This window comes from Saccharopolyspora hattusasensis, assembly GCF_050972075.1.
In the GTDB taxonomy this organism is placed as follows: domain Bacteria; phylum Actinomycetota; class Actinomycetes; order Mycobacteriales; family Pseudonocardiaceae; genus Saccharopolyspora; species Saccharopolyspora hattusasensis.
Genome location: NZ_JBPCDC010000001.1, coordinates 279,692 through 390,759 on the forward strand (window position 1 = coordinate 279,692; position 111,068 = coordinate 390,759).

110 protein-coding genes and 10 pseudogenes (2 of these 120 running past the window's edge) are annotated in these 111,068 nt (G+C 66.9%); 57 read left to right on the forward strand and 63 right to left on the reverse strand.

Annotation, left to right across the window (positions count from 1 at the left end; genetic code table 11):
• From hpnC to ACRXBZ_RS01410, 3 genes are all read right to left on the reverse strand, one after another.
• A protein-coding gene (gene hpnC / locus ACRXBZ_RS01400; protein ID WP_433877400.1) for a squalene synthase HpnC crosses the window boundary here: on the reverse strand, positions 1-87 show its 5' end (the start). The gene continues 822 nt to the left of window position 1, outside the view; 87 of the gene's 909 nt are visible here — the first part of the coding sequence; its start codon is at positions 85-87; its stop codon lies off the left edge, out of view.
• Between the two features lie 531 nt (positions 88-618).
• The gene (locus tag ACRXBZ_RS01405) at positions 619-1,509 is read right to left on the reverse strand and encodes an oxygenase MpaB family protein (RefSeq protein WP_433877401.1); all 891 of its coding nucleotides are present in this window, start codon (positions 1,507-1,509) and stop codon (positions 619-621) included.
• Positions 1,510-1,626: 117 nt separating this feature from the next.
• Positions 1,627-2,820, reverse strand: a complete 1,194-nt coding sequence (locus tag ACRXBZ_RS01410) for a dipeptidase (RefSeq protein ID WP_433877402.1) — start codon at positions 2,818-2,820, stop codon at positions 1,627-1,629.
• A 169-nt stretch (positions 2,821-2,989) separates the two neighbouring features.
• Between ACRXBZ_RS01410 and ACRXBZ_RS01415 the strand changes: the two genes are divergently transcribed.
• The 9 genes and pseudogenes from ACRXBZ_RS01415 to ACRXBZ_RS01455 all read left to right on the forward strand — a co-directional run bounded on the left by ACRXBZ_RS01415 (position 2,990) and on the right by ACRXBZ_RS01455 (position 9,823).
• Positions 2,990-3,256 carry a hypothetical protein gene (locus ACRXBZ_RS01415; protein WP_433877403.1) on the forward strand — a complete coding sequence of 89 codons (267 nt, stop codon included), beginning with the start codon at positions 2,990-2,992 and terminating at the stop codon, positions 3,254-3,256.
• 86 nt (positions 3,257-3,342) lie between these two features.
• A complete protein-coding gene (locus ACRXBZ_RS01420) occupies positions 3,343-4,311 on the forward strand; it encodes a DUF3048 domain-containing protein (RefSeq protein ID WP_433877404.1) in 969 nt (322 codons plus the stop codon).
• An 11-nt stretch (positions 4,312-4,322) separates the two neighbouring features.
• The gene (locus tag ACRXBZ_RS01425; protein ID WP_433877405.1) at positions 4,323-5,444 is read left to right on the forward strand and encodes a CapA family protein; all 1,122 of its coding nucleotides are present in this window, start codon (positions 4,323-4,325) and stop codon (positions 5,442-5,444) included.
• A gap of 56 nt (positions 5,445-5,500) precedes the next feature.
• A complete protein-coding gene (locus ACRXBZ_RS01430; RefSeq protein ID WP_433877406.1) occupies positions 5,501-5,947 on the forward strand; it encodes a TSCPD domain-containing protein in 447 nt (148 codons plus the stop codon).
• Between the two features lie 195 nt (positions 5,948-6,142).
• Positions 6,143-6,628: an NUDIX domain-containing protein gene (locus ACRXBZ_RS01435; RefSeq protein ID WP_168589075.1), complete on the forward strand. Its 486-nt coding sequence runs from the start codon at positions 6,143-6,145 to the stop codon at positions 6,626-6,628.
• Positions 6,629-7,067: 439 nt separating this feature from the next.
• Positions 7,068-7,190 (forward strand): annotated as a pseudogene (locus ACRXBZ_RS01440) (carboxymuconolactone decarboxylase family protein); the annotation flags it as partial.
• A gap of 139 nt (positions 7,191-7,329) precedes the next feature.
• A complete protein-coding gene (locus ACRXBZ_RS01445; RefSeq protein WP_433877407.1) occupies positions 7,330-8,133 on the forward strand; it encodes an IclR family transcriptional regulator in 804 nt (267 codons plus the stop codon).
• 154 nt (positions 8,134-8,287) lie between these two features.
• Positions 8,288-9,463, forward strand: a complete 1,176-nt coding sequence (locus ACRXBZ_RS01450) for an acyl-CoA dehydrogenase family protein (protein WP_433877408.1) — start codon at positions 8,288-8,290, stop codon at positions 9,461-9,463.
• 147 nt (positions 9,464-9,610) lie between these two features.
• Entirely contained in the window at positions 9,611-9,823 is a 213-nt protein-coding gene (locus tag ACRXBZ_RS01455) for a DUF8847 domain-containing protein (protein WP_433877409.1), read from the forward strand.
• Here the strand turns inward: ACRXBZ_RS01455 and ACRXBZ_RS01460 are convergent.
• The 3 genes from ACRXBZ_RS01460 to ACRXBZ_RS01470 all read right to left on the reverse strand — a co-directional run bounded on the left by ACRXBZ_RS01460 (position 9,802) and on the right by ACRXBZ_RS01470 (position 12,686).
• The gene (locus ACRXBZ_RS01460; RefSeq protein WP_433877410.1) at positions 9,802-10,398 is read right to left on the reverse strand and encodes a GNAT family N-acetyltransferase; all 597 of its coding nucleotides are present in this window, start codon (positions 10,396-10,398) and stop codon (positions 9,802-9,804) included. The two genes, ACRXBZ_RS01455 and ACRXBZ_RS01460, sit on opposite strands and share 22 nt — an antisense overlap.
• Positions 10,388-11,866, reverse strand: coding sequence for an APC family permease (locus tag ACRXBZ_RS01465; protein WP_433877411.1), 1,479 nt, complete (start codon positions 11,864-11,866; stop codon positions 10,388-10,390). The genes ACRXBZ_RS01460 and ACRXBZ_RS01465 overlap by 11 nt, the downstream gene beginning before the upstream one ends.
• Before the next feature lie 121 nt (positions 11,867-11,987).
• The gene (locus ACRXBZ_RS01470; protein WP_433877412.1) at positions 11,988-12,686 is read right to left on the reverse strand and encodes a GPP34 family phosphoprotein; all 699 of its coding nucleotides are present in this window, start codon (positions 12,684-12,686) and stop codon (positions 11,988-11,990) included.
• 304 nt (positions 12,687-12,990) lie between these two features.
• Between ACRXBZ_RS01470 and ACRXBZ_RS01475 the strand changes: the two genes are divergently transcribed.
• Positions 12,991-14,868 (forward strand): ABC transporter ATP-binding protein, encoded by a 1,878-nt coding sequence (locus ACRXBZ_RS01475; protein ID WP_433877413.1) that lies wholly within the window; start codon positions 12,991-12,993, stop codon positions 14,866-14,868.
• Between the two features lies 1 nt (position 14,869).
• Here the strand turns inward: ACRXBZ_RS01475 and ACRXBZ_RS01480 are convergent, their stop codons facing one another.
• The gene (locus ACRXBZ_RS01480; RefSeq protein WP_433877414.1) at positions 14,870-15,361 is read right to left on the reverse strand and encodes a MarR family winged helix-turn-helix transcriptional regulator; all 492 of its coding nucleotides are present in this window, start codon (positions 15,359-15,361) and stop codon (positions 14,870-14,872) included.
• Between the two features lie 95 nt (positions 15,362-15,456).
• A complete protein-coding gene (locus ACRXBZ_RS01485; RefSeq protein ID WP_433877415.1) occupies positions 15,457-16,446 on the reverse strand; it encodes a PHP domain-containing protein in 990 nt (329 codons plus the stop codon).
• Between the two features lie 131 nt (positions 16,447-16,577).
• Between ACRXBZ_RS01485 and ACRXBZ_RS01490 the strand changes: the two genes are divergently transcribed.
• Positions 16,578-17,645 (forward strand): tartrate dehydrogenase, encoded by a 1,068-nt coding sequence (locus tag ACRXBZ_RS01490; protein WP_168589084.1) that lies wholly within the window; start codon positions 16,578-16,580, stop codon positions 17,643-17,645.
• A 179-nt stretch (positions 17,646-17,824) separates the two neighbouring features.
• On the opposite strand, the gene ACRXBZ_RS01495 is transcribed toward ACRXBZ_RS01490, so the two are convergent.
• Positions 17,825-17,986: a hypothetical protein gene (locus tag ACRXBZ_RS01495; protein WP_433877416.1), complete on the reverse strand. Its 162-nt coding sequence runs from the start codon at positions 17,984-17,986 to the stop codon at positions 17,825-17,827.
• Between the two features lie 452 nt (positions 17,987-18,438).
• On the opposite strand from ACRXBZ_RS01495, the gene ACRXBZ_RS01500 reads away from it, so the two are divergent.
• On the forward strand, positions 18,439-18,645 hold the full coding sequence (locus ACRXBZ_RS01500; RefSeq protein ID WP_433877417.1) for a hypothetical protein: 207 nt from the start codon (positions 18,439-18,441) through the stop codon (positions 18,643-18,645).
• Here the strand turns inward: ACRXBZ_RS01500 and ACRXBZ_RS01505 are convergent.
• Positions 18,642-19,406, reverse strand: a complete 765-nt coding sequence (locus ACRXBZ_RS01505; RefSeq protein WP_433877418.1) for an ABC transporter permease — start codon at positions 19,404-19,406, stop codon at positions 18,642-18,644. The two genes, ACRXBZ_RS01500 and ACRXBZ_RS01505, sit on opposite strands and share 4 nt — an antisense overlap.
• On the reverse strand, positions 19,403-20,083 hold the full coding sequence (locus ACRXBZ_RS01510; RefSeq protein WP_433877419.1) for an ABC transporter ATP-binding protein: 681 nt from the start codon (positions 20,081-20,083) through the stop codon (positions 19,403-19,405). The genes ACRXBZ_RS01505 and ACRXBZ_RS01510 overlap by 4 nt, the downstream gene beginning before the upstream one ends.
• A 136-nt stretch (positions 20,084-20,219) precedes the next feature.
• Here ACRXBZ_RS01510 and ACRXBZ_RS01515 point away from each other — a divergent pair, with 136 nt between their 5' ends.
• The 4 genes and pseudogenes from ACRXBZ_RS01515 to ACRXBZ_RS01530 form a co-directional block, all read left to right on the forward strand.
• On the forward strand, positions 20,220-20,477 hold the full coding sequence (locus tag ACRXBZ_RS01515; protein ID WP_433877420.1) for a DUF1259 domain-containing protein: 258 nt from the start codon (positions 20,220-20,222) through the stop codon (positions 20,475-20,477).
• A 10-nt stretch (positions 20,478-20,487) separates the two neighbouring features.
• A pseudogene (locus tag ACRXBZ_RS01520) lies at positions 20,488-20,667 on the forward strand (hypothetical protein); the annotation flags it as partial.
• Positions 20,652-21,158 (forward strand): Chromate resistance protein ChrB, encoded by a 507-nt coding sequence (locus ACRXBZ_RS01525; protein WP_433877421.1) that lies wholly within the window; start codon positions 20,652-20,654, stop codon positions 21,156-21,158. The pseudogene ACRXBZ_RS01520 and the gene ACRXBZ_RS01525, both read left to right, overlap by 16 nt.
• Positions 21,155-21,259 (forward strand): annotated as a pseudogene (locus ACRXBZ_RS01530) (chromate resistance protein ChrB domain-containing protein); the annotation flags it as partial. The gene ACRXBZ_RS01525 and the pseudogene ACRXBZ_RS01530, both read left to right, overlap by 4 nt.
• Positions 21,260-21,301: 42 nt before the next feature.
• On the opposite strand, the gene ACRXBZ_RS01535 reads toward ACRXBZ_RS01530, so the two are convergent.
• Positions 21,302-21,958 carry a GntR family transcriptional regulator gene (locus ACRXBZ_RS01535; RefSeq protein ID WP_433877422.1) on the reverse strand — a complete coding sequence of 219 codons (657 nt, stop codon included), beginning with the start codon at positions 21,956-21,958 and terminating at the stop codon, positions 21,302-21,304.
• A gap of 657 nt (positions 21,959-22,615) precedes the next feature.
• Here ACRXBZ_RS01535 and ACRXBZ_RS01540 point away from each other — a divergent pair.
• The 5 genes from ACRXBZ_RS01540 to ACRXBZ_RS01560 all read left to right on the forward strand — a co-directional run bounded on the left by ACRXBZ_RS01540 (position 22,616) and on the right by ACRXBZ_RS01560 (position 28,831).
• Positions 22,616-24,040: a family 2B encapsulin nanocompartment shell protein gene (locus ACRXBZ_RS01540; RefSeq protein ID WP_433877423.1), complete on the forward strand. Its 1,425-nt coding sequence runs from the start codon at positions 22,616-22,618 to the stop codon at positions 24,038-24,040.
• Positions 24,041-24,109: 69 nt separating this feature from the next.
• Positions 24,110-25,513: a family 2B encapsulin nanocompartment shell protein gene (locus ACRXBZ_RS01545; RefSeq protein ID WP_433877424.1), complete on the forward strand. Its 1,404-nt coding sequence runs from the start codon at positions 24,110-24,112 to the stop codon at positions 25,511-25,513.
• Positions 25,514-25,595: 82 nt separating this feature from the next.
• Positions 25,596-26,648, forward strand: coding sequence for a polyprenyl synthetase family protein (locus ACRXBZ_RS01550; RefSeq protein WP_433877425.1), 1,053 nt, complete (start codon positions 25,596-25,598; stop codon positions 26,646-26,648).
• A 22-nt stretch (positions 26,649-26,670) separates the two neighbouring features.
• The gene (locus tag ACRXBZ_RS01555) at positions 26,671-27,936 is read left to right on the forward strand and encodes a family 2 encapsulin nanocompartment cargo protein terpene cyclase (protein WP_433877426.1); all 1,266 of its coding nucleotides are present in this window, start codon (positions 26,671-26,673) and stop codon (positions 27,934-27,936) included.
• A gap of 37 nt (positions 27,937-27,973) precedes the next feature.
• On the forward strand, positions 27,974-28,831 hold the full coding sequence (locus ACRXBZ_RS01560; protein ID WP_433877427.1) for a geranyl diphosphate 2-C-methyltransferase: 858 nt from the start codon (positions 27,974-27,976) through the stop codon (positions 28,829-28,831).
• Positions 28,832-29,058: 227 nt separating this feature from the next.
• Here the strand turns inward: ACRXBZ_RS01560 and ACRXBZ_RS01565 are convergent, their stop codons facing one another.
• The 3 genes from ACRXBZ_RS01565 to ACRXBZ_RS01575 all read right to left on the reverse strand — a co-directional run bounded on the left by ACRXBZ_RS01565 (position 29,059) and on the right by ACRXBZ_RS01575 (position 31,436).
• Positions 29,059-29,352: a muconolactone Delta-isomerase gene (locus ACRXBZ_RS01565; protein WP_433877428.1), complete on the reverse strand. Its 294-nt coding sequence runs from the start codon at positions 29,350-29,352 to the stop codon at positions 29,059-29,061.
• 139 nt (positions 29,353-29,491) lie between these two features.
• The gene (locus tag ACRXBZ_RS01570; RefSeq protein WP_433877429.1) at positions 29,492-30,448 is read right to left on the reverse strand and encodes an ABC transporter permease; all 957 of its coding nucleotides are present in this window, start codon (positions 30,446-30,448) and stop codon (positions 29,492-29,494) included.
• A 40-nt stretch (positions 30,449-30,488) separates the two neighbouring features.
• The gene (locus tag ACRXBZ_RS01575) at positions 30,489-31,436 is read right to left on the reverse strand and encodes a S1C family serine protease (protein ID WP_433877430.1); all 948 of its coding nucleotides are present in this window, start codon (positions 31,434-31,436) and stop codon (positions 30,489-30,491) included.
• A 253-nt stretch (positions 31,437-31,689) separates the two neighbouring features.
• Here ACRXBZ_RS01575 and ACRXBZ_RS01580 point away from each other — a divergent pair, with 253 nt between their 5' ends.
• On the forward strand, positions 31,690-32,376 hold the full coding sequence (locus ACRXBZ_RS01580) for a GntR family transcriptional regulator (protein ID WP_433877431.1): 687 nt from the start codon (positions 31,690-31,692) through the stop codon (positions 32,374-32,376).
• 325 nt (positions 32,377-32,701) lie between these two features.
• Here the strand turns inward: ACRXBZ_RS01580 and ACRXBZ_RS01585 are convergent, their stop codons facing one another.
• Both ACRXBZ_RS01585 and ACRXBZ_RS01590 read right to left on the reverse strand, forming a co-directional pair.
• Positions 32,702-33,535: a class I SAM-dependent methyltransferase gene (locus ACRXBZ_RS01585; RefSeq protein ID WP_433877432.1), complete on the reverse strand. Its 834-nt coding sequence runs from the start codon at positions 33,533-33,535 to the stop codon at positions 32,702-32,704.
• Positions 33,532-33,765 (reverse strand): FAD-dependent oxidoreductase, encoded by a 234-nt coding sequence (locus tag ACRXBZ_RS01590; protein ID WP_433877433.1) that lies wholly within the window; start codon positions 33,763-33,765, stop codon positions 33,532-33,534. The genes ACRXBZ_RS01585 and ACRXBZ_RS01590 overlap by 4 nt, the downstream gene beginning before the upstream one ends.
• Positions 33,766-33,830: 65 nt before the next feature.
• Between ACRXBZ_RS01590 and ACRXBZ_RS01595 the strand changes: the two genes are divergently transcribed.
• From ACRXBZ_RS01595 to ACRXBZ_RS01610, 4 genes and pseudogenes are all read left to right on the forward strand, one after another.
• Positions 33,831-34,397: a helix-turn-helix domain-containing protein gene (locus ACRXBZ_RS01595; protein WP_168589101.1), complete on the forward strand. Its 567-nt coding sequence runs from the start codon at positions 33,831-33,833 to the stop codon at positions 34,395-34,397.
• 877 nt (positions 34,398-35,274) lie between these two features.
• Positions 35,275-35,550 (forward strand): annotated as a pseudogene (locus tag ACRXBZ_RS01600) (BCCT family transporter); the annotation flags it as partial.
• 214 nt (positions 35,551-35,764) lie between these two features.
• Positions 35,765-36,976 carry a BCCT family transporter gene (locus tag ACRXBZ_RS01605; protein WP_433877434.1) on the forward strand — a complete coding sequence of 404 codons (1,212 nt, stop codon included), beginning with the start codon at positions 35,765-35,767 and terminating at the stop codon, positions 36,974-36,976.
• 170 nt (positions 36,977-37,146) lie between these two features.
• Positions 37,147-37,272, forward strand: a complete 126-nt coding sequence (locus ACRXBZ_RS01610) for a hypothetical protein (protein ID WP_256413609.1) — start codon at positions 37,147-37,149, stop codon at positions 37,270-37,272.
• A gap of 3 nt (positions 37,273-37,275) precedes the next feature.
• Here ACRXBZ_RS01610 and ACRXBZ_RS01615 read toward each other — a convergent pair whose 3' ends face one another.
• From ACRXBZ_RS01615 to ACRXBZ_RS01635, 5 genes are all read right to left on the reverse strand, one after another.
• Positions 37,276-41,247 carry a HAMP domain-containing protein gene (locus ACRXBZ_RS01615; RefSeq protein ID WP_433877435.1) on the reverse strand — a complete coding sequence of 1,324 codons (3,972 nt, stop codon included), beginning with the start codon at positions 41,245-41,247 and terminating at the stop codon, positions 37,276-37,278.
• An 18-nt stretch (positions 41,248-41,265) separates the two neighbouring features.
• On the reverse strand, positions 41,266-41,922 hold the full coding sequence (locus tag ACRXBZ_RS01620) for a response regulator (protein WP_433877436.1): 657 nt from the start codon (positions 41,920-41,922) through the stop codon (positions 41,266-41,268).
• A 143-nt stretch (positions 41,923-42,065) separates the two neighbouring features.
• Positions 42,066-42,485 (reverse strand): CBS domain-containing protein, encoded by a 420-nt coding sequence (locus ACRXBZ_RS01625; RefSeq protein ID WP_433877437.1) that lies wholly within the window; start codon positions 42,483-42,485, stop codon positions 42,066-42,068.
• A 292-nt stretch (positions 42,486-42,777) separates the two neighbouring features.
• Entirely contained in the window at positions 42,778-43,125 is a 348-nt protein-coding gene (locus tag ACRXBZ_RS01630) for a GvpL/GvpF family gas vesicle protein (RefSeq protein ID WP_433877438.1), read from the reverse strand.
• A 940-nt stretch (positions 43,126-44,065) separates the two neighbouring features.
• A complete protein-coding gene (locus tag ACRXBZ_RS01635) occupies positions 44,066-44,440 on the reverse strand; it encodes a MerR family transcriptional regulator (protein ID WP_433877439.1) in 375 nt (124 codons plus the stop codon).
• A gap of 428 nt (positions 44,441-44,868) precedes the next feature.
• On the opposite strand from ACRXBZ_RS01635, the gene ACRXBZ_RS01640 reads away from it, so the two are divergent.
• Positions 44,869-45,654, forward strand: a complete 786-nt coding sequence (locus ACRXBZ_RS01640) for a hypothetical protein (RefSeq protein WP_433877440.1) — start codon at positions 44,869-44,871, stop codon at positions 45,652-45,654.
• Between the two features lie 63 nt (positions 45,655-45,717).
• Positions 45,718-46,101: a hypothetical protein gene (locus ACRXBZ_RS01645; protein ID WP_433877441.1), complete on the forward strand. Its 384-nt coding sequence runs from the start codon at positions 45,718-45,720 to the stop codon at positions 46,099-46,101.
• A gap of 328 nt (positions 46,102-46,429) precedes the next feature.
• Here ACRXBZ_RS01645 and ACRXBZ_RS01650 read toward each other — a convergent pair whose 3' ends face one another.
• Together ACRXBZ_RS01650 and ACRXBZ_RS01655 are read right to left on the reverse strand one after the other, a co-directional pair.
• On the reverse strand, positions 46,430-46,894 hold the full coding sequence (locus ACRXBZ_RS01650; protein WP_433877442.1) for an ATP-binding protein: 465 nt from the start codon (positions 46,892-46,894) through the stop codon (positions 46,430-46,432).
• A gap of 22 nt (positions 46,895-46,916) precedes the next feature.
• Complete coding sequence (locus ACRXBZ_RS01655; RefSeq protein WP_433877443.1) at positions 46,917-47,294, reverse strand: STAS domain-containing protein; 378 nt, start codon at positions 47,292-47,294, stop codon at positions 46,917-46,919.
• 62 nt (positions 47,295-47,356) lie between these two features.
• Between ACRXBZ_RS01655 and ACRXBZ_RS01660 the strand changes: the two genes are divergently transcribed.
• A complete protein-coding gene (locus tag ACRXBZ_RS01660; RefSeq protein WP_433877444.1) occupies positions 47,357-48,604 on the forward strand; it encodes a PP2C family protein-serine/threonine phosphatase in 1,248 nt (415 codons plus the stop codon).
• 306 nt (positions 48,605-48,910) lie between these two features.
• A complete protein-coding gene (locus ACRXBZ_RS01665) occupies positions 48,911-49,528 on the forward strand; it encodes a class I SAM-dependent methyltransferase (RefSeq protein ID WP_433877445.1) in 618 nt (205 codons plus the stop codon).
• A 299-nt stretch (positions 49,529-49,827) separates the two neighbouring features.
• On the opposite strand, the gene ACRXBZ_RS01670 is transcribed toward ACRXBZ_RS01665, so the two are convergent.
• The 6 genes and pseudogenes from ACRXBZ_RS01670 to ACRXBZ_RS01695 all read right to left on the reverse strand — a co-directional run bounded on the left by ACRXBZ_RS01670 (position 49,828) and on the right by ACRXBZ_RS01695 (position 52,751).
• The gene (locus ACRXBZ_RS01670) at positions 49,828-50,070 is read right to left on the reverse strand and encodes a UDP binding domain-containing protein (protein WP_433877446.1); all 243 of its coding nucleotides are present in this window, start codon (positions 50,068-50,070) and stop codon (positions 49,828-49,830) included.
• 6 nt (positions 50,071-50,076) lie between these two features.
• Positions 50,077-50,817: a nucleotide sugar dehydrogenase gene (locus ACRXBZ_RS01675; RefSeq protein WP_433877447.1), complete on the reverse strand. Its 741-nt coding sequence runs from the start codon at positions 50,815-50,817 to the stop codon at positions 50,077-50,079.
• A gap of 283 nt (positions 50,818-51,100) precedes the next feature.
• Complete coding sequence (locus tag ACRXBZ_RS01680) at positions 51,101-51,679, reverse strand: glycosyltransferase family 9 protein (RefSeq protein ID WP_433877448.1); 579 nt, start codon at positions 51,677-51,679, stop codon at positions 51,101-51,103.
• Positions 51,586-51,900 (reverse strand): hypothetical protein, encoded by a 315-nt coding sequence (locus tag ACRXBZ_RS01685; RefSeq protein WP_433884131.1) that lies wholly within the window; start codon positions 51,898-51,900, stop codon positions 51,586-51,588. The genes ACRXBZ_RS01680 and ACRXBZ_RS01685 overlap by 94 nt, the downstream gene beginning before the upstream one ends.
• A pseudogene (locus ACRXBZ_RS01690) lies at positions 51,833-52,072 on the reverse strand (SDR family NAD(P)-dependent oxidoreductase); the annotation flags it as partial. The pseudogene ACRXBZ_RS01690 and the gene ACRXBZ_RS01685, both read right to left, overlap by 68 nt.
• A complete protein-coding gene (locus ACRXBZ_RS01695; protein WP_433877449.1) occupies positions 52,056-52,751 on the reverse strand; it encodes an adenylyltransferase/cytidyltransferase family protein in 696 nt (231 codons plus the stop codon). The gene ACRXBZ_RS01695 and the pseudogene ACRXBZ_RS01690, both read right to left, overlap by 17 nt.
• Before the next feature lie 88 nt (positions 52,752-52,839).
• Between ACRXBZ_RS01695 and ACRXBZ_RS01700 the strand changes: the two genes are divergently transcribed.
• The 3 genes from ACRXBZ_RS01700 (at position 52,840) to ACRXBZ_RS01710 (ending at position 55,872) form a co-directional block, all read left to right on the forward strand.
• Entirely contained in the window at positions 52,840-53,157 is a 318-nt protein-coding gene (locus ACRXBZ_RS01700; protein WP_433877450.1) for a hypothetical protein, read from the forward strand.
• On the forward strand, positions 53,123-54,037 hold the full coding sequence (locus tag ACRXBZ_RS01705) for a transposase (protein ID WP_433877451.1): 915 nt from the start codon (positions 53,123-53,125) through the stop codon (positions 54,035-54,037). The genes ACRXBZ_RS01700 and ACRXBZ_RS01705 overlap by 35 nt, the downstream gene beginning before the upstream one ends.
• Positions 54,038-54,099: 62 nt before the next feature.
• A complete protein-coding gene (locus ACRXBZ_RS01710) occupies positions 54,100-55,872 on the forward strand; it encodes an IS1182 family transposase (RefSeq protein WP_433877452.1) in 1,773 nt (590 codons plus the stop codon).
• 5 nt (positions 55,873-55,877) lie between these two features.
• Here ACRXBZ_RS01710 and ACRXBZ_RS01715 read toward each other — a convergent pair whose 3' ends face one another.
• From ACRXBZ_RS01715 to ACRXBZ_RS01730, 4 genes and pseudogenes are all read right to left on the reverse strand, one after another.
• Positions 55,878-56,525, reverse strand: a complete 648-nt coding sequence (locus ACRXBZ_RS01715) for a reverse transcriptase domain-containing protein (RefSeq protein WP_433877453.1) — start codon at positions 56,523-56,525, stop codon at positions 55,878-55,880.
• Positions 56,526-57,439: 914 nt separating this feature from the next.
• Positions 57,440-58,402: a 3-methyl-2-oxobutanoate hydroxymethyltransferase gene (panB, locus tag ACRXBZ_RS01720; RefSeq protein ID WP_433877454.1), complete on the reverse strand. Its 963-nt coding sequence runs from the start codon at positions 58,400-58,402 to the stop codon at positions 57,440-57,442.
• 61 nt (positions 58,403-58,463) lie between these two features.
• Positions 58,464-58,982 carry a DUF2520 domain-containing protein gene (locus ACRXBZ_RS01725; protein WP_433877455.1) on the reverse strand — a complete coding sequence of 173 codons (519 nt, stop codon included), beginning with the start codon at positions 58,980-58,982 and terminating at the stop codon, positions 58,464-58,466.
• Positions 58,983-59,450: 468 nt separating this feature from the next.
• A pseudogene (locus ACRXBZ_RS01730) lies at positions 59,451-60,263 on the reverse strand (IS5 family transposase).
• Between the two features lie 355 nt (positions 60,264-60,618).
• On the opposite strand from ACRXBZ_RS01730, the gene ACRXBZ_RS01735 reads away from it, so the two are divergent.
• Both ACRXBZ_RS01735 and ACRXBZ_RS01740 read left to right on the forward strand, forming a co-directional pair.
• Positions 60,619-61,914 (forward strand): nickel pincer cofactor-dependent isomerase, group 22, encoded by a 1,296-nt coding sequence (locus tag ACRXBZ_RS01735; protein ID WP_433877456.1) that lies wholly within the window; start codon positions 60,619-60,621, stop codon positions 61,912-61,914.
• Positions 61,915-61,957: 43 nt separating this feature from the next.
• The gene (locus tag ACRXBZ_RS01740; protein ID WP_433877457.1) at positions 61,958-62,947 is read left to right on the forward strand and encodes an SMP-30/gluconolactonase/LRE family protein; all 990 of its coding nucleotides are present in this window, start codon (positions 61,958-61,960) and stop codon (positions 62,945-62,947) included.
• Between the two features lie 416 nt (positions 62,948-63,363).
• On the opposite strand, the gene larC is transcribed toward ACRXBZ_RS01740, so the two are convergent.
• The 4 genes and pseudogenes from larC to larE form a co-directional block, all read right to left on the reverse strand.
• On the reverse strand, positions 63,364-64,524 hold the full coding sequence (gene larC, locus ACRXBZ_RS01745; RefSeq protein WP_433877458.1) for a nickel pincer cofactor biosynthesis protein LarC: 1,161 nt from the start codon (positions 64,522-64,524) through the stop codon (positions 63,364-63,366).
• A 7-nt stretch (positions 64,525-64,531) separates the two neighbouring features.
• On the reverse strand, positions 64,532-65,056 hold the full coding sequence (gene larB, locus ACRXBZ_RS01750; protein WP_433883775.1) for a nickel pincer cofactor biosynthesis protein LarB: 525 nt from the start codon (positions 65,054-65,056) through the stop codon (positions 64,532-64,534).
• A gap of 52 nt (positions 65,057-65,108) precedes the next feature.
• Positions 65,109-65,198, reverse strand: a pseudogene (locus ACRXBZ_RS42130) (hypothetical protein); the annotation flags it as partial.
• Positions 65,195-66,010: an ATP-dependent sacrificial sulfur transferase LarE gene (gene larE / locus ACRXBZ_RS01755; protein ID WP_433877459.1), complete on the reverse strand. Its 816-nt coding sequence runs from the start codon at positions 66,008-66,010 to the stop codon at positions 65,195-65,197. The gene larE and the pseudogene ACRXBZ_RS42130, both read right to left, overlap by 4 nt.
• Before the next feature lie 501 nt (positions 66,011-66,511).
• Between larE and ACRXBZ_RS01760 the strand changes: the two are divergent.
• The 3 genes and pseudogenes from ACRXBZ_RS01760 to ACRXBZ_RS01770 all read left to right on the forward strand — a co-directional run.
• Positions 66,512-66,759, forward strand: a pseudogene (locus ACRXBZ_RS01760) (transposase); the annotation flags it as partial.
• 97 nt (positions 66,760-66,856) lie between these two features.
• Positions 66,857-67,747 carry an IS982 family transposase gene (locus ACRXBZ_RS01765; protein WP_168584373.1) on the forward strand — a complete coding sequence of 297 codons (891 nt, stop codon included), beginning with the start codon at positions 66,857-66,859 and terminating at the stop codon, positions 67,745-67,747.
• A gap of 318 nt (positions 67,748-68,065) precedes the next feature.
• A complete protein-coding gene (locus tag ACRXBZ_RS01770; protein WP_433877460.1) occupies positions 68,066-69,421 on the forward strand; it encodes a helix-turn-helix domain-containing protein in 1,356 nt (451 codons plus the stop codon).
• 66 nt (positions 69,422-69,487) lie between these two features.
• Here ACRXBZ_RS01770 and ACRXBZ_RS01775 read toward each other — a convergent pair whose 3' ends face one another.
• Both ACRXBZ_RS01775 and ACRXBZ_RS01780 read right to left on the reverse strand, forming a co-directional pair.
• Positions 69,488-70,486, reverse strand: coding sequence for an IS30 family transposase (locus ACRXBZ_RS01775; protein WP_433877461.1), 999 nt, complete (start codon positions 70,484-70,486; stop codon positions 69,488-69,490).
• Between the two features lie 364 nt (positions 70,487-70,850).
• Positions 70,851-71,225, reverse strand: a pseudogene (locus ACRXBZ_RS01780) (IS1634 family transposase); the annotation flags it as partial.
• Between ACRXBZ_RS01780 and ACRXBZ_RS01785 the strand changes: the two are divergent.
• The 5 genes from ACRXBZ_RS01785 (at position 71,146) to ACRXBZ_RS01805 (ending at position 74,189) form a co-directional block, all read left to right on the forward strand.
• On the forward strand, positions 71,146-71,457 hold the full coding sequence (locus tag ACRXBZ_RS01785; protein ID WP_433877462.1) for an integrase core domain-containing protein: 312 nt from the start codon (positions 71,146-71,148) through the stop codon (positions 71,455-71,457). The pseudogene ACRXBZ_RS01780 and the gene ACRXBZ_RS01785 sit on opposite strands and share 80 nt — an antisense overlap.
• Before the next feature lie 28 nt (positions 71,458-71,485).
• A complete protein-coding gene (locus ACRXBZ_RS01790) occupies positions 71,486-72,337 on the forward strand; it encodes a hypothetical protein (protein ID WP_433877463.1) in 852 nt (283 codons plus the stop codon).
• 125 nt (positions 72,338-72,462) lie between these two features.
• A complete protein-coding gene (locus ACRXBZ_RS01795; RefSeq protein ID WP_433877464.1) occupies positions 72,463-73,371 on the forward strand; it encodes an IS5 family transposase in 909 nt (302 codons plus the stop codon).
• A gap of 186 nt (positions 73,372-73,557) precedes the next feature.
• Positions 73,558-74,022 (forward strand): hypothetical protein, encoded by a 465-nt coding sequence (locus tag ACRXBZ_RS01800; protein ID WP_433877465.1) that lies wholly within the window; start codon positions 73,558-73,560, stop codon positions 74,020-74,022.
• Entirely contained in the window at positions 73,983-74,189 is a 207-nt protein-coding gene (locus ACRXBZ_RS01805; RefSeq protein ID WP_433877466.1) for a hypothetical protein, read from the forward strand. The genes ACRXBZ_RS01800 and ACRXBZ_RS01805 overlap by 40 nt, the downstream gene beginning before the upstream one ends.
• Before the next feature lie 268 nt (positions 74,190-74,457).
• On the opposite strand, the gene ACRXBZ_RS01810 is transcribed toward ACRXBZ_RS01805, so the two are convergent.
• Positions 74,458-74,580 (reverse strand): hypothetical protein, encoded by a 123-nt coding sequence (locus ACRXBZ_RS01810; protein ID WP_433877467.1) that lies wholly within the window; start codon positions 74,578-74,580, stop codon positions 74,458-74,460.
• Positions 74,581-74,613: 33 nt separating this feature from the next.
• On the opposite strand from ACRXBZ_RS01810, the gene ACRXBZ_RS01815 reads away from it, so the two are divergent.
• The 3 genes from ACRXBZ_RS01815 (at position 74,614) to ACRXBZ_RS01825 (ending at position 76,444) form a co-directional block, all read left to right on the forward strand.
• Positions 74,614-75,078 (forward strand): hypothetical protein, encoded by a 465-nt coding sequence (locus tag ACRXBZ_RS01815; protein WP_433877468.1) that lies wholly within the window; start codon positions 74,614-74,616, stop codon positions 75,076-75,078.
• A 249-nt stretch (positions 75,079-75,327) separates the two neighbouring features.
• Positions 75,328-75,858 (forward strand): DUF5994 family protein, encoded by a 531-nt coding sequence (locus ACRXBZ_RS01820; protein WP_433877469.1) that lies wholly within the window; start codon positions 75,328-75,330, stop codon positions 75,856-75,858.
• A gap of 136 nt (positions 75,859-75,994) precedes the next feature.
• Positions 75,995-76,444, forward strand: a complete 450-nt coding sequence (locus ACRXBZ_RS01825) for an Hsp20/alpha crystallin family protein (protein WP_433877470.1) — start codon at positions 75,995-75,997, stop codon at positions 76,442-76,444.
• Positions 76,445-76,499: 55 nt separating this feature from the next.
• Here ACRXBZ_RS01825 and ACRXBZ_RS01830 read toward each other — a convergent pair whose 3' ends face one another.
• The 3 genes from ACRXBZ_RS01830 to ACRXBZ_RS01840 form a co-directional block, all read right to left on the reverse strand.
• Positions 76,500-78,554, reverse strand: a complete 2,055-nt coding sequence (locus ACRXBZ_RS01830) for a putative bifunctional diguanylate cyclase/phosphodiesterase (RefSeq protein ID WP_433877471.1) — start codon at positions 78,552-78,554, stop codon at positions 76,500-76,502.
• Positions 78,555-78,717: 163 nt separating this feature from the next.
• A complete protein-coding gene (locus ACRXBZ_RS01835; protein WP_433877472.1) occupies positions 78,718-79,761 on the reverse strand; it encodes a glucose 1-dehydrogenase in 1,044 nt (347 codons plus the stop codon).
• A 51-nt stretch (positions 79,762-79,812) separates the two neighbouring features.
• A complete protein-coding gene (locus tag ACRXBZ_RS01840; protein ID WP_433883776.1) occupies positions 79,813-80,802 on the reverse strand; it encodes a fatty acid desaturase family protein in 990 nt (329 codons plus the stop codon).
• 457 nt (positions 80,803-81,259) lie between these two features.
• On the opposite strand from ACRXBZ_RS01840, the gene ACRXBZ_RS01845 reads away from it, so the two are divergent.
• The 4 genes from ACRXBZ_RS01845 (at position 81,260) to ACRXBZ_RS01860 (ending at position 84,865) form a co-directional block, all read left to right on the forward strand.
• Complete coding sequence (locus tag ACRXBZ_RS01845; RefSeq protein WP_433877473.1) at positions 81,260-81,436, forward strand: hypothetical protein; 177 nt, start codon at positions 81,260-81,262, stop codon at positions 81,434-81,436.
• Between the two features lie 486 nt (positions 81,437-81,922).
• The gene (locus ACRXBZ_RS01850; RefSeq protein ID WP_433877474.1) at positions 81,923-82,351 is read left to right on the forward strand and encodes an NfeD family protein; all 429 of its coding nucleotides are present in this window, start codon (positions 81,923-81,925) and stop codon (positions 82,349-82,351) included.
• 10 nt (positions 82,352-82,361) lie between these two features.
• Positions 82,362-83,606 (forward strand): SPFH domain-containing protein, encoded by a 1,245-nt coding sequence (locus ACRXBZ_RS01855; RefSeq protein ID WP_433877475.1) that lies wholly within the window; start codon positions 82,362-82,364, stop codon positions 83,604-83,606.
• A gap of 137 nt (positions 83,607-83,743) precedes the next feature.
• Positions 83,744-84,865 (forward strand): IS630 family transposase, encoded by a 1,122-nt coding sequence (locus tag ACRXBZ_RS01860; RefSeq protein WP_433883777.1) that lies wholly within the window; start codon positions 83,744-83,746, stop codon positions 84,863-84,865.
• Positions 84,866-84,874: 9 nt separating this feature from the next.
• Here ACRXBZ_RS01860 and ACRXBZ_RS01865 read toward each other — a convergent pair whose 3' ends face one another.
• The 5 genes from ACRXBZ_RS01865 to ACRXBZ_RS01885 all read right to left on the reverse strand — a co-directional run bounded on the left by ACRXBZ_RS01865 (position 84,875) and on the right by ACRXBZ_RS01885 (position 91,280).
• Positions 84,875-87,190: an ATP-binding protein gene (locus tag ACRXBZ_RS01865; RefSeq protein ID WP_433877476.1), complete on the reverse strand. Its 2,316-nt coding sequence runs from the start codon at positions 87,188-87,190 to the stop codon at positions 84,875-84,877.
• Between the two features lie 187 nt (positions 87,191-87,377).
• The gene (locus ACRXBZ_RS01870; protein ID WP_433877477.1) at positions 87,378-88,532 is read right to left on the reverse strand and encodes a DUF6262 family protein; all 1,155 of its coding nucleotides are present in this window, start codon (positions 88,530-88,532) and stop codon (positions 87,378-87,380) included.
• Positions 88,529-89,176: a tyrosine-type recombinase/integrase gene (locus ACRXBZ_RS01875; RefSeq protein WP_433877478.1), complete on the reverse strand. Its 648-nt coding sequence runs from the start codon at positions 89,174-89,176 to the stop codon at positions 88,529-88,531. The genes ACRXBZ_RS01870 and ACRXBZ_RS01875 overlap by 4 nt, the downstream gene beginning before the upstream one ends.
• The gene (locus ACRXBZ_RS01880) at positions 89,104-91,002 is read right to left on the reverse strand and encodes a site-specific integrase (protein WP_433877479.1); all 1,899 of its coding nucleotides are present in this window, start codon (positions 91,000-91,002) and stop codon (positions 89,104-89,106) included. The genes ACRXBZ_RS01875 and ACRXBZ_RS01880 overlap by 73 nt, the downstream gene beginning before the upstream one ends.
• A gap of 32 nt (positions 91,003-91,034) precedes the next feature.
• Positions 91,035-91,280 (reverse strand): hypothetical protein, encoded by a 246-nt coding sequence (locus ACRXBZ_RS01885; RefSeq protein ID WP_433877480.1) that lies wholly within the window; start codon positions 91,278-91,280, stop codon positions 91,035-91,037.
• Positions 91,281-91,455: 175 nt separating this feature from the next.
• Here ACRXBZ_RS01885 and ACRXBZ_RS01890 point away from each other — a divergent pair, with 175 nt between their 5' ends.
• The 3 genes from ACRXBZ_RS01890 to ACRXBZ_RS01900 all read left to right on the forward strand — a co-directional run bounded on the left by ACRXBZ_RS01890 (position 91,456) and on the right by ACRXBZ_RS01900 (position 92,503).
• Complete coding sequence (locus tag ACRXBZ_RS01890; protein ID WP_433877481.1) at positions 91,456-91,950, forward strand: hypothetical protein; 495 nt, start codon at positions 91,456-91,458, stop codon at positions 91,948-91,950.
• Positions 91,951-92,000: 50 nt separating this feature from the next.
• On the forward strand, positions 92,001-92,129 hold the full coding sequence (locus ACRXBZ_RS01895; RefSeq protein ID WP_433877482.1) for a hypothetical protein: 129 nt from the start codon (positions 92,001-92,003) through the stop codon (positions 92,127-92,129).
• Positions 92,130-92,212: 83 nt separating this feature from the next.
• Positions 92,213-92,503 carry a hypothetical protein gene (locus tag ACRXBZ_RS01900; protein WP_433877483.1) on the forward strand — a complete coding sequence of 97 codons (291 nt, stop codon included), beginning with the start codon at positions 92,213-92,215 and terminating at the stop codon, positions 92,501-92,503.
• Between the two features lie 349 nt (positions 92,504-92,852).
• Here ACRXBZ_RS01900 and ACRXBZ_RS01905 read toward each other — a convergent pair whose 3' ends face one another.
• A complete protein-coding gene (locus ACRXBZ_RS01905) occupies positions 92,853-93,938 on the reverse strand; it encodes a hypothetical protein (protein ID WP_433877484.1) in 1,086 nt (361 codons plus the stop codon).
• A 586-nt stretch (positions 93,939-94,524) separates the two neighbouring features.
• On the opposite strand from ACRXBZ_RS01905, the gene ACRXBZ_RS01910 reads away from it, so the two are divergent.
• Complete coding sequence (locus ACRXBZ_RS01910; protein WP_433877485.1) at positions 94,525-94,728, forward strand: hypothetical protein; 204 nt, start codon at positions 94,525-94,527, stop codon at positions 94,726-94,728.
• A complete protein-coding gene (locus tag ACRXBZ_RS01915; protein ID WP_433877486.1) occupies positions 94,721-95,461 on the forward strand; it encodes an ISL3 family transposase in 741 nt (246 codons plus the stop codon). Before ACRXBZ_RS01910 ends, ACRXBZ_RS01915 begins: the two co-directional genes overlap by 8 nt.
• Positions 95,462-95,557: 96 nt before the next feature.
• Here the strand turns inward: ACRXBZ_RS01915 and ACRXBZ_RS01920 are convergent, their stop codons facing one another.
• From ACRXBZ_RS01920 to ACRXBZ_RS01955, 8 genes and pseudogenes are all read right to left on the reverse strand, one after another.
• A complete protein-coding gene (locus tag ACRXBZ_RS01920) occupies positions 95,558-96,220 on the reverse strand; it encodes an SRPBCC family protein (RefSeq protein WP_190816180.1) in 663 nt (220 codons plus the stop codon).
• Positions 96,217-98,586, reverse strand: a complete 2,370-nt coding sequence (locus ACRXBZ_RS01925; RefSeq protein WP_433877487.1) for a molybdopterin cofactor-binding domain-containing protein — start codon at positions 98,584-98,586, stop codon at positions 96,217-96,219. Before ACRXBZ_RS01925 ends, ACRXBZ_RS01920 begins: the two co-directional genes overlap by 4 nt.
• Positions 98,583-98,864, reverse strand: coding sequence for a (2Fe-2S)-binding protein (locus ACRXBZ_RS01930; protein ID WP_433883778.1), 282 nt, complete (start codon positions 98,862-98,864; stop codon positions 98,583-98,585). The genes ACRXBZ_RS01925 and ACRXBZ_RS01930 overlap by 4 nt, the downstream gene beginning before the upstream one ends.
• 30 nt (positions 98,865-98,894) lie before the next feature.
• Positions 98,895-99,059: pseudogene (locus tag ACRXBZ_RS01935) on the reverse strand ((2Fe-2S)-binding protein); the annotation flags it as partial.
• 22 nt (positions 99,060-99,081) lie between these two features.
• Positions 99,082-100,770: a thiamine pyrophosphate-binding protein gene (locus tag ACRXBZ_RS01940; protein ID WP_433877488.1), complete on the reverse strand. Its 1,689-nt coding sequence runs from the start codon at positions 100,768-100,770 to the stop codon at positions 99,082-99,084.
• A 19-nt stretch (positions 100,771-100,789) separates the two neighbouring features.
• Entirely contained in the window at positions 100,790-101,671 is an 882-nt protein-coding gene (locus ACRXBZ_RS01945; RefSeq protein WP_433877489.1) for a carbon-nitrogen hydrolase family protein, read from the reverse strand.
• Positions 101,664-103,061 carry a dihydropyrimidinase gene (gene hydA, locus ACRXBZ_RS01950; RefSeq protein WP_433877490.1) on the reverse strand — a complete coding sequence of 466 codons (1,398 nt, stop codon included), beginning with the start codon at positions 103,059-103,061 and terminating at the stop codon, positions 101,664-101,666. Before hydA ends, ACRXBZ_RS01945 begins: the two co-directional genes overlap by 8 nt.
• Entirely contained in the window at positions 103,058-103,969 is a 912-nt protein-coding gene (locus tag ACRXBZ_RS01955; RefSeq protein WP_433877491.1) for an ABC transporter permease, read from the reverse strand. The genes hydA and ACRXBZ_RS01955 overlap by 4 nt, the downstream gene beginning before the upstream one ends.
• Positions 103,970-104,265: 296 nt before the next feature.
• On the opposite strand from ACRXBZ_RS01955, the gene ACRXBZ_RS01960 reads away from it, so the two are divergent.
• Complete coding sequence (locus tag ACRXBZ_RS01960; protein WP_433877492.1) at positions 104,266-105,117, forward strand: FAD binding domain-containing protein; 852 nt, start codon at positions 104,266-104,268, stop codon at positions 105,115-105,117.
• A 457-nt stretch (positions 105,118-105,574) separates the two neighbouring features.
• Here the strand turns inward: ACRXBZ_RS01960 and ACRXBZ_RS01965 are convergent, their stop codons facing one another.
• The 5 genes from ACRXBZ_RS01965 to ACRXBZ_RS01985 form a co-directional block, all read right to left on the reverse strand.
• The gene (locus ACRXBZ_RS01965) at positions 105,575-106,393 is read right to left on the reverse strand and encodes a FadR/GntR family transcriptional regulator (protein WP_433877493.1); all 819 of its coding nucleotides are present in this window, start codon (positions 106,391-106,393) and stop codon (positions 105,575-105,577) included.
• Complete coding sequence (locus tag ACRXBZ_RS01970) at positions 106,390-107,946, reverse strand: sugar ABC transporter ATP-binding protein (protein ID WP_433877494.1); 1,557 nt, start codon at positions 107,944-107,946, stop codon at positions 106,390-106,392. Before ACRXBZ_RS01970 ends, ACRXBZ_RS01965 begins: the two co-directional genes overlap by 4 nt.
• A gap of 21 nt (positions 107,947-107,967) precedes the next feature.
• Positions 107,968-108,999 carry a sugar ABC transporter substrate-binding protein gene (locus tag ACRXBZ_RS01975; RefSeq protein WP_433877495.1) on the reverse strand — a complete coding sequence of 344 codons (1,032 nt, stop codon included), beginning with the start codon at positions 108,997-108,999 and terminating at the stop codon, positions 107,968-107,970.
• Between the two features lie 230 nt (positions 109,000-109,229).
• The gene (locus tag ACRXBZ_RS01980) at positions 109,230-109,487 is read right to left on the reverse strand and encodes a hypothetical protein (RefSeq protein ID WP_433877496.1); all 258 of its coding nucleotides are present in this window, start codon (positions 109,485-109,487) and stop codon (positions 109,230-109,232) included.
• A 313-nt stretch (positions 109,488-109,800) separates the two neighbouring features.
• The gene (locus tag ACRXBZ_RS01985; RefSeq protein WP_433877497.1) at positions 109,801-110,160 is read right to left on the reverse strand and encodes a hypothetical protein; all 360 of its coding nucleotides are present in this window, start codon (positions 110,158-110,160) and stop codon (positions 109,801-109,803) included.
• Between the two features lie 89 nt (positions 110,161-110,249).
• Here ACRXBZ_RS01985 and ACRXBZ_RS01990 point away from each other — a divergent pair, with 89 nt between their 5' ends.
• On the forward strand, positions 110,250-111,068 hold the 5' end (the start) of the coding sequence (locus ACRXBZ_RS01990) for a helix-turn-helix transcriptional regulator (protein WP_433877498.1). 1,638 nt of this gene lie beyond the right edge of the window; 819 of the gene's 2,457 nt are visible here — the first part of the coding sequence; its start codon is at positions 110,250-110,252; its stop codon lies beyond the right edge, outside the window.

The window sequence follows — 111,068 nt, forward strand, 5'->3', positions numbered from 1 at the left end:
CCGCGGAAAATCACCCGAACGCGGCAACCCGTCCGAGTTTTCGGAATCCCCGCCGGACATCGCGCTATCAGGCAGCGACAAAACCATCGAACCCTCCTCCTATCCCCGCCGACCAGGAGGCGCATTCGGCATCGTATGAGCACCTATGCCGCTCCGCAGGGCGAGCCACGATGCACCGAGGTTTCCCATGATTCGTAACGTTGTTCGACCAGAAGACCATCTTGGTCTACATAGGACGCGGGGACGGTCATCACGGTGGACCGGACGGGCCGCCGAGCCCGCTCCGACCGAACCTACACAACGTCAACAATCCGCCGGTCACAGCCGCTGCGGCACCGATTCCCTTGCACCGACAATCGGGTGGCGTACATTGACATCCGGGCAACAACCCAAGACCGTTGTCCGCACTCTCTCACGTCCCCCAGGCGGTCGCCCGGCGGCCGTCCGGCCAGGGCCGCAACTCGCGGGTGTCCACATCGGACATCGCCAGGACCGTGGGGTGGCCCGGCCGCTGACCAGCTCTAACCGGCGATCACGGGGACCAGGTGGGCGCGAGCGAAGGCTCGGGACCGCGCGTCGTCCTCCGCCGGGATGCAGCCATGCGGAGTGAGCAGCATGTCACGTGGGCACCGGGCAGGTTTGCTTCGCCCGGCTCTTGGCCTGGTAGCGGTGGAACGAGTCCGGCCCGAGGTCGGCGATCTCGTAACCGTCCGGATAGGACATCGGATCGGGCCCGACCGGGCGGGAATCCGGCCGGACCGGCCCCACGCGCACGAGCTCGGCGCGCACTTTCAGCGCAGCCTCGGCGGCCTTGCGGCCGGCGTTCCCGACCTGCGGGAAGCCGAAGGCGGTCAGCAGGTGCGGCTCCATCAGGAACCGCGCCGCCCGCGCCACGGCCGGGGATAGCAACCGCGGATACCAGGAGCCGAACAGGTCCAGCGTCGCGTCGGCGACCCGGCGGCCGCCCGCGTCGAACGCGAAGTGCTCGCGCTCGTAGTCGTCGAAGAGCCGTTCGAACTCCGCGTAAGTCTCCGGGATTCCGGAGAGCTTCATGCCCTCACCGAGCCGCCGCATGGTGTTGGTCAGCGCCCGCACCTCGCGCGGGTGCAGCTTCCGCCAGCCGAACTGCTCGATCCAGCGCACCGGCGTCACCACGAACGTCGACAGCGTGTAGGCGTAGTCGTCGTTGCTGATCCTGTACCGGCCGTGGATGGCGTTGAGCTGTTCCAGCGCCTGCCGCCCGCGGTCGCTGGTGGTGCCCCAGTGGAAGATCTCGTAGAGGACGAGCACGGTGTCGTCGTAGCGCTTCTGAGCGGACCGGGTGAATTCGCCGGTGTGGTCCAGCAGCCGGCCGATGCGGGGCACCGCGTAGGTTCGGAACAGCGCGAACTCCAGGGCCTTGGTGATGTCCCAGGGGAATTCGTACTCGGCGAGCAGTCGGTAGATCTCCTCGCAGTCGCGATCGGGATCGAGCGCGAGGATCCGCTCCAGCCGGTCGAAACGCCTCATTGCGCAGCACCTCGTCCCGGGCCGTGTTCGATTGCCGCGACCGTAGCCAGCGGTGAGACAGCTGGTCAACAACCGTCTCACCGTCTCGCCCGACCGGCCTAGCGGATCAGCTCCGCATCAGCCGTCCAGCTGATCGATGGTCGCGATCGAGGGGCGTTCGGTTCGCTGGAGATCGCGGGCCACGTGCTCCGCGTCGCGGAGCACGCGCACGGCGTTGTGCCAGGTGAGCTTGGCGAGGTCGGCCTCGGACCAGCCCCGGGTGATCAGCTCCGCGACCAGGTTCGGGTACCCGGCGACGTCGTCCAGGCCCTGCGGGGTGAAGGCGGTGCCGTCGTAGTCGCCGCCGATGCCGATGTGGTCGATGCCCGCGACATCGCGCATGTGGTCGAGGTGGTCGGCCACGGTTCCGGCGGTGGCCACCGGCCGCGGATTTGCGGCCTCGTACACCCGCAGCGCCTCCAGTGCCTCGGGCGTCGTGTCCAGCGGATCGAAGCCCTGCTCCCTCAGCACGTCCTGGGCCCGCTTGCTCCATTCGATCGCCTCAGGAAGCACGAACTGCGGCACGAAGGTCGCCATCGCAACGCCACCGTTGGCGGGCAGCGCGGCCAGCACGTCGTCAGGGATGTTGCGCGGATGGTTGCAGACTGCCCGTGCCGAGGAGTGCGAGAAGATCACCGGGGCCCGGGTGGCACCCAGCGCGTCCCGCATGGTGTCGGGGGCGACGTGCGAGAGGTCCACCAGCATGCCCAGCCGGTTCATCTCGCGCACCACCTCGACGCCGAAGCGGGTCAGGCCCTTCGCGGCCGGTTCGTCGGTGGCCGAGTCCGCCCACGGCACGTTGTCGTTGTGGGTCAGCGTGAGGTAGCGGACGCCCAGTTCGTGCAGGGCGCGCAAGGTGGCCAGCGAACACGCGATGGAGTGGCCGCCCTCGGCGCCCATCAGCGAGGCGATGCGGCCGTTGGCGCGGGCGGCCTCCAACTCGTCGGCGGTGCGCGCGAGCTGCAGGTGTTCGGGGTAGCGCGCGACGAGGGCGCGCACGCAGTCGATCTGCTCGATCGTGGCGCTGACCGCCTTGTCGCCCTGGTACTCGGCCTTGACGTAGACCGACCAGAACTGGCCGCCGACGCCGCCGGCGCGCAGCCGGGCCAGGTCGGTGTGCAGCCGCGCCGACTGGTCCTGGGCGATGTCGCGGCGGTCCAGGTCGTAGCCGACCTGCTCGCGCAGCGCCCAAGGCAGGTCGTTGTGCCCGTCGATCACCGGGTGCTCGGCGAGCAGCGTCCGTGCCCGCACCAGCGCGGCTTTGTCGGTCATCTCCACACCCCAATCTCCCGAGATCATCCCATCGGGTGAACCCGATGCGGCGAGCATATCCGGCGTCGAACGGCCCCGGCCGCCAGGCGCATCGGCGCCGGCCGCCAGGCGCATCGGCGCCGCCACTGATCGAATCGACGAATCCCGTCCCGGGCCGCACCATCAAGCCATGGACCACATCCCCAGGCAGCAGGACGGCAACGATCTGCCCACGGTGCTCGCCGAGTACGGGCACCTGGCGGCGCAGTTGCCGAGCGCCTCCCGTCGCCGCGCCGAGGCGCTGCGTGCCCGCCTGGCGGAGCTGGACATACTGATCGACGAGCACATCGCCCGCCTGACCCCGCACCAGTTTCCACCCGACGCGGAGGACGCCAGCCACCAGCCGCCAGCCGCCAGCCGCCAGCGTGGGTTCCGTGAGCGGTTTCGGGCGCTATAGCACCGAAAAACACGCACGGAGCGCAGCCGCAGAAGTGAACCCGTCGCGGGCGTAGCCTGGAACCCGGAGGGATTCCGGGAGAAATCATGCGGCGCGAGCACATGCGCGTGCTGTTCGCAGCGGCGCTGATTCTGCTCGCGGTGTTCGGCATGGCCGCCTGCGGCCTGTTCTCGACGCCGCGCGCCGGGTACCCCTCGCGGCCGGAATCCCCGCCTCCCGCCAGCACCACCCCCGCCCCCGCTCCGCCTCCGGGCCCGGCGGTGCTCGCGGTGAAGGTCGACAACGTGTCCGAAGCCCGGCCGCCGGTCGGCATCGGCGCCGCTGACGTGGTCTACGTCGAACCGGTAGAGGGCGGCTACAGCCGCCTGCTAGGGATCTTCGCGTCGCACCAGCCGCCGGAGATCGGGCCGGTGCGCAGCGCCCGGGAGACCGATGCGGAACTGCTCCCCCAGTTCGGGCACCCGACGCTCGCGTATTCCGGCGCGGCGCCCGAGCTGCTGCCGCTCATCGCGGCGGCACCGGTGACCGACGCCTCCGACGCGCACCAGCCCGCAGCCTTCACCCGCGACGAGTCGCGGCCCGTCCCGCACAACCTGTTCGTCGACCCTTCGAAGTTGCCGCCCGGCGCGCCGTGGCCCGGCCAGAACCGGCTCACCCCCGGCCCCGCCCCTGGCGGCGGGACCCCGACGGGCCACTACGAGGTCACCTTCCCGTCCGCCACCGTCGGCTTCGACTGGTCCGCTGGGGAGCAGCGGTGGCTGGTGTCGATGGACGGGGCCCCGTACGCGGCCGTCGACAGCGGCCGGCTCGGCCCGCCGACCGTGGTGATCGAGCGGGTCAAGGTCCGTGAGTCGGCGATCCACGACGTCGCGGGGAACCCCTCGCCGATCGCCGAGACGGTCGGCAGCGGCCCGGTCACCGTGCTCCGCGACGGGCGGGCGTTCAACGGCACCTGGTCCCGGCCCGCCCCGGACGCAGCCGCCACCTACGCCGGGCCTTCGGGCGAGGCGCTGCTGCCCGCGGCCGGTCAGGTGTGGATCGTGCTGACGCCGTGAGGGGGCGCGGGATGGATTTGATCCGGCTTTTCCTCTGCGGCGACGTGATGCCCGGCCGTGGCGTCGACCAGATCCTGCCGCACCCCGGCAACCCCGTCCTGCACGAGCAATACCTGCGGGACGCGCGCAGTTACGTCGCGGCGGCCGAAGCGCGCAACGGTCCGATCAGCAGCCCGGTCGGCTTCGGCTGGCCCTGGGGCGGTGCGCTGCGCGCCCTCGACTCGACCGCGCCGGACGTGCGGGTGATCAACCTCGAATCCAGCATCACCGGCGGGGGCGAGTTCGCCCCGGACAAGGGCGTGCACTACCGGATGAACCCGGCGAACGTGGATTGCCTGCGCGCCGCTCGGCCGGACGTGTGCAGCCTGGCCAACAACCACATCCTGGACTTCGGCCGCCAAGGACTGGCCGACACGCTCGACGCGCTGTCGGGGGCGGGCCTGCGCTGGGTCGGCGCCGGGCACGACGCCGACGAAGCGCACCGGCCGGCGGTGATCGGCACCCCGAACGGTCGGGTCGTGGTCTTCGGTTACGGTGCCGAGTCCAGCGGCATCCCGGCGAGCTGGGCGGCGACCGCGAACCGGTCGGGCGTGAACTTCTTGCCCGACCTCTCCGATCGCTGGGCCGCCGGGATCACCGGCGAGATCCGGGAGCGGACCCGACCCGGCGACATCGTGGTCGTCTCGCTGCACTGGGGCACGAACTGGCAGTACCACGTCGGCGCCGACCAGGTCCGCTTCGCACACCGGCTGATCGACGGCGGGGTGCACGTGGTACACGGGCATTCCTCGCACCACCCGCGGCCGATCGAGATCTACCGCAACCGGCTCGTGCTCTACGGCTGCGGCGATTTCATCGACGACTACGAGGGCATCCCGGGCTACGAGCAGTACCGGGACGACCTGCGCCTGCTGTTCTTCGCGTCGCTGGCGCCCTCCGGTGACCTCGTCGACCTGCGCATGCTGCCGATGCAGGCCAGGCGGATGCGCCTGCACCCGGCCTCGGCCGCCGACGCCGAATGGCTGTGCGCCACGTTGGCCCGGATCAGCGCCGGTTTCGGCACCTCCGTCGAGCTGTCGAACAGAACGCTGCACGCGAGCCGCCGCCCGAGCGCATCACCGGCGCAGCACTGAGGTACGGTCCCGCATTGTCCATAAAGGACGACCGATCCGAAGGAGCGCCTCCCGGCATGGCCCGCACCGACGTCGCCCCGGCGCGCTCGCGCCGGATCATCCGGATGGACCAGAGCGTGGCGTGGCAGCACCCGCCGCGCCGCCGCCGCGGCTACACGGTCCGCTTCGACATCGGCGGCGTCACGGGCCATCTGACCACCAACGCCTATCCGGACGGCAAGCTCGGCGAGGTCTGGGTGAGCGTCGACCGGCAGGGCAGCCCGCTCAGCGGCTTCCTGGACAGCTTGTCGGCCGCCGTGTCGCTGGGCCTGCAGCATGGGGTGCCACTGGAGAAGTACGTGGCGAGGTACGCGGGCATGCAGTTCGAACCGCGCGGCCCGGTGACCGACCCGGACATCGAGTACGCCCACTCGCTCCCCGACTACGTCTTCCGCCGCCTCGCCCTCGACTACCTCGACGCCTCGACCTGCGCAGAACTCGGCATCCGCAGCGAATGCCGTTGAGTGCCGCACGTGCACGAGGTGCTGCCGATCGGGACGCGGCCCGTGGCCTGTGCTCCGGTCCGGCGGGCAAGGTCGTGCGGGATTCGGGCAAGGTCGTGCGGGATTTCAGTTGAGCCGCCGCGCGGCGTTCGGGGGATTCCGCTGGTTCCTCGGTTAAGGTGATCTTTTCCAGCACCGTGGAAGGGATCCGCAGCGATGCCCAAGTTCACCTGGCACACCAACGCTGTGCCCGAGGGCCTGCCGGTGCGGCAGGTGTACGGGTTCCTGTTCGTCCCGGACGGGCGGCTGCTGATCCGCCTCGACGGCAACAAGCACTCGCTGCCGGGCGGTCGACCGGAGCCCGGCGAGGCCGAGTATGTCGACATCCTGCGCCGGGAGACCATGGAAGAGGTCACCGTCGATATCGGCGAACCGCACTACCTGGGCTACCAGTGCGTGGACGACGGCATCTCGCCGTACGCCCAGGTCCGGATGGCCGCGCTGATCACCACAGTGCACCCGTCGGAGCCCGACCCAGACAGCGGACGAATCTACCGGCGGCTGCTGGTCCACCCGGGCAAGGCCGGCGACCTGCTCGCCTGGGGCGAGACCGGTTACCAGCAGGCGACCGCCGCCGCCGACGCGGCGGTCAACGTCTTCGAGCTGCCCTGCTCCGGCCTGCCCGAGACTGGCTACCTCTGACCGACCGGAGCGCACGCTCGCACTTCCGCCGGTAGATCCGGCCAGCAGCCTTGGCCATCGCGCCTCACGCGCGGGGCCTTCCACGCCGCGAGCAGTCGTGGCCGCGCTCTGCCCGTTTCGGGCCTCCGACCTGGCGAAACCACGATTCCGTCCTTGACCGGTTGCCGTCGAACGCCGTACCGTTCGTAGAAAGCACAGACGTTCACTATGCGAACGGCGAGGAGGTCAGGGTGGCACGCATCCTGCAGCTCGACTCCTGGACCTCTTCACGAGGAGCCTGTGACGCCCGACCGCCTCGGCAACGAAACCCGGCACGCGCAGGGCATGCAGGTGCGCCGGCAGGTCCTCGGCGACGAGAACGTGGACCGGTGCCAACGCCAAGATCACCCCGTTCACCGAGGGCTTCCAGGATTTCATCACCCGCTACGCGTGGGGCGACCTGTGGAGCGGCGACGGCGTCGACCGGCAGACCCGCAGCGTGCTGACGCTGGCGATCCTGGCGGCGGTGGGCTGCGAGGATGAGGTCGCGATGCACGTGAAGGCCGCCCGCCGCAACGGCGTGCCGCCGGAGCACAGCCGCGAGATGCTGATGCACGTCGCGATCTACGCCGGGGCACCCGAGCGAACAGCGCCTTCGCGATCGCCAATACGATCCTGGGCGAAGAGCAGAACGACTGATCGCCCGAGAGCAGGAGATCACCATGGAGCCCGTGTCCGACACGAGCGGTGGTTACGTCCAGTCGCTGGCGCGTGGGCTCCTGGTGATCCGCGCGTTCAACGAGTCACACCCGGAGATGACGCTGTCCGAGGTCGCCCGCGCGACCGACATGTCGCGCGCGGCGGCCCGCCGGTTCCTGCACACCCTGGTGCACCTCGGCTACGTGTGGACCGACGGGCGGATCTTCGCGCTGACCCCGCGCGTGCTGGAGCTGGGCTTCGCCTACCTGTCCAGCGTGTCGCTGCCGGAGATCGCCCAGCCCTACCTGGAACGGCTGGTGGCGGAGGTGCACGAGTCGGCGTCGGTGTCGGTGCTGGACGGCCCGGACATCGTCTACATCGCCCGCGTGCCCACCTCACGGATCATGACGGTGTCGATCAACATTGGCACCCGCTTCCCCGCCTACGCCACTTCGATGGGCCGGGTGATCCTCTCCGACCTCGGCCCCGCCGAGCTGGACGACTATCTGTCCGAAGTGGACTTGGAGCCGCTGGGCCCGCACACCATAACGACTCCGGCGGAGTTGAAGGCCGAGCTGGCGCGCATCCGCGAGCAGGGCTGGGCGCTGGTGGACCAGGAGCTGGAGGCGGACCTGCGCTCGATCGCGGCGCCGATCCGGGACCGCTCGAACCGGGTGGTCGCGGCCGTGAACATCTCCTCGCACGCCTCCCGCAGCAGCCCCGAGGACGCGCGCCAGAACCTCCTGCCGCCGCTACTGACGACCGCGGCCCGGATCGGCGCCGACCTCGCCGTCGCACCGACCTCCCGCGCGGTCGGGCGAGGCTGATCGCGACCATCACATTCCCCATACCCTGAACACATTCCACCAAACGGTCCACAACCCCGAGTCCAGGCTGAGGCAGTTGCGGACCGGGCCTCCCTTCCAGGTCGCGCTCCGTGCACACTGATCATCGAGATCAGTGATTTTTGAGGAGCCGAGCATGGGGACCGACGAGCGGGTGGATCTCCTCGATCGGGCGGCGGCACTGCGGCCGCTACTGGAACAACACCGCGCCGAGGGCGAGCAGGAACGCAGGCTCGCCGACCAGTCGATCGCCGCGCTCGATGAGGCCGGCCTGTTCCGCGCGTGGGTGCCGCGCCGGTTCGGCGGCCTGGAAACCGACCTGCGCACCGTCATGGACGCCACCGCCGAGGTAACCCGGGGCGACGCCGCGGCGGGCTGGCTGGTGCTGATCCTCGGCTGCGGCGACTGGCTCACCGGCCTGTTCCCCGACCAGGCCCAAGAAGAGGTCTTCGGCACCGACCCGGATACCAAGGTGTGCCAGGTACTCGCGCCGAAGGCCGCAGCCCGGCGTGTCGACGGCGGCTGGGAGGTCAGCGGCAACTGGGCGCCGGCGTCCGGCAGCCTGCACTCGGGCTGGGCCATGCTTGGCATGACGTTACCGGAGCACGATGAGCCAGCGGGTGCCGCGTTCGGCCTGATCCCGATGAACGAGCTGCGTGTCAAAGACACCTGGTTCACCCTCGGCATGCGCGGGACCGGCAGCAACCTGCTGATCGGCGAGAACGTGTTCGTCCCCGACCACCGCGTGCTGCGCCGGGAACCGGCGACGCGAGGCGTGTTCCCGCGCGAGCTCAACGATTCCCCACGCTACCGCACCGCCCTGGTCCCAACGCTGGCCACCTTCCTGATCGCCCCGCTGCTCGGCATGGCCGAGGAAGCGCTCGCGCACGTGCTGTCCCAGGCCGACCACAAGGGCATCGCGTTCACCAGCTACAAACGCCAGCGCGATTCGACCGCGTTCCAGCTGGCCGTGGCGGAGGCGTCGACGAAGATCGATGTCGCGCGGCTGATCGCGCACCGGTCGGCGGCCGTGGTGGACGGCCACGCGCTGTCCGGAACCCATCCGGACTACCTGGAGCGCGCCCGGCTGCGGCAGCACTCCAGCCACGCGGTGCGGCAGTGCCGCGAGGCCGTCGACGACCTCGTCTCCGCCTACGGCGCGGCGGCGCTGTCCGAATCGGACCCGCTGCACGCCATCCTGCGCGACATCCAGACCGCCAGCCGGCACGCGCTCGCGCACCCGGCCAGCAGCGCCGAGCTTTTCGGCCGCGCGCTGCTTGGCGTCGAACCCAACATCACCGAGATGATCTGACAATCGACTCCCCGCCAGACCACACGATTCAGTGACAGCCGGAACCGAGTTCCGCGCGCCGCTGTCGAAGAAGTGTCGTCGCCGATCGAGGCGCCGATCACGGCAGTGTTGGTCGAGGCAGTACTTGGTCGAGCGAAGGAGATTCGCGTGGCAGAGATCCGGGTCCGGCTGCGCGGTGGGCCGGAGGACGGTCACGAGGTCGCCGTTTCCGCGGACGTGGCAGGCAAACCGGTCCCGCGCATCACGTTGCCCGCGCGGGCCCGCAACGCCCAGGCCGTACCGCCGCTGCTGATCTACGAGCGCGGCCGCAAGGGACCGGACGGGACCTGGGAATTCGACTACGTCGGAGCGGAGACCTGACCGTCGCGGCCGCGACGAGGGCGCCACATCGGGTAGAGGTGGGGGCCTTCGTCGGGGAGAATTATCGGGGCGCCGAGGGGTTCGAAGCCCAAGCGGAGGTAGAGGTTTCGGCTTCGGGGGCTGCTGGCCTCCAGGTAGGATGGCACGCCGTCTGCGTCCAATCGCCGGAGGGTTTCGCCGAGTTCTCGGGAGCCGACGCCGGTACCCTGCACCGCGGGATCGACACCGATCAGGGCCAGGTACTCGTGGGGTTCGCGCGGGTGGCGTTCCGCACTCAGGGCACCGAACTCCCGGAACCGGTGCGCGCGGGGTCCCGCCAGCTCCAACAGGCGTTGGACGCCTGCTTCGTCGAGCATGTCCGGCGGTCCAGTGCGCGCCGAAAGCCAGACCTGGACCGCGAGATCGTCCTCGCCGGTGATCACGCGACCGGCCGTTTCGGTGTGCGCTAGCACCATCGCGAACCACTCGCGGTACACGTGGTGCCGGTGCTCCTGGTCGGGTACCAGCCACTGGGCGAAGGCGTCGTCGCCGAAGGCCCGCAGCAGCGTGCGCACCCGCGCGTCCTCAGTGGACATCGGACGGCTCCTTGTCGATCTGGACCGTGGTGGCGCGGGCGCCCATCCCGATCCGCGCGTACGCCCGCGGTCGGGCCCGCTTCAGCACCGCGCCCCAGATCGCGCCGAGCACGAGCACGACCAGGAAGCCCAGCGGCAGAATCCAGGCCGCCGGGTCGCCGTCGTCCACGCCGAGCACAGTGCCGAACGACGCCACCGTCAGGAACAGCACCATCGCGAGTACTAGTGCGGCGAGTGCCGGTGCGACGGTGGTCCGCCACCTGCCGTGCCCGTGGTCGCGCTCGCGGATGAAGTAGCCGACCACCGCAACCGAGGTGAGCAGGACCAGCGTCAGCACGCCGAGCGCGCCGAGCGACGCTCCCCAGAAAAACAGGTAGGTGATCGGGTCCAAGCCGATGATCGCCACCAGCGCCACCACGACCATCGCGATCGCGGTGGTGGTCACCGAGCCCGCCGCCGGGGCCGAGGTGCGCGAGCTGGTCGTCCCCCACCAGTGCAGGCCGACGCCTTCCCTGCCCAGCGCGAAGAAGTACCGGGCGCAGACGTGGTGGAACGACAGCGTCCCGGCGAACAGGCTCGTCACGTACAGCGCCGAGCCGATGGTCACCACCGCGTCCGGCAGCCGCTCCCCGGCGAGCACGAAAAGCAGTTCCGTGGAGTGGGTTCCGGCCTGCGAAACGATGTTGCCCGGGCCGGTGGCCACCGTCATCGCCCAGGTCGACAGCGAGTACAAGCCGCCGATGATCACCAGCGAGATGTAGGTCGCGTAGATCACCGTGCGCGGGCTCTTCGCCTCCTCGGCCAGTACCGTGGAGTTCTCGAACCCGATGAACCCGGTGAAGGCGATCACCAGGATTACCCCGGCCGCGCTGGTGATCAGCTGGTCGGGGTTGAGCGTGTCCAGCACGACCCCGCTTTCCGACGGCGCTGACACGAACGCCGCGTCGAAGATCAGGATGATCGCTACCTCGGCGAGCAGCAGCACGCCCAGCACGCGCCCGTTGACGTCGATGCGCAGCACGCCGAGCAGCGCGATCACCGCCAGGCCGATGGCGGCGAGCAGCCACCACGACACCGAGACGCCGCTGACCTGCCGCACGAAGCCGGACGCACCGACCCCGAAACCTCCGGCCAGGCTGGTCAGGATCATCAGGTAGGAGACCAGCGCGACCCCACCGGCCGCGGTCCCGGTCACCCTGCCCAGCCCCTTGGCGACGTAGGCGTAGAACGCGCCCGCGTTCGCCACGTGCTGGGACATCGTTACGTAGCCGATCGCGAACAGCCCGAGGACCAGCGCGATCGCCAGGTAGCCCAGCGGGATCCCGGTCACCCCGGAGACCGCGAACCCGCTGACCGCGCCGCCGCCGACCACCGTTTCCGGTGCCGCGGCTGCGACGGTGAAGAACACGATCGACGTCACGCCCAAGCGGGCGCGAGCCAGGGCGGCGGACACTTTGGACGGGGGCAACAGCTCGCTCCTAACGGGGATAATCGGTTCTCTTTGCGTGGCGGTGCGAGTTCCGCGCTTGGCGCCTCCTGGCGTCACGGTGCCGTGGAACGGGCGCGACCTCCCGGTTCGGCCACGTCGCTCAGTGCCTCGGGGTGATCGCGGCCTGCCCGCGGGCGGCACCGACCTCGTTGATCAGGCTGCGCAGCGCTCCCGGGATGCGCGGCTCCCAGGACTCCATTCGGTACTCGCCCTGCCGCGCGATGTGCTTGGGGAGCCGGATCTGGCGCAGCACCCCGGTTTCCCGCAGCAGCAGCGCCAGGGAGATCTCGGCGATCCGGGAAGGGACGGTGATCATGCCGCTGCCGCCGGCGGTTTCGACGCTGGTGAACAGCGCCTCCAGGTCCGCTTCCGGCTTGCTGACGCCGTCCTCGGCGAACTGCCACGCCGCGGCAGTGCCGCCGCGCCAGCCGCCCGACACCGGCACCTCCCGCAGCACGTCGATGATGGTCAGCCGGGCGCGTACCTTCTCGGTGGCGGTCTGGCCCAGGTACTCCAGCCAGGTCCGCATGTCGTGGCCCGACTCCTGGCGGACCTCCCGCAGGATCGTCCAGGACAGGAAATCCGGGCAGCGTCCCTTGCCGCTGGGCCGGACGCTGGGGGTCACCGCGATCTCCTCTTCCAGGATCAGCTCCGCCAGCAGCGCGCCGGCGCAGCCCAGCGCCACCAGCGCGCCGTCGACCCTGGCGGAGAGGCGCTGCTCGCCGGTGTGCGCGGCGAGGAAGAACCGGTCTGCCACGCGCAGCGGGATGCGTGCGGGCTCCTGCCCGGAAACCGTCAACGGCCACCCCCGGCCGAAGTGCCGATCAACACGCGGTCGCTCCCGTCCGACGCTGCGCCATGCCCTGCCAGTCAGCCCCCGAGTTCGGATCGTGTCCGAATCAGCGCACAGAGTAACGTACATGAAACGTTGTTCAAGACCACCGTCCGGAGCGGCACCGGTCCGAGGCGGCGCGTGGCCGAATACTTGCGGCACCAGAACGTCCGGGCGGGAATCGAAGCTCGTCCCGCAGCGTTGACTTCGACTTAGCTTGAAGTTTGAGGATGGTGCTCGACCTCGAACCCGGTTGAAGGAGACTGTGACCATGACGATGAGCTGGGAGACCATGCGCTCCTTCGCCAGCGACGGTTCCGTGACCAGGCAACGCCTCTCCCCCGGCCTGGCCCGGCGCATCCTGCGCTACGCCAAGCCCTACACCCGCGACATCGTCCCCTTCCTGGCGCTGGTGGCGTTCGCGGCGGTACTCGGCATCGTCAACCCGCTGCTGTTCAAGGCGATCATCGACGACGGGATCGTGCCGCAGAACATGTCGGTGGTCGTCTGGCTGGCGGTGGCGGTGGCGGGCGTCGCGCTCCTCGAAGCCGCGGCGTCGCTGCTGCAGCGCTGGTACTCCGCGCGGCTCGGCGAGGGGCTGATCTACGACCTGCGCTCGGAGGTGTTCGACCACGTGCAGCGGATGCCGGTGGCGTTCTTCGTGCGGGCGCAGACCGGAGCGCTGGTCAGCAGGCTCAACAACGACGTCATCGGCGCGCAGCGGGCGCTGACCAGCACCCTGTCGTCGGTGGTGTCCAACGTGCTGAGCCTGGTGCTGGTGCTGGCCACCATGTTCACCCTGTCCTGGCAGATCACCCTGATCGCGCTTGCGCTGCTGCCGCTGTTCCTGCTGCCGGTGCGGTGGATCGGGCGGCGGCTGCAGCGGGTCACCCGGGAGCAGATGAAGGTGGACGCCGAGATGAGCTCGCTGATGACCGAACGCTTCGGCGTCGCCGGGGCGATGCTGGCCAAGCTCTACGGCCGCGCCGACGAGGAGTCCGAGCGGTTCTCCCGGCGGGCGGCGCGGGTGCGCGACATGGGTGTGGTGTCGGCGATGTACAGCCGGGTGTTCTTCGTCGCGCTGACGCTGCTGGCGGCGCTGGCCACGGCGGTGGTCTACGGGCTCGGCGGTGGGCTGGTGCTGGCTGGGGCGTTCCAGCTCGGGACCCTGGTGGCGTTGGCGACCCTGCTCAGCCGCCTGTACGGGCCGCTGACCGCGCTGTCCAACGTGCACGTCGACATCATGACGGCGCTGGTCAGCTTCGACCGGGTCTTCGAAGTGCTGGACCTGCGTCCGATGATCCAGGAGAAGCCGGACACGAAGCCGCTGCCGGCCGGGGCGTCCGATGTCGAGTTCGACGCGGTCTCGTTCCGCTACCCGGCCGCCAGCGAGGTTTCGCTGGCGTCGCTGGAATCGGTGGCGCGGCCGGACAACGCGCCTGCGCACGACGTGCTGCATGACATCTCGTTCCACGCCGCGCCGGGCCAGACGATCGCGCTGGTCGGCCACTCCGGCGCCGGTAAGACGACCATCACCCACCTGGCCGGGCGGCTCTACGACGTCGATTCGGGCGCGGTGCGCATCGGCGGCGTGGACGTCCGCGACACGTCGCTGGCCTCGCTGTACGCGACGGTCGGCGTGGTCACCCAGGACGCACACCTGTTCCACGACTCGATCCGCGCCAACCTCGCCTTCGCCCGGCCCGACGCCACCGACGAGGAGCTGGTCGAGGCGCTGCGGACGGCGCAGCTGGGACACCTCATCTCGTCGCTGCCGGGCGGGCTGGACACCGTCGTCGGCGACCGCGGCTACCGGCTCTCCGGTGGGGAGAAGCAGCGGCTGGCGATCGCCCGGTTGCTGCTGAAGGCGCCGCCGATCGTCGTGCTCGACGAGGCGACCGCGCACCTGGACTCGGAATCCGAAGCGGCCGTGCAGAAGGCGCTGAAGACGGCGCTCTCCGGGCGGACGGCGCTGGTCATCGCGCACCGGCTGGCCACGATCCGCGAGGCGGACCGGATCCTGGTGGTCTCCGAGGGACGCATCGCCGAGGAGGGCACGCACACCGAACTGCTGGCTCGCGGCGGCCTCTACACCGAGCTCTACCGCACCCAGTTCGCGCAGCAGGACGACGCCGACGAAGCCGCTTGAGTCAGCCCTTCTGCGGCGGGGCGGTGGTCAGGCCGCCTTCGGGGTCCAGGTGGGCGAGCAAGGCGGCGCAAAGTTCGTCGAGCTGGCGCACCTGGGCCTCCGAGAGGCCGTCGAAGATCAGGTCGCGCACCTTGTCCACGTGACCGGGGGCCGAGGCGACGAGCTTCTCGTAGCCGGCTTCGGTGAGCTCCGCGACGTTGCCGCGGCCGTCGCCGCACGCGCGGTGGCGGCGCACCCACCCGTGCTGCTCCAGCCGGGCGACCACGTGCGACACCCGGGACGGCGAGGCGTTGGACCGGGCCGCGAGATCGCTCATCCGCAGCGCGCGTTCGGGGTCCTCGCTGAGCATCGCCAGCACCCAGTAGCCGAAGTGGGTCAACCCGGCGTCCCGCTGCAGCTGGGCGTCCAGCGCGGCCGGAACGACGGTCATCAGGGCGGCGAACTTCCGCCAGGCGCACTGCTGGGTGTCGGTCAGCCATCGCGGTTCGGTCACCCGAACAGCATACGCCGAGAGTATTTGAGCATTCAAATACCATGCGTGACCAGCACCGCCTGCCGGGAGGATGTTAGCCGCCGCGGCCCGCCCCCTCACCGCCGGTCCAGCAGCTCTTCCGCGGTCCGGGTGTTGATCACTCGATCGGCGAGGATCCCACACTCCTCGGCCCGCGCGCACCCGTAGGACAGCCAGTCCAGCTGGCCGGGTGCGTGCGCGTCGGAATCGATGCTGAACAGGCAGCCGGTGTCGCGGGCCAGCCGGATCAGCTCCCGCGGCGGGTCGAGCCGGTCCGGGCGCGAGTTGATCTCGATCGCGACGCCGCTGTCCCGGCAGGCCTCGAACACCTCCACGGCGTCGAACGTGGACTGGGGCCGCTTCTTGTCGCCGATCAGGCGCCCGGTGCAGTGCCCCAGCACGTCGACATGCGCGTTGGCCACCGCCGCGCACATCCGCCGCGTCAGCGCCTGCGCCGCCATCCGCAGTTCGGAGTGGACACTGGCCACCACGAGATCCAGCTCCGCGAGCAGATCCTCGTCCTGGTCCAGCGTGCCGTCGGAGAGGATGTCGACCTCGATGCCGGTGAGGATGCGCAACGGCGCCAGGCGCTCGTTCAGCTCGGCGACCACGGCCAACTGCTGGCGCAGCCGCCCGGCGGACAGGCCGCGGGCCACGGTCAGCCGGGGCGAGTGGTCGGTTAGCACCATCCACTCGTGCCCGAGGGCCCGGGCGGTGGTGGCCATCTCGGCTATCGGGCTGCCGCCGTCGGACCAGTCGGAATGCGTGTGGCAGTCGCCGCGCAGCGCCTCGCGCAGCCGCCGCCCTTGCTCCGGAACGTCCACTTCGGACCGCAGGCGCGCCAGGTACTCCGGTGTCTCGCCGCGGTGCGCGGCCTCGATCACGGCGGCGGTGGTCCGGCCGATGCCCTCCAGCGCGGTCAGCCGGCCGGACGCCACCCGTTCGTCCAGGTCCGGGAGGTCGTCGACGATCGCGGCGGCGCGGCGGAACGCCCGCACCCGGTAGGTCGGCGCACCCTCGCGCTCCAGCCAGAACGCGATTTCGCGCAGTGCCCGTGTCGCATCCACGTCGTCCTTGGTAGCCGCTGCCCGGTCGTCGCGCCACCGGCGATTCTCCCCGGGGGCTTGGCCGCGGCCGGGTGCGCGGCGTTAGATGGCGGCTAGAAAACCGTTTTTCTCGACGAGGCACGAGGTGCAGAGTGCAGCAGTACGAACTGGCGGTGCTGCCCGGCGACGGGATCGGCAACGAGGTCATGCCGGAAGCGTTGCGGGTGCTCGACGTGATCGGCGCGAAGTACGGCGTGCGGTTCGACTACCGGCATTTCGACTGGAGTTGCGAGACCTACCAGAGCACCGGGCGGATGATGCCCGCCGACGGGCTGGACCGGCTGCGCGACCACGACTCGATCCTGCTCGGCGCGGTCGGCTGGCCCGGCGTGCCCGACCACATCTCGCTGTGGGGGCTGCTGCTGCCGATCCGGCGCGAGTTCGACCAGTACGTCAACCTGCGGCCGGTGCGGCTGCTGCCGGGCGTGACCCCGCCGGTCCGCGACAAGCAGCCCGGTGACATCGACTTCTGGGTGGTCCGGGAGAACACCGAGGGCGAATACTCGCAGCTCGGCGGCCGGCAGGGCGAGGGCACGCCGAACGAGATGGTGCTGCAGACCGCCGCGTTCACCCGGCGCGGCACCGACCGCATCATGCGCTACGCCTTCGAGCTGGCCCGCAAGCTCGGCAAGCCGCACGTCACCTCGGCGACCAAGTCCAACGGCATCTACTACTCGATGCCGTACTGGGACGAGCGGTTCGCGGCCATTTCCGCCGAATACCCGGAGATCACCGTCGACCAGGACCACATCGACATCCTGTGCGCCCGGTTCGTGATGTCGCCGGAACGCTTCGACGTGGTGGTCGCCAGCAACCTGTTCGGCGACATCCTGTCCGACCTGGGGCCCGGCGTGACCGGCACGATCGGGGTGGCGCCGTCGGGCAACATAAACCCTGAGCGCACCTATCCATCGACGTTCGAGCCGGTGCACGGCTCGGCGCCGGACATCGCGGGCCGGGGCATCGCCAACCCGATCGGCCAGATCTGGTCGGCGGCGATGATGCTGGACCACCTCGGCTTGCCAGCGGCGGGGGCGGACGTGGTCCGAGCCATCGAGCAGGTCCTGACCGATGCCTCGGCGCCGCGCACCCCGGACCTCGGCGGCAAGGCGACCACCGAGGATCTCGGCAAGGCCATCGCCACCGCAGTGCAGGGCTGAGGAAGACCGCCTCCCCGGCTGGGGTGCCGGTCCGCCGCGGGTACCCGGCGAGGTCGACATCCGGCGGCGGCCGGAACTCGCCGGCGTTGACCGAAAATCGCAACAGCACCGAGCCCACGACCAGCAGCGCCTGGGCCAGGTCGGCGACCAGGCCGCGCAACGGAATCGCTGGAGGAGCGTCACGACCGGAAGAATAAGTGCGTGCCAAACCGGGTCAGCAGGCCGCGCGCGACGATCTCCAGCACGACCAGGATCGCCACCGACTCCACCGCCAGCAGCGCCACCAGCACGTACAGCTGGACGATCCCGGCCTGGATCGGGGTGGCGTTGCCGAGCAGCATTCCCGACGAACGCGCCGGGCAAAGTTGAGTTCGGAGGTGGGTTGAACTGACACAGAGACGCGCCGAAAACGCTGGTCGCCGGCCAGGTAGCGCGAGTGACTTCCAGTTCCTCGGCGCGCCCCTCTTGATTCAGCCCTCGGGAACGGCGAAGGTCGCGCACCTGCGCGCCCAGGACCGTCTTGAGGGGTTTCGCCACACATCAAGCGTCTTGTTAGGTACCCATACCTTCAGGTGTCATCGCTTCCAGGAGGCGATCACTTCCAGTCCAGTTAGGTTCTTCGTCTCAGCCGCTCATATACGAGGCGAAGGCCATCAGCGAGGTCGTCCGGGAGCTCCTGCGTGGATCGCCGACTGACGTATCCGTCCCGTGGAACATCCCCGTACGCCTCGACGACACGGCACGCAGGGCGCTCGCCGACCTCACTTCGGACGAGACGTCGGTCTCTGAAGCCGTGCGCGCGGCGATCATCGAGACCAGTGCGCGTCGCGCTGAGCAACGCGCCGGCGATGCAACCGACACCGAGGCAGAGACCTACGAAGAATGGGTTACCAGACAAGCGGCCGCTGCTCCCCCGCTCACCAAGAACCAGGTGTATGTGCTCACGGCGGCGTTCCTCGAAGGGCGTGTGCTGAGTTGGCCCGGCGAGGCGCTGTTCTAGTGGCGGAGACGGTGTGCCGTGGCGTCGAACAGTCGGCGCTGAGCGAGGTGGCTGGCCACTGCTGCGGCAACGGTCGCGGCGGCCAATAGCATGTACATGACCACGATCTGGTAGCGAATGGCCGTGAGTGGGTCGACGCCGGCCAGGATCAGGCCCGTCATCGCCCCGGGCAGGCTGATCAGGCCGACGACCTTGGTCGAATCGATCGCGGGCAGCAGTGCGGTACGCGCGGCCGAACAGCGGTGCGGGGCGACGGCGTCGGCGACCGGCATGGCCAGTGCCAGGCGTGCCTCGATGGCGGGGCGGGCTTGACGCACGTCTTCGGCCAGGCGCAGCAGGGTGAGGCTGGTGGCCTGCATCGCGGTGGACACGATCATGCCGCCGATCGGGACGACGACCTCGGGCCGGGCGGGAAGGATGCCCAGGGCCAGCAGGCTGGCCAGCGACACCAGCGAGCCGACGGCGACCGCGACGGTGGCCAGCAGGCTGGCACGGGGTACGGCCCGGCCGCGGCGACCGGCGACCTGCCCGGCGACCAGCACCATCAGTCCGACCCATCCGGCGGCACCGAGCAGTCCGGCGTGCTGGAACAGCAGCAGAAGGATGACGCCGACGGCAGCCAGTTGCCCGGCGGCCCGGACGGCAGCTACCAGCAGGTCCCGGGTGAGATGAAACCGCTGGTGACCGGCTACCAGGACCGCCACCGCCACAAGCAGCACCGAGGCCGCCACCTGTGGCCAGGTCACGTCCGTGACGCTCATGAGGCCGCCTGCGGGTACTCGACGTCGCCAGGTCTGCCCGTGGCCAGGACGCGGCCGTGCTCCAGCACGATCACCTGGTCGGCCACGCGTTCGACTTGGGCGGTGTTGTGGCTGACCAGCACCACCGTGCCACCGGACTCGACAAGGTCACGCACCGTGTGCTCGATCGCGTCAGCGCTGGCCGCATCCAGGGAGGCGGTGGGCTCATCGAGCAGCAGTACCTCCGGTTCCAGCGCCAGAGCGCGTGCCAGGCACACCCGTTGGGCTTCCCCGCCAGACAGGCCCGGCGTCGCGCGATCACGGAACGAGGGCGCTAGGCCGACCCGCTCCAGCAGGCCACTCAGCCGTGCCCGGGTCAGATCCGGGCAGCCGAAGCTGATCTCCTCAGCCACCGAGTCGGTGAGTATGACGGGTTGCTGGGCCACTAGCTGCACACGCCGCCGCAGATCCAGCACGTCATACGCCGCCAGCGGGCTGCCGCAGAACGTGATCTCCCCAGTGCCGGGGTCGTCGAGCCGGACCAGCAACCGCAGCAGCCGCGACTTGCCGGCGCCGCTGCGGCCCACAACAGCTGTACACGCGGCCGGCGGAATCCGTGCGTAGACCTCGTCCAGCACCACGACCGGCCCGTGCCGCAACGTCACGCCGCGGAGAGCGAACACCGACTCGCGCTGCACCCTGCCCCTCCCTCTCATGACTGTAACCATGGTTACAACGGAGGATAGTGATGACAACGATTCCACGGCACCTCTCGCAGAAGCCGGGGCCGCACATAACAGCAGCCCCCGCCAGAGCTGGACACCGCGGGAATCGATGCCGCGCTCGGCCAGAAAGGCACGCCGAAGGCGGGTCTACAAATTCTCCGTGCCCCGCAAGGAGACCATCCACGACTCCGGCATGACCCTATCCCCGGCGATGGGAATGATCACGACGCTGAACCTCCAACCCACCAGCGGAGGCCGCGCTGTGATCAACGGGGACTTCGTCATGACCGCGAACGAGGTACAGCCGGTGCTGCGCGGCTGCACCAAGGTGGCATCGCGGTCGTCTCGCTGCACAACCACGGCCTGATAACGAACCGCGCCCGTTCTACACCCACTTCTGGGCCGACGGCGACGCCATCCAGCTCACCCAAGCCCTGCGCCCCGCCCTGGACGCCACCGCCGATGTGCTCGACGACATCGCCTCCGGACTCATCGGCCTGACCGGGCTGTACCGCCATGATTTCGTTGCAACCATGGTTACATGCCATCGAATGTGACGGACCAACGCACGCCCGGCGAGTGGGTGCTGCTGTCGTACCGGATGCCACGGGAGCCCTCCACACCGCGGATCGCGGTGTGGCGCAAGCTCAAACGCCTCGGCGTGGCCCAACTCGCCGACGGCGTGGTCGCCCTGCCCACCGACGCAGGCACTCGCGAACACCTGGAATGGCTGGCTGACGAAATCGTCGACGGCGGCGGCACCACCGGGATCTGGATCGCACGCCCCACCACAGCCGACCAAGAACGTGAACTGGCCGCTTCCATGGCCCAAGCCCGAGCGGCCGAATACCGCGCCCTCACCGAGGAAGCCACGACCGCCGTCGGGCTGCCGGAGAACGCGCGCCTGTCCACGGCGCGTCGGCTGCGCACGGAAATGCGGCGCATCACCCGCCGCGACTACTTCCCCCCAGCCGAGCGCGAGCAAGCCCGCCGCGCGGTCGAAGCGCTGCTGCACCCCACCACAACCGACCTGCCGCAGGAGACCTGACCGATGAATGGACCACCCTCGCCAACATCCACATCGACCGGGCCGCCTGTGCCCGGCTCATTCGCCGCACCCTCGACGCCGACGCCGAGTTCGTCTTCCGTCCTCGCGCCCGGTCATCAGGACCTCGCGCAGCTTGCGGGCTCTTACTCCGCAGCCGGCGGGAAGTCCTCCTTCTCGTCCTTGCCGACGGCCCGGACCTCGGGGTCCCGCTCTCGAATGGCGGCAGCGTGGAGGATGTGCTCGCTGGTCAACCGCGAAACCAGGTCCGCGTCGCATTGGACGACCGCTTCGAGGATGCGGCCGTGATCGTCCTGGAGTTCCCGCGCGTGGCGCGGCGTCCAGAGGGTGGCCGAGGGGATGAACCGCACCCACAGCGCCTCGACGTACTGCAGGACCAGCGGCGAAGACTGCCGGTAGAGCGCGAAGTGCAGCTCCTTGTTCAGCACGGACAGCTCCGCAGGAGAGGTTGCCCCCGAGCGCACCGTCTCGTCGAGCAGGTCGTACTTCTCGCGGATCAGCGCAAGCCCGGTCGGCGTCATGCGCTCGACGGCCATCCCCGCAGCGACGGCTTCGGCTGCGGCGCGGAGCCGGTAGAGGTCCTGCGCGGTGTCCGGGGTCATTTCCATGACCGACGCGCCTCGGTGGTGCGGGTAGGTGATGACGCCGTCAGCCTCCAACAGCCGGAGTGCTTCGCGCACCGGCGTCGGGCTCACCCCGTAGCGCTTGGCGAGCACGGTCTGTTTAATGAGCTCGACGGGACGGAGGGCACCGGACGCGACATCCTGCCGGATCCGGTCCACCACGTATTCCGTCGAGCCCGAGCTCGTTCATCTCCTCGACCACCGCGGGGTTGACGGTCTCGGCGGGCACCGATCTGCCGCATCAGCCACTCGGCCAAGAATGCTGGGCAATACGAGACGCGTAATAGCGCTCCCACGGCTCACTCGGGGTGTCCCTCGTGTAGTCCTTGTCGAGCTCAACGAGCAGATACACCAGCTCACTGCGCACTGGAGCAGTCCCCAGGAGCTGGGGGAGCTCGGAGAGCCGGATCAACCAGTCCGAATACCAGGACGCCCAATCGGGGTCGGCGCCATCCACAATCCGGTAGACCCGATGGTGTGTCTCAGATCAGATCAACCTTGCACACGCCCTGGCAACAGACCGCAGAACGTTGACTGGATGCCGCCACCCGACGTCGAATTACGAGGATTTTTCGCCGGAGTTCCTCATCGGCTTAAAATCGATTTTACTGTGGGGTTACTGAGCGTCACCTGGTTGGCGGATACTCCTGCTTCGACTGGCGGCATGTGGTCCTGATCTATTAGCGTCATCCTCGACAGCGTGATCAGATTCAAGTGCAAAAACTGATATCTTCCAGTGGTCGTGCGCGGCTATCTGGTTGTTGCTTTCCATTTTCGCTTACTCTTTTGCCCGTTCTATTCATGGTGGTGTTCTTCGTGACTATTGCCGATTCAACGGGGTCTCCTGCGGGAGCCGAAACCACGGAGCAGCAGCAACTGAGCCTGAGTACGGCGGCTGCGCGCAATCTAGCGACGACCACCAAGTCCGTGCCGCAGATGCAGGAGATCTCGTCGCGCTGGCTGTTGCGTCTGCTTCCGTGGGAGCAGGCTGCGGGTGGCACCTATCGGGTCAACCAGCGGCTGACCTACAACGCTGGTGACGGCCGGGTGACCTTCACCAACGTCGGGACCGCTATCCGGGTCATCCCCGCGGAACTCGCCGAGCTGCCCCTGTTCCGCGGCTTCGATGACCACGACGCGCTCGCCGCGCTGGGCAACCGGTACGAACAGCGCGAGTACGAGCCTGGCGAGGTGATAGTGGAGTTCGGCAACCCGTCCGATTCGTCGTTCCTCATCGCGCACGGCAAGGTCAACAAGATCGGCCCCGGCGAGTACGGGGATCAGACCGTGCTCGATGTGCTCGCCAACGGCGACCACTTCGGCGACGAGGCGCTGGCCAGCCCGACGGACATCTGGGAGTACACCGTCAAGGCGGTCACCCCGACCACCGTGCTGGTCTTGCGGCAGCAGGCGTTCGACGAGGTCCTCGCCCAGTCTGAGGCGCTCCGCGAGCAGCTGGCGAAGTTCCAGGCCACCAGGGACAAGGCGCAGAACGAGCACGGTGAGGCCGCCATCGACCTGGCCTCCGGACACGACGGGGAGCCCGACATCCCGGGCACGTTCGTCGACTACGAGACGCAGCCGCGGGAGTACGAACTCAGCGTCGCCCAGACCGTGCTGCGGGTGCACACCCGCGTCGCGGATCTCTACAACCAGCCGATGGACCAGGTCGAGCAGCAGCTCCGACTCACCATCGAGGCGCTGCGGGAACGCCAAGAGCACGAGATGGTCAACAACCCGGAGATCGGCCTGCTGCACAACGCCGACCTGCGGCAGCGCACCCACACCCGCAGCGGTCCGCCCACCCCTGACGACCTGGACGACCTGCTCTCGCTGGTGTGGAAGGAACCCACCTTCTTCCTGGCCCACCCCCGGGCGATCGGAGCGTTCGGCAGGGAGTGCAACAAGCGGGGTCTCTATCCGGATACGGTGGGTGTCAACGGGCACAAGGTTCCCGCCTGGCGCGGCGTGCCTGTCTTTCCTTGCAACAAGATCCCGATCAACGGGAACCAGACCACGAGCATCATGCTGATGCGGGCGGGCAAGGAGAAGCAGGGTGTAATCGGGCTGCACCAAACTGGCATTCCCGACGAATACCAGCCGGGCCTTTCCGTGCGCTTCATGAATATCAGCGAAAAGGCGATTCTTTCCTACCTCGTCAGCGCCTATTACTCGGTCGCGGTTCTCACCCCGGACGCATTGGCCGTCCTCGATCATGTCGAACTCGGTCGGGAAAACTAAGTCGACGGCGCAATTAACCGATTGTGACCCTGGGGCGGTTGGCCCGGTAATTCTCGGAGGTCTCAAGTCATGACGGGTGTGTTGGAGCCGGATGCGGCGTCCGATGAGACGAGGCGGCTGAGCCTCAGCAGGGCGGCCGCGCGCAACCTGGCGACCACCACGAAGTCGACGCCGCAGATGCAGGGGATCACTCCTCGGTGGCTGTTGCGCCGGCTGCCGTGGGAGGAGGTCACCGCCGGGACCTACCGGGTCAATCGCCGATTGAGCTACCCCGTCGGCGACGGGTTGGTCGGCATCACCACGGAAGAGCATCGAGCGCGGGTCATCCCGCAGGAGCTGTGCGAACTGCCGCTGCTGCGGGGATTCGCCGACGAGGCCGCGTTGACCGAGCTGGCGAACCAGTTCGATCAGCGCGAACTCGGGCCGGGCGAAGTGATCGCCGGAGCCGGGCAGGCGGCCGACCGGGTCGTGGTCATCGCACACGGCAAGGTCAACAAGGTCCGCAGCGGCGAGTACGGCGACGATGTCGTGATCGACGTGCTGGCCGACGGCGAGTTCTTCGGTGCCGGAGCGCTCGCCGGTCCGCAGGGCCACTGGGAGTTCACCTACCGGACGATCACAGCGTGCACCGTGCTGGAGCTGCCGCGCGCCGCGATCGACCGGATCGAGGAGGCCTACGGTTCCCTGCGGGACCACGTCCAAGCCCGCGCGGCGGCTCCCAAGCCCGCCACCAACAAGCGTGGCGAAGCCCTGATCGAGATGTCCTCCGGGCACCACGGCGAGATCGCGCTGCCGCCGACCTTCGTCGACTACGAGCTCCAGCCGCGGGAGTACGAGCTCAGCGTCGCCCAGACCGTGCTGCGGGTGCACACCCGCGTGGCCGATCTCTACAACGCCCCGATGGACCAGACCGAGCAACAGCTCAGGTTGACCGTTGAGGCCCTCCGCGAGCGGCAGGAGCACGAGCTGATCAACAACCCCGAGTTCGGCTTGCTGCACAACGTCGTTGCGCAGCAGCGGGTGCAGACCCGGTCCGGGCCGCCCACGCCGGACGATATGGACGCCCTGCTCGGCCGCCGCCGGAAGTCCCGGCTGTTCCTGGCCCACCCGCGCGCTATTGCCGCGTTCGGCCGCGAGTGCAACCGGCGCGGCGTCTACCCGAACACGACCGAGATCGACGGCAGCCAGGTTATGACCTGGCGCAACGTTCCGATCTTCCCCTGCAACAAGATTCCGGTCAGCGAGCACGGCACGACCTCGATCCTGTGCATGCGCACCGGCCTCGACGACGAGGGCGTGATCGGGCTGCACCAGCCGGGGATCCCGGACGAGTACGAGCCGAGCCTGAACGTGCGGTTCATGGGGATCACCGAGAAGGCCATTGTGTGCTGCTTGGTGAGCGTCTATTTCTCCGTGGCGGTCCTCGTCCCCGATGCGCTGGGCGTGCTCGAATCGGTCCAAATAGGACGGTGAAGGGAGTGGATCGCGATGTGACCGAAGGATTCCGCTCGGCGCAGCCACCCCCACAACCGCAGTGAACGGAGCAGAACTCACCTTGACTACCACCGACGCGCAAGCCGGCACGAGGAGCGCCGAAGAGGTGTTGTCCGACTGCCGCCTCCTGGTCGAGCCCGCGCTGCGCGCCGCCGTAGAGCTGCTGCCCGCTTCGACGCGCCGCATCGCCGGGTACCACCTCGGGTGGTGGGACTGCGAGGGCAACACCTGCGGCGCGGCCTCGAGCGGCAAGGCGATCCGCTCCGCGCTGGTCTTGCTGACGGCGCAAGCGACCCGCGCGGCCGCTGACGCCCTATCGGCTGCTCTGCCGGCAGCGGTGGCGGTGGAGCTGGTCCACAACTCCTCGCTGCTGCACGACGACGTGATCGACAACGACACAACCCGGCGCCACCGCCCGACGGCGTGGACCGTCTTCGGGGTCGGCGACGCGATCCTCACCGGCAACGCGTTGCAGATGCTGGCCTGCAACGTGCTGGCCAAGGGCGATTCCCAGGCGGTGCTGCCAGCATTGCGGATACTCGGCGACGCCGTCCAGAACCTCCTCGACGGGCAATGCGCCGACCTGGACCTCGAGCGACGGTCCGATATAGGCCTCGATGCCTGCAAGGCGATGGCACGCGGCAAGACCGGCGCCCTCATGGGGTGCGCCACCGCCCTCGGCTGCCTGATGGCCGGGGGCGAAGCCGAACAGGTCGAACACTTCCGGCGGTTCGGCGAGCGCCTGGGGCTCGCGTTCCAGCACACCGACGACCTGCTTGGGATCTGGGGAGCACCGGAGGTCATCGGCAAGCCGGTTTACTCCGACCTGCGGAACCGCAAAAAGTCCCTTCCGGTGGTATACGCCCTGACCTCCGACACCCCCGCGGGCCACGAACTCGCCGCGCTCTTCCAGCGCGGCAACCCCGAGACCCACCGCGATCTCGTCCTCGCGGCGGCTCTCGTAGCGGAGGCGGGTGGGCGCCGCTGGAGCCAAGTCCAGGCCGATGCCGAGCTGGCAAGCGCGCTGCGCCACCTGAAATCCGCCGCACCGCAAAAGACGGCCGAATCGGAGCTGATCGCGCTGGCCAGGCTCGTCGTACACCGCGATCACTGAAAGCAGGAAAGAGGAAGCACAGATGTCGGGTACCGGCGAACGGACCACCAGTGACCCCAGCGGGTTGGCGACGTCCTTGCTGACCAGCATGGCGGGCGCGCCGCCCGTCGACCTAGCTCGTTTGCTCACCGACGACGGGCGTGGCGAGCCCGCGGGGCTCGCGAGCGTGCGCCGGTTCGCCACGGGTCCGGGCACCGCCGCGTTGCGGTTCCCCCGCCTGCCCGCCGATGCCGCCGTCCCATCCCCGCGGTCGGCACCCACCGGCCTCGGCACGCCGACACCACGAATCGGCAGCGACCGAGCCGAGGACGACGACATGCCCGAGCTGTTCTGCCCCGGCCCGATGCGGGATGATCCCGCGCTCGGCCAGGAGGTCGACGACCGGCTGGTCGAGTGGGCGGAGCAGGTCGGGATCTACCCAGGGCGGCTGGACAAGTTCGCCAAGTACGGCTTCGGGCGGCTGATCATGCTCGCGCACCCGGGCACCAACGACCCCGACCGCCTGCTGGCGGCGGCCAAGTGCGTCGTCGCGGAGTGGGCCACCGATGATTACTTCATCGACGAGGTCGAGCTGGGTGCCGACCCGAAGATCGTCGGTTCCCGGTTGGCCAAGCTGCACGCCGTGGTCGACCCGGCCCCACTCGCCGCGCAGTACGCGCTGCAGCTCGACGAGTACCGAACCCAGGAACCGCTCGCGACTGCCTTCCGCACCGCGATGGAACACCTCGCCCGCTACGCCTCGGTGCCCCAGATGGCGCGGTTCCAGCACCAGATGTCGATCCTCTTCGTGGCGTGGAACCAGGAGGCGGACTGGCACGCCAACGGACGCACTCCACCAGTTTGGGAATACCTGGTGCAACGCCACCTCAACAGCTACCTGCCGCCGATGATCCTGGTCGACACGGTCGCGGGCTACGAGCTGTCACCGACGGAGTTCTACCACCCGCGGGTCCGGCACGCGTTCACCATGGCCGGGGACGCCAACGTGCTGCTCAACGACCTGCACTCGGCGGACTTCGAGTCGGAGAACGACTTCAACCTGCCGCGGGTGATCGCACGCGAGGAGAACTGCTCGTACCGGGAAGCGCTCAAGCGCACGGTCGAGATCCACAACGAGCTGATGCACGCGTTCGTGGCCGAGGCAGCAGAGCTTTCCGCCGTCGGTTCCCCGGCACTCCGCCGGTTCTTCCTCGACACCTGGGCCTGGCTCGGCGGCAGCCGGGAATGGCATGCCACCACGGGTCGCTACCAGCGCGGCGACGTGACGGAACCGTCCACTTCGAACTGACTTCACTGTCCAGTCGCACAACCCGAAGGGAGCACCAATGACCGCCGCCTCGACCACGAAGCCGGTTCTGCGCACCAACTACCAGAAGTCCGTCGCTGAGTACTGGAACCGTGAGCGCGACCCGGTGAACCTGCGGCTGGGCGATATCGACGGCATCTACCACCACCACTACGGGATCGGCGACTACGACCCTGGCGTTCTGGAGCTGCCTGAAACCGCACGGGACAAGGCCATCATCAACGAGATGCACAGACTGGAGACCGCCCAGGCGGACTTCCTGCTCGACCACCTCGGCAACATCGCCGCGTCCGACCGCCTGCTGGACGCCGGCTCCGGGCGCGGCGGCACCAGCGTCATGGCCCACAAGCGCTTCGGCTGCCAGGTGGACGGCGTGACGATCTCGGAATCCCAGGTCGAGTTCGCCAACAACCAGGCCGCGAACCTCGGAGTCGCCGAGAGCGTGCGGTTTCACTTCCGCAACATGCTCGACACCGGCTTCGACACTGCCTCCCGGCGAGGCATCTGGACCAACGAAACCACCATGTACGTCGACCTGTTCGAGCTCTTCGCCGAGTTCTCCCGCTTGCTCGAATACGGCGGCCACTACGTGTGCATCACCGGTTGCTCCAACGACGTGACCGGCCTGCGATCCAAGGCCGTCAGCCGCATCGACGAGCACTACACCTGCAACATCCACCCGCGCAGCGAGTACTTCAAGGCGATGGCCGCGAACAACCTGATCCCCATCAACGTCATCGACCTAACCGCCCAAACCATCCCGTACTGGGAACTCCGAGCGAAGTCATCGGTGGCAACGGGCATCGAAGACCCCTTCCTCACCGCCTACCGGGAGGGCAGCTTCCACTACCTCCTGATCGCTGCCGACCGCGTCTGACCCGGAGCTCGCCCAACCGCACGCGGTGCCACGGTCCTCGAGATATGCGTCGAGGGCCGTGGCCCGAGAGGAGTTCGTGCAGGTGGCGCCTCGCGTGATACCAAGAGCGACCTGCAGCCGCTTCAGCGGGACTGTCAGCGACCGCTTGTGCAGGTTCCAATGCTCGGCGTCGAGCCGGTACGCCTGTTCGCACAACGGATCATCGTGACTATTCTGCATCGTCCGGTTCAGGTGGTCGAGGTGCCCGGATCGACGGGATGCGTGGCCAACGGATGCACTGTGACGTCCATGTACGGCCACACCGGTAGGGCGCTGATGATCTCGTGCAGCGCACTCGCGTCCCCGGCGCGCCAGAGTCCCCAGTTCTCCCGGCGTCCGGGCACTCGCCACATCCGGACGAGGTGTCCTTCAGCCGCTCGCTCCGTAGGCCTCGTCCGCTCGTCGACCGACAGTTTCCGGATGGTCTCCTCCGAAAGATCGCGCGGCCACTCGATCTTGATATTGACCAGAAATTCCTTCATCGACGGTTCGTACTCCTCACTCGCGCAAGCCCACTACGCCCGCTACGCGCCGAATGTGCTGGCCACCGAGATCCACCGGTGCCGCCAGATGGTCGTCGACATGCTCACCGATCCCCAACGTGATGCCGCCCGCACCGAGCTACGACGACTTGCAGGGTGGCTTTCTGCATTGCTCGGCGATCTCGCGTTCACCACCAGCGACTACACCGCCGCCCACATCCACCTCGGCACCGGAGCCCGGCTCGGTGTCAGCGTCGGCGAACACCGGCTGGCCGGGTGGAGCCTCGGCGCGCAATCGATGGTCGCCTACTTCCAGGACCGGCCCGGCGACGCGCTCGAACTGGCAGCCCAGGCCGGGGAACACACCGACACACCCCTGCACCGGGCGCAGATCACCGCGTGGTGCGAACTGCGTGCACTGGCCGCGCTCGGCCGCCGCGACGAGGCCCGGCAGACCGCCGACCGCGCCCAGCGGCACATGGACACCGCCGGCGGCGAGGAGCCCGGCCGCTTCGGCTTCGACCGCGCCGAACTCCACCAGCACCGCGGGCACCAGGGCGCTTCCGGCCACGGGCCGGGCGATCTCCAGCCGCGCCGCGCGGTCCACCATGCCCAGCGCCAGCGCCGCCTCCACTTCGCCGCGCCGCTGCTGCAGCTCGTCGAGCAGCCGCCGCCCGGCCAGCGCGGTCGCTACCAGCGCTCCGCCGATCAGCTGCCCCACCAGTGGAATCAGCACCAGTCCGGTCAGCGGGACGGCACCGGTGACGACCAGCACCAGCACCGCCGGCGCGACTCCGGCGGCGATCGGGAGTCCGGCCCACAGCCAAGTGCGGTCGCTGGTGATGCGCCGCCCGGCGGTATGGGCGGCGATCGCGAACATCAACACGATGAACGCGGCGGCCAGGGCAGTCCACCGGACGATGTAGGCGATCAGGAGCGAGACAACGAGCAACTGCACCGCGCCGCGCAGACCGGCGAAAAGCACGTCGCGGTACCGGGCGAGCCCGCCGAGGCCGGCCACCGCGGCGGCGGCGACCAGCAGCAACGCGATGGCCACGCCGAGCGCCGGGGTGACCGGGATGGATGCGGAGGGCACCGTCCGACTCTAGCCGCCGGGCGGGCTCCGCCCGGGCCGGTCAGCGCGGGCTGTCGAGCAGTTCCACGGGCTCCGCTATCACGTCGACCAGCGCGCCGTTGCGGGTGACGGTGATCTGCAGCGGTCGCCCGATGGCTTCGGCGAACATCAGCCGTTGCAGGCCCTGCGCATCGCGCACCGGGCTGCCGCCCGCGGTCAGCACCAGGTCGCCGCGGTGGAGCCCGGCTCGGGCCGCCGGGCTCTGCCGGACCACGTCCACGACCCGCAGGCCGGTGTCCTGCCCGGTGCGTTCGGCCAGCTCTTCGGGCAGCGGCGCCGGGATCGTCACCAGGCCCAGGAAGGCGCGGCGGACCCGGCCGTGCCGGACCAGCGAGTCGATGATGCGGCGGGTGGTGGCGTTGATCGGGATCGCCAGGCCCAGGCCGACCCCGGCGACCGCGGTGTTCACGCCCACGACCACGCCCCGCGAGTCCGACAGCGCGCCACCCGAGTTGCCCGGGTTGAGCGCGGCGTCGGTCTGGATCACGTCCTCGATGATCCTTGCGGCGTTGCCGCTTCGTGCGGGCAGCGACCGCCCGAGTCCGCTGACCACGCCCGCGGTGACCGAACCGGCCAGCCCGAGCGGATTGCCGACGGCGACGACGAGCTGCCCGACCACCAGTTGGTCGCTGTCGCCGAGCTGCACCGGTTGCGGGGTCTCGCCGGCCGCGCGGACCACGGCCAGGTCGGAGAGCGGATCTGTGCCGACGACGGCGAACGGGGCGCTGGTGCCGTCGGCGAAGCGCGCGGTGCCGCCGGTGGCGCGGCCGATGACGTGCGCATTGGTCAGCATGAAGCCGTCCGCGGTGAACACCACCGCCGACCCGGCCGCGTCGCCCCATTCACCGGACGAGTGCAGGCTCGCCACGCTCGGCGTGATCGCCGAGGCCACGGCGGCAACCGTCCGCGAGTAGGCGTCCAGCCCCTCGAAACGCTCTCCCGAAGCCATCTCGGCCTCCAACCGGAAAATCGTGGTTATTGCGCAACGCCGGGCGTGCCGCGCTAATTCCACGCCTCCAGAGACCCGACCTCACGGGCGATCACCTGCGCGACGACGACGCGCGGCGCTTTTGCAAGCTCGGGACGGTCGCATACTGCATACTAAAGCCATCGGGCAAAACGCCCGCCGAAGAATGCCGGCCGCAAGCGCACGAACCGGCGGGCCCGCCGGGCGGACCTAGCCCAGCCCCGGAGGTAACCGCATGTCGCTGACCTCGAAACTGCCGCAGGGCATCGCCGCGCGCCAGGTCGCGCGCCCGGTCCCGCTCCGGGAGACCGTCTACCAAGCCATCCTGGAGCTGATCATCACCGGCGAGCTCAAGCCCGGTCAGCACCTGGTGGAGAAGGAACTCGCCGAACTGCTCGGCGTCTCCCGGCAGCCGGTGCGCGAGGCGCTGCAGTGGCTGAAGAAGGACGAGTGGGTCGACCTGCGGCCGGGCTACGGCGCGTTCGTGCACAGCCCCACCCCGGAAGAAGCCGACCAACTGCTGAGCGTCCGCACCCTGCTGGAGGGCGAGTCGGCCCGGCTCGCGGCGCTGAACTCGACCAAGGAGGGCGTGGCCGAGCTCAAGCAGATCTACAAGCGCGGCATCCAGGCCCTAAAGGCCGACGACCCCGAGGAAGTGTTCGCGGCCAACGCCGAACTGCACGCCCGGATCACCGAGATGTCCGGCAACAAGATCCTCGTCGAGATCGCGGCCCAGGTGGACCGCCGGGTCCGCTGGTACCACACCCCGTTGGCCAAGTCCCGGGGCAAGAAGTCCTGGGACGAGCACTCGGCCCTGATCGACGCGATCAGCAAGGGCGAAGCCGACCGGGCGGCCCAGCTGATGCGGGAGCACACCGAGCACACCCGGGAGACCTACCTGCGGCAGAACGCCGAGGGCTGAGCGCGGGCAATCGCCGGCGTGACGAACTTGACCGCCCGGCGCCCGGTGCGCGGCTTCGCTGGTCGCGAAAGCGTTGGCGCTCCCGGCCCGCTCGCGGTGCGGCCGATCGACGCGCAGGCCGGTCACGACGCGGCCGCTCGCGCCCGAGGCCTCGCGCTCGCCCGTTGCCGACACGCTCATCCGGCTCGACGATCGCCTCAACTGCGGCGACGACAGTCCGGAACCGTTGCTGCGCAACCAACTCGCCCGTGCCTGGCAACCCACGCCGCTCGACGATGGCACCCGTGCGCACTCCGGGTAGCAGCCCGGAGCGCGCACGGGTGCATCAGGATCGGGGCTTGCGGCCGAAGTGCACGGTCTTCGCGGTCAGCAGGAACAGGTCCGGCCGCCGGTCGATACCCGCCGGGTCGGCCGGGTCCAGCAGCCTGTCCAACGTCGCCAGGTCCTCCGCATCAAGGGAGTCCGCTAGACCCCCGCGCTGCCGTTCCAGCACCCTCCGCGCGAACCGCCTCGGCCCATCGGCCAGCGGCGCGGGGTGGTCCAGGAGGAAGGTCTTGGCGCGTGCCTCGGTGAGCCCCGCGGCGCGCAGCATGCCCGGCCAATCCTCGGCCACCGTGATGGATCCGGGCAGGTCGGCCCGCATCTGGTCGAACCGGTCCGCCATCGCCGCGTCGAGCCGGAACTGCAGGCCGGGACGCCCGAAGCCCAGGTCGCGCGGGAGCCAGCGGGCCGGCAGGCCGCCCTCGACGATGGCCAGCACGCCGCCGGGTTCGAGCAGCCCGGCCAGCCGGTTCAGCGCGTCCTGCTGATCGCCGACGTGGTGCACGACCTGCCCCGACCACACCAGGTCGGCCGGGGCCAGGTCGGCGAGCCCGGCCGGGAACTCGACCACCTGGGTTCGCAGCCGCACGCCGAGCCGCTCGGCCCGTTCTCCGGCGCGCGCCAGCAGTTGCGGCGTCCCGTCCACGGCCGTGACCTCGGCTTGCGGGAACACCGCCGCCAACTCGCAGGCCGCGACGCCTGGCCCGCTGCCGATGTCCAGAATCCGCTGCGGTGCCAGGTGTGCCAGCTCGCCGAGAGCTCCCTGCACGTACGGGCTGTGCGTCTCGCCTTCGAGCTCCAACAGGTCGGCCATCGCGGCCCAGTCGATGTCGTTCACCGCGCCGCCTCCGGCATGTCCGCTTCGATCAGGTCCCAATTCACCGCGATCGCGACCTTGGCGCCGGCCGCCGCCGAGACGAACCCGTGCAACTGGTGCGCGGGCGCGTTCCGCGGCCTTCCGGAGTCGACCACCAACACCTGGCGGCGGGCCCGCGACAACACGAGCGCGGCGTTCAACCCGGCGGCCCCACCGCCGATGACCAGTACGTCTTCCACGTTCGAACTCATGACACCGACCATGCACGCCGTCGCGACGACTTGACAAACCTTGTTGCTGTTTCTGCAATAAAGGGATGCAGGACGTACTCGCCGCCGTCGGGCCGCGGCTCAGGACCATCCGCCAGCAGCGCAACTGCACGCTCGCGGCGCTGTCGGAAAAGACCGGGATCTCCGTCAGCGTGCTGTCGCGGCTGGAGTCCGGGCAGCGCAAGCCCAGCCTGGAGCTGCTGCTGCCGATCGCGCACGCCCACCAGGTGCCGCTGGACGAACTCGTCGGCGCACCGCCGGTCGGCGATCCCCGGGTGCGGCTGAAGCCGGTGAAGCACGGGGACATGACGGTGGTGCCGCTGACCCAGCAGCCCGGCGGCCTGCAGGCGTTCAAGATGATCCTCGGCGCCGACCGCAGCGAACCCGAGCCGCGAACGCACGAGGGCTACGAGTGGGTGTACGTGCTCGGCGGCAAGCTGCGGCTGGTGCTCGCCGAACACGACATCGTGCTCAAGGTCGGCGAGGCAGCCGAGTTCGACACCCGCCTGCCGCACTGGTTCGGCAGCACCGGGGAAGCGCCGGTGGAGCTTCTCAGCCTGTTCGGCCCGCAGGGCGAGCGCATGCACACCCGCGCGAAACCCCGCGACCGGTAGCCCCGACCGCACATCCGATCCGTGCTTCTCGTCACCCCGGCGGCTTGCCGCGCCGGCGCGGGCTCAATCGTTCCAGGGCGCTGCCGAACTCCCCGTAGTACGCCAAATCCTCGCCGCCCGCGCGGGTGGTGCCCGCAGCGGACCGAGGACTTTCGATGCGCGACAGGACACCGTCCCGCGATCACCGCCCGCCCCGGAACATCTTGGCACGAGCCAGTTGCTGAGCCTGACCGGTGTGGCGGTCGTCGGCGCGGGCCTGCTCGTGCCGGCCGGTTCGCCGGCGATGCGGTTTCTTGAACTACGTGCCGCAGTGCGCGGAACTCGCCGACGCCACTACCGGGCATGAGTGGCTCAAGCAAGCCTCCGGTCACTGGAAGCGCGGCGAAGGAGTGCTCGAATCCGCCTTCGCCCGGTACGAAACGGTCCGCAGCGCGATCCCAACCCGGCCTCGCACGGACCACAACCCGTTGGACCGCAAGGAATATCTGCTCCGCAGGCGCGCGATGGGGTGCTGGCGTGCCGCCCGCGCAGGCCGGTCTCGCGCGGCGGCCGGCGGGCACAGCCCGTGCTCGAACCCGGGGCGTCGGCAGCCGCCTGATCCGGGTGCGGTAGGATTCTCGATTCGGCGGCGGGTTTTTCCGCGCGGCAGTTGCCCGGACCGCCCATGATCGAGGTTCGACGGAACCTCCGCCGCGATCTCCCGACAGGAAGAGCCTCGACCAGCCTCCACCTCGGCGCCCGCCGTCGCACGCGCAGCACGTGTCGGGGTCTGCGGCGCTCTCCCCTCACCTCTTCCCTGCTCGGGTCGCCTTTCGCCTCGCGTCGGATACGCGCGCCCGGACTGGGGTCCGAACCTTTTTCGACTGGAGTCGACCTGATGGCACGAGCCAGCACTCCCCCAACCAACCCGCTGGGCGCGGTCTTCTACGCATCGGTGGCGCTCTGCGCGCTGTTCGTGCTGTGGGCCACCCTTTTCACGAACAACCTCGACGCGGTCACCGACGCCGCCCTGAACTGGATCACCGGCACCTTCGGCTGGGTCTACCTGGTGGCCAGCCTGGCGATGCTGGGCTTCCTGGCGCTGCTGGCCGCCAGCCGCTACGGCCGCATCAGGCTGGGCGCCGACACCGACCGCCCGGAGTTCAGCACGATCAGCTGGCTGGCGATGATCCTGGCCGCGGTGATGGGCATCGGCCTGGTCTCCTACGGGGTGTCCGAGCCGATCAGCCACTTCATGACCCCGCCGCACGGGCTGGCGCAGCCGGGCACCAAGCACGCGGCCGTGGTCGCGATGCAGTACTCGTTCTTCGACTGGGGCCTGCACGCCTGGGCGATCTTCGCGGTGTTCCGAGCCGATCAGCCACTTCATGACCCCGCCGCACGGGCTGGCGCAGCCGGGCACCAAGCACGCGGCCGTGGTCGCGATGCAGTACTCGTTCTTCGACTGGGGCCTGCACGCCTGGGCGATCTTCGCGGTGTTCGGCATCGCGCTCGGCTACTCCACCCACCGCAAGGGCCGCAAGGGCCTGATCAGCCCGATGCTGCGGCCGCTGCTGGGCGAGCGCGTCGACGGCCCGGTCGGCAAGGCCATCGACGTGCTGGCGATCTTCGCGACGCTGTTCGGCACTACCACCTCGCTGGGGCTCGGCGCGCTGCAGATCGACGGCGGGCTGTCCAGGGTGTTCGGCCTCTCGGGCGGCACCAGCACGCAGATCCTGATCATCGCGGTCGTCACGCTGTTGTTCACCACCTCGGCGATCACCGGGCTGCACAAGGGGATCCGGTTCCTCAGCGAGACCAGCATGGGGCTGGCCGTGTTGCTTTTCGCATTCGTGCTGGCGTTGGGGCCGACCGGTTTCGTGCTCAACCTGCTGGTGGAGTCCCTCGGCCAGTACGCCGGCGACTTCATCCCGATGAGCCTGCGCACCGGGATCTTCGGCGAGCTGGAGTGGATGCAGAGCTGGACCTACTTCATGCTCGCCTGGTGGATCTCCTGGGGCGCCTTCGTCGGCGTGTTCCTGGCGCGCATCTCGAAGGGCCGCACCATCCGCGAGTTCGTGATCGCCGTGCTCGGCGTGCCCAGTGCGGTGTTCTTCCTCTGGTTCACCGCCTTCGGCGGTTCGGCGATCTTCGAGGACGCCTTCCGCGGCGGTCAGGTGGCGCAGGCCGCCGCGCAGGACTCCAACAACGCGATCTTCGCCATGCTGGAGACGCTGCCGTGGCCGGCGTTGACCTCGGTGATCGCGATGGCGCTGGTCCTGCTGTTCTTCGTCTCCGGCGCGGACGCCAACACCTTCGTGCTGAGCATGCTGTCCTCGGACGGCCACGCCAGGCCGAGGACGTCGGTGCTGGCGCTGTGGGGCGCGCTGACCGGTGTGACCGCGATCGTCCTGCTGGTCGCCGGTGGTCTGGATGCCCTGCAGAAGACGGTCATCGTCACGGCCGCCCCGTTCGTGCTGGTAATGCTCGCGCTGGCGTTCTCCTTGTGGCGCGAGTTGCGCCAGGATCCGCTGGTCGCGCCGGTGCCGGTGGAGCAGCCCGTGGCGGTCGCAACAGTGCCGAAAGACCCTGAAGTGTGACTTCCGTCTTCGGTTCGGGGCGGTCGGCGCTGCGGAACCGCCACTGACGGCACATCGGCCCCGGCCGCCCCGGGCGTCGCGGAATCGGCAGGCCTGACCCGCCGATGGTCTTCCACCTGCGGTTATTGTGGTCGGCAACAGCCTGCGAGCTAGCACAGTTGGGAACCGCCATGGCTGATCCACACGGCATCGACCGCTTCGACGCGACCTTCGCGCGCGACCTCGCGTGGGCCCAGAAGCTGCGCGAGCAGCTCGCCGAGATGCCGACGATCGAAGAGCCAGAGCAGGTCGACTGAGCCTCATCCCTCTGTTTTGGGGGCGCGTCCCGCCGGCAGGTGCTCGGCGAGCAGCTCCAGCAGCTTGTTGACGTCGACCGGTTTGCTCATGCACTCGGTGGCGCCGGCCGCGATGCTCGCTTCCCGGTCGCCCTTCATCGCCTTCGCCGTGATCGCGATGATCGTCAGGTCCCGGTAGCGCGGCATCTCCCGGATGATGCGGATCGTGGCGTTGCCGTCCATTTCCGGCATCATCACGTCCATTAGCACGATCATGATGTCGCCCTGGTGCTGCAGCGCGTTGAGCCCGGCCAGCGCGTTGTCCGCGTGCACCACCTGCAGGCCGTGCTGCTCCAGTAGCAGGCGCATCGCCTGCACGCTCCGGTAGTCGTCGTCGACGACGAGCACCTTCTCCCCGTTGAACTGCAACGACGCGCGCTCCGCCGGCTCCTCGACGTGCAGCATGTGCTGGTGGCCCTCCTGCCGGATCAGTTCGGTGGACCGCATCGGCGGGTCGATGCCCTCGGCTGACACGTCCAGGCTGGACTCCGCCGTGCTCGGCACGTATCCACGCGGCGGGCGTTCCGGCACGGCGACCGGCCAGGGCACGGGCTCGGGCTCGGCGACCGGCTCGACCGGCTTGGCCATCGAGGGCTCCATCGGCAGGTACAGCGTGAAGGTGCTGCCCCGTCCGGGCTCGCTGTCCACCTGGAGCTCGCCGCCGAGCAGGGCGGTCAGCTCGCGGCTGATGGATAGCCCCAGACCGGTCCCGCCGTACTTACGCACCGTGGTGCCGTCCACCTGCTGGAACGCCTCGAAGATCAGGCTCAGCTTGTCGGCGGGGATGCCGATTCCGGTGTCGCGCACCGAGAACGCCAGCCGCCGCCGGGCGTGGCGCAGGCCCTGGTCGTGCACCTCGCTGGGCTCGGCCGGGCGAACTCGCAGCTCGACGGCGCCCTTGTCGGTGAACTTCACCGCGTTGGACAGCAGGTTCCGCACGATCTGCTCCAGCCGGTTCCGGTCGGTGCGCACCGTCGGCGGCACCGACGGCGCCACGGACACCTTGAAGGCCAGCCCCTTGTCCGCCGCCAGCGGCTGGTACAGCGATTCCATGTGCGCGGAGAGGTCGACCAGCTCGACGTCCTCGGGCAGCAGGTGCATCTGCCCCGCCTCCACTTTGGACAGATCCAGGACGTCGTTGATCAGCTGCAGCAGGTCGGTGCCCGCCTGGTGCACGGTCTTGGCCAGATCCACCTGCTGCGAGGTGAGGTTGCCCTCCATGTTGTCGGCCAGCAGCTTCGCCAGGATCAGCACGCTGTTCAGCGGGGTGCGCAGCTCGTGCGACATGTTGGCCAGGAACTCCGACTTGTAGGTGGAGGCCTGGGACAGCTGCCGGGCCCGTTCCTCCAGCTCCTGGCGGGCCTGCTCGATCTCGATGTTCTTCAGCTCGATGTCCCGGTTGCGGCTGGCCAGCAGCGCCGCCTTCTCCTCCAGTTCGGTGTTGGAGCGCTGCAGCTCGGTCTGCTGCTGCTGCAGCTGCTCGGAGCGCGCCTGCAGCTCCTTGGCCAGGTGCTGGGACTCGGCCAGCAGCGCCTCGGTGCGCGAGTTCACCACGATCGTGTTGACGTCGACGCCGATGGTCTCCTTCAGCCGTTCCAGCAGGTCCAGGTGCACCGAGGTGAACTTGTTGACGGACGCCAGCTCGATGACCGCCAGCACCTCGCCCTCGAACAGCACCGGCACGATCGCCACGTCCCCGGGTGCGGTTGCGCCGAGCCCGGAACTGATCCGGACGTATTCCGGCGGCACGTCGGTGACCAGGATCGACTTGCGGTCCGCCGCGACCTGCCCGACCAGCGACTCCCCCACCTCGAAGCGCAGCGGCGGCCCCCCGTCGCAGGAGCCGGGGCGGCCGTAGCCTGCGGTGCGCTCCAGGATCGTGCGGTCGTCCTCCCCCGGCCGGCTCAGGAAGAACGCGCCGTACTGAGCCGACACCAGCGGCGCCAGTTCGGTCATGATCAGCTGGGCGAGTTCGTCCAGGTCGTGCTGGCCCTGCATCAGCGCCGAGATCCGCGCGAGGTTGGTCTTCAGCCAGTCCTGCTCCTGGTTGGCCCTGGTGGTCTCCCTTAGGTTGCTGATCATCGCGTTGATGTTGTCCTTGAGTTCGGCGACCTCGCCGGAGGCGTCCACGGTGATCTGGCGGGTGAGGTCGCCTTCGGTGACCGCGGTGGCCACCAGGGCGATGGCGCGCACCTGGGTGGTGAGGTTGCCGGCCAGCCGGTTGACGCTCTCCGTCAGCCGCCGCCAGGTGCCGGAGACGTCGGCAACCTCGGCCTGGCCGCCGAGCTTGCCCTCGGTGCCGACCTCGCGGGCCACCCGGGTGACCTCGGCGGCGAACGCGGACAGCTGGTCGACCATCGTGTTGATGGTGGTCTTGAGCTCCAGGATCTCGCCGCGCGCGTCCACGTCGATCTTCTTGGACAGGTCGCCGCGTGCCACCGCGGTGGTGACCTGGGCGATGTTGCGCACCTGGTTGGTCAGGTTGCGGGCCATGATGTTGACGTTGTCGGTCAGGTCCTTCCAGGTGCCCGCCACGTTGGGCACCCGCGCCTGGCCGCCGAGGCTGCCCTCGGTGCCGACCTCGCGCGCGACCAGCGTGACCTGCTCGGCGAATGCGCGCAGCGTCTCGACCATCCCGTTGATCGTCTCGGCCAGCGCAGCGACCTCTCCTTTGGCCTCCACCATGATCTTCTTCGACAGGTCGCCGCCAGCCACCCCGGTCGCCACCTGGGCGATGCTGCGCACCTGGTTGGTCAGGTTGTCGGCCATGATGTTGACGTTGTCGGTCAGGTCCTTCCAGGTGCCCGCCACGCCGTGCACCCGCGCCTGGCCGCCGAGCTTGCCGTCGGTGCCGACCTCGCGGGCCACCCGCGTGACCTCGTCGGCGAACGCCGACAGCTGGTCGACCATCGTGTTGATGGTGTTCTTCAGCTGCAAGATCTCGCCGCGGGCGTCCACGTCGATCTTCTGCGTCAGGTCGCCGCGGGCGACCGCGGTGGCGACCTGCGCGATGTTGCGGACCTGGACGGTGAGGTTGTTGGCCATGAAGTTCACCGAGTCGACCAGGCCGCGCCAGGTGCCGGCCGCGCCAGGCACCTCGGCCTGACCACCCAGCCGGCCCTCGCTGGCCACCTCGCGGGCCACCCGGGTGACCTCCTCCGCGAACCCCGACAGCTGGTCGACCATCGTGTTGATGGTCTCCTTGAGCTCGCGCGTCTCGCCGGAGACCTCGACGGTGATCTTGCGGGTCAGGTCGCCGGCCGCGACCGCCTTGGCGACGTGCGAGATGTCGCGCAGCTGGCCGGTGAGGTCGGAGGCCATCCCGTTGACCGAATCGGCCAGGTCCCTCCAGGTGCCGACCAGGCCGGGTACCTGCGCCTGACCACCGAGCTTGCCCTCGGTGCCGATCTCCCGCGCCACCCTGGTGATTTCCTGGGCGAACAGCGACAGCTGGTCCAGCATCTCGTTGACCGCCGTGCTCAGTCCGGCCAGCTCCCCGGGCAGCGCCGCGTCGGCCGCGCGGCGCGGCATCCGCTGCGTCAGGTCGCCGCGGGTGAACGCCCCCAGCACCCGGTTGAGCTCCGCCATCGGTGCCAGCAATGTGCTGGTCATCGTGTTCACCGAGTTCGCGGCGACCGTCCAACCGCCGTGCGCGGAGCCGTCGAAGTCGATCTTCGTGATCGGCCATTCGCCCCGCTCCGCGGCGGCGCTGACGCGCTCCAGCTCGCCGACCAGGAACTGGTTTCGCTCGGCGAGCTCGTTGAACACCGTGGCGACCTCGGTCGCCAACCCGCCACCGGAGAACACCAGGCGGCGGCGGAAGTTGCCGTCCCGCAGCTCGCGCAACCCGATCACCAGGCGCAACAACGTATCCTCTCTCACAGGTTGGGCGAGATCCGGCTCCGCGGACGGCACGTCCGGCGGCTGTGACGACATGACGACCTCCGCCCCGCGTCAGCGCTTGCCGCGCGAATCGCGGTCCAGCCGCAGCTCGGTGGCCAGCACGGCCACTTCGCTGCGGTGCCGCATGGCCAGCTTGGCCAGCATCTGCGACACGTAGTTCTTGATGGTCTTCTCGGCTAGGAACATGCGGTTGGCGATCTCCCTGTTGGTGAGCCCCTCGCCGATAAGTTCCAGCACCTGCCGCTCGCGCGCGGTCAGCTCGCGCAGCGGGTCGGTCTGCTGCTGCTCCCGGCGCAGCCAGGACAGCATCGCCTCGGTCTTCTTGGGGCTGAGCAGCGACTGCCCGGCCCCGGCGGTGCGGATCGCGGTGACCAGTTCCTCGCTGACCACGCCCTTAAGCACGAACCCGGCGGCGCCGGCCATGATCGCGTCCATCAGGGCGTCGTGGTCGTCGAAGGAGGTCAGCATCAGGCAGCGCAGCTCAGGCAGCTGAGACTGGAGCTCGCGGCAAAGCTCGACGCCGTTGCCGTCCGGCAGTCGCACGTCCAGGACCGCAACATCAGGGTTGGCCTTCGGCACCCAGGCCAGCGCTTCGGCGACCGTGGCGGCCTCGCCGACCAGTTCGAGGTCGTCCACGGCCCCAACAAGGGCCGCGATGCCCCGCCGAATCACATCGTGGTCGTCGACCACGAAGACGCGTGTGGTCATCTGATTTTCCCGCCCCCTTCGCCCCGGATTCCTAGGGAGGGCACTGACCAGGATAAATAGCGCTTCTACTGGGCGCTGGCCAAGACCCGCCGAAGGCGGCGACCAGCCGGCACCCGGCGGCAACCGGGCACCGGTCTCGGGCATCACCTCGACGCGTAGATGCTCTCCACGAAATGCGCCAGCTGCTCGTCGCTGAGGTGCCGGGCCAGGTCGGCCTCGCTGATCATGCCGACCAGCTTGTGGTCGGCGATGACCGGCACCCGCCGGATCTGGTGCTGCTCCATCATCGACAGCACATGATCCACATCGGAGCCGGCGTCGACCCAGTATGGCTTGCCCTGGGCCAGTTCCCCGGCCCTCATCTCGGCTAGGTTGCGGCCTTCCGCGCAGCAGCGTAGGACAATGTCGCGGTCCGTGATGATGCCGTGCAGCCGGTTGTCCCGACCGCAGATCGGCAACGAGCCGACCTTGAGGTCGCGCATCATCTGCGCGGCCGTGTACAGGCTGTCGTCCTCATCGATGCACTTCGCCCCTGCATGCATGATGTCGCGCGCTGTGGTCATGGCTGATCCTTTCGAATGCTGTGCTGGACTGCCCTCGCACTACCCGCACCGGTCCCACGCGAAACCGCACGCCGATCAGCCCCATTTCCGCAGCTCAGGGCCTGTGGGCTGGCGAGGCGCGATAGCACCCGGGCGCGCTCGGGGCCCTGACCAGGCGAAACCATCAGATGAGGACATAGGCGGGTGCGGTCGGGCTGACGGCGGAGTGGTCATCGACCGGGCGACCACCGAAGCGCACGGGCCGACCGGCACACGCGGCGGCCGTCGCTCGGCGTAGCCGGCATCCTCGGGACTATCTTGAACGACTGCGCGCAGTTCCTGGATCTCCGGGCTCGGAGAGCATTTCATTGAAGTGGCCTTCATGGGGCGCCAGGAGCTCGTCGATGACAGCTTCCTTGGTACTTACGACGGAACCGAAACGCATTGGTATCACGGTGACTTCCGCCGCCAAAGTGTCAAGTACTCGTTCATGCGCGAGCAAATCCTTGCGTGTCCCGAGCGGGCGAGAGAGTTGCACGTCGCTGACCAATGCGGAGAGCTTGCCGTACGAGGCGACACCTACTTCTGCCTCGCCGTCTCCGAACGAGGGTAGCTCTTCCGGGAGCTTCTCCCGGTGGTAGACGATCCCATACACATACACGCCGCGATCGATGCTGCCCTGTGTCCTGATTGGACCTGTTCGCCTCGTTCTGCGCGTGTGACCATCATTCACGCTCCCGAAAACGTTATTCCCGGTGCCCTAAGGGCGTAAGGGCTGCTTCTCCCGACAATCTCCCTTACCCAGCGCCGCACGGGCGACATCCAGCCGGTCACGCGCCCCTCTCGGGATTCTCTTCCCCAAACGCAGGTTTGCTGGTCGTCTGCCAGCTCTACAGCTTCTTCGTCTGCTGCGTCCGAACCTATGGTCAGGCCACTCAACGCGCACAGCACGCCTCGCCCGGCTACCAACGTCGCCACGATGTTCCGTGTCTGCGAATCGCCGGGCAGAAGATCAAGGACGGCTGCGTCACCGAAGTCGGCCGTGGCACGGGCCACGACGGCCAGTCGCAGCGTTTCCTGGCTCGGCACAAAGGTCATTGCCAGCCCGGAAAGAACGTCTCGTACACCGATGCCACGGCAGAGGACAGCCGTACTCGGTTCGACGTTCCCATCCGAATCACACAGCCCACAGGCACTCGCGAGGGTCTCTGGACGCAATACGACGACTGCGCCGACCGCGGCAGTTCCGATGCCAAGCAGGCGAGGAAACCACGTCATGGCGCTGCACCCCTTCTCCAAGGATGTCGATGCCGCTTCGGGCCATGGACAACCTCGATCATTAGCGCCTCGCGGTGTCTGGCATGACGGACACCGTGCTCGCCCATCAGTATGCACCTACCCCTGCATACGGAAAGTTTCTCCGTGCGCTCCAACATGAGCTCTTCCCCGCGGTATGCCTACGGTGCATGGCTGGCACTGGCACAACCTGGCAGGACCAGGCGGCCGGTTCAGGTACGTGAGTGGTTTCGGGTGCTGTGGCGCCCAAAAGCGCTCACGGTCGGCACGTTGTTCACGCGCTGGGGGGCGTCGGCACGGCGTGATCAGGTTGTTCCAGCTGACCCAGCGGGGCGGCTGTGCGGTCCGTCGGTGTGGGGTGTGAGGTCGCGTTCGGTGAGGCGGCTGCGGGTGACAGCCAGGGCGCGTTCGAGCTCGGCGATGCGGCAAGCGGCGGACAGGACGGTGAGGCCGGAGTCGAGGAGTTCGCGGACGCGGGCGGCGAGGGTTAGTTCGGTGCGGCTGTAGCGGCGGTGTCCGCCGGCGGAGCGGTCGGGGGTGAGCAGGCCGGTGGCATCGAGGCTGCGGAGGTACTCGGGGGTGACACCGAGGATCGCGGCGGCGCGGCCCATGGTGTAGGCGGGATAGTCGGCGTCGTCAAAGGCGCTGGCCGCACGGTGGGCCGGGGGACGGTCGATCATGTCCACCTCATGAGATCGGTATGCGCCCTGTCGGGGTAGTCGCTGATGTGGTCCACGTCATCGCCTATCACGTCCTTACACGCGCTCGCGTAACGCACACGCAGTCGGCTGCGGGGTGCGGAGCCTTGGCCGGAACTCTCCGCGGCGCTCCGTGGGAAGAAGGGATCGGCAGCAGCCCACCTCCCTTGTTTTTGCTGGTAGACCTCTTGTCAACAGCTCTGCGCCACTTATTCTGAAACCACAACATTAGATTTGCAAGGTTGTTGATTCACAGTATGTGCCGCCGTCTCGTGAGAGATCTTAGGCCAGTGGGAAGGTGGTGTGGGGCGATGGCTGGGGCGATGGCAGCGCGGCATGTGGTTTACCGGTGCGAATTGGACCACCAGCTTCGGTGGCGTGGCTATGCGACTTGCAGCGGTGGCATTCCCGTGCACGTTCGCGCGCCTACGCTGGGGCAGGCCCAACGGCTGATGGTGGCCACCACCATCGGCGACGTGACGCGATCAGGATGGGTCGAGCACACCGAGCACGCCGTCGGCGATGGTCTGTGGGTACGAGAAGCCCTCGACGAGCGTGTCCTGGAACGCGAACACACCGCCCAGGTCTTGATGGAGGTTCTCACCGACCAGCGTTTGCGTGCCCGGCTGGCCACGCTCCCCGCCTGCCGGGTCGGCGGTGTGCCCGTGGTCGTCTGCGTGCCCGGCGACACCCTGGACTGGGTCCTGGACCAGCACGACCGGCACGGGGCCTTGATCGTGGCTGCGGCGGTGACCAACCACCACGTGTGGTGGAACGCGCTGGCGCCCGCCGACTGCGCCGCCGAGACCGATCTGTGTGGACTCGGCAGCCTGGCAGACATCGGCCTGACCGACCTGGAGACCACCGTTGACGACTGGATGGTCGCCACCGACTGCGGGGGTCTTGTCTTGCTCGCCCCCCGACACACGACGGCCGCAACCCATCCCCACCGGGGAGAAGCCGATCCCTATGCCGGCCGCCGCGCCGGAGCGCAGAAACTCCGCGCCCGACTACTCACCGAGTTTGAGACAAGCGCCGACCCGCTGCGGGCAACGGAGTTACGCACGCGAGCGCACGAACTGGAGGATGCCCAGCGGCTGGCAAGCCGATGCCGCGCACCGAACTCCGTTCCTCCTGGCACGGGAACGACAACGCCTAGCCGCATTGATCAGAAGCGTCCGCGCGCCTCTCGGTAAGCCGAGCGGCGGTGCGGGTGAGCTCCTCGAAGGGGTCATGACGCAGCGGAAGAGGTACCCCTCATGCCTGAGCACGAACATCCCTTGGAAGCGCTGCTCCGCGGACGCGACGCGGTGGCGGCGGCCGTGAACCGACAGGCCAGAACCCAGGAGCCGTCCTTGCGCGAGCTCCACGCCTTCGGTTCAGCGATCGTGGGCACCCTCGCTCAACTCGGCCACCTGAGCTCCGTGCTGGCCGCACAGGTAGGGCGCTTCGACGAACAGGAGCTGGAACGAGCCAGCATCAGCGACCACCCCGCCGACAAGCTCCGGGTCGCCGGAACACATCTGGCCAGGCTCAGCGACGAGTTGGCCGTGGCCGTCACGGATGCCACCCGTTACTGGACCGCGATGGAAAGCGTAGACCTGCACACCTCCGGAGACCTCAGAGCACGACGCGAACCGTAGCCGCGGATGCGCGAACACCACCAGAGCCCGAGGTCGTGGTGGCTGACGTTGACGTTTCGCTTGACCGCAGGATCCGTGGTGTGCCAACTCGGGGCCCATGTTGATCTCTCCTGTGAGGCGTGTCGGTCAGCACGCACACCCTGGGAGGCGTGGCGCCGTGACAGTCGAAGGCGTGCACAGCAACCAAGCAAGCCTCCGCCGCTCCAAACAGGCAGATCGCACGATCACTGGGCATATCCCAGCGCACGGTCAAGAACGCACCTCCGCAACATCTTCACCAAGCTGACCGTAGGCGATCGTGCTGGCCGGTCCAGCAAGCGAGCAGCATTCAGCTGGACTCACCAGCGGTCGACCAACTCATGGTCACCACCGAGCCGGTATCACTCGGGGTAATCACGGCCTCGTCGGCGAGCCGACGTATCAGCGGCAAACCCCGACCGCCTTCGACACCGGCACCCAACCCCAACGGCACCCAACTACCGCGATCAGTGACCGTCACCTGAACCCGGCGCTCGGCAGCGAAGTGCACAGCCTCCACATCCATCTCGCCCGCATGCGCGTACGCATGCTCGACCACGTTCGCCATCGCCTCGTAACACGCGAGCGCAAGCGCCTGCACAGCGTCGCTACCCAGTCCCGCGCAACGGCCCCAACCGGCCAGCTCATCACGCAACGCAGGAAGCTCTCCCGGCGACGCCCGGACCCGCTGGTAACGCAGCGCCGGAACCGGGCACTCCCCGTCGCCGGCAGCACCCGGCGTAACACCCCCGTTCGACATCATCTCCAGCCCCATCCGTCCAAACCATCGCGGAACATCAGGAGCCAGCGACGGCGGCCAACGCCTGTTCCTGGGAAGAGAAACACTCGATCTCCTGATCGAGCCCAGTCAACTGAATGGGCCGCACCGTCGCCGGGCCGTCCACGACCACCCGGAAACCGATATCGGTTCCGGCACGGTTGTGAGCACGAACCAGCACGGCGAGCCCCGCCGAGGACAGGAACGTCACCCCACTGAAATCCAAGATCAGAATCTCTGGCCGCAGATCGAAAGCATTCATGATCGCTGACTCGACGCGAGGAGCGTTGAGTAGTTCGACCTCACCCCCGACCTCCATCAACAGGACGCGGTCAGACCACCGGGTCACCACACTCAACGGTGTCGCTTGGTCGCTTGAGCCAGAAAACGTGGACATGCGCCCATGGTGGTCCCCGCACCACCCGAACGCAAAGATGCCGCCGCAACGCCGGGACTACCATGTTCTACATGCGAACCTCGGTCAGTTCCTCCGACGGCGCGGAAGAGCGTTTACGGCAGATCGAGCTCATCACCGACACGGCATTGGCACATCTCGAATCCGACGACCTACTACAGGAAATGCTGCACCGCAGCAGCGACCTGCTCGATGTCGACACCGCCGCGGTCATGCGTTACGAACCCGCCAGCGAGCTGCTGGTCGCCACCGCCGCAGTGGGAATCAAAGACCTGGTCCGCCAAGACATCCGCAGCCACGTCCGCCCCAGCTTCGCCCACACCGCCGCCGGCCGCCCACGGCCGATCCTGGACAGCGCACACGACCCCTCCGTACTCCTACCCGCGTTCCAACAGCATGGAATCTCAACACTGATCGGCACACCGATGCTGGCAGGCGGTGACATCATCGGCGTGCTCTACGTCGGCACCTACCGCACCCGCCGCTTCAGCGAACACGACATACACCTGCTCCAACTCGTCGCCGACCGCATCGCACTGGCAATCCGCGCCAGCACCACCCACGCCGAACGCGCCGCGACGAAAGCCCTCCAACACAGCCTGCTACCCACGAAACTCCCCACAGTTCCAGGAATAACCCTCGACGCACGATACGTCTCAGGCACCGACCCCGGCGTCGGAGGCGACTGGTACGACGTCTTCACACTACCCACCGGCCACATCGGCATCGTGATCGGAGACGTCGTCGGCAACGGCCTGCCCGCAGCCATCATCATGGGCAGACTACGCAGCGCACTACGCGCCTACGCCCTCGAAACCGAAGACCCAGCGCAGGTCTTGCACAAACTGGACCGCAAAGTCACCCACTTCGAGCCGAACGCCATGGCCACCGTCGCCTACTCGATCTACGACCCCGCAGCGGCCGCCCTGCGCATCTCCATGGCAGGCCACCTACCACCAGTCATCGCCAAACCCTCCCGCCGAAGCAGCCTCGCCCCAGTACCCGTAGACCCACCCGTCGGACTGGGAGTCACCCACCGTGACCGGCGGACCAGCGTGATCGAACTACCCGCACAAGGAGTCGTTTGCTTCTACACCGACGGCCTGGTCGAACGCCGCCACCGGTCGATCGACATCGGACTCGACCAGCTCTGCGACGCAATCAACCCCGCGCCAGCCAGCACCGTCTGCACCACGGTGATGAACAAGCTCATCGGCACCCAGCCACCCGACGACGACATCGCACTCCTCACGATCAGCCACTCCGAAACCACCAACACACCCAGTCACTAATCCGCGCCTTCAGTCGTCCGAGTCGTGAACCCTTCCGAAACAGTGCTGCTCGTTTGCGCTGCTGGTTCCTGCAAACGAACAAGATTCGGATTTGCCGCGCACAGACGGCCCTCGCGAACCCGTTGGTATCGATGTGTGCGCGACGGTGCACCCACGTCGTGCTTGTCAACGAAGTTCAACGGGTACGCCGAAGTTGCCGGAACTTTCCGCGGAGGGAGGGGGCCGTGATGAGGCGGACCCGAACACGGGCGAGGATGCAGAAAGGTTCGTTCGCTCCTACATCCAGAAAGGCGGCGAGTAGGGGCTATGGCAAATCGTTGGCCAACGTTCGAGGGACGGAACTCAGCCATCCTGTTGGAATGCGTTCGCCATCCCAGACGGACCGGTGCCGTTGCCAGCACCCCACTGTGTTGTGCCGAGGCCTTCATCGACCGCCTCGCGATAGAAGAAGCGCGCCACGTCGTGGAACTAGGGGCTGGCACCGGCGTCATCACGAGCGCGCTCCGACACCGACTACCGTCGACTGCGCTGCTACTGTCCGTTGAGATCAGCCCGGCACTGGCTACGCAGCTAAGAGCAAAGCACACCGCAGACAACGTCGAGGTGGTCTGCGGCTCCGCAGCCGAGTTGATCACCATTCTCAACGACCGCCGAATCCCCGCCGTCGACTGTGTTATCAGCTCACTTCCGTGGACACTCATGCCTATCGAGGACCAGCATCGAATCCTGCACAGCATCTCCGCCGCACTCGCAGACACCGGATGCTTCAGCCTTTTGCTGGCCGCCAGCCACACCTGGACCACAGCTGGCCGACGTTTCGACACCCTACTCCGAGAGCACTTTCCCCACATTCGAAAAGAACGGCCACATTGGGCGAATCTACCACCGCTCCGCGCTTATCATTGCAGATTGTCAGATCGGTGACCGCACCAACAGCTTGATCCCACAAGCACGTCGGGCTCGTGCCCGGCAATGCCGCCAACTAGGACTTAAAACCTGCCACCGACCGTCGGCGAGGCGGCGGATGTACCACAGGCCCATGTCGTGCCGCCCTCACTCGCAGAACTTCGCGAGCCGTCGCTCGAGGTCGTCCGGTGCGTTCGGGAGCCGAAACGCCGGCGCGGCAAGCATTCCGGGGTTCTGCCCGTCCGTTGCCTCCTGCAGGAACCGCTCTACCAGTACAGGATCAGGCAAAATGTCTTCGCCCATGAACTCGAGGCCCCTCACCCCTTTGGGGCGTGGTAGGCGGTGTCCACGAGTGCAACACCAGATGGGAGATCCGGTTCGTCACCGCGCAGCGACGGATCGTAGGCGATCAAGTCGGCGCCCTGCTCCGACAACAGCCGTGCCACAGCCACCGCCGGTGAATCCCGTAGATCATCCGTTCCGGCCTTGAAGGTCAATCCCAGAAGCCCCAGGCGGACGCCGGAGAGCGATCCGCCGCAGACTGAGACCAGCTTGTCCACCACCCTCTACCGCTGGCGCCGGTTGGCCTCGATCGCCGCTCGTACCAGCGGTAGATCCAAGCCGATGATCTCGGCTGCGCGCACCAGCGCAGTGGTGTCCTTGGGCAGGCACGAACCACCCCAACCCGGCCCGGGCCGCATGAACGAGTTCGCGATCCTGCGGTCGTGCCCCATGCACTCGGTGACCCTGGCGATGTCCGCTCCGAACCGCTCGCAGATTTCTGCGAGGTCGTTGATGTAGGACAACTTGGTCGCCAGGAAGCAGTTAGCCGCATACTTGATCAACTCCGCGCTCGCCGGATCGGTATGCACCGTCGGCGCGTCCACACGCACATACAGTTCGGCGACCTGTTGTGCCGCTTCTTCGTCCTCGGAGCCCACGATAATCCTGTCGGGATTCAGGAAGTCGTGCACGGCCATGCCTTCGCGGAGGAATTCAGGATTGCTCACCACAGCGACATCGCACCGATTCACCAGTTCGGACAGTCGGGCCGCAGTACCCACCGGCACGGTTGATTTCGTCACGAGCACGCTGCCTGCAGGCAGGATGCCACGCACTTGCCGTGTAACCGACTCCACCGCTGCCAGGTTCGCGCCTCCGCCCGACGCCATCGGGGTCGGAACGCACAGGAAGACGGCGTCCGCCTGACGCACGGCTGGATCGGGCGAATGCGTGAATGTCAGGCGCTCGGACAGGGTCCCGTCGCGTACGAGCTCTCCGAGACCCTGCTCGTGGATGCGGGACACACCCGGGCACCAACCGAGATTCCATCTCGATCATTCGAGACACTGGCAATCCGCACACGAATGCGAACGCGGCTCCGGCCGGTTCCTCGACCCGCAGCCACCCGGACCCCTGCCTTTCGAAGAGCACACGCTGCAGGCCGGGTTCGGACGCCAGGTCCGCGGACCACACCTCCCGGGAACAGGCGACGTGGTGCCCGAGCGAGGCCAAACCTGCTGCCACGACGGCGGCAGTCAGCCCTTCGCCGCACACCGCGATCGACGCGTTCTCGTTTCCGCGCATCCGCTACTCCGCCTCCGATCGGCTGGCCTCGAGAAGCAATTCCTCGGCGGCTTCGATCACCCGGCCAGGAGACAACGCCAACAGCCCCGGATCGGGTTCAGCGGCAAAGGTGTTCCCGCGTCGACCTTGCCACAGGGCAACGTGACAGCTGCCGGTCGGCGGCCCCCACAGCCTCGGAGGGACCGGACCGAAAAGGACCACCGAGGGAGTGCGGTACGCGGTCGCCAGATGCGCGATTCCGGTGTCGCCGCAGACGACCAGCTTCGCACCGGCGATCAGGCACGCCAGTTGCCACAGCCCGGTCCTGCCAGCGAGCATGGCCTCCGGCGCCAGCCCGGCGAGCCCCACTAATCGTTGCGCGAGAACGCGCTCTGCTTCAGTCCCGGTGATCAGCACCTGATTGCCTTGGGCGGCCAGCCGCCCGGCGACAGCGGCGAAGCGTTCGACCGGCCACCGCCGCGCTCCATGGCTGGCCCCGGGGTGCACGATCACCGAGCCGGGAACAAGGTCGCAGTCGGCGTCGGGAGTAAAAGATCCTCGTGGTCCGCGCAGACGCCGTAGTAGTTCAGCATGCGGCACCACCGCAGCACTTCATGCTGGTCGTCGAGCCAGCTCGGCCCCGGAACAGCGGGGAATGCCGGGTGGAAGTGGGTCAGGATCGTGTGGGCCCTCGTGCTGAACACCGCAGCAACCGACTGCGGGCCGCAGCCGTGCAGGTTGACGGCTACATCCGCAATCAATGCCGGCAGCGGTGAACACCGCGTCGAGCCCACCGACCGCGTCGGCGAGCTCCTGTACGGCATGTTCGGCAGCCCTGCGATCGGCCAGGTCGACACAGGCGAACTTGACCGGCCCCGACGGAACGGCTCGGTCGAGCACCAGCGGAGTCCCGCCGCATGCTGCCACCGCGTCGACAGTGGCGGCGCCGAGCCCGGACGCACCCCCGGTGATCAGGACGTTACCCAGCTCTCTCATGGATCTCCCTCCGGTATCGGCCGGCCTGCTGCACGTCCTGCAACAGCCTGCTCGACGAGTAGCCATCCACCAGCGGAACGAGCACGGTCCTGCCTCCGTGGCGTTCGACCACACTGGCCTCGGGAAGCTGCGCGGCTTCGTAGTCGCCGCCCTTGACCCAGATGTCCGGGCGGATCCGCTCCAACAGCGCGCACGGGGAAATTTCGTCGAATACCGCGACAGCATCCACGCATTCGAGCGCTTCGAGCAGGCACCGGCGGTCATCCGCGCGCACCACCGGGCGAGGCGGACCTTTGAGACGCCGCACGGAGTCGTCGGAGTTCATGCAGACGACCAGTGCGTCGCCACCTAGTGCCCGAGCCCGGCTGAGAAGGCTCACGTGGCCGGGATGCAGCAGGTCGAAGCAGCCTCCTGCCGCGACCACCCGGCCGCCCCACGCACGGACCCGCTCCACGCGGGCGAACGACGAGCCGGCCCTCGACGGCGGCGGTTCGCCGCCGTCGAGCGCCCAGGCACCTGCTCCGCCTTCGGCAACGAAGCGGGTAGCGCAGTCCACCCCGTACCGAACGGATTCCAGCACGGACATACCGCGGCCCAGAGCCAGCGTCGCCGAAACCGCGAAGCTATCTCCCGCACCGCAGACGTCCGGCATGCTGCCCAGCAGTTCGGGAGCCGGCACCAGCTCGCCAGCCCTGACTTTTCATGTGGGTCGGTTGTGTTGCGGCGTGCCTGAACACAGAAAGTGCTCCTGACCTGGGAGGATACGGGTGTCTGACGTCCGTATCGCAACCAAGGTGAGGAGCACTTTCGAGGTGCAGGCTACTGGGTGGTCGCGGGGTTTGGAAGTCACCGCTGATGGTGAGGGGATCGTGTCGCACGCCGGGCTTGCGCTGCTGCGCGGGTTGACCGATAAGACGGGTTTGACCGCAGGCTTGTCGAAGGCGCTGGCCGGCACCCGGTTGCTGGTGCATAACCGGGGCCGGGTGGTAGCGGATGTGGCGTGCGCGATCGCCGACGGGGCGCGGGCGATCAGCGATTTCCGGGTGATGGGTGACCTGCGTCCGCATCGACGCGACGGTCACTGACGCGCATTCGGACAAGGAGTGGGCGGAGGCGAACTTCAAGGGGTTCGGCCATCACCCGCTGCAGGCCTACTGCGACAACACCGGGGGTGAGCCGCTGGCGTGGATGCTGCGCCGCGGTTCGGCCGGCAGCAACACAGCCGAGGACCACATCGCCATCACCGATAGTGCGATTGCCGCGCTGCCACAACAGTTTCGGAGGCGGTTGATGGTCACTGTGGACGGTGCCGGCGCCAGTCACGAGCTCATCGCACATCTGGACAAGCTCGCGTCCCGGCGCGGATACCAGCTCATCTACTCGGTGGGGTGGGCGCTGACCGAGCGGGAGAAGACCGTGATCCGGCTGGTGCCCGAGCGGGCGTGGGTGCAGGCGATCGGGCCGCGCGGGCAGCTGCGTGAGCGACGCGCCGAGGACGCCTGCGACAACCCCCGGTGCACACACGCCCGCTGCTGGGTCGAGCAGGCCCACGTGGCCGAGCTGACCGGGCTGCTGCGGCAGGGACCAGGCGGCGACCAACTCTCCGCCTGGCCGGAGAAGATGCGGGTGTTCGCGCGTCGCGAACGTCCCCATCCTGGGGCGCAGCTGACCCTGTTCGAAACCCAAGACGGGTGGCGCTACACGCTGTGGGTCACCAACCGTCCCGAGACCACGAAGGGGTGGCTGGGGCAGTCGCAGTACATCGACGCCGCGCACCGGGTGCACACCCGGGTGGAGGACTGCATCCGCACCGGCAAGGACACCGGCCTGGGCCGATTCCCCTCCCGCGACTTCGCGATCAACACCGCCTGGCTGACCACCTCCATGACCGCCGCCATCCTGCTCTCCTGGCTCAAACTCCTCGCCCTCGACGGCGCTCTGGCCAAAGCCGACCCTGGTGGTTAATTCTCGGGTTGGGTGAGGTGTGTTGGGTAGGCCCGGGATGATGATCTTGCGGCAGTCTTGTGGTGTCTGGCCGCAGGATGGAGATCGTGGTGTCGGTGCAGCCGCAGCCCTGGCCGGAGCCGGTCCCGGAGATCGCCGCGGCGATCCGGGCGATGTACAGCGGGCGACGTGAGGTGCCGTTGGCTGTGCAGGTCCGTGATCAGCTCGGTGAGCTGTTCGCGGACGCTGAGTTCGCCACGGCGTTCGGGGCTCGTGGCAAGCCCGGCTGGTCGCCGGGCATGCTCGCCATGATCACGGTGCTGCAGAAGGCGGAGGATCTGACCGACCGACAGGCCGCCGACGCGGTGCGCACCAACCTCGCCTGGAAATACGCGCTGGGGCTGGAGTTGACCGACCCCGGTTTCGACCACACGGTGCTCAGCGAGTTCCGTGCCCGCGTTGTCCAGCACCGGCTGGAGGAGAAGGCCCTGGACCTGCTGCTGGCGGTGTTGCGGGACAAGGGCTTGGTCACCGCTGGTGGCAAGCAACGCACGGACTCCACGCATGTGATCGCCGCGGTGCGGGACCTCAACCGGCTGGAGTTGGCGGGTGAGGCGGTGCGGGCTTGTCTGGAAGCCCTGTCCGCCGCGGCCCCGCATTGGGTGGCCGAGGTGCTCGACGTTCCGGGCTGGAGCCGGCGTTACCAGCAGCGGATCGACACCTGGCGCTTGCCGGCCTCGCAGACCAAGAAGGACGAACTCGCCCTGTCCTACGGCAAAGACGGCTTCACGTTACTGGCAGCCGTCTACGCGCCCGCCTCGCCGACGTGGCTGCGTGAACTCCCGGCCGTGGAGATCCTGCGCGTGGTGCTGGTCCAGAACTACACGCGCACCGTGGCCAGGAATGGACGAGAGGTGATCAAGCGGCGGGGGAATGACATCGATAAGGATGGTGGTCTCCCGCCCGGCTGTCGGCGCTTGACCTCACCCTACGACACCGACGCCCGTTGGGGCGTCAAGCGGGATATGTTCTGGAACGGCTTCAAGGTCCACATCAGTGAGACCTGTGCGGCTCCCGCCCCGACGGAACCCGCCGAGGATGCCGGCTGTCGCTGTCCTGCCGCGCAGAAGCCGAATCTGATCACGAACGTCGCCACGACCGACGCCACCGTCTCTGACAGCACGATGCTCGAACCGATCCATCAGGCTCTGCGGAAACGGGATCTGCTGCCCGACGAGCACTACCTTGATTCCGGTTACCCGTCCGCCGAACTGATCGTGGGGTCCCTGGAGAACTTCGGCATCGCGCTGATCACCCCTGTGCTGCTGGACCGCTCCCGCCAGGCCAAGGCCCACGAGGGATTCGCCGCGTCGGACTTCGCCGTCGACTGGCAGGCCCAACGGGTGACCTGCCCGGCTGGACAACTCAGCTCGTCGTGGACTCCTTGTGTCCAAGACGGGGTCCCCAAGACGGTGGTCACGTTCTCCAAGACGGTCTGTGGCTCCTGCCCACATCGGGCGCAGTGCACCACCGCGAAAAGCGGACGCCGACAGATCTCCTTACATCCCAGGGAGATGACCGAGGCACTGCGACGGGCCCGCGCCGAGCAGGAGACCCAGGACTGGCAGAAGGACTACGCCCTCCGCGCGGGCGTCGAAGGCACGATCCGCCAGGCCACGGCCGTCACCGGACTACGCCGTGCCCGCTACCGAGGCCTGGCCAAGACCCACCTCGACCACGTCTACTCAGCCGCCGCACTGAACCTGATCAGACTCGACGCTTGGTGGAACGGCCACCCGCTCGACCGGACCCGCACCAGCCACCTCTCCCGCCTCGAACTCAGCCTGGCAGCCTGAACCAATTAACCACCAGGATCGGCATCGTCGGCAAAACGCACCAGCACCCCGTGCTCACGCACATCCCACGCCCGGTCCAACCGGTGCAGATAGATGTTGCAGAGTAAAGGGCTCAACGGACCCCCTTGCGGGGCGCCGGTCACCGACCGGCGAACCGTCCCGCCCTCCATCACCCCGGCGCGCAGGACCACGCGCAGGAGTTTGAGCACGGACTGGTCACAGACGCGTTCCTCAACCGCATGCATCAACTTCTCGATCGGGATCGCCCCGAAACAGTTGGCGATGTCCGTCTCGACCACCCACCGTCGTCCTCGCCAGGACTCGTCGATCAGCACTTGCAGCCCGTCATGCGCGGCGCGCCTGGGCCGGAACCCGTAACTGCACGCCAGCATGTCGGCCTCGAAGACCGGCTCGAGCACGATCTTCACCGCGGCCTGCACGATCCGATCCCGAACCGAGGGAATCGACAGTGGCCTGCGTTCACCGGGCCTGCCGGGTTTGGGAATGAACACCCGCCGAGCCGGTAACGGCCGATACCGGCCGTCGCGCAGATCGTTGACCAGCTCGTCCAGGAGACGGTCCACGCCATACTCCTCGACCTCGACCAGAGTGGTCTTGTCAATGCCTGGCGCGCCGTCGTTACGGCGCACCATGATCCACGCTCACCGCAGAACATCCCTGCGGAAGATCTTGTCCCACAGCGAGTGAAACCGTCGCCCGGGGTCAGCCTTGACCGCCCGGTAAAGCGCATGCTGCAGGGCTCGAACCGGATCCCGAGGGGACCCCGAAGCGGTGGGACTAGCCGAACCGGCACTCACCGGGCACCTCCATGACGAGCACGACACACCGACGAAGCAGCGGTCCTTCCCTCACCGGCGGTTGTGTTGTCCGCTCGGCTCAACCAGTACTACGACCGCCTCCGACGCCCACCCGGCCAGCCACTCACTTCCCGAGGTCATCGGTTATAGAACGCCACGCTCCGGCAACAAGATCCGCAGGTTGCCGGGCCGGGGAGGGCCTCACCAGTTCCCGCCGCCACTATCTGCACGTTCCGAGCCCCATACGCCGGAGAGTCCTTCAGCGCCTGCACTTCCAGGTCTTCAGCGCCTTCCATGGCCTTCGCCGTGATTTCGGCGGCTCGGCACTCCCTGCACCCCACCCCGAGGGACGAGACCTCCAACGACGCCGCAGGCTTCGCTTCATGCTACGGACCGCGCAGTCGCTCCCCCATAAGGGCTTTTGACACTGGGCTTCGACCCCGCAGGTTTCCCCACGAAACCACCAGTCTGCTACCGGGCTTCCTGGCAACTACCCGGACCGGACTCACACCGGCAAGCGACGACGAGCTGACAACCAAAGATCACCTACACAAGATCACCTCCGGTCTGCTGGTCGCGCGAAAAGTCAGGACTAGGCAACCTCTGCAGGCGCTTGTCAGCATTCCTTGCCGTTGATGCTGAGCTGCCGCGTTCGGACATCGTGGCGCTTTCCGCAAAAGGGCAAGCCGACAGCGTGCTGGCCAAGGCCGCAAGGCGGTCCCGCTGAACACGCGGCACCGGACGCTGCGTCAATGCTGGACTTTCGCCGCGTGGCTGACGAACTCGATAGGGCGCCTGGAGCTCGAGTTCGCCGGCGCGGGAACGGACAGCTCCGTCTCGGCGATGAACTGCTCCAGTTCCTCCTGCTTGATGCCGTAGCAATGCTCCGGCGCGGGGAAGGCACTGCGGCGGACTTCGTCGGCGTACCCGCTCACCGCATCGATCATCGCGGACCGCATGTTGGCCCACCGCTTGGCGAACTTGGGCTGGAAGCCGTCGAAGATGCCCAGCAGGTCGTGGTAGACAAGCACTTGGCCGTCGGTATCCGGGCCCGCACCAATTCCGATCACCGGAACCTTCATGCGCGGCATGATGGCCTTGGTGACTTTGGCCGGAACCGCTTCGAAGACGATGGAGAAACAACCAGCGGCTTGGAGACGGAGGGCATCTTCCAGCACCGACCGCGCCCGTTCAGCGGTGACGCCCTGGGCGCGGAACCCGCCCAGGGCCGTCGCGGTTTGCGGGGTCAGCCCGATGTGGCCCATGACCGGGATGCCGGCGCGGACGATGGCCCTCGCCCGCTCCGCCGACTCGCCGCCGCCCTCGAGCTTGACGACGTCACAGCCGCCCTCCTTGACGAATCGAATCGCGGTGCTCACCGCTTGCTCGTTGGACACCTCGTAGGAACCGAAAGGCAGGTCGCCGACCAGCAGCGGGGTTTTCAAACCTCTGCGAACCGCCGCGGTCAGCATGATCATCTCGTCGATCGAGACCGGAACCGTCGTGGGATAGCCGAGCACGGTCATGGCGGCGGAATCGCCGACGAGGACCATGTCGACGCCAGCGGAATCGACCACCTGGGCGCTCGGGTAGTCGTAGGCCGTGATCATCACGATCCGTTCACCGCGGCGGCGCACGTCGGCCAGTGCGTTCACCGTGACCGGTTTGCGGCTGGCTCCGGACTTGGCTTCAGGCTGGGGGTAGGTCGACAAAGCTATCACTCCTAGTTGTTCTTGCCGGCACGCTGGCTGACCGTTGGCGCCATCCCTGCCGTCACCGGGTGGAAGGTGGGTCGAAGGATGTCGAGGAGGCGAAACGGAACTCCACGGGTTGCGCTGTTCGATTGAATGCCAAATCTCTGGTCGCCTCGACGAGCGCGTCGAACAAGAACAGCGATTGCGGGCAGCGCTGTTCAACCGCGAACCGCTGGAGCGCAACGGTTTTCTCGTCGCCGCGAGCGATAGGCCCCGTCAGCGCACGTGAGGCGCCGAGTTCGCCCCAGTTCCGAAAAGCCGTTTCCACCAATGGAAGGAATGCCCCGCGATCCACTCCCACCGTAGCGGCCATGTCCTCGGCCAGGCCCAGCACCGTGACGAGGAAATTCGCGGCGACCGATGCCGCAGCGTGGTAGGCGGCGCGGTCGCCCTCCGCGACCGCGATAGGGCGCATGCCCAGGCTCATGGCCAACTTCCGTCCGACTTCCGATCCCCGCTGGGTCGTACCCGCGATCGCCGCAGCGCAACCGTCGAAGCTGGCAGGCGCGGCTCGTGTGATCGTCATCAGCGGATGCAAAGAGAATCCCTCGTGCTCCCCCAGAGCTCCGAGGTCGGTGGCACCCGAGCAGTGTCCGACCAGGGCTCCCGGACGCAACCGTGCCGCGACATCTGCGATAGCACCGTCCGGAACGCAAAGCAGGACCACGGGGGCATTCCCGACATCCGGATCACGCCCCAACGGGCCGACGATCTCCGTTCCCGCGTCGCGCAACGAACGTGCCAACGCGGTGCCCATCCGTCCCTGTCCGACGATTGCGACCGGGCCCTCCGGCAGATCTCGCGAGAGGTGATCTATAGCCACAACCGGATTCGTCACGCTCTTTCCCCTTCCGCAAGTCCGGGTCGCCAAAGGCAAGCACCTGGCGGTTACACGTCGTATTGAGGTGACCGCGCCCACCAGCTTCCTCGACAAGCACAAGCTGTGCCCTGACGGAACTTCGCCGACATTGCCAGGTCTAGGAGTCCTTGTACCTTAGACCAGATCTCATTTGGGGTTGTTGTGGGTAAACAGATCCAGCTTGATAGCGCGGCGATAGCAGATCACCGCGCAGGCCAGGCTGGCGAATGCCGCATAGTGGGTGGCCTTGCGCTCGTAGCGGCGAGCCAGTCGACGGAACCGGGAGACCCACTCCAGGGTGCGTTCGATGACGTAGCGGTGGCGCCCCAGCCGGGTGGGCGACTCGATACCCCGGCGAGCGATCCGGGCGATGATTCCTCGCCGACGCAACGCGTTTCGGCAGGCCGGATAGTCGTAGCCCTTGTCCGCGTGCAGCTTGCACGGCCGACGCTGAGGCCGTCCGACAGGCCCTCTGACCGGTGCAACGGCATCGATCACCGTCTCCAGTTCCCGGTGATCGTTGCGGTTGACCGCGGAGATGACCACGGTCAGCGGGATGCCGCTCCGTTCGCTCATCGCATGGACCTTCGAGCCGGGCTTGCCCCGATCCACCGGGGCCGGTCAGGTCCCCCTTTTGACCGCCCGGACGTGCATGCTGTCCACCGACGCCCAGGACCAGTCGATCGCTCCAGCGGTGCCGAGCAGGTCCAGCAGTTCCTGGTGCAGCCGGGTGAACACCTGCGCGGCGCTCCACTCGATGAACCGGCGATGGGCGGTAGGAGCGCTGACCCCGAACGACGCGGGAAGCGCTGACCAAGCGCACCCGGTTTGCAGCACATACAGGATCGCGGCCAGCACCGTGCGGTCGTCCAACCGACGCCGGCCTCCGCCCTGGTGGCGTTGTGGCACACCCGCCAGCAGCCACAACGACTCCGGGCACCACTTCTCCACATCGTCCATCGTTGATCAACGAAAGCGCCTCCCCTACAACCACCCCAATGAGATACGGCCTTAGGGAGCCCATCGAGAATGAGGCACTCCGGAATATGCCACTGCGCAGGTGAGCTGTCAGCGCCTCTTGCCCGTTCGCACCAACGCGAGTGGCCCAAAGAGGAAGTCCGCTATCGGGCACACAAGCCGACGGAATAACGTCGTGTCATACTCGCCAGCGTTCAGCCGTGACCTGTGGCCAACACGCGGTCTTCAGATGTCCTTACAACACTGCGTGATCACTTGGTGGCCATCCTCGTTGTCACGCACCTTTTCACCAGCAACGATCACGAAGTGACGCTGGAGCATTAGAAGGATCGGACGCATGTTCAACGTCGAGAAGGTCCGGTTGGCCGGAGCCGACATCGATCTCCCTAGGATGATCCCGGTCGAGCAGCGGTTCGCCGCCGACGCGGTCGAGGACCTCGAAGACGCGATCCGAGGCCAGGTCGCCGAGCACGACCACAACCGCCCGGTCAGCGGCAAGCGGATCGCCATCACCGTGGGAAGCCGCGGGATTGCCCAGATCGACCGCATCGTGGCCACGCTCGTCGACGCCCTGCTCGGCTGCGGCGCCAAGCCGTTCGTGGTGCCCGCCATGGGCAGCCACGGCGGGGGCACCGCCAAGGGGCAGCGGCAGGTGCTGGCCGAGTACGGGATCACAGAGGAGAGCATCGGCGCCCCGATCGTGTCCTCCATGGAGACGGTCGTGGTTGCCGAGTTGGTCGACGGCACCCCGGTGCACTTCGACGCCGAAGCCGCCCAGGCCGACAGCGTCGTGGTGCTCGCCCGGGTCAAGCCACACACCGACTTCCGCGGCACGCACGAGAGTGGCCTGGCCAAGATGATCGCCATCGGCCTCGGCAAGCACCGCGGCGCGACCACCCTGCACACCCACGGCATGGGCGCTTTTGACACGCTCATCCCGGCGGTGGCCGAGGCGGTCCTCAAGGTCGTCCCGATCGAGTTCGGGATGGCCGTGGTGGAGAACGCCTACGAGCACATCGCTCGCATCGAACTGGTCCCGACCTCGAAACTGCTGGAGCGCGAGGCCGATCTGCTGATCGAAGCCAAGCAGCGGATGCCCAAGCTGCTGGTGTCCGACATCGACGTGCTGGTCGTCGACGAGATCGGCAAGGACATCAGCGGCACCGGCATGGACCCCAACATCACCGGCCGCGCCCAGGTCAACACCGACAAGTTCCACGCCGTACCGATCAAGCGGCTGGTGGTGCTGGGCCTGACCGAGTACACCAACGGCAACGCCTGCGGCCTGGGCATGGCGGACGTGACCACCCAGCGCTGCCTCGACCAGATCGAGTTCGGCTCGTTCTACACCAACTCGCTGACCACGGGCCTACCCGACAGCGCCCGGATCCCGATGGCGCTGGCCAACGACCGCGACGCCATCATCGCGGCCCTGCACATGACCCGCGGCCCGAAGGACCTCCCGGCGAAGATGGTGCGCATCCGCAACACCCTGTCGATGCCCCGCATCGAGGTTTCCGAGGCCTACGCCCAGGAAGTCGCCGATCACCCCGACATGATCGTGCTCAACGAGCCGCACGACTGGGACTTCGACGCCACGGGGACCCTCCAGCCCCTCCCCGCCACCCACTGAAGGACTGCGGTGGGTCATCAGTGACTACGTGGAAGGACGAACAATGGAGCTCTTCGCCCGAGGGGTGTGCGCCCCCGAGTGCCCGGTGGTTCTGGACAACGGTGACATCCTGGTGGTTGAGATGCGCCGGGACCGCGGCGCCGTCACTCGTGTCGACGCAAAGACGCGGGAATTGCACACGATCACGTTAACTGGTGGTTTCCCCAATGGACTGCTGCGTGATGCGCAAGGCAAGCTGTGGGTCGGCGAAGCCTACGAGCACGCGCTCATCCGCTACGATGCGGAGGGCAACGAGGAAGCACGCATCACCAGTTGCGGGGACGAACTTTTCCGCTGGCCCAATGACCACGTCATCGGCCGTGACGGTGCGATCTACATGACCGACTCCGGCGCGTGGGAGCACGATTTGCTCGATCCCGTGAATATGACGCTCAGGCCTGGCTGGACCGACTACCCGTTCGACGGCCGGGTGTACCGGATTGATCGGGCAACCTTGGACGTCACGCGGATCGACAACGGCATCCGGTTCGCCAACGGCATCGCCTTCGACCGCCACGACCGGCTCTACGTAGCCGAGACCATAGGCGGAAACATCTATCGCTACGACGTGTTCGGCGCCAATCCACGACGCGAGCTGTTCGGCAACGTATGGGACGGTACGGTGCCCGACGGTTTCATCGGCCCGGACGGCATGAAGTTCGGCGCGGACGGACGCCTTTACTGCGCGGTGATGGGCGCCGGGCACATCGCGGTCTTCGACGAAGACGGCACGGTGGCGGAGCGGATCCAGACGATGGGCAAGGCGCCGACGAATATCGCGTTCACCGAAGACGGACAGCACAAGATGTTCGTCACCGAGATCACCAACGAGGCAATCGAGGTGCACGAGGTCCTGTGCGATGGTCTACCGATCCACCGGGACGCGTCGACCACCGAGGCCCTCACAAGCATCCCGCCGCAACGGGCCAGCTCGCCCAGCCCGGTCGCGACGAACTCTATCGGCACCACGCCGTCGCGGGTCGGAAACCCGTGAATGTGGGCGGCGGGCCCGTTCCCAGACGCACCGCCATCAACGACCAGCGTTGCGAACCGTGGTAGCCGCCATCGGCCATCACCGCCCCGGCCGGTCGGTTTCCGGTCAATCCCGGATTCTCGATAGACCGGGCGGTCGTTGCGGTTACCGGGCTGCCGGTTACTCGAGTTAGGGACCGGACTGTGCGCTAACGAGCCTTCGGAGAGTTCCGTGGTGCCGGACGTCCCAGGCGGTGCGCATCGACGTGATGCGCACCGTCTCGGCCCGCGCGGAACCGGCGAGCGCGCCTCGGGGGCCCGAGCTCGCGGGTGCCGACCGCCAGCAAACAGATCATCACCGCCAGAGCGGTGGCCTTCCAGCCGAGGTCAGCAGGGCACGCCGAGACGTGGTCGGGTGCGTGCCGAGCTCGATCGCCGTCAGTTCTCGGCCCAAAGGTCGTCGATGAGGGCTCGTGCTTGATCGGCGAGAATCCGGACGGGAACTCCTGTGGCGTCCGCGATGGCCGCCAGGTCGTCATGCTCAGGCTTCGCGGTGTGCGGGCCGATCTTGACGCGGACGGTGAAGCCTGCGAGCTCCACCGTTGTCCACTCACGAGGCACCGACCGGCGTAGGACCGCCGTGCGGCGCACCCCTAGCGTCCCGGTCGACCGGAGCAGGTGATTCTCGACCGCATCCGCCGCATGCGGCTCGCATAGCGCAGACACGAGCTGGGCGGGACGGTTCTTCTTACCGACAGCCGGAACGAGCCACGCATCGGCGGCCCCTACGGTGAGCAGCTCAGGGATCAACGCACCGAGGACTTCCCCGGTGACGTCGTCGACCGTGGTTTCCAGCATGGTCATCGCTTCGACGTGACCTGATCCTCCCACCGGAGACCCGAGCACGGCGGAGAGAACATTCGGTCTTCCCGGGGTCTCTCGAGTACCGGCGCCGTAGCCCACGTCCTGGATCGTCATCGGCGGCGCTGGGCCGAACCGAGTGCCCATGGCACCCAAGAGCGCGGCCCCTGTCGGCGTGACCGTCTCCAGGTGGCTGTCGATTCCGATCACCTGTGCACCCGTGAGGAGATGCAGGGTTGCCGGTGCCGGTACCGGGAGAACACCGTGGGCTGCGGAGGTCTGCCCGGTACCCATCCCGAGAGGACCGGACCACACCTGCGAAATCGCGAGGGCGTTCAGGGCGGCTGCGACTCCTACCGTGTCGACGATCGTGTCGACTCCTCCGAGTTCGTGGAGGTGAACATCGGCAACAGATACCCCGTGGATCCTTGATTCGACCGATGCAAGCGAGGTGATGGCGGAGGTCGCCATGGCCGCGACTGGAGCAGGAGTGGCACGGCCTGCCATCGCCAGCAGGTCCGCGGCGCGGCGTTCCGGCACGATCTCGTCGACCTCGACAACCGCATGCAAGGCGCGCACGCCCTCGCGCTCCACTGAACGCGTGCTCAGGTGCCAGCCTGTGACTCCGGTGGCTTCGATCGCCGTGCGGACAGCCTCCATCGGCGCACCCAGATCCAGCAGCGCGCCGAGCAGCATGTCACCGGAGATGCCCGAGACCGGGTTGAGAGAAAGGATCATCGGCTACTCACTGCGTCGACGGCCACAGGGCCTGGGTGAGACGATACGCGGCCATCGCGGCCGCGAATCCAGAGTCGATGTTCACGACTGTCACGCCTGCCGCACAGGACGTGAGCATGGCGAGCAACGCTGTCACGCCCTCCAACGCAGCGCCGTATCCCGTCGAGGTGGGTACTGCCACCACGGGGCAGGCCACGAGTCCGCCGACCACGCTGGCCAGCGCTCCCTCCATACCCGCGACGACGACCACGGCGTGGCATGCACGGAGATCGTCGACGCGCTTGAGGACGCGATCGATGCCGGCTACGCCGACGTCACGGATATCGAGAACGCGCATTCCGATGCACGAGGCGATGGCCGCGGTTTCGCTGGCCACTGGCCCGTCGGCCGTTCCGGCCGTGACGACGCCGAGGGTGAACTGGCCTTGCGCGGCGGGGCGCCAGATGAGCAGCCGAGCCTCTGGAACGTGGACGCCACCGGGAACTGCTGCCAGTACCTGCGCCGCAGCGACGTCGTCGATGCGCGTAATGATCTACTTCGAGTAGTTCGGTGGCTGCCGCCGCGATCTCCTCGACCGTCTTGCCTGGTCCGTAGACGACTTCGGGCAGACCCTGGCGCCGTTCACGATCGACATCGAGGGTGAGGTTTGCACCAAGGTGCGACTTCGTCGTCATCGTGCGACCGGTGTCAGGGTGAGCAGGGCGTTCATGCTGCCGCTTCGGAATCCGAGGAGGTCGAGCGAGACGAAGGTGAATCCCTCAGCCCGCAGATGCTGCACGAGCTCTCGGCGACGCTGAAAAGCGGTGTCGAGCTCGTCCTCGGAGACCTCGAGCCGCGCGAGGGTGCCGTCGGCATGCGCACGGACGCGGAACTCGCGCAAGCCCGTAGCTCGGAGAGCCTCCTCGGCCGCCTCAACTCGCGCCAGCACCTCAGTGGTGACTTCGTCGCCGTAGGCGATGCGGGAGGACAGACATGCCGCGGCCGGCTTCGATGCGGTCGACAGCCCCAGCTCGGCGCTGACCGCGCGGACGTCTGCTTTGCTCAAGCCGGCGTCGACCAGCGGGAAGACGGCACCGCGCTGCGCTGCGGCAGCCTGTCCAGGTCGATGGTCTCCTAGGTCGTCGGTGTTGGTCCCCAAGGCCGTATGAGCACCCATCAGGTTTGCCAGTGGTACGAGAGCGTCGAACAGCGCCGTCTTGCAGTGGAAGCATCGGTTGCCTCCATTGGCGACGTACTGCGGATTGTCGAGTTCATCGGTGCATACCTCTACGTGCGGGATGCCGCGGTCTCGGGCGAAGGTCCGCGCGGCGCGACGTTCCGACGTGGGCAGGCTTGCCGATACGGCGGTCACCGCCACAACACGACTACCGAGGACCTGATGTGCGACCGTGGCCAGGAGAGCCGAGTCGGCTCCGCCGGAATAGCCCACAATGAGCCTGTCCTCCTGTGCCAATCGGCCTACGAGGCGATCGAGTTGCGCGCTCATCGGTCGGTGTCCTCCAAGTACGGGATCGTCTGTGGTCCTTCGGGCAGACCACAGACGCGAGCCTCGGGTCCGAGGGAAGCAACGTGACAACCGAGCCTCCCTGAGGGCGAGTGGATCAATGATTCTCCAGCAACCCGACTCCACCGAACCGCTGATAGATCGAATTCTCTACGGTACGAGAGGAAGCCCATACTCGTTCAGATGTGACCGGAGCGGATGGGGTACGACACAGCGGGGGGGGGAAGCACCGCCAGCCTGACCGGCGTCCGGCGGCCGCGAGCACCGTCACGGCGACCATCGGCTTGCGCATCATGCTGCCACCCCGAACGAGACGAGAGAACCTGGCTGGACCGTTGACCCCATCTCGTCGAACGAGTGGACGTTGCTCATTGATCCTCCGACTTCAGAGTCGCATAGTCAACTCTTGCTGACCTTCGGGTTTGGGAGCGGCAGGCCGGCGTGTTGGAGGGATGAGTACGGCAGGTGGTGATGCCCGAGCAGGGTGTGCTGATTCTCGACGAGACAGGCTTTCTCTATAAGGGCACGAAGTCCGCTGGTGTGGCTCGGCGGTATTCGGGCACGGCCGGACGCATCGAGAATTCCCAGATCGGAGTGCTTCTGGCCTACGCGTCCCCGCACGGCCGGGCGTTGATCGATCAGGAGCTGTACCTGCCCAGGAATGGACCACCGATCGCCCGCGGTGCCGCGCGGCCGGAGTCCCTGACCAGGAGCGGTTTGAGGTTCCCCCGTTAGCGCCGATTCTCGCGTCTAGATGATTGATTCCGTGAAGATCATGTGAAGGGGGCCGGTGTGACGGCCTGGGAGGAGGGTGTTCAAGATCAAACTGTGACGAAAGAACTGAACACCCTCCTGACCGCACTCTACGTGCTGATCGATGACCATGTCGTCCCGGCTCGGACCGGACGGGGACGGCGCCCGCTGTTCACCGACAGTGAGTTGCTGACGCTGGCGGTGGCTCAGGTTCTGCTGCGCTACAACGGTGAGCGTCGCTGGATGCGGCACGTGCATAGCAACCCCGAGCTGCTGGCGATGTTCCCGCACGTGCCTCGCCAGCCCGGATACAACAAGCGTTTGAGGAACGCGCAGCCCTTGCTGTGCAAGGCAATCATCACCCTGGCCGCGTGCTGCCCGTCCTGGTTCGACGACCTGTGGATCACCGACGCCACCCCGGTGCCATGCGGCATGTCCCGGGAGACGGTGAAACGCTCGGACCTGGCCGGCCACGCCAACTATGGTTACTGCGCGTCACACTCCAGGTGGTACTGGGGCCTGAAGCTCTACCTCGTGTGTACCGGGGACGGGATGCCGGTCATGTGGTGCCTGGCCGACCCCAAGATCGGCGAACGCGAGGTGCTGGCCGCGTTACTCGACAACAACCACTACCTGATCCGCAACGGCCAGATTCTGTTGGCCGACAAGGGTTTCTCCGGCAAGGAGTTCAAGAAACTCACCGAGTCGAAGCAACTGCGGCTACTGCGCCCGGACCGCAAGGACGAAACCTACGCATGCGGCAACCTCGGCGGTGTGCGCCAGTGGATCGAGTCGGTCAACCAGACCCTCAAAAGCCAACTCGGCCTCGAACAGCACGGCGGACGCACCCCGGCAGGCGTGTTCACCCGCGTCGCCCAGCGCTTGCTGGCCATGGCCGCAGGCATCTGGCACAACTGGGAAACCGGCGCGACCAGCAAACGCTCACTCATCGCGTTCGACCACTAACACCAACTTCACGGAATCAATCATCTAGCTGTGACGCCTCCCGTGGCCCTGGGTGTCGGCTGGGGACCGGGGCTGGTTTGGTTGATGCGTAAGTGAATTGTGAGGCCTATCGTGCTGGTGTCATGGCCTGTTAGGGTTTATCTAGCTGTTTATTATGCCACGTTTCGGGTTGTTGCGTCGTTCCTGACGCGACGAGCCAGTGCTGATCCAACGGCAGCGTGCGTGAATGAAGTGCTTCTACTGCAATCATCATGACCTTCGTCGCCACGATCGGTGTGTCGTGTTGACCGCGACCGCGGTCCTTGATGTATTGAGATCGTGGAGAAGACAGCGATATCCACCCCAGAAGCGGCTCGTCGGGGCGGCGAGTTCTTCGCCGCCCCGACGGAGGCGAACCAGCGCCGTTACGAGGCACTGCGTGCCTACTTGTTCGAGGGAGTCTCAGCGGCGGAGACGGCGGCCCGCTTCGGCTACACCGCGGCGACGCTGCAGTCGCTGGTGCGGGATTTCCGGGCGGGCCGCCGCGAGTTCTTCCTCACCACGCGCCCAGGCCCGAAGACAGCACCGGCCAAGGAAGCCGCCCGTGCCCGAATCATCGAGCTGCGCCGGTTGGGCCACTCGGCCCACGAGATCGCTGCCGTGCTCGCCGAGGAGGGCACCCCGCTCAACCGCACCGGGGTCGCCGAAATCCTGAGTGAGGAAGGCTTCCCGCGCCTATGGCCGCGCCCGCACGCCGAGCGCGGCCTGCCGCGGCGTGAGAATCAGCCCCGCACCAAGGTAATCGACTTCGATGCCCTGCCCGCCCACGCCGACAGCAGGATGGCCGGACTGCTGTTGACCATTCCCGATCTGGTGGCGCTGGACCTGCCCGGCCTGGTGCGGGCCGCGGGTTATCCCAGTACCTCTGTCATCCCGGCACTGAGCTCAATACTGTCGCTGCTGGCGATCAAACTCACCACCACTCGCCGGGTCTCCCACGTCGACGACATCGCCACCGATGCTGGTGCGGCACTGTTCGCCGGGCTGACCAGCCTGCCCAAAGCCACCGCGCTGACCACCTACTCCTACCGGCTTGATCACGCCCGGCAGCAACGATTCCTTGCCGCGCTGGACAAAGCCAGCCTCACTGCCGGGCTCGCGCACGGCGAGACAATCAACCTCGACTTCCACGCGGTCATGCACTGGGGCGACGAACCCGCGCCGGAAAAGCACTACGTGCCACGACGTTCACAGCGCACCCGCTCGGTGTTGACCTTCTTCGCCGAAGACGCCGCCACCCACACCCTGCTCTACGCCAACGCCGATCTGGCCAAAGCCAGCCAGAACAGGGAAATCGTCGCCGAGGATCGCCCAGGCGCGCCGCGCGGCGGACCGTTTCTGGTTCGCAGCGCTGTCCTCGCTGCTCCCTCGACGCCAGGGTGGGGATTCCCTGACAGCCAAGGTGGGAAATTTCGTGACAGGCAACCCGGCGGGTTCAACCTTCTGCACGACACCGCTGGCAACGGACCCCGTCGACTCACAACCGAGCTCAGCATCCAGCAACCGTCACCGACCGACGCAACACCGTTTCGGGCGCTTCAACGCAGTTCGGATCCGTTTCCGAATCTTGACCAATTACTATACAGTGTGACCAGAAATGGCGACCCCATTTGCGCGTCCAGTCAAAAAACTTGATGGCCGCGCTCCTAATTCGCTCCCGGATAGGCTTTTTGATCTTGATATGAGGGCGGAATCAAGTGATCATGGCGACATGTGGCTCGCCAACAAATCGTTGAAAACTTCGATCGGCTTACGCCAGTTCAACGTCTTACGCGGCCTGCCATTCAACTGTGCCGCTACTTTATCAAGCTCCTCCTGGGTGTGCAAGGACAGGTCTGTGCCTTTCGGGAAGTACTGGCGGAGAAGTCCGTTCGTGTTCTCGTTGCTGCCGCGTTGCCACGGCGAGTGGGGGTCACAGAAATAAATCGGTATACCGGTCCGGATCGTGAACTCGGCGTGACGAGCCATTTCTTTCCCTTGGTCCCAGGTCAGGTTTTTCCGCATGAATTCCGGCAGTGTCTCCATTTTTTTGGCCAACAGGAAGGCGACCCGTTCAGCGTTGCGGTCGTAGGGAATCCGCACCAGCATCACGAACCTCGTGGTTCGCTCGACGAGCGTGGCAATCTGAGACTTGTTGCCCTTGCCGATAATGAGGTCGCCCTCCCAGAATCCAGGTACCGCGCGGTCGTCTGCCTCTTTCGGGCGTTCGCTGATGTTCACCATGTCAAGGATCTTGCCCCTGGTCGAGGTTGCGCGGGAGCGGTTGACCCGGCGGGTCCGGCCCTGACGCAGGGCTATCTTGAGCTGCGTGCGCAGCTCGCCACGGGCTTGGAGGTACAGGCACTCGTAAATCGTTTCGTGGGAGACGTGCATTTCCGCATCGTCGGGGTGATCCTCGCGTAGCCGTTCGCTGATCTGCTTCGGCGACCATTTTTCCTGTAGGCCGTCGTTCACGGCATCGTGCAACCGTGTGGACGACACCAGTTTCCGTTCCTTCGGGCGACGCAGATTGTCCTCGGCCCGACGTTGCGCGTCAACAGCGCGGTATTCTTTCGCGCCACCGTTGCGGTCGATTTCCCGAGCGATCGTCGAATGATGCCGCCCCAGCACTTTTGCGATGAACCGAGCTGAACGATCTCTGCATAACTCCCGAGATATTATCTCTCGCTCCTCAAACCGCAATGGTTCGTGCCGGCTCATCCACCATTCCCATCGATCGACGCTACCAAGATTTTATCCAGCGTCGCTACGACCGTTTGACCCCGCCGAGGATCACCACAAGATCCACACCCAGCCACGAAAAAGCCTGCTGAACTGCGCTTTCACGCCATGCCAGCGGGCTTCCGCCAACGTCGGGCTGACAGGATTTGAACCTGCGACTCCTTGACCCCCAGACAAGTCCTAAAAGGACACTTACCTGCGAAAACCGAGAAACCGCAGTACAAAACACCCCAGGTTCCACAGATCAGGTTGCTGACTAGTCCGTGAAAACGTGGGTTGATCTGCGGGAATGCTGATTGGCCCGGTGACGGGGCGTGTCACTAGGCGGTGGTATCGGTGCTGGTCAGCGTGCTGCGGGTGTGGCCTGGTAGATGCGTCGGGGTTCGGGCAGGCTGAGCGTGTCGAGGATCTTCTTCTGGGTCGGTGACAGTTCGGTGCGCTGGCGGAACGAGCCGGCAGGGCCGGTGAATGTGCCCAGGTGAAGTCGCAGTAGCTCGTCGCGCAGGGTCGGCCAGGTGGCGGCTGTGCGGGTCTCAGCGATGCGGATCAGTAGCAGGGCCAGCCAGCAGAGCAGGACGTGGGCGCGTATGCGTTTCTCGATTCGGTGGTAGACCGGTCGCAGATCGATGATCTGCTTCATGTCACGCCAGCCACGCTCGACTTCCAGGAGTGAAGATTCCTCCCGGCTGCCCCGCGCGAACTGCTTCGCCGGGAGGTTCGTGCTCACCGCTAGAACCGAACTCACCGATCGCATGCTGATCTTCGGTGAACGACACTTGCAAACCGTGCTGGCCCACTACGTTCAGCACTACAACGGTCGGCGACCGCACCGAGGTCACCAACTCCGGCCTCCGCAGGCGGACCACCCCATCCCCAACCTCAACCACGAACGAATCAGACGCAGATCTGTCCTGGGAGGCTTGATCAACGAATACGAACGCGCAGCATGAAACCGCAGGTCAGCCCCACAGGCAGAGTATGGAAACCCCACAGGACACGGACCCGCAGGTTCATCACGAGATCCCCAAGCTTCAGGCAAAGAGCCTGGACGATGCCGCGTGGATCGCGACGATGAACGAGAAGGAGAAGGAGACCGGCGATAAGCTGCTCGCAGCCAACCATGCTTTCTTCAAGAAGATCAGGGATCGCGGCCTGAAGCACCCGGACGAGCGCACGTTCCTGATGAAGATCGCAGACGGGTTCGACACCGTCGTCACCGCAGTCATCAACTTCGTGGAAAAGGCGGCCGATTGGCTGGCCAAGAAGGTCGAGTGGGTCTGGAACAAGATCAAGGAAGCGGCCGGCTTGGGTCTGGGACAAGATCAAGTCCGCGGCGAAGGCCGTGGCGCACTTCTTTGGGCTCTGATCAGCGGACACAGGAAGGGAAGGCCACCAGCGAGCGCCGGGGGCCTTCTGCTGTTCCAGTCGTCCCCACGGAGCCGCTTGCGTGAGCTAACCGTTGCTTTTTCGGCGTGTACTAGCGGCACACTCAGCAACGCTGGCGCGGCCAACGGCGCCGCGTCAGAACTCGTCTCCCTCGAATACGTCGCTGTACCACTACGGCAGGGTGACCTGGCAGTTGCTTCTGGGCGTATGAAAGGGCCTCCGCAGCTGCGGAGGCCCTTACCGGAACGCCAGCTCGAGTTTGACGAGCGTCTTTCGCACTTCTGGACTCCGCCTGCTCCAGAACTTCCGGCGGGGCTCAGGACTACGAACGTCCTTGAGTTGGACCATGCATTCCTTCGGGGCTGTCACGCCATCGCCCCTTCGGTTCACCGACCCTCTCAATCGATTCACCGCACTTTTAGTACACGCCCGTTCAGAGCATAAGTCAAGTGAATCGATCCGTCTGAGAGACTGTTGGGTAACTGGGGCGACACTGAGCGTGGCGTGATGTTGATCACGGTCGGTGTGTCGAGATGACAAAGAGATCATCCCCGCCGTGATCTTGTTGTGTGTGCAACTGCGATACCGGCGGGGATGATCGCCGCCCATGTTATCCGTCCAGTCTGACCGATGAGGTGTGGGCGGTCCTGGAGCCGTTGATGCCGGTACGAGACCGCCGAAAGGGCGGTATGGCAAGGAAATACGACGATCGCCTGGTGCTGGACGGGATCTTCTACGTGCTGCGTTCGGGTTGTCAGTGGCGGATGATTCCCCGTGATCTGCTGCCCTGGGACGCGGCCTATCGCTGGTTTCGGGACTGGAGTGCCGACGGCACGATCGACCGTGTCCACGACGCGCTGCGCGATCAGGTTCGGCGCCAGGCCGGACGCACGGCGGACCCGTCGGCGGCCGTGCTCGACGCCCAGTCCATCAAAAGCAGCGAGGGAGGGCAGGAACGCGGGTTCGATATGGGCAAGAAAACGACAGGCCGCAAACGGCACCTGGTCGTGGACACCCTCGGCCTGCTGCTGGTCGTCATGGTCACCTCCGCATCGGTGCAGGACCGCGCGGAGCGCGGCGGGCGCGAGATCCTGCGACGCCTGGCGGCCCGGTTCCCCTCGATCGCTCTGGTGTGGGCCGATGGCGGATACGCCAACTCCGTCGTCAACGGCCTGCTGGCCTGGGCGAAGGAAAAACTCGGACTGGTACTGGAAATCGTCAAACGCAGCGACGATGTCAAGGGGTTCCAGGTGCTACCACGTAGGTGGGTGGTCGAACGAACTTTTGGGTGGCTGATCCGCAACCGTCGCCTCGCCCGCGACTACGAACGCCTGACCGCGAACTCCGAAAACATGATCAAACTCGCGATGATCCGCCTCATGGCCACCCGGCTCGCCGGCCAGAGCATCCGGTGGTCCAACGCCACCGAACGCGAAGCCGCCCGCCGACTCACCGCCGAAACCAACATCGCTGCGTAACCACCCAGTTACCCAACAGTCTCTGAGCTGCGGAAACTTGGTGCAGACAGAGTTTCCTGAACATCTGTGGCAGGCTGCGCCCGTGACGATCAGCGAGCGGATCGAGGCCAGACAGCGGGAAAACCGTGTGCTGCAACGAGTGTCACGGGCGGCGTGGCGGCTGGAGCAGGCCGAACAGGAACGGGTGTGGGCGCTGGTCTCGGCTCGGGCCGAGGGCGTCTCGATCCGGACGCTGGCGAAAGCGGCGGGGCTCTCGTCGCCGGGGCCGACGTGGAGGCGGCTGAGGCCGCGTTGGGCGAGCTGCGGGCGGCGGGCTGGCCTGCCCCGGAGGACCCGGACGACGGGGATGATCCCGAACTGGGCGGGCGGGACCAGGTGGCCGACCGGCTCAGTGATGAGGTGGACTGGCTGCGCCAGTGCGCGGCCTGGTTGACCCAGCTCACCACCGGCCGCTACCCGCCGGTGGTGAACCTGCGCCCGATCGCCGACTGGCCGGCCACCTGCAACCGAGCCGTGGATTCGCGCGGGTCGCCGCTGTGCTGGAGCGCATCGCCGCCGATGTGGACGAACTGGCCCGCGCCCGTCGCGTCGAGAACCTCGACGGCGCGGCCGTGCGTGCGGACGCGCGGGCCGAGCGGCGGCGTCGGCTGACCGAACCGGACCTGGACTTCCACACCTTCTGCGAGACCACCACCCTGCCGACCAGTTCGACGTCGCAACTGGAACGAGCCTGGGAAGCCTGGCAGGCCGAGCGGTACCGCCGGGGCGAAACCGAGCATCCGCCGGATCCCCGGGACAACCCGTTCCGTCCCCGCTGAGCACGCGCCGTTTTTCGCAGCTCAGACGGCTCGATTCATTGACTTATGCCCTGAACGGGCGTGTACTAAAAATGTGGTGAATCGATTGAGAGGGTCGGTGAACCGAAGGGGCGATGGCGACAGCCCCGAAGGAATGCATGGTCCAACTCAAGGACGGAGTTCAGAAATGCGAAAGACGCTCGACAAACTCGAGCTGGCATTCCGGTAAGGGCCTCCGCAGCTGCGGAGGCCCTTACATATGCCCAAAAGCGCCTCGCCTGCGTGGCGATCAGCGCCCGTGATCACGCGAATTACGTGCCCAGTACGCCTGTTCGGCCTCCAGCCGGGGGAGCAGTTCGTCTCGGGTGAGATTGTCGAGATCGGCCCAGGTGAGCCGTTTGAACCGAGCCATCAGAGCGAGCCTATCCGCCGGTGCTGGGCGTCGATGGAGTCGTATACGGTCTGCTTGCGCTGCCGCAGGTCGGCCCACGGTGCGCGAGAGCTGATCACGATCGACCCCGGGCTGTTCATCGTGGACTCCGGCCGTAGGTGGTGCGGCGGGCCCGCGCGGCGCTGGCCTCGGCGTGTTCAACGCCGTCGCCGCCGTGGCGGCTGTCCTGACCCGCCACCAGGGCGCCTTCCCTACCTCTGGTTCGCTGCACCGTCGCAACGTTCGCCCGCTCTGGGCCCGATCGCCCGGCTGGGCTGGCGGCTGTTCGGCCGCCGCATCCAGCTGCGCTTCTACCGCCAGTGCGACGCACGCCTGCGCAGGCTGGTGCAAGACCGCCTCGCAGGCGCGACCGCGCCGGCGAGCGTCCTGCACGAGGGAGACCTGGTGCTTGCGCCCTCCGGCATCCACCCCACCGCCGGTGATCTGCTCACCGTACGGTGGCACCATCCGGGTACCTGAACGTCACGAATTGCCGACAGGTCCAGCATTGCGAAGATCCCATTGAGTTCCGACTTGTATGTAGCTACCGGTTGGACAGGTTGGATGATCACTGGCCGGTCTGTGCCTAAGGCCCGCAGAACAGCCTCTCTGTTCCACGCGTTCAGGCGTAGGCTGAAGTCAACGAGGTTCTCGGCAACGTGAGCAGTCCCGCTTCCACAGTCCCGGGGGTCAGTACCGGTCGTCGAACGGCCGGGAGGGAGTTCCGGCATGGGACCCGACCAGCCAAACCCGGGCACCGCACAGTCCACCTCTGCAGGCGCCCGCGCCGCAGTCAAGCCGGAAACCGGCACGCGAGGTTTCGTCGACGGCGCTTGGTGGCCGCGATCGGCGAACCCGACGACGGAGTTCACCGCGCTGCTCACCGCTCTCGCCGCCACCCGCGGTCCGATGACCCGGCTCGCCTACAACCTGGCCGCGTGGGCGCCGGCCCCTCGGAAACTCCGCGTCGGGGGGCACCAGGTACGGCTCGAAGGCTTCCACACACTCGATCAAGACACGGTCAGCCTGACCGACCCGAGCGGACACCGAATGGTCCTGCTGGTCATCCCCGCGGACACGACCGAACTTCGCGGGAACGCGGTGCTGACGAGGGCGTCCGAACCGGACAACGTCGCCACACCCCACGATCTGCTCGCCGATGCCCCGAATTCCGTTCCTGCGGTCATCCCGCAGCCAACCGAGGCGTCGCCGGAAGCCCGCTGGGAGACCGACGGCGGCCACCTACTCACCGTCCGATAGACCCCGGTGGGTTGTCGTCTGCGGCCGTCGGGCGGCACGGGTCGGCCGCCGAACGGGGGCCTCGCGGACAAAACTTTCTCAGCAGGCGAGAACGGCAAACCCACCAGGTTTTGCGTTCGGAAGGAGGTGTTGTGCGATGCCGGTGCTGCAGTTCGACCCGTTCCGCGATATCAGCCGGTTGGCCAACGAGGTGTTGACTGCGGCGCGCACGCCGCAGCCCATGCCGATGGATGCCTACCGCCGCGGCGAGGAGTACGTCGTCGAGTTCGACCTGCCTGGCATCGACCCCGAGTCGCTGGAGGTCACCGCCGAGCACAACACGCTGACCGTGCGCGCGCAGCGCAGCGCGACCGAGTCCAGCAGTTCGGACGTGAGCTACCTGGTCACCGAGCGCCCCACCGGCACGTTCGCCCGGCAACTCCAACTCGGCGCCGCGCTGGATGCCGACCGCGTCCGGGCGGAGTACCGCAACGGGGTGCTGACCCTGCGCATCCCAGTAGCCGAGCAGGCCAAAACCCGCCGCATCAACGTCGCCCGAAGCGACGAAGCCCGCATGATCTCCGAGTCCACAACGGACCCCGATTAGACAGTCGACCTCTTCCAGCCCGCCGGTTCATGCACCCCGGAGGGTTGGCGCGTTCCTACTCCGGTTCCCGGGCGGGTGGATTTTCGAGGAAGGCGCGGAGCTGGTCGGCCGGGAGCGGGCGGGAGAACAGCCAGCCTTGGTAGAAGTCGATTCCGAGGTCGCTGAGGACACGGAACTGGCCGATGTTCTCGACGCCTTCGGCGACGCAGCTGCGTCCCATCGCGTGCCCCATGCCGGTCATGGCTTGGGCGATGGCGACGTCGGCCATGTCGGTTTCCACACCGGAGACGAACTGGCGGTCGAGTTTGATGATCTGCGTGGGCAGGTCTTTGAGGCGGGCCAGCGAGGAGTAACCGGTGCCGAAGTCGTCCAGGGCGAAGCGCACTCCGCATTCGGCCAGCTCGACCATGGCTTCCCGGGGCCGTGCGGGCAGGTCGATCAAGGACGTTTCCACGATTTCCAGAACCACGCGGTGCGAGTCGATGCCGCTTTCGGTGATGATCGCGGTGATCTCGTCGACGAATTCCGGGTCGTGGGGCAGCAGATCGACCAGGTTGACCGCGATGGCCACCGGGGGTCCATTCCGGACGGGCCAGCTGGCGGCCTCGCGCAAGGCGGTGCGCAGCACCCACCTGTCCAGTCCGCGCAGCAGGTTGCCTTGCTCGGCCACGCGCAGGATCACCTCCGGTGAGAGCAGGCCGCGGTCGGGATGTGGCCAGCGCACCAGCGCCTCGGCCATCACGACGGAACGATCACCGGCCAGGATCGGCTGGTAGTGCAGGACGAGGGAGTCGGTCTCCATAGCTGCGCGGAGTTGCTCTTCGAGGCCCAGTTGCTCCTCCACCGTGGCGATCATGGTGGGGGTGGCCAGCGACACCCGCCCGGGTCCCCGGGTCTTCGCGTGGAACATCGCCGCGTTGGCATAGCGCAGCAGATCCGCGCCGACGGTGTCCCGGTCGAGCATCGCGGCCCCGATCGAGGCCGACACGGCGACGGGATGCCCGCGCACGGGCACGCTCGTGCACAGCAGCCCCGCCACCCACATCGTGAAGACTTCCAGGCCCCCCACGGCGTCGACGTCCGAACAGATGATCAGGTACTTGTCGCCGGAAAGCCGGGCCGGCGTGCAGCCGGGCGGCAGCCCGTCCACGAGACGCCGCGCCAACGCCGTGAGCAGTTCGTCGCCGGCCTCGTGGCCCAGCGCGTCGTTGACGCGCTTGAAGTTGTCGATGTCGCAGAACAGCACGGCGACCTGTTCGGCGCCCCGGTGCAGCAAGCTGTCGAGCAGCTCGTTGAGGCCCGTGCGGTTGAGCAATCCGGTCAGATCGTCGTGGGTGGCCTGGTAGCGCAACGCCTCAGTCTGGCGCAGCCGCTCGGTGATGTCCTGGAACACCACCAGCCAGAACCGGCTTCCGTCGTCTGCCACCGACGCCGCACTGTGCACGTCGCAGTGCACGGCCTGGCCATCCGAACGCACCAGCACCCGCTGGTGCACCCGTGACCGGTTCAACGGTGCATCCATTGCCGCGGCGTCCACGAGGAGGCTTACGGCCCGGTCGTCGGGGTGCAGCAGGCCCGTGGCGGGCATGTTGTTCAGGTCATGCAGGCGGTAACCCAACAGGCCGCACAGCGCCTCGTTGGCATCCAGCACGCGCTCGGCTGCATCGAACAAGGCGATACCGGCCGGGGTCAGGTCGAACAGGTCGGTGAACCGCCGGCTCGACCGCTGCTGCCGGACACCGGCTTCGGTCTCATCACGGGTGACCTGGATGAAACCCCGCACGCCGCCCTCCGCCGACCGCTGCGCGATGAGCACCACGTGGGCCCGGAAGCGGGTGCCGTCCCGGCGCAGGAGCCAGCCTTCGTCCACATGGCTGCCGAGCTCGGCGGCCTGAGCCAGCTGCCATTCCGCGTGGTCGGTGACGCCCGGTTCCGCCGGGGAGAACACCGAGAAGTGCTGCCCGATGATCTCCTCGCTGCGATAGCCCATGATGCGTTCTGCCCCGTCATCCCAGCCATCCACCCGACCGGCCGCATCGAGCGCGAAGATCGCGTACTCCTGCAAGCCCGCGGCCAGCAGACCGAGGCGCGCCTCAGCCTTCGACTGCAACCGCGCAATCCCACCGTGCCCACCCCGGGTCACGAACTCGGTATCACGTTCCTCGACCATCAGGCCCCGATGTGTTCGATCCTCACCCTGATTTTCGCACCAACGCAGCCGGACTACGACTACAGCTTGCCGTCGAGCAGCACCCCGGGTCGGCTCATCGAGCTTAGGCCTGAAGGTCGACGACGACTTTCAACTCGTCGGGGCCCGTCTCGAAGACTTGGGTCCAGTCACCCAGCGGGATCCGGCGGCTGATCAAGGATCCCAGCCAGCTCCGGTCCGCGCCGGCCAGCGCCTGCACGGCTTGGTTGTAGTGGCGCAGGTTGGCATTCACGCTGCCCAGAACGACGTCGTTGTCCAGCATCAACTGGTTGTCGATCGCCGCTGCTGGGAAGGGCACGGTGCGGTGGTGGCCCGTGCTGCCGGTCAGCACCGTGATGGAGTTGCGCGCGGTGTGCCGCAGCACCTCGAACACGACCTTCCCGGATCCGGTCGCCTCGATCACGACATCCGGTTCACAGCCCAGATCGTCCAGCGAGGTGTGGTAGGTGGCGCCCAGCGCGCGCACCAGATCCGGCTTGGGCCCCTCGGTGGCGTGGTCGAGAACGTGCATGTCCAGGCCGCGTTGCGCGCCGAGCAGCGCACCGAGCAGGCCGATCGGTCCGGCGCCGGTCACCAGCGCGTGACGGGGAGCGAAGTAGGCTCGTCTGCCGATCGTGTCGACCTGCTCCCACGCCTTGGCCACCGCCGATGCGGGCTCGGTCAGCACTCCCAGATCACCGAGCGCCGGGGTGACCTTGATCGCGAACTGGGGCTCGACCGTCCATTGCTGAGCACCGAATCCGTCCAGTTCCTTGATGCCGCGCTCGGTGTACTCGCCGTTGAGGCAGAAGTCCCACTGCCCCGCCGTGCACGCCTCGCACGGCTGCGGGTCCGGACGCCGGACGACGCCCACCACGTAGTCGCCCTCCTGGAAACCGCTGACCGCGGGCGCGTGGATCACCCGACCCACAGATTCGTGAAAGAGAACCATCCGGTCTTGCCCCGGCGGCAACACGCCACGCGCGCGTTCGGTGACATCACGATCAATGTCGCAGAACCCCACCAACAGGCCACGCACCAGCAGCTCCCCCGGCTGCGGCACGGGACCGGGCAGTTCGGTGACCGCCGACAACTCCGGCCTGCCTGGAACCACGGTGGCGGCCTTCACCAGAAAACCCTCCCGCGTCGTCGGATGCGTGCGGACATACGACCAGAGCGGCTACGAGGTGTTGCGGCTGCTGGACGGGTGTCGCAATGGCATGCCGACCGCGTGCAGGTGCCGCAGCACCTGGGCGTAGCAGCTGAGCAATTCGAACTGGCTGTACGAAACTCCGCGACTGGTGCAGAACCGGCGCACCAGCCGCTGGGCATGTCGCAGGTTCGGCCGCGGCATGCTCGGGAAAAGGTGATGTTCGATCTGGTAGTTCAAACCTCCGAGCAGGAAATCCACGAACCAGCTCCCGCGAATGTTGCGGGAGGTGAGCACCTGCTTGCGCAGGTAGTCCAGCCTGTCTCCCGCGGACAGGGTCGGCATGCCCTTGTGGTTGGGCGCGAACGCGCACCCCATGTACACGCCCCACAGACCCTGGTGCACCGCGATGAACACTACCGCCTTCAGCGGCGACAACACCAGCAACACCACCACCAGATAACCCACCACGTGCGCCGCGAGCAGCACGGTTTCCACCCGGTGCGCTTTCACCTCCCGCCGCAGCACGGCCTGGATGCTGCGGACGTGCAGGCCGATCCCCTCAACCGTCAGCAGCGGGAAAAACAGGAAAGCCTGGTACTTCGCCATCCACCGGACGATGCCGCGCTTGGCGCGGGCCTGCTCGGTGGTGAACGCCAGAACCCGGATCTCGATATCGGGATCAGCGTCCTCGTGATTCGGGTTGGCGTGGTGGCGCCGGTGCTTGCCGACCCACCAGCCATAGCTGATCCCGGTGAGGCACCCGTGAACATGCCCTACCAGGTCGTTCGCCCGGCGCGTGCGGAAGATCTGGCGGTGCCCGGCATCATGTCCGATGAAAGCGAGTTGGGCGAACGCTCCCGCGAACGCCATTGCCGTGAGCACCTGCCACCAGGAGTCGCCAAGCACTATGAACGCTGCGCCGGCGGCCGCGAGCAACCCTCCGTTGATGGCCATCTTCGCCGCGTAGTAGGCGCGACGATGATTCAGCAGGCCGCGTTGCTTGATCAACCGGGCCAGCTCGGCGAAATCACTGCCTCGCCCTGCGCTCCCGTCACCGACCGGGCGCGCCTCCGTCCGGCGGTGTTCACCCGAAGTCCCGAGGTCTCCCCGCGAGATGGGTTGCCGCGACGACCGCCTTCCACCGCCAGTGGGCGGCGCATCGGAAGTCATGATCGCCCGCCCCCCTTACGACCGATCGACACCCGTCTTCCTGTGTGCCCTCGGGAGCCTAAACCCAACACGGAGTTGCCGCAGGCACATCATGCCCCTGCCCCTGCCCCTGCCCCTGCACTGGCGCTTGGCGACGTCGCCGAGTCCGTCACCACATGGGTACCCATGCGCGCGGCCGTCACGCGAGTGCTGCCGTTGCTCGGCGAAGGGCAACCAGCAGCGTGCCGAACTACGCTCGGGAACAGCAGAGGACAGGAGCGTGCACTGAGGACCACGTCAGTGCGGACCGGATGAGGAGTGCGCGATGAAACACCCCGAGGAGTACGCAACAGCAGAAGAGAGCCTGCAGCAGGCGAAGGACCACTCCACCGAGGAGATCCGAGAGGCTCGTCTGACCGAGGCCGCGGTGTGGGCGCGACTGGCGCAAGCGGCTGCAACGGTCTACGCCGCCGACCAGCAGAGGGCCAGCGAGCGGCCCTGACCCGGCCCGACCTGCCACAACGCCGCCTTCGAGCACGACCATCTGCGTCGCCCCGACCTACGCAAATAGAGATCCATCAGGTCAAGGGGATTCCGTTGTGGACCGTTCAGAGCGGTTCGATGCAGTTCAGCGCACATCGATCGTCCCAAAATCCTCCCAATTCCCCGCTCCCATCGCAGACGTCGGGAACGAAGCTTGATTCCAGGACCATGGCTCGATGTGCCTGTCCGCGGCATCACCGGTTGGTGTGATCCTTTGCCCCGTCCGAGCCGGGCAACAAGGACATCCAGCCCTTGACGGCGGAGGTCCTTGCCTGTCGCCAGGCCCAAAGTCGCACATCACCGCACACCTAGTCGATGTGGGGAAACAGCCGAGGCCCGAGTCGTATCGAGTGGCTCGTACATCAGATGTCTCCGGGTAGCCGCCACTTGTTGACGAGGCGGTTTACGCCAGCCACGGCCTTGTGTCGTCTGTCACTATGAATGCATGGTCGCGCTGGTGTGGTTGATCGCAGGCGTGGTCCTGATCGTGGCCGAGGTCATCTCGGGTGAACTCGTGTTGCTGATGCTCGGCCTCGCGGCCATGGGGGCTGCCGGAGCTGCGGCGTTGGGAGTGCCGCTAGGTGTCGATGCCGCCGTGTTCGCCGTGCTGGGACTGGGATTGATCTTCGTCGCTCGGCCCGCGCTGAAACGCCGGCTGAACCGCGGTATCGAGCTGAAGACCAACGTGGAAGCGCTGATCGGCAAGAAAGCGGTCGTCGAATCGACCGTGGATGCCACGAGCGGCCGGGTACGCATCGACGGCGACGTGTGGTCTGCCCGGGCGTTCGACGGGACCCAGGTGCTGGAGACCGGCCAGACGGTGATGGTCATGGACATCTCCGGGGCCACCGCCGTCGTGTGGGCCGAACCCTGAGGAGGCTGACGTGGACCCGTTCGGACTGATCGTCCTCGCTGTCATCGTGCTGCTGGTCCTCGTGATCGCGGTGAAGACCGTGCTGGTGGTGCCGCAGGCAACGGCTTCGGTGATCGAACGACTCGGCCGGTTCCGCAACGTGGCCGAGCCGGGCCTGAGCTTCCTGGTGCCATTCCTGGACCGGGTACGCGCCCGCGTCGACCTGCGCGAGCAGGTCGTGTCCTTCCCGCCGCAGCCGGTGATCACCCAGGACAACCTGACGGTGTCCATCGACACCGTGGTGTACTTCCAGGTCACCGACGCACGCTCGGCGGTGTACGAGATCTCCAACTACATCATCGGCGTCGAACAGCTCACTACCACCACGCTGCGCAACGTCGTCGGCGGCATGAGCCTGGAAGAAACCCTGACCTCCCGCGACGCCATCAACACCCAGCTGCGCGGCGTGCTGGATCAAGAGACCGGGCGCTGGGGCATCCGGGTCGCGCGGGTGGAACTCAAGGCCATCGACCCACCCCCGTCCATCAAGGACTCCATGGAGAAGCAGATGCGCGCCGACCGCGAGAAGCGCGCGACCATCCTCAACGCCGAAGGACAGCGGGAATCGTCGATCAAGACCGCCGAAGGCCAGAAGCAAGCCGCGATCCTCGCCGCCGAAGGCCAGAAGAAGGCGGCCATCCTTGGCGCGGAGGCCGACCGCCAGTCCAGCATCCTGCGGGCGCAAGGCGACCGCGCCAGCCGCTACCTGCAGGCACAAGGCCAGGCCAAAGCCGTCGAGAAGGTCTTCGCGGCCGTCAAACGCGGCAAACCGACCCCGGAACTGCTGGCCTACCAGTACCTGCAGACGCTGCCGCAGATGGCGCAGGGAAACGCCAACAAGGTATGGGTCGTGCCCAGCGACTTCAACAACGCCCTGGAAGGCTTCGCACGGATGCTCGGCGCGCCCGGCGCCGACGGCGTATTCCGCTACGAGCCACCGACGGAAGAAATGCCCACCACTGCGCCCGAAGAAGAAGAGGAATCGGTCAAAGCCTGGTTCGATACCTCCACCGCCCCAGAGATCGCGGAAGCCGTGCGGGCGGCCGAAGAGGTCGCCCGTAAGGAAGTGCCCAGCCCGAGCAGCATCAGCGGCGGTCCGGTGCCCATTCAGCGTTCGAGCGTTCCGCAACGTGCACCGCAACCGTCACCGAGTCCGCATCCAGGTTCAGCAGAATTGTCCGATGTGGAATCTTCTGAACGCGACCAACGCGACTGAGATCTTCCAGAACAACACGGCGCCACCATCACCCTCAACCTGAGGGTTGTCCAGCCGGTGCAGCAGCTCCGGCAGCGAGGGGTTGCCCAGCGAGATGGTGACCCCGCCGAGCCGATAGGTAGTGTCCTGCACCGGAAATTCATGGTCGAAACAGGCTATACTGCGGAAATGGCGAGGGTTGGGCGGCCGAAGCTGAGTTGGTGCTGACCGACGATGAGCGTTCGACGTTGCAGCGTTGGGCTCGGCGGGCGAAGAGTTCGCAGGCTTTGGCGTTGCGGTGTCGGATTGTGCTGGCATGCGCCGATGGTTTGTCCAATGTGGATGTCGCCGAGCGGTTGCGGGTGTCGCGGCCGACGGTGGGCAAGTGGCGGTCGCGGTTTGTCCAGCGACGACTGGAGGGGTTGGCCGACGAGGATCGCCCAGGCGCGCCGCGGAAGATCACCGACGAACAGGTGGAGAAGGTGGTCGTCTCGACGTTGGAAGAGACACCGAACAACGCGACGCATTGGTCGCGTGCATCGATGGCGAAGCGTTCCGGGCTGAGCAAATCGACCGTGGGGCGGATCTGGAAAGCGTTCAACCTTAAACCCCACTTGGCCGACACATTCAAGCTCTCTACCGATCCGCAGTTCATCGAGAAGGTCCGTAACGTCGTCGGCCTGTATATGAACCCGCCCGAGAACGCAGTGGTTCTGTGCACCGATGAGAAATCCCAGGTGCAGGCGCTGGACCGGTCGCAACCGGTACTGCCAATGATGCCCGGCATGCCCGAGCGTCGCACCCACGACTACGTGCGCAACGGCGTGACCAGCCTGTTCGCCGCCTTCGACATCGCCACCGGCAAGGTCATCTCCTCGCTGCACCGCCGGCACCGCTCGGTCGAGTTCCGCAAATTTCTCACCAAGATCGACAAGACCGTACCGGCGGAGTTAGGCGTCCATGTCATTTGTGACAACTACGCCACCCACAAAACTGAGATCATCCAGAAATGGCTAGCGAAGCATCCTCGATTCCAAATCCACTTCATCCCGACCGGATCGTCCTGGATCAACCAGGTCGAACGCTGGTTCGGCGAATTGACCACCAAACTCCTGCAACGCGGCGTGCACACCAGCGTCCAGGCACTCGAGGCCGATACCCGCAACTGGATCGACGAGTGGAACAACGATCCCCGGCCGTTCATCTGGACCAAGAGCGCTGATGAGATCTTGGAGTCACTCCGATCATATTGTCAACGCATCTCCGGCGCAGGACACTAGCACAGTCGCCTACTCGCTGGTCGTAGCCATCCACATCGCGATCTGAGTACGGGAGCTGAAACCGAGCTTGGTCAGGATGTGCTCCACATGGGCCTCGGCCGTGCGCGGGGAAATGACGAGGCTTGCCGCGATCTTGCGGTTGCTCATCCCTTGAGCGACGAGTTCAGCAATCTCGGCCTCGCGGGGGGTGAGCACGGCGCGCTGGGCCTTCCCTTCAGCCTCGGTACGCGGCTGCTCAGGCACGGGATAGGGAAGCGACAGTGCCACCGCTTCCTCCAGGGTGCACCGGGCGCCCTCGGCGTAGCACCTAGCGAAGAGATCCGCATCGAGCTCCATGCGCACCTGTCGCTCGACCTCGTCGTGCGCGAACCGGTGGATCGCGTCGTAGGACGTGTTGGCACCGCTGCGCTTCCACATGGCAACCGCCGCTCCGAGCAGGGCTGCGGCCCGTTCCCACTGCGCGTTTTCGGCCTCGCACCACGCGATGACCTCAATGCAGAACGACAGCCCCGTTTGGTCGTTGACTGGCTGCTGCAACCGAATACTTTCGTGCAGCAGGTACAGCGCCGTGTTCGGGTCCCCGCGCCGCCAGCTGTACACGGCCTGCAACCACAGGGCGTACGACTTCGACCACAGCGCACCATGGCGCTCGCAGAAGTCGAGACAGCGGCCCACCAAGTCCCCGGCGCCCGCCTCGTCCCGGTGCAACGCGATCAACGCAAGCTGGAACATGCAGTCGAACGCGCAGTGCAGATGACCTGGACCAGCGCGGAGGTGCCCTTCGAGGGCCTTTTCGAACAGCTCCTGGGACCGGTCGAGGTCGCCCTGCATGAACGCGACGAGGCCGGAGCACTGCCAGATCTTCGGGTAAAAGACGTTGGTGTGGTCCAGTTGCTCGGCCAGTGCCCGGCAAGCCTCCAGCGTGCATTCCCGCACGCCCTGCTCGCCGAGCAGGATCGCCAGCAAGCTGCGCACCCAGAGGGCCTTGGCGCGAACGGCGCTGGGCTCGTCGTCGATGGCCAGCGCCCGATCCAACCAGCCGAGCCCCTCCTTCAGGTGGCCGGAGGAGATCCAATGGTACGTGGGTCCGGCGACCTCCAAGGCGGTGCGGCTCTCACCGCGGCTGAGGCAGAACTCGATGGCGGCCCGGAGGTTGGGGTGCTCGCGGCGCAAGTGCAGCAACCACTCGATCTGACGGGGCCCGAAGCACTCAACCTCGTAGCGCATGGACAGCTGCCGGAAATAGTCGCGGTGGCGGATGCGGAACGCCTCTTCCGTCCCGGACGCGGCGAGCCGAGCGAGGCCGTACGACTGGACGGTTTCAAGCATTCGATAGCGCGCCTTGCCGTAGGTGTTGTCGAGCCGGATGACCACGGACTTGTCGAGCAGACCGGCCAGCAGGCCAAGAATCTCTTCGCGCGGTACGTCGTCGCTAGAGCAGACAGACTCGACCGCCTCCAGATCGAACCCTCCCGTGAACAGCGACAACCGGCTCCACAGCGCCTGCTCCTGAGGCGAGCACAAGGAGAAGCTCCAGTCGATGGTGGCCTGCAAGGTGCGTTGGTGCGGCCGCGCGCCGTGGTGTCCATCGGTGAGCAGTCCGAACCGGTTGGCCAGCCGGGATAGGACCTGCGCGGGGGTCAGTTTGGCCACCCACACTGCGGCGAGTTCGATCGCCAGCGGCACCCCATCAAGTCGCTGGCAGATGGCCACCACGATCTTCCGGTTACTGTCGGTCAGCTCGAAGGTCGGTGCCGTGGCCTTGGCGCGCTCGACGAACAACTGCAGGGCCTCATAGCAGTCACTATTTCCCGAATTTCCCGACGAAGAGACGGGGAACGGATCGACGTGCATGATCTGCTCACCCTCGACCCCCAACCGCTGGCGGCTGGTGGCCAGGACGATAACGCCGGGTGCCACCGGCAGCAGCTTGCCCAGCAACAACGCGCACGCGTCCGGCAGGTGCTCGCAGTCGTCGAGCACGATCAGTGTGCGCTTGTCAGCCAAATGCTCCGCGAGCTGCAGGGGCGTCACGAACTCGTCACGCAGCCCGACCGCGCCCGCCACGGTCTGGGCAAGCATCGTGGGGTCAGTGAGATCGGCCAGCTCCACCAGCCACACGCCGTCAGGAAAGGCACGCTGCGCCGCCGTGGCGACCTCCATGCCCAACCGGGTTTTACCGACCCCGCCGGTGCCGGTGAGCGTGAGAACTCTGCACTTGGAAAGCAGCGACCGAGCCACCGCGATCTCCGTGCGCCTTCCGATGAAGCTGGTCAACGCGACCGGCAGGTTACCTGGCCGACCTGCCCGTTCGATGACAGCCATCGGACCACCCCCGATGGACGGGTCTTATCAACGCCAGTATGCGCCTGCTTTCTCAATCGGCCAACGACCGACCAAGGTGCGGCTCACACCGCACCCTTAATAAGTTATGTGAGTGGGTGTTTCGCGCGTCAGACTTTGTGGCTCAGGGGTTATGTAGGGTTCTGCGCACGAGGTATGACGATGAGCCTCACGGGAAGCTCCTCGCTGAGTCGATATCAGGGAGATCGATATCGAGCTGCCCGGCGCCGCTCTGGACCGCAACGGCGTTATCCCAGTCCGCTGCCGGTCGACACGCGCCTCGGTGACCGCGGTGGCTCTGCTCCCGGTTGAGCCGGCCATGTGTCCCGTGTGTCCGAGGCGGAAGGAGGTGGCCGGTGGCTTCGAATACGGACATCCACAGGTCACCGTCGGGGTCGACCTGGTTGCGATAGCTGATGATCAGTGGCATAGGCACGTGTACGAAACGCCGTCGCCAGCGCACGACGGCTGTTTCAGTACGCCCAAAGGTGAGCCGGCCGCCGGCGGATTGGGCGAGGAGCGGGTCGCTCATCATGGCCAGCCACTCGGCGGGCTCGCGGTTGGAGGTCAGCACGGTGGATGCGGTGTGGTGGCGGGCCACGACGAGCTCGTAGAAGTCGGCGGTTTCGGTTGCCTCCAGTGGCTGGAGGGCGAAGTCGTCGATCAGCAGGAGCTGGACCTGGGCGAGTCGGCGCATCTCGACTTCGACGCTGTTGTCCAGCCGGGCGGCCTTAAGCCGTTTGAACAGCGCGTCGGCGCGGAGCATGAGCACGCTGTGCCGGCGGCGCACGGCGATGTGCCTGAGCGCGGTGGCCAGGTGGGTCTTGCCGACCCCGGAAGTTATCTGCGGTTCGATCTTTAAATTGCGGTGTCTGCGCAGGTCAGGTTGTTGTTGCGATTGATAGATCGTTGGTGGGTTGCCAGCCTCGTCGGGTGAGCTCGCGGCGCAGGTCGAGGTTTTTCCGTGGGCTTGTTCCAGGGCGTCGCGGAGCGCTTGGACTTCGGCGCGGTGCTGTTTCTTGAGGCGTTCGATCTGGGTGGTGAGGGCGAGCAGCAAGTTGTTGTCGGTGTCGCTGGTGTCGGAAGGTTGCGGTTGGGGCCGGTGGCGGGCGCGTAGGTGCTCGATGCGGCTGCGGAGCTGGGGATGGTTGTAGAGAAACGCGTGAGAGACATCGGCGGCGCGGGCGACGGCTTGGAACGTGATCGGCTCGCCACGTTTGATCAGGTCGCGGATGGCCTGCTCGGCGGCGGCGGTCTTGGCCTGAGACTTGGCCTTGGCCGCAGAGGTCAGCACCGCGATTCGTTCGGTGCGCCTGTTGCTCACCGTGGGGTTCCTGGACGCTGCAGGGTGATGGGGACGGGACCGGTGGTGGGCGTGGTGGGACAGCCGGCGCCTTGACAGGCCCGGCCGGGTTTGTCGTTGAGCGCCGCCAGCAGGCGCTGGAGCGCTTCCCGCTCGGCCTGGCGTTGGGCGAGCCAGACGTTGTCGTCGGGCATGGGCCGGCCGTGCCGCTCGAGGAAGGCGGCGGCGGTTCGTTGGATCAATGCCTCGGTTTCCTCCAGTTGCTGGGCCAGGGTCTGGGCGTGCGTGTTGTCGGTGACGAAGACCGCGCAGGTCAGGCAAGCGTTTCTCTTGTCACAGCTCTGGAGCGGTGGCAGTAGGCACCAGCCGTGCGGCAGGAAGCGGTCGGCGCGGTCGAACAGGTGCAGCCGGTCGTGGTCGTCGCGGGAGAACACCACGGTGGTGCCGTCGGCTTTGAGTTTGCGGGTGGCCAGGAACGCCTGCTCGGCGTGTTCCTCGCGGTGCGCGATGTAGTGCATCGACATGGACGGGGTGGCGTGCCCGGCATAGCGCTGCAGGACGTGGATGGGCAGGCCGAGCTCGGCCAGACGGGTCAGCTTGGTGTGCCGGAACCGGTGGGTATGGCTGAGTTGGACGAGGCGTCCCTTGCCGTCGGTGATCCGCACCAGATCGCTGAACTCGCGCAGCCGCCAGTTGTAGGTCCCCGATGGGTAGGGCTTGACGCCGGACCGGTTGCCCAGCAACTGGACGAACAACTGCGTCGGCCGGACATCGGGGAGCCGTTGGCGGACCCAGCGCTGCTGTTCTTCGATGATCGCCACGACTTCGGCGTCGACGAGGATGGTGTCGGGTGCGATGTCGATTTTGCTTTGGGCGTAGCGGGAACGGGCGATCTCCTCGCCCTCGGCGGCCTCGACGGCGCGATCAGTGGTGCGGACAGGCAGTCGAAGTCGCAGAGACGGATCTCACTGGAGCGGCGGGCGGTGAGGATCTGCAGCAGGATCATGCGCATGGCCTGCGGGTCGTTCATGCCGGTGGCCGTGACCGTCTCGCCGTCGCTGCGGATGATGGGCATCTGCCGGTCTTTGGACAGGCCGAGCAGCGGGAGCGCGGCGGTGATCTGGCCCAGCGCCTGGTCGTCGACGTAGTGCTCATCGTTGAGCAGGCGTTCATGCGGGATCCGGGAGACCTGCCGGAACCAACTGGCCGCGTGAGTGGCGGTGACCCGCACCCAGGGTTCGGCCAGGCTCCCCAGGACGCGGCGGGCTTCGCCGGAGTTGGCGGCCATGAACTCGAACAGTTCGCCGACCGCCCGCACGTCGTCGTTGAGCTGCCGGGCCGCGACCTTGGCCACTATCCGGCGCTGCTTGGTGTGGTCGCTGCGATTGGCAGGGTCGGCGTCCCACCGGCGAAACGCCGCCGCCTGACCCGCGGCCGCGGCCGGGTCGCCCAGGACATCCAGTGGGTTGTCGAAGGCGACCTGCAGCCACCGGTCGAAGCGGTGCAGGCAGCGCAGCCGTTCCTGGCTGACCGTGGTCCAGCGCAACGTGCCGGCCTCCAGCATCGTGCCCAGGCACCACTTGACCGCTTCGCGCAGCCAGGGGTGGGTGATCAGCGTCGGGGAACAGCCGTAGTGCGCCATCGGCTCGCGTTCGGACAGCTTGCGCCGCAAGGCGTTCACCTTGTCCCGGACCGTGCCCTCCCGCAACGGTGCCAGCAGTGGCGGCCGGGACAGGTTCACCAACAAGGAACTGTCGACGGACAGCGGCAGCCCGAGTTCGGTGGCGCGGCAGGCCAGCAGGGTCAGGTAGTCGGCGAACAGCCGCTCCAGGTCGGCGCCGACATAGACCCGCCGAGGCCGCATCATCTTCACCCGCGCCCCATTCGGGTTGTCCTCCCGCGGCACCACCTCGACATACGGGGTTTCGCCGCGACCCATCACGAAATCACTGACCCACATGCCCAACACCTCCCCCAACCGGCAGCCAGTCTCAGCAAGAAGAGAGAGCAGCAGCCGGTCCCGCAGGTTCCCCACCCAGTCCCCAGCCGTGGTGTCCGCGATGGCACAGCCATCCAGGATCGCCTGGATCTGCGTCGGCAGAAGCACCGGCGGCCGGTCCTGGCGTCGCGACGACCGGCGCACCCGCACCAGTGAGGACGGCTTCGGTGCTTCACGAGCATCCAGGTGAGCGAGAAGACCCCGGGCCGGCCGGCGGCGCGGGGCACCCCGTAGCAGACGCTCCGCGACGGGCACGTCGTGGACCGCGTGCTGCCATCGGTAGAAAGAGATCAGCGCCGCCAGCCGCGCCTCCAACGTTTCGGCCGACGGCGACTCGACGGGCGCGGCGATCGCGTGCTCGACGGTGCGGCCGTTGCGCAACCAGGACAGGAACCCCGCCACCGCCGGAACCCCCACCACACTCCAGCCGTTGGCCTCGCCGCGCTGCTCCAGAAACGTCCACCACTGGGCCAGCGACGTGGCATATAACATATCCCAGTACCTCTGTCATCCCGGCACTGAGCTCAATACTGTCGCTGCTGGCCATCAAACTCACCACCACTCGCCGGGTCTCCCACGTCGACGACATCGCCACCGATGCTGGTGCGGCACTGTTCGCCGGGCTGACCAGCCTGCCCAAAGCCACCGCGCTGACCACCTACTCCTACCGGCTTGATCACGCCCGGCAGCAACGATTCCTTGCCGCGCTGGACAAAGCCAGCCTCACTGCCGGGCTCGCGCACGGCGAGACAATCAACCTCGACTTCCACGCCGTCATGCACTGGGGCGACGATCCCGCACCGGAAAAGCACTACGTGCCACGACGTTCACAGCGCACCCGCTCGGTGTTGACCTTCTTCGCCGAAGACGCCGCCACCCACACCCTGCTCTACGCCAACGCCGATCTCGCCAAAGCCAGCCAGAAGGAAAACCCGCCGGGTCCGCGTGATCGAAGACCCCGCAGCCACACTCTCGGCCTACCCCGGCACGCTGCGCCAACTCGCCATCACCGGGCTCGGCCACGACGAACCCACCATCCTGATCACCAACCAGCCCGACACCCCAACCAAACACGTGATCGAGGCCTACGCCCGGCGGATGGCCATCGAGCAACGCCTCGCCGAAGCCATCCGCTCCTTCGGCCTGGACGCCCTCTCCGGCGCGGTCCCACTCAACATCGACCTCGACGTCGTGCTCTCCGTGCTCGCCCACACCGTCTGCGCCGCGCTACGCCGACGCCTTCCCGGCTACGCCACCGCCACACCCGACACCCTCCAACGCCGATTCCTCTCCACCGGCGGCACCATCGAAAACCGCGACAATGAGATCATCGCCCGCCTCGATCGACGCGCTTACTCACCCGTTCTCCGCCAAGCTGACCTCCCCACCGTCGAGGTCCCCTGGTGGGGCGGCCGCCGCCTCCGCTACGAGTACGAGTGATCAAACTGGGGTCGAATCCGCTGCGCGAGAATCGGCGTTAGCACCACCTCTTGCTCCGGAAGGCCAGGGAAATCCAGACCGAGCAGCGCGCGGACTTCATCGACCAGGTCGGCTCCGACATGATCGTGCTGCCACCGGAAGATGCCCAGGAGACGCTGCGGGAGCACCACCGTCGCTAACGGCAGCGGGCGATGAGCAAACTCGATGACAGAACCGCCAAGCGAGCGGCGAAAACCGGTCCAGCACCGAGCAGCTGGGGCAGTTGCCCGAGGAACTGCTCGCGGCTGACAGCGTCGCACTGATCTACGACGAGGTCGAAAGACTCAATTACTACCGCGACTTCGGCCGCCTGGACGCGCTGTTCGCCGATCCTGGGCTGGCACGCGACCGTACCTACCTCGCCCAGCTACGCGAGGACCTGAACGACGAGTCGGTGTCGCCACTGGCAATCCGCCGGCTCGTACAACAACCGGTGCGTCACCACGGCCCGCAGGACAATGTGGGCAAGGGTCCGATGAGCCGAATGCAACGCGTGATGGCGCCGGTCAAATGACCTGCACCGACAGCGCGTGTGCCTGCAACCGCCCGGCATACGACGGCGAGAGCGTGGCCTGCTGGCGATGCGTCTGCTCGATCTGTGGCCTAGCGCCCGCGGCGGCAACCGCCTGGTCACCTTTTTCCGCCGGACCAATGGCGGGGTGTCGACCGAGGTCTTCGATTACCTGAGTTACGCCAGCAGCTGCTTCAACCTGCCGATCGGAACTGTCGCTGTGTGGTCTCAGGAGATTCAGGGGGAGGGCCATCAACCGGTAAGCCGGAGAGCAGGTCACGCCGCCGCGTCACAATGCGAACGCTGCCCCCGCACACGTCGAGGGCAGCGTCGCGTACTGCGGACGTGAGGACTATGTCCAGGTGGTCTTAGCGATAGTGACGCTGCTGTCCTTGATCTTCTCGGTCGTCACCGCGTCCTTCGCGAGCTTCAGTTCTGAAACAGCGCCGTCCGCGAGTTTCTCGCTCGTCACAGCCGCTGCAACCAAATGGCCGGTGATCACCGAGTTGGGTGCGAGTTCGTTCCCCGTAACGGCGTTCTGAGCGATCTTGTCCGTGGTCACAGCCCCGGACATGAGTTTCTGGCCCGTGATGGCGTTGTCCGCGATCTTTCCGTCCGCCACGCAGTTCGGGGCGAGTTGCCGGTCGGTGACGCAGTTGTCCGCCATCTTGGCGGTCGTGACGGCCCTGGCGTCCAGTGCCTCCGTCCCCACCGCATTGGGCGCGATATGGCTGCTCTGGACGGCTCCGATCGCGATCTTTTGAGAGCTAACCGCGCCATCCATGAGCTTCTTTTCCTGCACCGCGTTGTCGGCGATCTTCTCAGCCGTGACAGCATTATTGGCGAGTTCCCTGCCTGCGACGGCGTTCTCGTCGATCTTTCCGGACTTGACCGCGTTGTTCGCGATCTCCCTGTCGGTGACCGCATTCGGAGCGATCCTGTCGCTCGTGACGGCGTCCAGCGCCAATTTGTCGGTGTTCACCGCGTTGTTGGCAATCTTGTCTCGTAGGACGGCGTCCTTGAAGATATTCTCGGACTTGACCGCATTCGGAGCGAGTTCAACGTCAGTAACCGAGTTGTCGGCGATCTTCGGAGTCGTGACCGCGTTGTCGGCGAGCTTCGCGGCCACGACCGCGTTGTCGGCGAGCTTCTTCGAGTTGACCGCATCCTTGCCGATCTTCGTGGTCGTGACGCAGTCCTCCGCGAGATGACGGTTCTGAATCACACCGTCCTTGTCCTCCAGGTACTTCGTCTGCATCTCCCGCACGGTATTTTCAAGTTCTGCGATTCTGGTTTCTAGCGTATCCACGTACTTCATGCGATCAAGCTGGTCCCGGAGACGGTTGACCTGAACGACGGCCTCGTTCCAGTCACTCGTCGTAATCTCCTCACCATGCCCCTTGGTGGACAGTGGGTACTCTCTGGTGTGATTTGACATCTTTTTCCTCTCTCTGCGTGCTTTCGAGATCGGAGCGCTTCACCCCGTAGCCCCATCGTGGTTTGACGACGCGGCCATCGCGAGTCGGCCACACGATGCACACCTAATCGAAGGATAATTCAGCGAAGAGATCGGAAAATATGGACTCCAGGTAATCGCAATTGTGTATTTCTCTGCCGGTTTGCGAACACATCGACGAAATCAACTGGTCCTAATCTGGCGTTCGCAGGTCCACCCGCCACTGTCGGTTACCCGAACTGATCACGGTAGGGGCCGCGTTACCGTTTTCGTGGCTCTGATCTTGGAACCCTGATCGCCAGGTCCGGCATGACTTTGGCCCCCAGCCGAACGGATGAGGTGCGCCGTTAGCCGCTTCGCTGTACCCCAGCTCAGCTGGGAGGAACTTGGAGGAAGGTTCTTGGGGCGCCTGACTTACCTGAACGAGAAAGCGGGAAGGGACGAGAGCATGTGAGGGAAGCATTGGTCGTCTGGAGGCATTCAAGGGCTCCTCGCTAGATCATGTGGGTTTGATCGGCGTGGCGGCTTGACCGGTTGGCCCGTGGCTTCGTTGGCTGTGTGACCGTCGGTGACGGTCGGATGGGTTGATGAGGTCGGTATGGACGGGCTGGAGTTGTTCACCACGGCGCTGGGTTTGGGCGAGCCGTGGCGGGTGACGGGCGCGGAGTTCGCCGAGCAGGAGGGGCGGCTGGACCTGCATGTCGCGTACCGGCGGGGTGCGGTTTGTGTGCCCGGAGCCCGGTTGCGCGCGGCAGCAGTGTCGGGTGCATGACACGGTGGACAAGACGTGGCGGCATCTGGATTTCTTTCAGCACAAGGCGTTTCTGCACGCGCGGGTGCCGCGGGTGCGCTGTACCGAGCACGGGGTGCGGTTGGTGGCGGTGCCGTGGGCGCGGCCGGGGTCGGGATTCACGATGCTGTTCGAGGCGCTGGTGCTGACCTTCGCCAAGGCGATGCCGGTGGCCCGGGTCGCCGCGTCGGTGCGTGGGCACGACACCCGGGTATGGCGGGTCGTGGAGCATCATGTGCGTACTGCCCGGGCCGGTGAGGACTTCTCGTCGGTGCGGCGGGTGGGGATGGATGAGACCTCGGCTCGCCGGGGGCAGGACTACATCAGCTTGTTCGCCGATCTGGACACCGCCCGGGTGCTGTTTGCCACCGAAGGCCGCGACGCCGCCACGGTCCAGCGGTTCGCCGCGGATCTGGCCGCCCACGGTGGCGACCCCCAGAAGGTGCACACCACCAGCTCGGACATGAGTGCGGCGTTCATCGCCGGCATCGGCGAACATGTACCCCACGCGCGGCTGACCTTCGACCGGTATCACCTGGCGGCCAAGCTGTCCGAGGCCGTTGACGCGGTACGGCGGACCGAGATCGCCACCCGTCCCGAGCTCAAGCACACCCGCTGGCTGTGGCTGAAGAACTGGTCCAACCTCTCGGTCACGCAGCGCCGCGAGCTGCAACAGCTGATGCGGCCGTCGGCGCGATCGGCGAGGCGCAGCTGACCGGTGGAGGTTCCACTCGCCGGGTTCAGGATCGGCATCTCCTTCGTGCCATGACCTTCGTACAGCGCTCCGTCGATCCAGTGCATCGCGTCAGGCTCATCCATCGATCCTTTCGCGGGTACGGGCGGCGAACCGCTCGACGTTGAACAGCAACTTGCTGCAGGTCTTGAGCAGCCAGCTCACGACCACCCCCTTGAGGAGGGCGCCGACAGCAAGTTCGGTACTGCCAGGTGATGAGGAGGGCACAGCAGCAACGGACTTCGCCGCCGGTGCCTGCGCGTCGATCCCGGTGGATGGTCCCTGTTCAGAGCACAGGACTCGGCTCTCGATTTTCCGGGCTGCCTGGCCGACCAGCTGGTTGCTGACCTGTTGGAGCACTCCGCGGCCCATCGTGGCGACTCGGCCGACGATCGCGAGGTCGGTGCGGATGGTGACGCGCGACTGCCGCTCGACTTCGACCACCGACATCTCCATCGTGGCCGCTACCGTGCCGGCTGCTCCTTGTTCTTCGCCCTCGGCACGGATTGTGGCGACCCGCTTGTCTTTGTCAACGGCTGTGATGTAGCCGCTTCCCCGGTAGCGCACCGTCACGGGACCGACCTTGACCTTGAGGCTCCCCTCGAACGTCGACTCGTCTACGACCTCGTCGATGGTGACGCCGGGGACGCAGGTGACGACGCTCGGCGCATCGAGCAGGAAGTCGAAGACGGTATCCGGTGGCGCGGCGATGTCGAACTCGTGCATGAGCTCCACGGTCACGATTCCTTCTGTTGAGTGGTCGTTGTCGCGATGAGGTGCCGCATCCGTTCCGGGGTCATCGGCATTCGGGTCACGGACACCCCGAGGGGTTCTAGTGCGTCTTCGATCGCTTCGGCGATAGCAGCTGCGACGGGGATGATTCCCGCCTCTCCTGTGCCCTTGATACCCAGCGGGTTCCACGGCGACGGAGTCTGCAGCTCGTCCAGGACGAGGGGCGGCAGGTCGTCGATGGTGGGCAGCCGGAAGTTGAGGAAGCTGGTCGTGGTGGGCTGGCCGGCGGCGTCGAAGGCGAGGAGCTCCAGGAGCGCGCCACCGATGCCTTGGACGAGCCCGCCCAGGATCTGGCCGTCGACGACGAGTGGGTTGAGCACCCGGCCACAGTCGTGGACGATGACGTAGTTGAGCAGAGTCGTCTTGCCAGTGGCGATGTCGACTTCCACCTCGGCGACGTGGGCGCCGAAGCCGAACACCCACTGTCGGTTGCAGAAGTATTCGGTAGCTGCCAGGGCGATCGGCGGCGCGCTGCCACCATTCCAGGGCGTTGATGTCGCAGGTACGGCCGGGTACCGGATCGGGTTGACTCCGGTGGCGAGGTCTGCCAGAGAGATGCGCGCGCCGGTCCCCGTGACCTGGACGAATCCGTTGTCGATGGACAGGTCTTCGGCGGAGCACTCAAAGAACTCTGCTGCGGTGGCGAGGATCTGCCGGCGCAGGTTCGTGGCCGCCGCGGCCACGGCGTTGCCGGCCATCACGGCGGCGCGACTGCCGAAAGTTCCGTGGCCCACTGCGCCGGCGCCGCCTGATGTTGCCCGAACGACAACGCTGGCGGAATCGCAGCGGAGGACGTCCGCGGCCAACTGGGCGAACGTGGTCGCGTGTCCCTGTCCCTGGGAGGGTACGGACACGTCGACGACGATCCGGCCGTTCGGGTTGAGCGCGGCGGTGCAGCCTTCGTACGGGCCGACGCCGGTACCCTCGACATAGGTTGCCGAGCCGATTCCGGTGAATCGTCCCTCGCTTCGGTGCTGCTTCTGCCGGGCGCGGAAAGCGGTCAGGTCGGCGTGGCTCATCGCGAGCTGGAAGCCTTCGGCGTACCGGCCGCTGTCGTAGATCGCGCGACTCCCGTCGTGCAGGTCGAGGCCGGTGTCGTAGGGGAACGCGTCATCCGGGATGAAATTGCGGCGACGGACTTCGCTGGGCTCGAGGCCCAGCGACTTCGCCATGGCGCTGATGAGCCGCTCCATCACGAACACACCCTGTGGGCGGCCGGCCCCGCGGTACGGGCTGACGGGCGGCTTGTTGGTGTAGACGACCTGGCCGGTGAATTCATAGTTCGGAACGTGGTACTGGCCGGGCAGGTGCGTTCCGGTCACGGCTGGCACCGCGATCCCGTAGGGGATGTAGGCGCCGGTGTCATGGACGAATGCGGTTCGTACCGCGAGTAGCTTGCCGTCGTCGTCATAGCCCACCGTGGCCCGGTGAACCTGGCCGCGTTCCTGATTGGCGCTGATGAAGTGCTCGTACCGGTCCTCGGTCCAGGCCACGGTTGCCTCGAGGCGCATGGCCGCGAGCGGGACGAGCACCTCCTCGGGGTAGAACAGCATGATCTTGGTGCCGAAGCCACCGCCGACGTCCGGTGCGAGAACCTCCAGTTGGTCGAGCGGGAGGTCGAGGATCCGGCTAAGCCCTTGCCGGATGGCCACGTGTGACTGGGTCGAGTCGGACACGTGCAGGCGGCGGGTACGCCGGTCCCACTTGGCGTGCACCCCCCGGCCTTCCATGGGCATGCCGCCGCTGCGCTCGATCTCCAGGTCAAGGGTGAGCTTGTGCGGCGCGGAGGCCAGCGCGGTGTCAACGTCGCCTCGAGACTGGTGGACCACGGCCGCAACGTTGTCAGCAATGTCGTCGTGAACCATTCCACGGTCGGCGTCAGTGAACTCGACGACGGCGGGGAGTGGCTCGTAGTGGATCTCGACGAGTTCGGCCGCATCCTCGGCCCGATACCGGCTCTCGGCGATGACCATGACGATTGCCTCGCCGACGTACCGCACTCGGTCCACAGCCAGGGGCAGTTGCGTCCGCGGCGCGATGAGGTCCGGGTGTGGGCCGAGCAATGGCAACGGGCCGTTGAGCTCACCGAGATCGTGCCCGGTCCACACGGCGTGGACGCCGCTGAGCCGCCTGGCCTGCTCGACGTCGATCGAGGTGATTCGGGCGTTTGCGTGCACCGATCGGACGAAGTAGGCGTGCAGGGTCCCGGGCATGGCCAGGTCGTCGACGTAGGTTCCCAGACCGCGCAGCAGGCGTTCATCCTCGACCCGCTCCATCGGCTTGCCGGTCCCCTTACCTGCGGTTGTTCCCGTCATGGCGTGTTCTCCGCATCGGACTCGGCGAAGATCTCTTCGACGACGCGCTTGATACCCCGGTATCCGGTACACCGGCAGATGTGTCCCCGCACGCTGTCCAGTGCGTCCGCCCGGCATGGGGCAGGACGGTTCTGTTCGGCGGTCAGCGACATGAGGATCCCCGGCGTGCAGAACCCGCACTGGAGAGCGTGGTGCTTCCGGAACGCCACCTGGATGTCGTTCAGGTCCTGCCCGGGCGGTACCAAGTCCTCGACGGTTCGCACTGACCGGCCTGACATCTGCACCGCGAGAGTGAGACACGAACGAACTGCCTCACCGTCGACGAGGACAGTGCACGCGCCGCAAACGCCGTGCTCGCAGCCGACATGAGTACCCGTGAGCCCAAGCTCATGCCGAAGGTAATCCGAGAGGAGGGTTCGCGGCTCCACGTTCGACTCGCGTGTGAGTCCGTTGACCTCGACGATGATTCTCATTCCGCTGCCCACCCTTTCCCACTCACACGCCCGGCATCGGCATGCGCGCAGCGTACGAGGTCACGGGTGCGATCGCCTCGGGGTCGATCCGTGCATCGATCAGCGTCGGAGCGCGGCTAACGTCCGCCTCCCGCAGCGCGTGCGCAAGCTCGGCGGGCGTCCGCACGGTGACGCCGCGGGCACCGAGGGCGGATGCCGCGTCGGAGTAACTCACGTCACCGAAGTCGTTGATCTCGGGGATGATGTTGCCCTCGACATACTTCTGCAGGTGGTACTCGAAGGCCAGGGTGCCGTTGTTCATGACCACGATCGTGGCCGGGATGCCCACGCGAGCGGCCGTCTCTAGCTCGGTGAGGTTGTAGCCGGCGCCGCCGTCTCCGGTGATGCACACGACCCGCCGATCCGGTGCGGCGAGCTGCGCGCCGAGGGCGCCCGGGATGGCCCAGCCGAGCGAGCCGGCGGCACGGAGGAAGGTCGCGCCCGTCGTCCGCTGCGGGTAGAGCACGCCTGCCCATGCGGCCATGTAGCCGGTGTCCGCGACGACGACGTCCGTGCCGTCCAGCGCGGCCGCGATCGTCGAGACGACCTCGCGGGGGTGCATGTGCTCGGTGCTGGTGTTGGCGGTGTTCAGGGAGCACGCTCGCCACGTGGCGACGGCGTCGGCACACTCGGCCACCCAGGTGTGGTCGCGAAGGGCCGTGGCGCGTTCTGCGTGGGCGGCGAGCGCCTCGACCAGGGCGGCGACGGTGGCCTTCACATCGCCGAGCACGTTGAGATCGGCCGCCGGGTCGAGGGAGCCGGTGGCGGTATCGACGCGGATCAGACTGACGTCCTCGAACAGGGTGAAGGAGTCGCTGGTCACCGATCCGGTGCGGCTGCCCAGAACCAGCACCTGGTCTGCCTCCCGAACGATCCGGTTGGAGATCGGTGCCGCGTACCGGCCGACGACGCCGGCGCTGAGCCGGTGACTGTCGGCGATGGTGCCCTTTCCGCCGATCGAGGTCACAACCGGGGCCTGGAGGAGATCGGCCAGCTCGGCGATCTCGTGGCTGACTCCAGAGACGCGTGCGCCGGACCCGGCAAGGATCACCAGGCGACGGGAGGAGGCCAGCGCGTCAACCATTGAGTTGATCACGTCTGCGGACGGAAGCGGCCGATACATCGGGGCGGTCAGCGGGGTCGTCGGCGCCGCGGTGGCGGCCTCCGGCCCAGTCGTCTCACCAATCACGTCCCGGGGCACGTCGAGGTGCGTCGGGCCGGGCGCGCAGACCGCCTCGTGCATCGCGCGCAGGAGCATGCGCCGGACATGGTCGCCCTGGCGGGCCTCGCCTGCCCAGTGGGTCACGGGCTGGTGGAGCGCGAGCTGGTCGAGCAGCTGGTACTCGTGACGGTCGCGGGTGGCGGCTGGCACGGAGCTCGTGAGGGAAACGACGGGACTCATGGCCCAGTACGCGTCGGCCAAGGCTGCGGCGACGTTCGCGGATCCGGGACCGTGCTGGCCGTAGACGAAGGTCGGCCGACCGGTGATGCGCGCGTAGCCGTCGGCCATGTATACGGCGCCCTGCTCGCTACGGCAGGGGATCATCCGGATCCCGCGTTGCTGGAACGCGGTCCACAGGGCGGGGTCGCCACCGGTGAGCATGAAAAAGGTGTCAATCCCCTGGTCCGCGAGGATCTGACCGATGATGTCGGCGACTCGGGTGTTGGTCATGTTCGCTGTGCCTCCTCGTTCAGCTCGTCGGGCGGTACGTGTAGAGGTCCGGTCGTTGTGCGCCGCGCATGCCCATGGCTCGGGCCGTGGTTGCGACCGCGGTCCCCGCGAAGGTCCCGGTCGCCGTGCTCGCCGATCCAGTGCCGGCGATCTGGATGATGCGTCCGTCAGGCCCGATGACCATGGACTGGCCGAGGTAGCTGACGTCGCTCATGCCGAGGGCTTCACGTCCGTGCCGGTTGGCGACTGCCACGAGGACACTCTGCTGGAGCGCCATAGCTTGCATCTCGGCTGCGAATATCGGTTTCGTCCCCTCGGGCGATGCGGTGGGGACGGCGACGATATCGGCCGAGTTCGCCGTGAGCGTCGCCCACGCGCCGGGGAAATGCCGGTCGTAGCAGATGAGCACGCCGATGCGGGCGAAGTCGAGGTCCCAGGTCAGCAGCTCGGGCCCGGCGTGGAAATGGTCGTCCTCGACGAACGTCGACCCGTAGCCGCGCACGTTGCACAGGTGTGTCTTGTCGTAGACGGCGCGGAAGTTGCCGGTGGTGATGCCTTTGCCTTCGACCAGGCCGCCTTGCCGGTCGAGCACGACCGCCGCGTTGCGGAGGCGCCGACCATCGGTGAAGCACACCCCAACGACCATGTTGCTTGCCAAGCGCCTGGCCAGGACCTGGTAAGGGTCGAGGACCTGCTCCAGCGGTAACGCCTGCCGGCCCGGCACGTACCGTGGGTCGACGCCGGCCAGGGGAAAGTACGGCGTGTTCGCCATCTCGGGGAAGACGAGCAGGTCGTGCCGCCTGAGTGTGCGCCCGAGGTCGAGGACGGCTGGCGGTTCGATGCCACCTGCGGGGGTTTGAACGACGCCCACGGTGGTGTCGTTGGCGAGCGTCTCAGACATCGTAGTTGTTGGTGTCCCGGCGGATGTACTTGCCGCGTCCCGGGCTGTGCAGGGCGTTGCCGCGCTCGGCGACCAGGTCGCCGCGTGAGAAGACCAGTCGCGGCCAGCCGTGGCACTCATACCCCTCGTACGGATCGTAGTCGGCATTGGAGTGCATCTCGCCGACGGTGAGCCGGCGGACGTCCGCGGGGTCGATCACCGCGATGTCGGCGTCTGCACCCGGCGCGATAACCCCCTTTGCGGGATGCATGCCAAAAAGCTTGGCCGGGTTGGTGGAGGTGAGCGCCACGAATTGGCAGGCGTCGAGTTTGCCCTTTTGCACTCCCTCGGAGAACAACATCGGTACGCTGGTCTGAAGGTTCGAGACGCCGGCGGGGATCCGCCAAAACGGCGCTTCGGCAAGTTTCTGCTCGGCCTTCCAAGGAGCGTGGTCGGTCGCATAGGTCTGGATCTCGCCAGCCTGGAGACCCTCCCACAGCGCCTCGGAATCGGTGTTGGATCGGATCGGCGGGAGGCAGACGTACTTGTTGCCCTCCTTGTTCGGCAGCTCGTAGACGCTCTGCTCCAGGAACAGGTACACCGGACGCGTCTCGACAAAGATCTGGTCGAACTTCTTGCGGGCATCGCGGACGGCCTCGAGTGCTCCTGCGGTGCTCAAGTGCACGAAGTACACGGGCGCTTCGAGGAGCGCCGCGTACTCTGCAATCTTGCGAGTGGCGATCGCCTCCGCCTGAGGCGGCCTCGCCTGGGGCAGGAACTCGACTCCGAGGTCACCGCGCTGTTCGAACGTGCGGGTGAGGAAGTCGATGAGTGCGCCGTCCTCGGCGTGGACGTTGACGATCATGCCGGCGTCACGGGCCGCCCGGAGTACCTCGAGGATGCCGGCGTCGGGCAGCTGAAACCCGGAGACTGCACCGAACACCTTGACGCTGGTCACACCGGCCTTGACGACCTGGGGGAACTCGGCGACGGATTTCTCGGCGTTGTCTGTGACGACGACGTGGAGGCCGTAGTCGATGTTCGCGGTCGTCTTCGCCAGCTCGAGGTCGCGCTCGATGGCGGTCATCAGCGTTTCGCCTTCCTCCTGGAAGGCGTAGTTGACGATGGTGGTGATGCCGCCCGCGGCTGCGGCACGGGTGCCGGAGTCGTAGTCGTCGGCGTTGTGCGAGCCGACGTAGCCCACCCAGTGGTGGAAGTGGGTGTGGACGTCGATGGCGCCCGGAACCACGAGACAACCGGTGGCGTCGACTTCGTCGGCACCAGAGTCGTCGACGATGCCGACCTGGACGACCTTGCCCCCGCGGACGGCGACATCGCCGACGGCCATCTCGTCGGCGTTGACGACAGTGCCGCCGCGAATGACGAGGTCGTGCTGCTGGTGCGTGGTCATGCTGGCTTGCCTCCGATGGTCAGTTTGGACAGCCGCTCGAGCAGGGCGGCGATGAGGATGAGTGAGCCGATGGCGACCTGTTGCCAGAACGCGGTGATGTCCATGAGGACCAGGCCGTTCTGGATGGTCGCGATGAGCAGCGCTCCGACGACGGAGCCACCGATGCTGCCGATTCCTCCGTTGAGGGAGGTGCCGCCGATGACGACTGCCGCAATGGCTGCCATCAGGTCCTGGGTACCGACGGTGCCCGAGCCGGAGTCGAGTCGCGCAGCAATGATGAGGCCGGCCAGACCGGCGAGCGCGCCACTGAGGACCAGCACTCGGACCTTGACACTGGAGATACTGACGCCGGAAAGGCGTGCTGCCTCGCGGTTGCCGCCGACGGCGTAGACGTCGAGGCCGAAGCTGGTCTTGCGGAGCGTGACCGCCAGGCCGAGCGCCACGACGCCGGCGATGACAACCGGGACCGGAATGCTGAGGACCTTTCCAGTGCCGAGGTAACCGAACTGGCTACCGAGGCCGAACACCGAGGTGCCGTTGGTCAACAGGTTGGCCGCACCACTGGCAACGCTCAGCATGGCGAGTGATGCGACGAATGAGGGAACCGAGAACCTCGTGGCGACGATACCGTTCACGAGTCCGGCCGCAGCGCCGACGGCGATGCCGCCGACGATGGCCAGCGGCCACGGAATGCCGTAGGCCACGATCATGACCGCAGCCGCCGAACCCGTCAGCGCTTCGACCGAGCCGACCGAGAGGTCGATCTCGCCTGCGATCAGAGCAACGGTCAGACCACAGGCCAGGATCGTCAGCGTCGACGCCGCGAGCAGGACGTTGAGGACGTTCCCGACGGTGGCGAAGTCTGGCGCGATGGCCGACAAGACACAGCAGACCGCGATCAACGCCATGGAGGTTCCGGCAATCGGCGACGCGACGACGCGTAACCAGAAGGGGCGGCGCTTCTGAGCGGGTGCCGAGGTCGATTCGACTGACTGCGTCGGTGGCAGTTGGGTAGCGCTCACCAGCTCCTCCTTACTGGGGTGTGCACAGCCGGGTGGGGCCTGCATAGGACCACGGCGAGGTTCCCTCCGTCAAGAAATTGGCCTTACCGGTTTTCGGGATCTATGATCAAATTCCGGCCTGATTCGCAGAAAAAGGGCTCAAATCGTGACATTGGTCAGTCCAACGAGTATCGTCATGGGGCATGAAGCCGTCGCCGTTCCTGTATCGCGCACCGACCACCCTCAAGCTGGCGCTCGATGATCTTGCGGAGTGCGCAGAAGAAGGCGGCAAGGTGCTCGCGGGGGGTCAGAGCCTCATCCCGATGTTGAATTACCGCCTCGTTCGTCCGCCGGTGTTGGTGGACATCGGCAACGTCGCAGAGCTGTCCGAGCGGACTGTCAACGACCAGAGTTTCAGCCTGGGGGCAACGACCACGACTGGCTGGATCGCACGCTCACCCGCGGTGCGCGACGCCTGGCCGTTGCTGTCCGCAGCAGCGAGCTGGGTGGGCCACGTCCAGATCCGTTCGCGGGGCACGATCGGCGGCAGCGTGGTGCACGCAGACCCGTCCGCGGAAATAGCGGCGGCGATGGTCCTGGCGGACGCCCGGATCACGCTGAGGTCCGTTCGCGGTAGCCGTGTCGAGAATGCCGGCGACTTCTTCATCGGCTATCTAAGTACGGCCATCGAGGAGGACGAGATCCTCACCCGGCTGGACTTCGAGGTTCCTAACGCCGGCGGCCGATGGGGCTTTGAGGAGTTCGCGCCCCGACACGGCGACTTCGCAGAGGCAGGGGCGGCGTTGACTCTGCCGGCCGAGGGCGCTCAGGAGCGCGGGCGCGCAGTTGCTTTCGGCGTGGCGGATCGGCCGTTCCGGCTGCCCAGCCTCGAGACGCTCCTCACCGCGTCCACCGAACGGGTGGCGCGAGGGGTGTTCGATGAGGCGGTTGGCAACGACTTCGACGCGATCGGCACCGTCACCTCCGAGAAGAGGGCAATGGGCGGCCACATGGTGGCGCGTGCGTTAGGCGCTGCCGGGGTCGTCGTCGACTGATGCCGGTCGACAGCGAGGAATACGCTCCGCGCCGACGGCAGGCGGCGACCACATCAGCGGTGTAGAACTTCGAATCCGCCCACACGATCCGCATCCCGGCACATCCGGCTTGGTCGGCGGCGGCCAAGGACTCGGCGACGAACCGGGCTTCGCCACGCACATCGGCCGCTTTGCCCTCGCTCAGCCACACCGCGGCAATGACCAGCTCACCAAGCCGGGCCCGTTCCGCCAGCCGCACCACCGGCACCAGCCCGGCATCCGCGACCAGATTCGGATCATCAAACACCGCGCCCAGCCGCGCCGGACCTTGAGAAGATGCCCTCTCACTAGGACGGATGGATCAGTAAGATCAATCGTCCCAGTTCAAGAGGGCATCTCGCCTTCTCACCACCGAACCGTTACCCAAAACCACCGGTGGATCGAACCCAAATGCGGCCTGATCAACCTGATCGGCTCTTCAGTGCGCTTCGCCGGCCGAGGCCGGGCGCTCGGTGCCGGCACTACGGACCTGATCTTCGACCCGGGCAAGGTGCAGAAGCATCGCCGCCTTGGCGCGTTCCGGATCGCCCTCGCGGATTGCCTTCCCAATGGCGCGGTGCTCGATCTGCGACTGCTCGCGATTGACCGTGTTCGCCGCGGTCACCTCGAGGACCGTGAACTCTAGGTCGCGAATGCCTCTGATGATGCTGAGGAGCAGTGGGTTCCCGGTCTGCCGGACGATCCATTCATGGAAGGCCAGGTCGTTCTCCGGGAACGTGTCCTCATCGGGCTCGTCGAGGGCCTTAAGCAGCTCGTCCATCTCGACCAGACTGTCTTCCTTGACCGTGCTGGCTGCCTCCGCGGCCGCCGCTGGCTCGAGGAACCGCCTGACCTGGAAGAGGTCGAGGTACGACCCGTGCACTAGCCGGAACGCGTAGGTCAGCGGAGCGAGCAGGAGCTCCGGGGTCAGATCCGTGACGTAGGTTCCAGCGCCGCGACGGGACTCGACGATGTTCACGGCTTCGAGGCTCCGCAGGGCTTCACGCACCAGCGGGCGGGAGACCCCGAGACGGATCGCGAGCTCCCGTTCGGCGGGGAGGGCGGCTCCGGGAAGCAGTTCGCCCGCCACGATCATCGACACGACATGATCACGAACATCGTGTAGTGGGCCTGCCATAGGCCGGAGCATACCGAGGCGCGGACGCGGTGATGCGGCGGGCGGCCGACGACCGCTCGTGGCAACAAACTTTGGAGTTGCCGGGTAGCCATCCCCGCCCAGATCACCGCCATCACTCATCTGGCACCGGCCAGGGGCCGTGTCGCGTGACCCATGATTTCCCGCTCGGTCGTCGGACCGGGGATCTCCTTTGCTATCGCGCCGGCACGGAACACGCACACCCGGTCGCTCAACCCGCAGACCTCCTGCATGTCCGAGCTCACCAAGAGCACCGCAACACCCTGAGAGGCGATCTCGCGCAGAAGTTGGTAGATCTGTGCCCGGCTCCCTACGTCGACGCCCGCGGTGGGCTCGATAAGCACCAGCACGCGGGGGGACAACGAGACTGCTTTGGCGAGGACGATCTTCTGCTGGTTCCCCCCGCTCAGGGAACCAGCAGAGAGTTCCGGGCGTCGCGGGTCGACCGTGAACCGATCGATCGCCCGCACCGCGTTGGCCTTCGTCCGGCGGCGCGACATCCACCGCAGCCGGCGTCCGGTGCGGGAGGCAATCTGTGCCCGGCTCGAGTAGGTCAGCGCCAGGTTCTCGGCGATGCTCAGGCCGGCGATCAGCGCTTCTGAGCGGTCAGCCGGAACTAGTGCAATGCCGTGCCGCATCCCATCGAGTGCGGTGCGAGGCAAGGCGGTGGATCCATCTACGGACACCGCGCCCGCTTCTGCCCGACGGCTGCCGCACAGGGCTTCCGCTACAGGAACCATTCCGGCATCCACAAGACCAGTGAGGCCGACAACCTCACCGCCGTTGACGATGAAGCTGACGGGCGGCTGCCCCGTGACTCTCAGACCCTCGACCTGGAGAACCGGCACCTCGGTCGGGCTGGCCACACGGGGCGGGTACAACTGCTGGACGGGCCGATCCAGCATTGCCTCGATCATGGCGTCGACGGTCAACTCGTCCTTTGCCATCTCGCGAACGATCCGGCCGTCCCGAAGGATGGTCGCACGGTCGCAGAGCGCGGTGATCTCGTCGAGACGGTGGCTGATATAGACCAGCCCGACGCCGTCGCCGCGGAGCCGATCGAGCTTCTCGAACAGGTTGTCCCGATCAGCAGGAGTCAGTGCTGCAGTCGGCTCATCCAGTACGAGAACCTTGGCCTCAGCAGTCAGCGCCCGCGCGATCTGGACTAGCTGCGCCTGCGGCAAGGAGAGCTGCGAGATCTTCGTGAACGGATCGACACGAAGTCCCACTGATGCCACAGCCTGCTCGACAACCTGAGCGGCCTCGCGCCTGCTGACGAAGCCGAAGTGCCTGGCGCGTTCGCCGGCTTCGGTTCGTCCCAGCAGGAAGTTGTCGACGATGCTCAGCCCTCGCACCAGGGCCAGGTGCTGATGAATGGCGTGGATGCCCAGGCGCTCGGCATGGAGCGGCGACTGGAACGAAACCGGCTCGCCGTCGATCAGAACTTTCCCGTGGTCCGGGGAGTGAACCCCCGTCAGGATCTTCACGAGCGTCGACTTGCCGGCGCCATTCTCACCCAGCAGCGCGTGGACCTCGCCGGAGGCGACCGTGAGGTCGGCATCCCGCAGCGCGTAGACACCGCCGTAGCTCTTGGCGACCTGTTGGGCCGCCAGCACTGTCCGGCTCACTGACGTCGGTTCGGTAGCGTGGATCATCACGAAACTCCCGTCGCGTAGTCAGCAGCGGCCGGCCACAGCGTCATTCACGCGCTTGGCAAGGGCATCGTCGACATTGAACGGTTTTCCGTTGACATCGACCGACTTGGCGCCGCCCGAGATCTCTTTGACCTGATCGGTGGTGAGCAGGGTGATCGGTGGCTCGACCTTCTCCGGGACGCCTTGCCCGTCGAGGCGGGCGACGACCGAGTTGATGAACTCCGAACCGACGTGGTCCAGAAAGAGGATCCCGCTGGCGACGAACGTGCCTTGGTAAGTGGCCCGGAGGCCGATGCAGGTCCCGTTGTAGCCGATGACGGGTACCTTTCCCTTCAGGTTGCGGGTCTCGAGCGCCGAGATCGCACCGAACGCCATCTCGTCGTTGTCGGCGAACACCGCGTCTATGTCGGGGTGGGCGGTCAGGATGTCCGTCATCACGCGCAGAGCTTTGTCGCGTGCCCAGTCTGCCGGCTGGCGGGCGACGACAGTCGCCCCCGGGTTGGCTGCAGCCAGCCCCTGCTCGAACCCATTCGCGCGCTCGATGCCGGGCGTGTCAGCAGGGGCACCCTCGAGAACGGCGACTTTCGCCGCACCGTTCAGTTGGTGGCCTAGCCAGGTGCCCGCAACCTTGCCGCCTTCCGTCTCGTCTCCGATAATGGAGGTTACGACCAAACCACGGTTTTGCGCGCCCTCGATCTCCGACTGCAGGATGAAAACCGGGATACCTGCGGCCTTCGCCTGCGTCAGGATCGGCATGATCTGCTGTTTGTCCCACGGTTCGATGCCAAGTGCCTTAACGCCTCGGCCGATCATCGCTTGCAGCTTGGTGACCATGTCCTGCATGTCCCGGCTGTCTTGAGAGAGCAGCTCAATGTTTCCTTTTGCGGCTGCCGCGGCCTCGGCCGCCTCCGACATGTCCTTGATGGCCGGGTTGTCCCAAGCCTGGGTCACCAGCCCAACCTTGATCTTGCGGCCGCTGTCCGTCCCCGGCCCCGCACATCCGGTCAGAAGCAGGACAGCCGCTGCCCCACACGCGATGAGCACCTTGCGCACCACTTTCACCTCCGGTTCCGAAGACCGCACAGCGGTCTCGCCTCCTCGCTAGGGGACGAAGTATGGACGACCGAGGTCAGAGCGGTCAACAGACTTGTCATACCAATTATTGCCGAAACGGCTCATCCCCCCACCAATCTGGCCGTAGCAGCTTAATTTTGCGTAGATCAGCCACTGACTCATCGGAACTGGTAATACCGATTGTGGGGCAGCGCGGTCGATACGCAGAGCTACGACACAGCGTTCAAGCTCGACTCGATGGAGCCTGGAGCGGTCGGCACCCGGACGCGGCCGAAGATGCAGTCATCGCGCATGTAACGACGCGCCAATCTGTTCAGATGCTGGAGATCGCGGACGAACTGGCCTCGGTGGCGTCGGCCCTGATCCGGCTCATCGGGCTGGCCATGACCCGGAAGCTGCTGTCCGTCCCAGCTCTGCTCTCGGGCCGCGATACGGCCAAGGATGCCGAGCTGCTCGTACTGCGGCACGAGAACTCGGTTGCTGCGCCGACAGATCCTAGAACCCCTCCGGTACGAGTCTGCAGACCGGCACTGGCTTGCGACGCTGTCCACACGCATACCGCGGCGCCGCTGGCTCAGGTCTTCCCGTCACACCAGCAACCCTGCTCGCCTGGCACCGCAGGCTCATCGCCACCAGACGGGATTGCACCGCCCAAAGCAGCCGAGCCGGCGCCCGCCCACCAAGGCCGCCCTCAAAAAGCTCGTCGTCCGCCTGGCCCGGGAGAACCCGCGGGGGGCCACAGGAGACTCCAAGGCGAACTGGCGCGGCTCGGGCACCCGATCACCGCTTCAACGGGGTGCCGGTCGCGTCGGCGCTGGCGACGTTGGTGACCAGATGCGGCCGGCCGGTCACGGCGTCGTCGCAGGTTTCGGTGACGTGGATCTTGCAGCCTTCCCAACCGCAACCGCGCTTGATCGCAAACCGGGCATCGGGGGCATAGGGGGAGCAGATCCGTTCTCTGGTCTTTCTCCTCCCCCACGCCACCTCCTGCCCGCTGTTGTTGATGGTGCGGTGGTACTGCTTGATCCACACCGTGCGCAGGATGACGGCCGCGGGGATCTCCCGCCGCCACACCGACGCCTGGTCGCCGTGAACAGCCTGAAGCAGGGCGAATCCGTCGACACCGACCTGCACTGCCATCGCAGCGCGTTTGTCCCCGACGCAGCGTGGACGACCCAGCAAGCTCGCAATCTTCTGATGGGTCTCGACGACCAGGCAGCGGATTTCAGATGCGGAATGACGCACGCGCTGCTCGGCTTTTGGTGGACCAAGGATTCGAGTACTGGGATAGTGTAGAGGTGCAGTATATCGACTTGATATGCTGCTTTACCGAACGGACTGAATCGATTACGGTGGTTCCCGTACCCATCTGGAGCGCTGCACGCCCTCCGATAGAACTCACGAGCTTCGTGGGACGTTGGCGGGAGTTGGCCGACGTCAAGAAATTCCTGAGCTCGGCACGGTTGGTGACCATCACAGGCGTCGGCGGCGTGGGCAAGACCCGGTTGGCGTTGCGGTCGGCCGCATTGCTGAGGCGGTCGTTCCCGGGCGGCGTCTGGATCATCGAGCTTGCCGACCTCAACGACCCGCGACTCGTCGCCGACACCGTAGCCGCCACATTGGGCCTGCAACAGCAGTCCGGGGTGACGCCGTTGGAGCACCTTCCCGAACATCTTCGCGACCGCCCGCTGCTGCTTCTGCTGGACAACTGCGAGCACGTTCTCGATGGGTGCGCGCAACTCGCGCATTCGCTGCTCAAACAGTGCCCGCTTATGCGGATCCTGACCACCAGTCGCCAACCCTTGGGCATTGCCGGCGAGACCGTCATGGAGTTGGCTCCGTTCTCGGTTCCCCCGGAGAGAGTTGGAACTCCGGAACTGGAGAATCTCCTTCAGTACTCGGCGGTCGCACTACTCCAGGAGCGAGCTCAAGCCGCGAATCCGGCTTTCACCGTCACCGCGGACAACGCGCACGTCGTCATGCGTTTGTGCCGACAACTTGACGGCATTCCGTTGGCGATCGAACTTGCGGCAGTCGCTCTTCGGTTC

What these genes read in the sequence shown, in the direction of transcription:
- ACRXBZ_RS01405 (WP_433877401.1), bottom strand. Translation starts at nt 1,509, where the DNA reads ATGAGGCGTTTCGACCGGCTGGAGCGGATCCTCGCGCTCGATCCCGAT.
- ACRXBZ_RS01410 (WP_433877402.1), bottom strand. Translation starts at nt 2,820, where the DNA reads ATGACCGACAAAGCCGCGCTGGTGCGGGCACGGACGCTGCTCGCCGAG.
- ACRXBZ_RS01415 (WP_433877403.1), top strand. Translation starts at nt 2,990, where the DNA reads ATGGACCACATCCCCAGGCAGCAGGACGGCAACGATCTGCCCACGGTG.
- ACRXBZ_RS01420 (WP_433877404.1), top strand. Translation starts at nt 3,343, where the DNA reads ATGCGGCGCGAGCACATGCGCGTGCTGTTCGCAGCGGCGCTGATTCTG.
- ACRXBZ_RS01425 (WP_433877405.1), top strand. Translation starts at nt 4,323, where the DNA reads ATGGATTTGATCCGGCTTTTCCTCTGCGGCGACGTGATGCCCGGCCGT.
- ACRXBZ_RS01430 (WP_433877406.1), top strand. Translation starts at nt 5,501, where the DNA reads ATGGCCCGCACCGACGTCGCCCCGGCGCGCTCGCGCCGGATCATCCGG.
- ACRXBZ_RS01435 (WP_168589075.1), top strand. Translation starts at nt 6,143, where the DNA reads ATGCCCAAGTTCACCTGGCACACCAACGCTGTGCCCGAGGGCCTGCCG.
- ACRXBZ_RS01445 (WP_433877407.1), top strand. Translation starts at nt 7,330, where the DNA reads ATGGAGCCCGTGTCCGACACGAGCGGTGGTTACGTCCAGTCGCTGGCG.
- ACRXBZ_RS01450 (WP_433877408.1), top strand. Translation starts at nt 8,288, where the DNA reads ATGGGGACCGACGAGCGGGTGGATCTCCTCGATCGGGCGGCGGCACTG.
- ACRXBZ_RS01460 (WP_433877410.1), bottom strand. Translation starts at nt 10,398, where the DNA reads ATGTCCACTGAGGACGCGCGGGTGCGCACGCTGCTGCGGGCCTTCGGC.
- ACRXBZ_RS01475 (WP_433877413.1), top strand. Translation starts at nt 12,991, where the DNA reads ATGACGATGAGCTGGGAGACCATGCGCTCCTTCGCCAGCGACGGTTCC.
- ACRXBZ_RS01495 (WP_433877416.1), bottom strand. Translation starts at nt 17,986, where the DNA reads ATGCTGCTCGGCAACGCCACCCCGATCCAGGCCGGGATCGTCCAGCTG.
- ACRXBZ_RS01505 (WP_433877418.1), bottom strand. Translation starts at nt 19,406, where the DNA reads ATGAGCGTCACGGACGTGACCTGGCCACAGGTGGCGGCCTCGGTGCTG.
- ACRXBZ_RS01515 (WP_433877420.1), top strand. Translation starts at nt 20,220, where the DNA reads ATGCCGCGCTCGGCCAGAAAGGCACGCCGAAGGCGGGTCTACAAATTC.
- ACRXBZ_RS01525 (WP_433877421.1), top strand. Translation starts at nt 20,652, where the DNA reads ATGCCATCGAATGTGACGGACCAACGCACGCCCGGCGAGTGGGTGCTG.
- ACRXBZ_RS01545 (WP_433877424.1), top strand. Translation starts at nt 24,110, where the DNA reads ATGACGGGTGTGTTGGAGCCGGATGCGGCGTCCGATGAGACGAGGCGG.
- ACRXBZ_RS01555 (WP_433877426.1), top strand. Translation starts at nt 26,671, where the DNA reads ATGTCGGGTACCGGCGAACGGACCACCAGTGACCCCAGCGGGTTGGCG.
- ACRXBZ_RS01560 (WP_433877427.1), top strand. Translation starts at nt 27,974, where the DNA reads ATGACCGCCGCCTCGACCACGAAGCCGGTTCTGCGCACCAACTACCAG.
- ACRXBZ_RS01565 (WP_433877428.1), bottom strand. Translation starts at nt 29,352, where the DNA reads ATGAAGGAATTTCTGGTCAATATCAAGATCGAGTGGCCGCGCGATCTT.
- ACRXBZ_RS01575 (WP_433877430.1), bottom strand. Translation starts at nt 31,436, where the DNA reads ATGGCTTCGGGAGAGCGTTTCGAGGGGCTGGACGCCTACTCGCGGACG.
- ACRXBZ_RS01580 (WP_433877431.1), top strand. Translation starts at nt 31,690, where the DNA reads ATGTCGCTGACCTCGAAACTGCCGCAGGGCATCGCCGCGCGCCAGGTC.
- ACRXBZ_RS01590 (WP_433877433.1), bottom strand. Translation starts at nt 33,765, where the DNA reads ATGAGTTCGAACGTGGAAGACGTACTGGTCATCGGCGGTGGGGCCGCC.
- ACRXBZ_RS01595 (WP_168589101.1), top strand. Translation starts at nt 33,831, where the DNA reads ATGCAGGACGTACTCGCCGCCGTCGGGCCGCGGCTCAGGACCATCCGC.
- ACRXBZ_RS01605 (WP_433877434.1), top strand. Translation starts at nt 35,765, where the DNA reads ATGACCCCGCCGCACGGGCTGGCGCAGCCGGGCACCAAGCACGCGGCC.
- ACRXBZ_RS01610 (WP_256413609.1), top strand. Translation starts at nt 37,147, where the DNA reads ATGGCTGATCCACACGGCATCGACCGCTTCGACGCGACCTTCGCGCGC.
- ACRXBZ_RS01615 (WP_433877435.1), bottom strand. Translation starts at nt 41,247, where the DNA reads ATGTCGTCACAGCCGCCGGACGTGCCGTCCGCGGAGCCGGATCTCGCC.
- ACRXBZ_RS01620 (WP_433877436.1), bottom strand. Translation starts at nt 41,922, where the DNA reads ATGACCACACGCGTCTTCGTGGTCGACGACCACGATGTGATTCGGCGG.
- ACRXBZ_RS01625 (WP_433877437.1), bottom strand. Translation starts at nt 42,485, where the DNA reads ATGACCACAGCGCGCGACATCATGCATGCAGGGGCGAAGTGCATCGAT.
- ACRXBZ_RS01635 (WP_433877439.1), bottom strand. Translation starts at nt 44,440, where the DNA reads ATGATCGACCGTCCCCCGGCCCACCGTGCGGCCAGCGCCTTTGACGAC.
- ACRXBZ_RS01645 (WP_433877441.1), top strand. Translation starts at nt 45,718, where the DNA reads ATGCCTGAGCACGAACATCCCTTGGAAGCGCTGCTCCGCGGACGCGAC.
- ACRXBZ_RS01650 (WP_433877442.1), bottom strand. Translation starts at nt 46,894, where the DNA reads ATGGGGCTGGAGATGATGTCGAACGGGGGTGTTACGCCGGGTGCTGCC.
- ACRXBZ_RS01655 (WP_433877443.1), bottom strand. Translation starts at nt 47,294, where the DNA reads ATGTCCACGTTTTCTGGCTCAAGCGACCAAGCGACACCGTTGAGTGTG.
- ACRXBZ_RS01660 (WP_433877444.1), top strand. Translation starts at nt 47,357, where the DNA reads ATGTTCTACATGCGAACCTCGGTCAGTTCCTCCGACGGCGCGGAAGAG.
- ACRXBZ_RS01665 (WP_433877445.1), top strand. Translation starts at nt 48,911, where the DNA reads ATGGCAAATCGTTGGCCAACGTTCGAGGGACGGAACTCAGCCATCCTG.
- ACRXBZ_RS01685 (WP_433884131.1), bottom strand. Translation starts at nt 51,900, where the DNA reads ATGCCGTACAGGAGCTCGCCGACGCGGTCGGTGGGCTCGACGCGGTGT.
- ACRXBZ_RS01715 (WP_433877453.1), bottom strand. Translation starts at nt 56,525, where the DNA reads ATGGTGCGCCGTAACGACGGCGCGCCAGGCATTGACAAGACCACTCTG.
- ACRXBZ_RS01735 (WP_433877456.1), top strand. Translation starts at nt 60,619, where the DNA reads ATGTTCAACGTCGAGAAGGTCCGGTTGGCCGGAGCCGACATCGATCTC.
- ACRXBZ_RS01740 (WP_433877457.1), top strand. Translation starts at nt 61,958, where the DNA reads ATGGAGCTCTTCGCCCGAGGGGTGTGCGCCCCCGAGTGCCCGGTGGTT.
- larC (WP_433877458.1), bottom strand. Translation starts at nt 64,524, where the DNA reads ATGATCCTTTCTCTCAACCCGGTCTCGGGCATCTCCGGTGACATGCTG.
- larE (WP_433877459.1), bottom strand. Translation starts at nt 66,010, where the DNA reads ATGAGCGCGCAACTCGATCGCCTCGTAGGCCGATTGGCACAGGAGGAC.
- ACRXBZ_RS01775 (WP_433877461.1), bottom strand. Translation starts at nt 70,486, where the DNA reads ATGAGCCGGCACGAACCATTGCGGTTTGAGGAGCGAGAGATAATATCT.
- ACRXBZ_RS01785 (WP_433877462.1), top strand. Translation starts at nt 71,146, where the DNA reads ATGTCACGCCAGCCACGCTCGACTTCCAGGAGTGAAGATTCCTCCCGG.
- ACRXBZ_RS01790 (WP_433877463.1), top strand. Translation starts at nt 71,486, where the DNA reads ATGGAAACCCCACAGGACACGGACCCGCAGGTTCATCACGAGATCCCC.
- ACRXBZ_RS01810 (WP_433877467.1), bottom strand. Translation starts at nt 74,580, where the DNA reads ATGGCTCGGTTCAAACGGCTCACCTGGGCCGATCTCGACAATCTCACC.
- ACRXBZ_RS01815 (WP_433877468.1), top strand. Translation starts at nt 74,614, where the DNA reads ATGGAGTCGTATACGGTCTGCTTGCGCTGCCGCAGGTCGGCCCACGGT.
- ACRXBZ_RS01820 (WP_433877469.1), top strand. Translation starts at nt 75,328, where the DNA reads ATGGGACCCGACCAGCCAAACCCGGGCACCGCACAGTCCACCTCTGCA.
- ACRXBZ_RS01825 (WP_433877470.1), top strand. Translation starts at nt 75,995, where the DNA reads ATGCCGGTGCTGCAGTTCGACCCGTTCCGCGATATCAGCCGGTTGGCC.
- ACRXBZ_RS01845 (WP_433877473.1), top strand. Translation starts at nt 81,260, where the DNA reads ATGAAACACCCCGAGGAGTACGCAACAGCAGAAGAGAGCCTGCAGCAG.
- ACRXBZ_RS01850 (WP_433877474.1), top strand. Translation starts at nt 81,923, where the DNA reads ATGGTCGCGCTGGTGTGGTTGATCGCAGGCGTGGTCCTGATCGTGGCC.
- ACRXBZ_RS01865 (WP_433877476.1), bottom strand. Translation starts at nt 87,190, where the DNA reads ATGGCTGTCATCGAACGGGCAGGTCGGCCAGGTAACCTGCCGGTCGCG.
- ACRXBZ_RS01880 (WP_433877479.1), bottom strand. Translation starts at nt 91,002, where the DNA reads ATGTTATATGCCACGTCGCTGGCCCAGTGGTGGACGTTTCTGGAGCAG.
- ACRXBZ_RS01905 (WP_433877484.1), bottom strand. Translation starts at nt 93,938, where the DNA reads ATGTCAAATCACACCAGAGAGTACCCACTGTCCACCAAGGGGCATGGT.
- ACRXBZ_RS01925 (WP_433877487.1), bottom strand. Translation starts at nt 98,586, where the DNA reads ATGACGGGAACAACCGCAGGTAAGGGGACCGGCAAGCCGATGGAGCGG.
- ACRXBZ_RS01930 (WP_433883778.1), bottom strand. Translation starts at nt 98,864, where the DNA reads ATGTCAGGCCGGTCAGTGCGAACCGTCGAGGACTTGGTACCGCCCGGG.
- ACRXBZ_RS01940 (WP_433877488.1), bottom strand. Translation starts at nt 100,770, where the DNA reads ATGACCAACACCCGAGTCGCCGACATCATCGGTCAGATCCTCGCGGAC.
- ACRXBZ_RS01945 (WP_433877489.1), bottom strand. Translation starts at nt 101,671, where the DNA reads ATGTCTGAGACGCTCGCCAACGACACCACCGTGGGCGTCGTTCAAACC.
- hydA (WP_433877490.1), bottom strand. Translation starts at nt 103,061, where the DNA reads ATGACCACGCACCAGCAGCACGACCTCGTCATTCGCGGCGGCACTGTC.
- ACRXBZ_RS01955 (WP_433877491.1), bottom strand. Translation starts at nt 103,969, where the DNA reads ATGGCGTTGATCGCGGTCTGCTGTGTCTTGTCGGCCATCGCGCCAGAC.
- ACRXBZ_RS01960 (WP_433877492.1), top strand. Translation starts at nt 104,266, where the DNA reads ATGAAGCCGTCGCCGTTCCTGTATCGCGCACCGACCACCCTCAAGCTG.
- ACRXBZ_RS01965 (WP_433877493.1), bottom strand. Translation starts at nt 106,393, where the DNA reads ATGAGTGATGGCGGTGATCTGGGCGGGGATGGCTACCCGGCAACTCCA.
- ACRXBZ_RS01970 (WP_433877494.1), bottom strand. Translation starts at nt 107,946, where the DNA reads ATGATCCACGCTACCGAACCGACGTCAGTGAGCCGGACAGTGCTGGCG.
- ACRXBZ_RS01985 (WP_433877497.1), bottom strand. Translation starts at nt 110,160, where the DNA reads ATGGCAGTGCAGGTCGGTGTCGACGGATTCGCCCTGCTTCAGGCTGTT.